Origin of the sequence: Xanthomonas sp. 3058 (assembly GCF_014199765.1) — a bacterium.
In the GTDB taxonomy this organism is placed as follows: Bacteria; Pseudomonadota; Gammaproteobacteria; order Xanthomonadales; family Xanthomonadaceae; genus Xanthomonas; species Xanthomonas campestris_B.
Map to the genome: position 1 here is coordinate 854,656 of NZ_JACHOF010000001.1, position 94,615 is coordinate 949,270.

The window sequence follows — 94,615 nt, forward strand, 5'->3', positions numbered from 1 at the left end:
GCCGGCGACAAGAACGCCGATGCAAGCGGCAAACCGGCGACTGCGGCAAGCGACAGCGAGACGCCGGAACAGCGCGAGCAACGCCAGGCGGTGGATGCCTGGTTGCGGCGGGTACCGGACGATCCGGGCAGCTTGCTGCGCACCAAATTCAGGCTGGAACACGAACGCAGGCAACGGGACGGACGATGATCGGCACACTCCATTTGCGCCGCGCGGCAATCGGCATGTTGACCAGCGTGGTGCTGCTCGCCAGCGCTCCGGTTGGTGCGGTGACGCGCGCCTGGCTGGATCGGGACAGCGCCAACGCCGGCGACGTGGTGATGTTGAATATCGAAACCGATCAACGCGGCGTCGATCCGGATTACACGCCGTTGCGCAGCGACTTCGCGCTGGGCGCCAAGAGCGCCAACCAGCAGATGCAGGTGACCAATGGCGCGGTGACGGTGCGTGCGTTGTTCGGTGTGGTGTTGACCCCGCGCAAGAGCGGCGAGCTGATCGTGCCGGCGATCCGCGTCGGTAACGAGCGCACCGAGCCGTTGCGGTTGCAGGTGGTTGGTGCGGCAAACGATGCCGGCAGCAGCGCACCGGGCGAAGCGAGTGCGGCGCAGGGCAACGAGGAGGTCTTCGTCCAGACGCAGGTGGACGATCCGCAGCCCTATGTGCAGCAAAGCGTCGGGGTGGTGTTGCGGTTATACTTCGCCAACCAGCTGGCGTCGGGCGAACTGGATCTGGATGCGCCCGCTGGCGCATCGCTGCAACGCGTTGGCGATGACGTCAATTCGGTCAAGATGGTCAACGGGCGCCGCTACAACGTCGTGGAGCGCCGTTACCTGCTGGTGCCCGAGCGCAGCGGACGCGTGGTGCTGCCCTCGGCGCGGTTCAATGGGCGCTCGGTGGGCGGGTTCTTCGACGACTACTTCGGTCGCGGCAACGGCGAACTGAGCGCGCGCAGCGCCAGCATTGCGCTGCAGGTGCGCGCGCAGCCTGCCAATGCGCCGCAGCCGTGGTTGCCGCTGCGCAGCCTGCAGTTGCGCTATACGACCACGCCGCAGCGCGCGAGGGCCGGTGAAGCGGCGCAGATCGTGGTCGAAGCCAGCGCACGCGGTGCCACCCAGGCGCAGTTCCCGGAATTGCCGACTCCGAGCGTGCCCGACGCGCAAGTGTTCGCCGAGCCAGCGCAGTACGAGGAACGCTTCGTGGATGGATCGCCGCAACTGCGGCTGACCCGGCGCTATTCGATCGTGCCCAATCGCGCCGGCCCGCTGGTGGTGCCGGGTTTGCAGGTGGCTTGGTGGGACGTGGGGGCGGCGGCCAAGACCGCAGCGCTGCCGGACCTCACGCTGGACGTGGCCGCCGGGAGTGGGGCCTTTGCGACGCCTGCGCCTGCACCCGCAGCAAGTCCGTCGCCGGATAACGCAGCAGCACTTGCTCCAGCGGCCAGCACACTGGGTGCGCAGCCATCGGCAGCTGCACCACGGCCATGGGGCTGGATCGGCGCGGCGATCGGGTTTGCGTTGTTGTGGATCGCCACCCTGGTGTGGGCCTTGCTGCAGCGTCGCGGGGGAGTGCACCGTGCCCCGGCGAGCACTGGCAGCGACGCGCCTGCGCCCGGCCGGCGTGCGACCCATGGCGTGGCCGAGTTGCGCCGCGCGCTCGATAGCGGTGGCATGGACGATGTGGCTGCGGTGTTGTGCGGTATGGCTGGCCTGACCGAGATCGACAGCGTGCTCGCAGCGTTGGCGGATCCGGCCCAGCGTGCGGCGGTGGCGCAGATGCAGCGCGCCCGCTGGGGCGGCGATGGCGATGTGGCTGCGGCGCGGGCGGCACTGCGGCAAGCCTTCGCCAAGGGGCCGCGCTGGCGCAATGCCACCGCAGCAGAGCCGGAGGTGCTGGCGCCGTTGTATCCGCCTGCGCCGTGATCGGCTGTGCTGCCGCTTCATCGGTTGACAGACCGTGGATGGTCGCCATGCCGTGTATCGCTGTGACCCATTGAATCTGATTGCGCAACTGGGTGACTAGCGGTGTTGCCGAGCGTTGGGCTGCGGCTTGGCTGCAGGGCGCTTGCCCGCCTAACATCGCGGGACACGCCGCAAGTACGTCCTTGTGTGCTCTCTTCTGCAGCATCCATGCAGCATCCATGCCGCATAAGAGCCCGCGACGGTAGGCGGGTAAGGGCCAGTCGAGACGATCGGTACGCAAGGTTTTCAGCAAAGCAATCAGCACATGTCCTGGCGCGGTGTCCTTGCCCTCGACCACCGATCTTGGCGATCCGCATTCCCCGAAACCAAACCTTTCGTTTAGTGCAATCTGCTGTTTGCTACGAATAATTCGGTTTTCAAGCTGGCGACAAAATAGGAAAAGTCCTCTGCAACTGCTTCAACCTGATCCCAGCCGTAGCCGTTGTCGCCGAAGCGTTTTGCCGTAAGGAGATGTAGGTTTTCGCCCTTGGCGCGACGCTCCAAAAAATAACGTGGATTCACTCATCGCAGCACCCCGGCACGTGCCGCCACCCTCCACGGGGTGGTGAATGCAGCTACCGTCGAGGTGCACCTACCCTTGGACAGAAGCATGGCGTCGTGCCGGGTAGGTGGCCGCGGGGATGGCGTTTGTTAAGCTCCGGGGATTGTGTCCAGATCAAGGCCGACCAGATGACTGCATCCCCAGCCGCACGCCGCCCGGGCCTGCCCCTGCATTGGAAGATGGGCATTGGCTTCGCCGTGGGCCTGTTGTTGGGTCTGGCCGTGTACTACCTGGCCGGCAGCGATGCCGAGTGGGTGCGGCTGGCGACCAAGTACGTGACGACGCCGTTCTCGCAGATTTTCCTCAATCTGATCTTCATGCTGATCGTGCCGCTGCTGTTTTCGGCGCTGGTGATGGGCATCTCCGAAATGGGTGACATCCGCGCGCTGGGGCGGGTGGGGTGGCGCACGTTGGGCTACACCGTGGTGCTGTCCGGCATTGCGGTGCTGCTCGGTCTGGTGCTGGTCAACGTGCTCAAGCCCGGTGCGGGCGTGGACCCGCAGCTGGCCAATCAGCTGATCCAGGAAAACGCCGACCGCACCCGCGAGATCATTTCCAGCTCCGGCACCCAGCCGCAGGGCATGGATATGTTGCTGTCGATCGTGCCCAACAACGTGATCGCCGCCGCGTCCAGCAATGGCGCGATCCTGTCGCTGATGTTCTTCGCAGTGATGTTTGGCGTCGGCATGGTGCTCACCGCCGACGAAAAGGTCGCCACGCTCAAGCGCGGCATCGAGGGCATCTTCGAAATCTCGATGACCTTGATCGGGCTGGTGATTCGCCTGGCTCCGTATGCGGTGGCCTGCTTCATGTTCAACCTGGCCGCGCTGTTCGGGTTCGATCTGTTGATCCGCCTGGGCGCCTACGTGGGCGTGGTGGTGTTGGCGCTGGGCCTGCACATGGTGGTCAGCTACGGGCTGGCGGTGAAGTTTGCCGGGCGCTCGCCGCTGGGCTTCTTCAAGCAGACCCAGGAGGCCACGATGATGGCGTTTTCCACTGCCTCCAGTAACGCGACCTTGCCCACCGCCTTGCGCGTGGCCGACGAAATGGGCCTGCCGCCGCGCGTGTCGCGCTTTGTGCTGACCGTCGGCGCCACCGCAAACCAGAACGGCACCGCGCTGTTCGAGGGCGTGACGGTGATCTTCCTGGCGCAGTTCTTCAATGTGGACTTGAGCATCGGCCAGCAATTCATGGTGATGCTGGTCTGCATCCTGGGCGGCATCGGCACCGCTGGCGTACCGTCTGGCTCGCTGCCGGTGGTGGCGCTGATCTGCGCGATGGTCGGGGTCAACCCGGTCGGCATCGGCATGATCCTGGGCGTGAACCACTTCCTGGATATGTGTCGCACTGCGCTCAATGTCACGGGCGACCTGGCGCTGACGACCTTGGTGGCCAAGGGCGAAGAGTAGGGATTCGGGAGGCGGGATTGGGGGATTCGGAGGAGCCGGCTGCCGCGGCCGTCGGGCGCCCCATGTCAGCTTTTAAGGTGTGACGACAGGGCTTGCGTCTTCATCAGTGGCATCGTTGTCCAGCGGACGAGCTTGCAGAGGCTCTTGCTCTTGCTCCGGCTTCACCAATCCCGACTCCCCACTCTCCAATCCCGGCCCCACTAACACGCTCTGTGGGAGAATAGCGGTCTCCGCTTCCAGCGGTTTCCCTCCGCTTCCATAGACGCCCATGACCCAGCCCACCCGCCGCCAGCTGGCCAACGCCATCCGTTTTCTCGCCGCCGATGCGGTCGAAGCCGCCAAATCCGGCCATCCCGGCATGCCCATGGGCATGGCCGATATCGCCGAAGTGCTGTGGAACGATTTCTTCCGGCACAACCCGAACAACCCGCAGTGGTTCAACCGCGACCGTTTCGTGCTGTCCAACGGCCACGGCTCGATGCTGCAATACGCGCTGCTGCACCTGTCCGGCTACGACCTGCCGATCGAACAGCTCAAGCAGTTCCGTCAGCTGCACAGCAAGACCGCGGGCCACCCCGAGCGCAGCGAAACCCCCGGGGTGGAAACCACCACCGGTCCGCTGGGGCAGGGCTTTGCCAATGCCGTGGGCTTTGCGCTGGCCGAGAAGTTGCTGGCGCAGCGCTATAACCGCCCGGAGCTGGAAATCGTCGACCACCGCACCTGGGTGTTCATGGGCGATGGCTGCATGATGGAAGGCATTTCCCATGAAGCCGCCTCGCTGGCCGGCACCTGGGGCCTGGGCAAGCTGGTCGCGTTCTGGGACAACAACCATATCTCCATCGACGGCAACACCGCCGGCTGGTTCAGCGACGACACCCCGGCGCGTTTCGAAGCCTACGGCTGGCATGTGATCCGCGATGTGGACGGGCATGACGCCGACAAGATCAAGGCGGCGATTGAAGCAGCGCTAGAAAACAGCGACAAGCCGACCCTGATCTGCTGCCGCACCAAGATCGGCTTCGGTGCGCCGACCAAGGCCGGCAAGGAATCCTCGCACGGCGCGCCGCTGGGCAAGGAAGAACTGGAAGGTGCGCGCAAGGCGCTGGATTGGCCGTACGGCCCGTTCGAAATTCCCGAAGAGATCTACGCCGGCTGGCGCGCAGGTGGCACCGGTACGCTGCGTCAGGCCGAGTGGGAGCAGCTGTTCGACAAGTACGGCAAGCAGTACGCGGCCGAAGCTGCCGAACTGACCCGTCGCTCGCACGCCGAACTGCCGGCCGACTTCATCGCCCAGGCCGATGCCTACATCGCCAAGGCGCAGCAGGACGGCCAGACCATCGCCTCGCGCAAGGCCTCGCAGCTGGCGATCGAAGCGTTCGCGCCGCTGTTGCCGGAACTGATCGGCGGCTCGGCCGATCTGGCGCATTCCAACCTGACCTTGTGGAAGGCCAGCAAGTCGGTGGCCACCGACGACCCGGATGCCAACTACGTGTATTACGGCGTGCGCGAATTCGGCATGACCGCCATCGCCAATGGTCTGGCGCTGCATGGTGGCTTCATTCCTTTCGATGCCACCTTCCTGGTGTTCAGCGACTACGCGCGCAATGGCGTACGCATGAGCGCGTTGAATCCGGCGCATGCCATCCACGTGTACACGCACGACTCGATCGGCCTGGGTGAAGACGGCCCGACCCATCAGCCGGTGGAACACCTTGCCTCGCTGCGCTACATCCCCAACAACGATGTGTGGCGCCCGGGCGACGCGGTGGAATCGGCGGTGAGCTGGAAGGCCGCCATCACCCGCAAGGACGGCCCGAGCTGCCTGGTGTTCAGCCGCCAGAACCTGCAGCACCAGCCGCGTAGCGCCGAGCAGCTCAAGCTGATCGAGCGCGGTGGTTACGTGCTGGCCGATGCCGAAGGCGGCACGCCCGACGTGATCCTGATCGGTACCGGTTCGGAAGTCGGCCTGGCGATGGAAGCCAAGAAGACCCTGGACGCTGCCGGTTTGAAGACGCGCGTGGTGTCGATGCCGTCCACCGACGTGTTCGATCGCCAGGATGCGTCCTACCGCGAGTCGGTGCTTCCGAATGCAGTGCGCAAGCGCGTGGCGGTGGAAGCGGGCGTGACCGGCTTCTGGCGCAAATACGTGGGCCTGGATGGCGATGTGGTCGGTATCGACACCTTCGGCGCCTCGGCGCCGGCGGATCAGCTGTATGCGTACTTCAAGATCACCGCCGAGCATGTGGTTGCGGCTGCCAAGGCGCTGTAAGGCCTGAGGTGTTGCCTGAAAGAAGAGCCGGCGAAAGCCGGCTTTTTTTTACCTTGTGTGCGATGCGCCACCGTGCAACGGAGACATTGCGCGTGTCAGTGCGCGTCGTTGGCCAGCGCCGATGCGCGGATCCTGGTCAGCACGTGCAACTGTGCGTCCAGCATCGGCGGATTGGGATCGTGCCCGGTGCGCGGCAGCAACAGGAAGTGCTTGGACGGGGCAGAAAGCCCATCGAAATAAGCCTTGCTGATCTCCTTCGGGGTGACCAGATCCTGCTCGCCCTGGATCAGGTAGACCGGCATGGCGAACTGCGGCCCGAGTTTGTGCAGGTCGATCCGCGGCCCCATGCCGTCGCCTGCCAGCCCGACGAACTGCAGGAAGGAATAGTCTTCGCCGGCTTCATAAGCTGCGCGGTAGTCGGGCGTGTCGTACTCGGCTGCGAAGGTGAACCAGCCGTCCGGTGCCGGATCGGTGCTCAAGGCTTCGTACTTGCGCGTCAGGCGCCGAAGCACCCCGAAGTTGCGCGGGTTGCTCCAGGGCGGCGGCCCGATCGTTTCCAGCTTGCCGATGGCGTCTGCATCGCTGGCCGCCTGGGCCAGGCGCAGCGTCTTGGCGTAGCTCGACGCCATGTCGTTCTGGTAATTGACCAGTTGCGCCGTGCCGACATAGGCATGAAACAGCTCGGGACTGGCCTTGGCGATGTTGACGGCCAGCGCCGAGCCCCACGATCCGCCCATCAGGATGAGTTTGTGCTTGCCCAGCCGTTGCGTGGCATAGCGCGCGACCTCGCGACCGTCCTGGGTCAGCCGCTGCATCGTCAGCGTCTCGCCGTCGGCGGGTTTGCTTGCCGCGTAGGTCTTGCCGGAGCCGCGTTGGTCCCACTGCACGATGGTGAAATCGCGCGTCCAGCTGCCGAACAGATGTTGCGCGAACGGCGTGTTGGGATTGCCCGGCCCGCCATGGACGATCAGCACCACGGGGTTGCGGCAGTCCTGGCCTTCGATCGTGACCCATTGCAGGATACCGCCAATCGGGACAAGGCCGGCTTCGTGCACGCTGCTGCCCGGCGCACGGCACGCATCGTTCGGCGGTATTTCCTTTGAAGGTGCAGCGCTCAGTCCCGGCGCGCATGCAGCAGGAGTGCGGCTGCCATCCAGCATTTCTTCATCTGATCTCCATTGCGTTGCACTCCGTTGTCGATGAGTGGCCTGTCTGCCTGGCACTCGCGCCGAGTGTTGCGTGCAGGCGGCTTCGACCACAATGCCTGTCGTCCAGCAGACGTGCGGAGGCGGATGTTGATGTCTTGCGGGCAATCACGGCGGATCCGTGGTGTCGGCGGAGCGGGCGATGGGAGCGCCCGGCATTGCAGGGGCGCGGTTAAACCGGGCTGATCCTTTGGGTGGCGCGTGCCTCCGACCCGGTGCATCTGCTGGCAGCACGCATCGGCATGTCTGTAGCGTTCGCTTGGGTTGAACGGGCGCTAAAAATTTGTAAATCCTCCTATTTAAAATGTGAATCATTCCCATTAAGATGGTGCGTTGCCGGTGGTACGGCACACGTTCCCCCTTGTTGCCGGCGCCGCCTCTTCGCAGCGCGTGGTCTGATCCGTTTGCGTTGGAGTCCCCGATGACCCGTAGTATCGAATTGCGTCTTGCTTCTATGGGCGCGCGTCGCCATGTCCTGCCGCGCGCGCTGTTGGCCGCGCTGTGCACGATGGCCGCCGGCCAGGTGCTGGCCGAGGCGCCTGTTGCCGCCGCCGATGCCGAGGTCACCACGCTGGACCGGCTCAACGTGCAGGCTGAACAGGCCAACGGCTATACGGTGGAAAAGACCACCGCCGGCACGCGCATGGACCTGTCTCTGCGGGAGATTCCGCAGTCGGTCAGCGTCATCACACGTGATCGTTTGGACGACCAGAATCTCCAGACGATTACCGACGTGCTTGCCAATGTGACCGGTATCTCCGGCACCTTTGCTGACAGCGAGCGGCCCTCATTCTTTGCGCGCGGCTTCCGCATCGACAATTATCAATTTGATGGGATTCCAACCACCTTGGTACCGGCCTGGACATACGGCGACGGCGGGCTCGACTTGGCCATCTATGATCGGATCGAAGTAGTCCGTGGCGCTACCGGTCTGCTGACCGGTGCCGGTAATCCATCGGCCTCGATCAACCTGGTGCGTAAGCACGCTGACAGCCATAAACTGACTGGAAGTGTCTCGACAATGGCGGGCAGCTGGGGCAATACGCGCAGCGTGGTCGACGTTACTGTGCCACTTAACGCTAGCGGCAGCGTACGTGTGCGAGCGGTCGGCTCTTATCAAGACAAAGAGTCCTTCATGGATCGCTATGGTTTCACCAACAAGGTCGGATATGCCGTGTTGGATGCTGATGTTGGCGAGAACACTCTTCTAAGTATTGGTTACGACTATCAGGATAAGCGAGTCAGCGATCCCACCTGGGGCGGATTCCCGATGTTGTGGAGCGACGGCACGCGCACACGCTGGGATCGATCGCTTAACTTTGCACCGGAGTACACACGCTGGAACACTGCCTCTAAGCGTGCATTCGCAAGTCTCAACCATCGGTTTGACAATGATTGGAAGCTGACAGCGGTGCTTAATCAAGGTAAGGCTGATTCGGATTCCAAATTGTTTTACCTATATGGCCTACCCTCGCGTGTAGACGGCGTCGGTGTGTTTGGAGGTGCCGGCTGGTACATTTTGCAGCGCGAAACTCGCGCGGCTGACGTCTATGCTGAAGGTCCGTTTCAATTATTCGGCCGTCAACATCAGCTCGTCACAGGACTAAGTGTCAATCGCCAGGAAAACTCTTATACCGGAACTTTTGTTGACGCGATCGCTTTACCTGATTTCTCTACTTGGGACGGCGTGACTCCTGAACCTGCCTGGCCTGGTCTGGCTTCAATGGGTGGTGAGATTGTTCGGCAGAATGCAGGCTATGCGGCGGCCCGTCTTTCGCTGGCCGATCCGCTTACTTTGATACTCGGTGCCCGCCACACTCGCTGGGAAAGCGAGGGGGCGGGCGTCGATCGCGAACACAATGTTACGACTCCATATGCCGGGCTGGTGTACGACATTGATAAAACGTGGTCGACGTACCTCAGCTATAGCGATATCTTTAATCCTCAATCGCTGAAGTCCAGAGACGGTACCTTTCTCGATCCAGTCGAGGGCCGCAACTACGAGGCCGGAGTGAAGGCTGCCTGGTTCGATGGAGGTCTCAACGCATCGTTGGCAATCTTCCGTATCGAGCAGGACAATCTCGCACAAGCAGTTCCCGGTGTGGTCCTGCCGGGAACCGGCGAGCAGGTTTACGTGGGTGCGCGTGGCACAGTAAGCGAAGGCTTTGATTTCGAAGTGTCTGGTGAAATAACAGCCGGTTGGAATGCAACCTTCGGTGGCTCGCACTACACCGCACGTGATGCAGATGATGCTTCCATCAACACTGAATTGCCGCGCAGTACGTTGAAGCTGTTCACCAGCTACACCCCTCAGGGCAGTTGGAATGCGCTGACCGTTGGCGGTGGCGTCAACTGGCAGAACCGAACCTATACAGACGTGCTTGCCCCATTTGGCGCGACACGTGTAGAGCAGGGTGGTTACACGCTTGTGAGCTTGTTTGCACGTTATCGTATTGCCCCGCAGTTTTCGGTACAGGTCAATCTTGAAAACTTGCTTGACGAGCGCTACTACGGGCAGATCAGTGGCGGCGGTGCATGGGGTAATCCTCGGAACGGTGCGCTTACGTTCAATTACACGTTCTGATTGCGGGCAACCTCTGGCGTAGTGTCAGCGCCTGACGTATCGCCGTGAAATGCACGGGTGCCTTGCGAAAGGTGCCCGTGCTTTTTTGTGGCTATGAGAGATAGGTAAATATCGCAATCTCTCGCTGAAAGGGTGCGGTTGCGCCGGGTACCGGCTGGATCAACGCCCAGCGCATCGAAGTGTCGGGCGGAATGTTGATCTGAGAGCGGGCAACAACTCCAGCCTTTAGCCGGCAGGCGCGGTGCCGGTGCCCGGAATCGGCATATACCAAACGAATAAGCCGTTTCCGTCGTGCCGTCGGCCCTTGTGTGCATCAACCCGTCAGTGCATCACTGCAGCGTCTGATCGCCATGCAGGACGGGATAGGGATTCAACGCTTCGCCCTTCCACCATTGCTTCTCCGGGCCGAGACGATGGATCTCGAAATGCAGATGCGGTGCGCCAGGGTCGGCGTTGCCGGTACTGCCCACGTAGCCGATGACCTGGCCGCGCTTGATGGATTGCTTTTCCGTCAGGCCGTCTGCATAGCGCTGCAAGTGGGCGTAGTAGTAGCAATACGTGCCGCTTGGCTCGAACTGATACACGGTCAGGCCGCCGCGCTCGCTGTCGAACAGTTTTTCCACCGTGCCATCTGCAACCGCAAGCACCGGTGTGCCGGTGGGGGCGAGGATGTCGATGGCGTCGTGGACACGGCCTTCGCTGCGTGCGTCGGTAAAGGTGTCCTGCAGCTGGTCGGGACCGATGCCTTGCACCGGAATGAGCAATCCGCTGCCTGTGGGTTGCGGCGCAGTCGCAGTCGCAGTCGCAGTCGAGGTCGTGGGCGCAGGTGCTTGCTCTACCGGCGCTGTTGGCGCAGGCGATGCGGCAAGCGCTGGCGCGGACGTACCCAATGTTGGAGAGGCCGCTGGCAACGCCGCCGCCGCCGCAGCAGCAGCCGCACCGGCTGCTGCGCGTTCGGCTGTCGCCGTTGACGTGGGCGTGGGAGACGGCGATGGCGACACCGCCGCATCCGGCGCGCCACGTTCCAGCCACCAATAGCCAGCGGCACCGATCAATAGCCCCAGCATCAAGGTCAACAGCAGCTTCATGCTTACTCCTGCATCACCACCGGCACCGAGGGACCAACCACACTGGCCAGGTTGACCACATCCCAGTTGGTCAGGCGCACGCACCCATGCGATTCGGTCTTGCCGACATGGCCGGGTTCCGGCGTGCCGTGCAGGCCGTAGTGCGGCTTGGAAAGGTCGATCCACACGCGGCCGACCGGATTGTTCGGGCCGGAGGGCAAGGTGGCTTTCTGATCGCCTTTCTTCGCGTCCCAGAACAGTTTGGGGTTGTACTTGAACACCGGATCGCGCGAGATGCCCTGGATCTTCCAGTGGCCGATCGGCAGCGGATCGTGCTTGCTGCCGGACGATACCGGAAATTGCGCATACACCTTGCCGTCTGCATCGAACAGCCGCAGCGTCGAGTCGGATTTATCGATCACCAGCTTGGCCGGCTTGGCCAGCGCCGGCACGCCATCGATGTTGGGGACCTGGATGACGCTGCCGGCCTTGCTCAAATCCACACCGGGGTTGAGGTGGCGCAATAGTTCGGGGGCGGCATGGAAGCGCTCACCCAGGGCCTCGTCCACCGAGGTGTAGCCGAGCGAGGGTAGCTTGGCCTGTTCGGCCGGGCCCTTGGGAATTGGCAGGAACGGTCCGGCGACATCGGCAGCGGTGAGCGTGTATTGCACCAGCGCGGGCGTGGTATCGGCCTGCAAGGCCTGCCAGGTGGCGTCATCCAGCTCGCCGCTCACCTTGATCGCGTGTGCGGCCTGGAAGCCGGACACGGCGCGCTTCTGGTTGGAGCCACGTTCGCCATCGATCTGCCCCGGCGAAAAATGTGCACGGTCCAGCAGCACCTGTGCGTGCAGGTCCGAACGCGGGCCGGTTGCTACGGCACCCGCAGCGGGCGCAGCGGCAGGCGCAGCAGTGGCGGGCGGCTGTGGCGCCTGTGCCGACGCGCAGAGCGACGTGCCCAGGGCTAGGGCGAGCAGGCAGAGGCGAGCGTAAGGGCGTGGGGGCATGAGCAGATCCGATGGATGCATGGGCGCACCTTGCCCGAGCGGGCTGCGCTTGCTGCGTGAAATGGCTGCACCCTGACTGACTGAGGGTGGGATATCGATGCGGCCACTGGCCGACGAGGAGGGGATGTGGTCTTGCGCCGCTGCGGATGCAACCGTCACGTTGCACGTGGCGGGGCGCGCAGGCTGGCGTGTGCGATCCGGCAGCATCGACCGGAACCGGTCGCCTGCGTGATGCGCAGACGATCGGCCGATGGCATCGGCAGCGACGTGCGTGAGCACCCACGTCGCCGCGTATCGCGCAGGGTTTGTCGTCAGTAGGTGTAGCCCAACGTCAGCATGTACACCCGTCCGGTCTGCACATACGCGCCATCGGCGCCGTTGTCGTAGGCCATGTAGCGTTTGGACCTGCCCTGGGTTTCGTAGAACGTGGCGGCATTGAGCAGGTTCTTTGCCGACACGCCTACATCGATGTGGTGCGGCAGGTGATAGGTGGCGTTGAAATCCAGCGACTTGACCGGCTGCAGGTAGTAATTGAGCCGGTCGGTGGTCAGCCCCAGCAATTGCAGGCCGGTGTAGTTGTAGCTCAGGTCTGCGCGCAGGTGGCTGTCGTCGTAGAACAGGTCCAGGTTGTAGATGCGCTCCGGGGCGCGCGGCAACCAGGTCTTTTCCGGTTGATCGGCACGTTTGCTGTCCGCTTCGCTGTGCTGCAGCGTGAGGTTTGCAGTGACGCCGAAATTGCTCCAGATGCCCGGCAAATCCTGCAGACGTTTGCTCGCTGCCAGTTCCAGCCCGTAAAGCGTGGCGGTGCCGCCGTTCTGCGGCATGGTCACCGGCACGCCGTTTTCGAAGGTAGTGCCGGTCGGCACCAGTCCACCAAGCGTGTTGTCGTTGCTGGTTGCCGATTGCGAGGTGTAGATGAAACCGGTGATGCGCTTGTAGTAGGTCGAGGCGCTGAGCACGCCGCCGTTGTGATCGTAGAACTCGGCCGACAGATCGGCGTTGTCGGCCTTGCTCGGATGCAGGTCGGGGTTGGGTTTGGAAATGCCGACCACGCGTTGGGTGTCGTCGATGGAGTACACCGTCTCGCCGGAAATCAGTCCAAAGGCCGGACGGCTGAAACTGCGGCGCAGCGAGGCGCGGTAGACGGTGAGATCGTCGGGTCGATAGTTGATGCTGATGCCGGGCAGGACCTGCCCGTAGGTGCTGCCGGTGCCGACGAAACTGCCGCTGGCGCCGTCGCCGCTGGATTGCCAGGAATCGGCCGAATAGCGGGTCAATTCGTAACGCACGCCAGGTAGCACGCTCACCTGGCCGAAGTGCAGCGCGGCCATTGCGTAGCCCGAATAGATCGCCTCGGTGCTGGAGGTGGTGTTGGCGTTGTAGTCGTTGGCGGTATAGACGCCCGCGCCCTTGGGGTCGTCGATGTATTTATAGGGCAAGGCTTGCGCAAGCATCCAGTCGCGGTCCAGCAATTTGAACGGACCCGCGTAGTGACCATCGAACGCGTGATAGGTGAGGCGGCCCGGAATGGCGCTCAGCGGCGGTCCGCCAGCAGTGGGGAATGCGTAGTTGGGGCCGCCAAAGTAAGGCCCGTTGGTGACGAAGTTGCCGTCCTTGTGGAAGAACGGGTGATCGTAGGCGCCGCGGTCGGAGTGGTCGGCAGACAGGCCCAGCTTGACGCTGTCCAGTACATCGCCATCGACCTGGTAGGTGATATCGGTGTGCGCGTTGATGCGGTTGTCGTGACTGCCGGCATCATGGCCTTGCACCTTCCACAGCAGCGACGAATCCAGGTTGTAGAAGAAGTCCTTCAACGCCGCCGAGCTGGGGCCGATGCTGGGGTAGGTCGGGTCGCTGAGGTCGAAGGCGAAGCTGCCCGGGGTAAAGCCATACAGGCTCGCCGACACATAATCCGGCCGGCTGCGCGTGCCGCGACCCACCGAGGTGCCGTAGTCGAAGCGCAAGCGATCCAGCGTGGTCTGACCGCCCAGCTGCAAGGTCGCCAGCTTCTCGTCGATATCATGGGTGTTGAAGTAACCGCCACGCACGGCAGTGGGTTGGTTGAGATAGGTTTCCAGGCGCGCGCTGGACTGATCCTGTTGGCCTGTGACCCCGTAGCTGCCGTAGATGGCGCGGGCAAACAGCGCACTGTTGTCGCCTTGCCAGTCGAGCGAGAGATTGGCGCCATAGCGTTCGATCTGGCTGGTGTACAGGCTGTATTTGTAGCGGGTGTTGATCAACGGGCCGACATCACGCAGGTCGGTTGCGCTGGCCAATGCAGGGTCGGCCGGCAGGTACTTGCTGTTGGGTGCCGGCGCCTGTGCCATGTTGTTGTTCTTGCCGTAATAGGCCGATGCATAAAGCCCGAAGGAGTGGTTGTCGCCGAATTTCCAGGCGAGTTCCTGCTGGAAGGTGCCACCGGTGTCCTTGCCGCCCAGGTGCGAGGCCAGTGCATTGAACTGACCTTGCGCGGTGCTCTTGGCGTAGAAATCCTGGCCGAAATCGAACGCGTTGGGTGTGCGCATGTCGATCGCGCCGCCGATCGCGTCGCCGGGCATGTCGGGTGTGGGCGATTTGGACACCTGCACCGACTGGATGCCGAACGGCGCCAGCATGTTCAACGAGATCGCGCGCGTGGATGAATCGGTTTCCGGCATGCCGAAGCCGTTGAGCCTGTACGCGTTGTAGCTGGCGTCCATGCCACGGATGCTGACGTAGGCGTTCTCGCCGGTGGTGGCCTGGCCTAGATGCATGTCGCTGTACGACGACAGGCCTGGCATGTGCGCCACGACATCGGCGATGCCGCCGGAGGGGATGGCGTCGATCTGCTGCTTGCTCATCACGCTGTTGACGCTGCTGGACAGGCGCTGTTCGTTGAGCGAGCCGGGTGCGGCGGCGTGTTTGGCCTGCACGTTGACCGAATCCAACGTGGTGGTGCTCAGTTCCGGCGTCTCGGCGAACACCGGCGCGGACAGCGCCAGTGCGATGGCGCAGCTCAGACGATGGAGGGTGCGTGGAGTGTGCATGCTATGGACTCGCGTGAATGAAAGGGGGCGCCTGCCCCGTGACGCGGGCGCAGGCGTGCAGCGCCGACGCCTTCCATTGCGACAGGTCTGTGTGTGCGGGGATGCGGTATTGCGTCGACGCAAGCGGCGCCGATCAGTGACGCAGATCGATGCCCTTGCAATGCGCAGGCGGTAGCTGCGGAGCGCAGCGCGCCACCGCATCGCCGTCCATGCGCACCACGTAACCGTTGCTGGCCGGCTCATGTGCGGGGAAGTCGGTGCTGAGCAACTGCGCGCCACTGGCCAGCATGCTGTCGCGGCGGGTGGTGTCGTGCTGCAGCGCTTCCTTCAGGTCTGCGTCGGTCCGCGTGCGCACCAGATAGCCGGCTTTCACCAGCTGCGTGATCTTGTCGGCAGGACCATCGTTGAGTTCGGTAAATGCAGCATCGTCTTGCCCAGGCTCGGCATTGGTGAAACAGACACGGCCACGCAGCGATGGATGCCCCGGCAGGTAGCTCGCGCCGGCCGTACGTTGGTCGAGCAGAAACACCACCTTGCCGCGCGTGTCGGCCAACGACGGCCAGCCCTGCGCGCGCACTGCTGCATTGAGCGTGCGCGCGTTGCCACGGACTTGGTCGGGGCTGACGTATTCGCCAGCTTGGAACACCGAGCGGAGTTCGGCATCCAGCGCATCCATGGTCCTTGCGTCGAACGGCTCCGGCTGCACGGTGGGAAAGTCCAGCTGCACCGGCGCCTGCTTGGTTTCCAGCAGGATGAAGATCGGCACATGCCCGGGATGCTGCCTGGACCAGCTGCGCACTTGCTGCAGGCAGGCGATCAGTGGCTGGCAGTTGCTGCGCTGGTCCACGTCCTGCACGTGCATGACCTTGAAGCCAGGCTTGTCCATCACGCCGGCCGGTGCGCTGGGTGGTGCGGGCGGCAGCCCGGCCTTGGCAATCTGCGCAGCAAGCGCCGGGTTTGCGTAGCGGCCACCGTGCGCATCGGCGAATACATCCAGTTCCAGTTGCCTGACGCCATCGTCCAGTTGCTGCGTCAGCGACGGGTGGCGGTAATCCAGCGCCGCGAACAACGCAGGATTCAGCTGTTTCAGCAGCGTGGCTTCACTGGGCGCGAAGCCGGCGTGGTAGCTGTTGTGACTACCGATGTACTGCAGGTCGGTGAGTCGCGGCGCGGCAGACAGCGCGAGCGTGGTCGTGATCGAGACACCGAACAATGCAATTTGCGCCAACTTGCTTCGCTTCGCGCGTGATGGCTTCGCTTTGCGGTGAATGCCTGAATAAGACGTGGGAAAAACCGGGAAAAAACGCATGCGGTGACGCCAGGAAACAAGGTGGTCGTCATCATCCGGGCTCAGCTTGACGCAAATCTTTCCACAATGTTGCCGTCGTGCGTCAATTGCTCCAATGCGTACAACGGACTGTGTTCCATCAATACATGGATAGTTTCATTGCGGCGTTGTTTGGCGCAATGCATAGGCCAGCAAGCGTGCCTGGATGCGCTCGCCAACAGTCTGCGGTGTGTCCAATGCCATGCGTTGCAGACAGGCAGCGTCGTCGACGTGGCCGATGCCGCGCGATCCTATCGCGCGCACCAGCGTCGTCAATTTGGCGCCGTTGGTCGCGGTGGCGGTTTTGAGCCATGTCAGTGCGCGCAGCAGACGTTGCTCGACGTCGGTGAAGTCGCTGCCAAGCGGATAATCGGGCAGGCTGCCATCGCGGCGAAATGGCGCCAGTGCCTGCTCCAGTGCCTGAGGCGTGTTGCGCTGGGCACGCGCTGGCAGTGCCGGTGCCTCACGCAGTTTGCGCGACTGCCTGGCCTGCGTGAGCAGGGCCTGCTGGAAGCGCGCATCGCAGATGCCGGCCATCTCCAGCACGCAGTCCTGATCGGTCTTGTGGCGTAGATCGGCAATGCCGTACTCGGTGATGTACAGATCGCGCAGATGGCGGGGGATGGTGGTGTGCCCATAGTTCCAGCGCACATTGCTGGCTGCATCTGCGCCGGTATCGCGGGTGGCGCGCAGCATCAGCGTGCTACGCGCCTGCGGCAAGGCATGCGCCATCGCCACGAAGTTGTACTGGCCACCGACGCCGGAGACCACGCGGCCATCTTCCAGCCCATCGGACACCGCAGCGCCGAGTGCGGTCGCCATCATGCAGGAGTTGAAGAAGCGTGCGTCGCGGCGCTGCAAACGCTCCAATGCCTCATTGCCGCCATAGAGCTGATTGATCTCGCTGATGCGACGCATGCCGATGGCATCGCGTGTGTCCGCATCCAGGTCGCGGAGCCATTGGTAGAAGTCGGGTGAGCCGAGATAGAACGCGCCATGCAGAAACTCGCCTTCGCGTGCCAGCCGCGCATGATCGTGCGCGTCGGCGCTGCCATCGGCGATGCGTTGCATCAGCGCCGGATCGTCGTGCACCTTGCGGCGGATCACGCCACTGCTGACCAGTTGCTTGAAGCCTTCGTTGAGCATCTCGCTGCAGCCGTACAGGCCGATCGCGAACGGCTCCAGGCCACCGCTGGTACGCACTGCAGGATGTTGTTCCAGCGCCGGGTCCAGTGCGTGCAGCACGCGCCGATAGGTTGCGTTGTCGGTATGCCGCAGCACCAGTGCATGGCTCAACGCATCGGCCAAGGTCCCGATGCCGATCTGCAAGGTGCCGCCGTCGCGCACCAGCGTGCTGGCATACAAGCCGATCGCGTAATCGACGCTGTTCACCGCTTGCCGAGGCAAGCCGAACAGCCGCGGCGACGGGCCGGGCAGGTCGATGACCAGGTCGAAGAACGTGGCATCCACTGCAGCGGTTCCGCCGATCCACGGCAGTTGCGGGTCGACTTCGGCCACCAGCATGGGGCGCGGCAAGCCGAGTGCCTGCACCGCATCCAGGGTGTCCTGGGTGATGTCGTTGTTGCACGATAACGACAGCCGCGTACCACCGGGTTCGCGTGCCACTTTCTGCACGATCAGATTCGGTGCGCGTTGCGCCACGGCCGCAGCGGCATGGGTGTAGTTGAGACTGGTGTAGTCGGCCTGCGCTTGAGTGGAGCGCAGCAGGCCACCGGATTGCATGTAGAACTCTTCCACCTGCACATGTGCCGGCAGTGCGTCGCGCAGCATGGCATCGACATAGGCAAGACGTGGGAAGTCCTCCCCGAAATGGCGTGCGACAAATGGTGCAGCAAAGCGCGCTTCAAGACCGGCGCCCGGCTTGGGCGGATTGAGCGACAGCGCGGTGTAGATCGCCAATGGCCGCGATGGCGTGTCCTTGAGCTGCGCGTAGAGTGCGTTCAACAGCCGGTGCGGTTTGCCGATGCCCAGGGGCGCGCCCACCCGCAAGGGACCGTCGATATGATGCAGGATGTGCGCGAGCGCCGTGCTCAGATCGGTTGCATGTCGATTCATGCGTCAGAGCGTAGCCGAAACGGCTGTGGTGGAGGCGCCGACACCTGTCAGGCGGCGCCCGACAGCTGGCAACGCATTGCTTCGTTAGAAATTACAACTACATAACAGTCGGCTCATGGTGACTTAATCGAGCGCGCTCAGCATGCGCTGCATGATCAGCTCAACCACGCCCTCTCGTTTGTGGTCCCACCATGGATTTGCCAGTGCCAGCGTGGTCGAGGCTGGGCATGCACAACGCCAGGAGGTGGAATCGTTCATCGCTGCGGTCTACCTGCGCCGCTACGGCGCGCAGCTGCGCAGCTTCCTTCCGCAATTGCTTGCCTACCGCGATGCGGACGGTGCGCTGATGGCCGTGGTGGGAATGCGGCTCGGCAGCACTGGCGACCTATTCGTGGAGCAGTATCTGGACGTGCCCGCCGAGTCGGCGCTGGCGACCCGCATGGCGGCACCGGTGGCACGCTCGGGTCTGGCGGAGGTGGGCAATTTCGCCGCGATCAGCTCCGGCAGCGCACGCGCGCTGATTCCGCAGATGACCCATGCGCTGCATCACGCCGGCGTGCGCTGGGTGTTGTTCACCGCCACGCGCGGGTTGCGCAACACCTTCGATCGATTGCAACTGCAGCCGGTGGCGCTGGCGCCGGCACTGCAATCACGCGTGGGCGATGACGGAACCGACTGGGGCAGCTACTACGCGACCCAACCGGAGGTGCTGTGTGGTGACGTTGCCGCCGGCCATGCGTTTCTGCTGGAACGCCAGGCGCTGCATCCGCAGGTGGCACGCTATGGCTTCGAGGCGATGCCCTGCCGGATGGGAGTAGGCGCATGAGCGCCGGCTTTGCACAGCTGATCGGCAACCTGCATGGGCATGCGCCACGGGTGCTGACCTCGACAGGCAGCCTGGATGCGCAGACAGCGGCCGATGCGATCGCGCAATTGGCGATGCACCTGCAGGCGGCAGGGCTGACGCGGGTTGCCAGTCGCCTGGATAACGGTCCGGACTGGTTGATGCTGGATCTGGCGCTACGCCTGATCGATGCGGTGCAGGTGCCCTTGCCGACGTTCTTCTCCGATGCGCAGGTGCTGCACGCAGTGACCTCCAGCGGCGCGCAGTGCGTGGTGACCGAAGCTGCCGCCGCCGCGCCGGCCGGCACCAGCGGCACGCTGTCGACGCTTGGGCGCGAGACCTTACGCGCATGGCGGGTCGAAGCGATCGGTCCGCTGCCTCCATTGCCCGGCGGCACCGCCTGCATCACCTACACCTCCGGCACCACCGGGCGGCCCAAGGGCGTGTGCCTGTCGGCCGACAGCTTGCTCACGGTGGCCGGCTCGCTGGTGGAGGCATCGGCCGCGATCGCGCCGCGCCGGCATCTGTGCCTGATGCCCTTGTCCACCTTGCTGGAAAACGTCGCCGGGCTGTACGCCACCTTGTTGTCCGGTGCGCAGGTGGCGCTGCCGTCGCTGGCGCAGATCGGCTACACCGGCGCCAGTGGGCTGGATGTGCCCTCCCTGCTGCACTGCCTGCAGCGGTATCAACCGGAGAGCGTGATCCTGGTGCCGCAGTTGTTGCTCGCCCTGGTCAGCGCTGCCGAGCAAGGCGTGGCGTTGCCGGCATCGCTGCGCTACATCGCCGTGGGCGGCGGGCATATCGGTCCCAGTCTGCTGGCGCGGGCGGGTGCATTGGGTTTGCCGGTGTTCGAAGGGTACGGCCTGACCGAATGCGGCTCGGTGGTCTGTCTCAACCGGCCGGATGCAGTGCGCGCCGGCAGTGTCGGTCAGGCGCTGGCGCATGCGCGGGTGCAGATCGTCGATGGCGAAATTCAGGTCGATGGCGTGCGCGCACTCGGTTATCTGGGCGAAGAAACGCTGCCGCCGGGGCCGGTACGTACCGGCGATTTGGGGCATGTGGACCGCGACGGTTTCGTGCACATCACCGGGCGCCGCAAGCATGTGTTCATCACCGCCTTCGGCCGCAACGTGTCGCCCGAATGGGTGGAAAGCGAATTGCTGCAACATCCACTGCTTGCGCAGGTGGTGGTGTGGGGCGAGGCGCAGGCCGATGCTGGTGGTGGAAGATTCCGGCCCCGGCATTGCGGACGCGGCGCGCGAACGCGTTTTCCACCGCTTCCATCGAGAGCTGGGCACCGGGGTGGAAGGTAGCGGCCTGGGTCTTTCGATCGTGCACGACATTGCGGTGGCACATGCGGCGCACGTGCAGCTGGATGAAGCACCCACGTTGGGCGGTTTGCGCGTCAGTGTGCGATTCGCGGGGAGTCCGGTCAGCTGACCGAGACCGCGCATGCTGTGGCATTGCTTGGCTCGATGGCTAGGCAATGTGGTCTGCATATGCTGGCTAGGACATCGCCATGGCCCGGCATCTGCAGCTCGATCTCCAGCGATCCGTAACGATGCAGTGGGTGAGGTCGGCCCGCTATCGGTCGCACGATCTGCCGGCGTCTACCACCGCCGTCGGGAACAGCCGCCAGCAAGCCAAGCGGCTACTTGACAAGCAATAAAATTACGCGCGTAATCGATAAAAATTACGGGTGTAATCGTATGCCGATCAGCGATGCCGAAGCAGTGGTGATGCAGGTGCTCTGGGAGGCGGCGCCACGCAGCGCCGACGACGTGGTGGCCGCGTTGGCATCGCGCAGCGACTGGGCCGAGCCCACCGTCAAGACGCTGCTCAACCGCCTGCTGGCCAAGGGCGCCATTTGCGCGGTGAAAGAGGGGCGGCGCTACCTCTACTCGCCGCTGCTGGAGCGCGCGCAATGGGTGCAGCAACAGAGCGAAGGATTGCTGCAGCGCCTGTTCGGTGGGCGGGTGGCGCCGCTGGTGGCGCACTTCAGCGAGCGCGGACAACTCAGCGCGTCGGACATCGCGGAATTGAAGCGGCTTCTCAAGGAGTTGGACGATGAACCTTGATGCATCGGTGCTGTTGCTGCGCGCAACCTTGTACATCACGGCTGCGTTGCTGGCGTGCCTGCTGGTGCGCCGTCCACTGCGTGCCTGGCTGGGTGCCACCGCGGCCTATGCGATCTGGGTCTGCGTGCCGCTCGCGTGGGTGGCTGCCTTGCTGCCAGGTCCGCCCGCCAGCGCAACGGTGCTGACGTTGCCGACACTGGCTGCCATGCCGGCACTTTCCAGCGTGCGTGACGAAGGCGATGCGTGGCGTGTCTGGTTGGCAGCCGCGTGGCTTGTTGGCGCGGTCTTGATGGCCGTGGCGTTGTGGTGGCGGCAACAGCGCTTCCTGCGCAGTCTGGGGCCGCTACAGATGCTGGATGGCAGGTTGTGGGCGGCTGCGCACGATGTCGGTCTGCCTGCATCGCTGGGACTGTGGCGCCCGCGCATCGTGGTGCCGGCCGACTTCGAGGTGCGCTACAGCGCCGATGAGCGTGCCTTGATTCTGGCGCATGAACGGCTGCATCTGCGTCGCGGCGATCTGCATGCCAATCTGCTTTCGGCGGTGATGCTCTGCATCGGATGGTTCAACCCGCTGATGCATCTGGCCTGGCGCGCGTTCCGGCTGGATCAGGAACTGGCCTGCGATGCCGGCGTGCTGGCGCAGCACCCAGGCAAACGACGCAGCTATGCCACCGCAATGCTCAAGACCCAGCTTGGCCCCGGTTGCACGCCGCTGGGCTGTCATTGGGCTGCGTCGCATCCATTGACGCAACGGATCGCGGCATTGCGCGGCCCCGTGGCCGATGCCAGGCGCGCGCGCTGGCGCGTGGCGTCGGTGCTGCTGCTGGCTGCGACACTCAGTACGGCGACCTGGGCCACGCAGCCCGCGCGCGTGGCGACACCCGCGCACGCCGCGCCTGCAGCCGGCAACGCGCTGGATTTCGCCACGCTGCAGCCACCCACGTATCCGGCAACTGCGTTGGCTGCCGGCACCGAGGGCTTTGTCGAACTGCAGATCGATATCGACCCAAGCGGCGTACCGCAGCGCATCGCCGTTGTGCAGAGCACGCCGGCCGGCGTGTTCGATCAAGCGGTGCTGGACGCAGCGCGCCGATGGCGGTTGAAGCCCGCGATTGCACACGGCAAGCCGGTTGCATCCAGCGTTCTCGTGCCGGTCAGGTTTGCGATGGATGCGCCGGAGCCGGAGCGACCGGCTACCGCCGCCACTACCGCCACTGCCGCCACCGCGCGATCGGATGCGGCACAGTCCGGCCGACTCGCCGGTTGCACCGGATCAGGCTGTTTGAAGCAGGAGACGCTGTGATGCGAGTCGGTCGGATCTGCGGTGCACTTCTCGCGCTGTCGCTTGGCGCATGCGCAACACCACCCGTGCAGGAACAGCAGCGCAGCCAGCGCGAAGATTCGGTGGACCAGCGCATGTTGAGCGCGCAGTCGGGAGGTAATGGCGATGCCGCCATCCAGTCCTACACGCTGGCGCCGACCCAGCGCTTCCGGATGCCGCGCGCGCTGCACAGCGAGGCCCCGGAGCTGCCGGCCGACTCGCCACGGCAGACCTTGCCGCCAACCACCGTGTGCACGCATGTGATCCTGAGCGCCGAAGGCGCGGTACAGCGCGTGGATCCCATGTCCGACCGCGACGAATGCGCCGCCGGTCTGTTGCCGGACAATGCCGATCTGGTGCAGGCGGTGCGCACCACGGTGCAGCATTGGGAGTTCGTGCCGGCCGCGATGTGCACGTTCGCGCCCGGTGTGGCGCAACCGGCGGCCTCGGACGACTGCAGCGGCGCCAGCCGCGAAGAGCCGGTGCCGGTGACGCTCTCGTACGCGTTCACCTTCGAGGTGCGGCAAGGCAAGGTCAGCGTGCGCACCGGCAAGGTTGCGCGTTGAGATGCGCGGCCAACAACGCCGCTGCGTGCAGCGTCGGGCGGGCATCGCAAGCGCTCGGAAGTGCCATGCGCCACACGCGAGCGCGCTGTCCGCATCCGGTTGACCGCCACTGGCCAGGTCTTTTCAGCCGCGCCATGTGCCTTGTTTCAAGCAAGGCGCGCGTTGCCGGCTTGGTGCCTGCCGCCAGGCGGGTGCAGCAGCATGCACAGTTTGACGCGGCCGACCACCGGCCGAAGCGAGCGGTTCGTGCACGGATGCGCAGTGCGTGTTGAACGTCGATCCTCGATTATTCCTTCAGCCATCGCAAAACCATTCCGTCGGCCGCGCTCACTCCAGCACATGCACGCTATCGGCGATGCGCTGCACTTCGTCGGGATTGTGGCTGACGTACAACATCGGCAGACGGATCTCGTCGCGCACGCGCTGCAGGTAGGGGATCAATTCCTCACGGCGTGCCTGATCCAGCGCCGACAACGGCTCGTCGAACAGCAGGATTGCCGGCTGCGACAACAGGGCACGGCCGATCGCCACGCGTTGCGCTTCGCCGCCGGAAAGATTGCGCGGCCGGCGCTGCAGCAACGGCGCAATGCCCAGCAGTGCCACCACATCGTCGAAGCCGAAGGGCGAAGCGCCACGGGCATGCCGGCCGTAACGCAGGTTGCGTCGCACATCCAGATGCGGGAACAGCCGCGCATCCTGAAACACATAGCCGATCCTGCGCTTGTGCGTGGGCAGGTTCACGCCGTGCTGGCTGTCGAACAGACATCGCCCATCGATATGGATGTGCCCGGCCTGCGGGCGCACCAGCCCGGCAATCGCGTTGAGCACGGTGCTCTTGCCCGCGCCGGACGGGCCGACCAAGGCCACCACGCGTGCATCGTCCTCGATACGCAGATGCCGTGTGAAGTTGCCGCGTTGCAGCTGCAGGTCGAGATCGAGCATCAGAGCACGCGTTCGTTACGTGAGTGGCGTGCGCCGCGCCGGGATGCGGTAACGATAGGTCGGCGGGAAAAAATCCTCATGCATGACGCCTGGGCGATGGAATGGCAGCGGGCATGCATCCGCATGGCTGTTCGGGCTGGGGCTGCCAGAGCGCCCGCCAACGTTGCGCTGTTTGATGTATCCACGCATCAGGCAGTGCGCAAGGCATCGCGGACGGACTGTCACGTCTCTCCAACCCACGTTGTTCGAAAAGCGAATGCATCGCTATTGCTCCTCGCGTGGAAGTGGCCGGCGCACCAGCCACTCCGATAGCAGCAAGGCCGCCAGCGAGATCGCCAATGCAACCCCGGCCAGCCGCCAGACGCCCGATTCCATGCCCGGCACCTGCATCAGGCCGTAGATGGCCGACGACAAGGTCTGCGTTTCGCCGGGGATGTTGGATACGAAGGTGATGGTTGCGCCGAATTCGCCCAGGGCCTTGGCGAACGCCAGCACCATGCCGGCAACCAGGCCGGGCCAGGCCAGCGGCAAGGTGATGCTGAAAAACACCCGCCACGGGCCAGCGCCCAGCGTGGCGGCGGCCGCTTCCAGGCGGCGATCGGTCGCTTCGATGGACAGGCGGATCGCGCGCACCATCAACGGAAACCCCATCACCGCGCAGGCCAGCGCGGCACCGGTCCAGCGGAACGCGAACTGCACACCGACATGCTCCAGCAGCCAACCGCCGACCGGCCCCTGCGTGCCCAGCACCACCAGCAACGCATAACCGGTGACCACCGGCGGCATCACCAGCGGTAGATGCAGCAGTGCGTCCAGCAGCGCCTTGCCCGGAAAGCGTCGCCGCGCCAGCAGCCAGCCGCAGGCGATGCCCGGCGGCAGGCTGGCGATCGCCGCGACCAGGGCGACCTTGAGACTCAAGCCGATCGCGGTCAGCTCTTGCGGGGTGAACATCGACAAGCGCTGCGCCTCAATCCTTCAACGAAAAACCACGGCGCGCGAAGATCGCCCGCGCCGGCGCGCTGCGCAGCCACTGCACGAACGCGGCGGTGCCCGGGTTGCGGCTGTTCTTCAGCGCGGCCAGCGGGTACACGATTGCCTCGTGACTGTCATCGGGAAACGGGGCGACCACGCGCACCTTGGGCTCGGCGCGTGCGTCCGAGCCGTACACGATGCCCAGCGGCGCCTCGCCGCGCGATACCAGCATCAACGCGGCGCGCACGCTTTCGGACTCGGCGAGACGATCACGTAAGCCCTCCCATTGGCCCAGTGTGCGCAACGATGCAGCGGCATATTTGCCGGCCGGCACGCTGTTGGTCTGCCCAACCGCCAATCGGCCACGGTCGCCGAGCGCCTTGGCAATCGCGCCGGGCTGACGTGGATCCACGCGTGCCTTGCTGCTGGCCGGTGCGATCAAGACCAACGTATTGCCGAGCAGGTTGTAGCGCTGCGCGGGCACGACCAGGCCGCGCTGCTGCAGATAGTCCATCCATTCCAGGTCGGCCGAGAAGAACACGTCAGCCGGAGCGCCTTGCTCGATCTGGCGCGCCAGCGCAGAACTGGCGGCATACGACACGCGCACCGGTGTGCCGGTCGCTTTTTCGTACGCAGATGCCGCCTCGTCCATCGACTCCTTCAAACTTGCTGCTGCGAACACCGTCACCGGCGCGGTCTGCGCGGTGGCCAGAACAGGCAAGGCAAGCATCAGCACGCAGAGCGTGCGCTGCCAGAAGCCGATCGTACGCATGGTGAACTCCAACAGGATCAAAGGCCGATCATAGCGGCTGTGCGATCAGCCCCGCGTGGCGGGCACGGCGGACGCTATGAACTCACCCAGTCGCAGCGCCCCGCCTGAAGATTGGCCTGCAGCGCAGGCCGGATCAGCTTGGGCTCGGCCAACGTGGCATCGCGCGCCTGTCGCTGACTCACGAATGTCTCCACGTCCACGCCATCGTGCACGTGGATATTGCTGCGCCGCTGTTCGCCAATGCTGGTCTGGTGTGCCACCGCGCGCCCGCCCGGACCGTAGTCGTGACAGACGAACACACGCGTATCTTCCGGCAACGCATACAAGCGCTGGATCGATGCGTAGAGCTGCCGCGCATCGCCGCCGGGAAAATCGCAACGCGCCGTACCGGCGTCCGGCATGAACAACGAATCGCCGGGAAACAGCGCATCGCCGATCAGATACGCGATGCTGTCGCTGGTGTGCCCGGGGACGGCGATGACCCGCGCCTGGAGACGGCCGAGCAGGAAGCGCTCGTCATCGGCGAACAGGTGATCGAATTGCGAGCCATCGGCGCGAAAGTCGTCCGGCAACGCATAGCGTGGCGCGAGTGTCTGCTGCACATCCCGAATGCCTTCGCCGATGCCGATACGCGCCTGCGGCCACTGCTGTTTCAACCACTGCGCCGCCGACAGATGATCGGCATGTGCATGGGTTTCCAGCAGCCATTGCACCTGCCATCGGTGTCGGGCAACTGCATCGACGACGGGGTGTGCTGCGTGCGTGCCGGTGATGCCGGTGTCGGCTGCGTAGTCCAGCGCGGGATCGATCACCGCCGCTGCACCGGTCGCTGCATCGGCGACCACATAGGTGAAGGTGTTGCTGTCGGCGTGAAAGAACGCAAGCACCTGGGGCTGCATCGTCGTCCCCACGTCAGGGTGCGGCCAGCGCCGCATTGAGCACGGCAGCCAGACGATCGCCGGCGATGCGCAATTGCGTTTCGGCAATCGGGCGATAGGTGGCGATATAGGTGTCAGGCAACACGTGCGCGCTTGGATAGACGCCCGGCGTGATGGCGATCTTGCAGGACGCCTGCGCCCAGGCTGCAGCGGCCGGCGGCAGCGCTGGCGACACCGCAGTGGCGGCCGGCAAGGCCAGCAGACGCTGCAGGTACGCATCGTCGCTCAGGTGGCGATCGTTGAGCATGCCGCTGTCCCATAGCGCATGCAGGTTGCTGCCCTTGCCGTTGACCTGCAGCTGGAAATCGTTGCCGCCCTTGTCGTGCGCGTAGCCGGCATGCATCGGCTGATGGATGTCGCCGACAAAATGCACCACGAACTTCAAGGCCTGGCGGCGCACGTCCAGCGGCTGGCTACGGTCGGCAAGCAGGGCGGTTTGCTGATCCAGCGCGGCAATCACGCAATTGCCATCCGGGCAGTCGCGCGGCGGCTGGTATGTGCAGTCGTGTTCGCCAAGATTGACGTAATGCCAGGGCCCGGAGCGTTTGCCCAGATCCGGGTCGTGCTCGCGCAACTCATCGGCCCAGGTGGCCACGCCGTGCAAGCTAGGATCGGGCTCGCCGGCCAGCAGCTGCGCCACCTGCGCGCGTGCCTGCGGGCTCAGTTCGGTTTCGGCGATGCGGGCCACCAGGCGGTGTCCCTGGGGCCCCCAGGCGAATGCACTGGCGGGCTGGAGCGCCGCGACAACGGCGGCGGCAATGACGATGAGGCGAGCAGAGAGAGTCTTCATCCGCCGATTGTACGCATCGGTTCGGTACAGTTTGATGGCCGTCCGGTCCGGCGACAGCCACGCCTCAGCATGGCGTCGGCGCTGCGATCAGAAGTAGACCAGGTAGGACACGCCGTAGGTCAACGGATCGATCTGCGCCTTGCCCAGCCGTGTGCCATTGAAGTCGACGTTGCTGCGCGAATCGGTCCAGCGCGCATCCACGCGCAACCCGCTGCGCTCGTTGAAGATGAAGTCCACGCCGACATGCGCGGTGGCGCCCACCGAGTCGTCGAAGCGCAGATTGCCATTGCCGAAGGTGTCTTCGGTGTCCTCGCCGAGGAAGGTGGTGTAGTTGATGCCGACCCCCACGAACGGCGAGACCGTGCCATAGCCGTTGATGTGGTACTGCAGCAGCACGCTTGGCGGCACCGACCAATAACTGCCTACCTTGCCGATGCCTTCCAGTTCGAGGTCGTGCCTGCCCGCGACGGCGGCGTGCACCTCGATGCCGAGGTTGTTGCGCAGGAAGTATTCGTAGGTGAACGAGAGTGCCGGCGCGCCCTTGATCTCGGCACGCGTGCCACCGAAGGTGCCGCTATCGGATTTGGGTGAGACATAGCCGGCACCGTAGCCGGTCGTCCAGTGGCCGGCCGACTGGGCAAGGGCGGGTGCGGCCGAAGCGGTCAATGCGATGGCGAGGGCGGTGCGAATCAGCATGCTCATGGAATCCCCGGTAGGTCGGACAGGCGGTCGACGTGACCAACCTGTCCGCAACTCCGGCGGTGGATTCACGTCCCTGGAGGTCAAGTGTGCCAGAGATGCGCCGCGCCCGCCGCTGTGGGTCAGAATCGATGTACGTACGCCATGCCATAGGCCAACGGGTCGATGTGGACCTTGCCGATACGGGCGCCATCGAGGCGGGCGGTGGAATCGATGTCGATCCAGCGCAGGTCCACACGCAGGGCGCTGCGGTCGCTGAGCGTGAAGTCCAGTCCCGCATGCGCAGCCAAACCCCAGGAATCGCCCAGCTCCAGCCTGCTGCCGGCCAGCGCGCCACGGGTATCGGTGCTGAAGAAACGGGTGTAGTTGATGCCGGCGCCGAGGAACGGCGAGACCTTGCCCTGGCGGTTGAAGTGGTACTGCAGCGAGATCACCGGCGGCAGGTGTTTGGTGCTGCCGACCCGGCCCAGGCCACGGAGTGTGATCGCGTGCTCGAACGGTAGCGCAGCCAGTACTTCGATCCCGAGGGTGTCGGCGATGAAATATTCGGCAGTGAAGGTCGGCTTGATGTCGTTGCCGACGTCCACCTCGAGCGTGCCGCCGACCAGGCGGCCGTTGTCGGATGTGGGGGCGACCTGGTGCGCGCCGACGGCAACGGTCCAGTCGCCCTTGGATTGAGCCAGAGCGGAAGCGCTGACGAAGGCGGCGGCCAGGCCGGCGAACAACAGGGTCGAGCGCATGCGCATGAGACTCTCGTAATGGCAGTGGGGGGATTAAAGTCTTGCGGGTTTGTCCGTCGGCCGCCTTGATCCTGATCAAGGCAGGGGTATGTTGGTGCTGGTGGCCATGCCAGGCGTTCGCGCATCCACTCCGGGGCCGCTGCGCTGTGGTGCTTGAAGCAGCAACCCGGTGCTGGCGTATTTCATCGACGAACGTCTCTCCCGATCGGCGCTTGTCGGGGCGCGTTTTGCCAGATGGTCTGCAAGTGCAGTGTCGGGCATGGCGGGCCCATCGGTCGGCTTGCCGTGCTGGCCAACCTGTCCGGCAGTGCAATCGCCACCGGCTCCTAGCCCGGCTCCCGATGCTCCAATCCCGGCCCCATACGGACGACGCTGCTAGAATGGCGATCCCTTTCCATCCGCCGCGCTGTCGCGGCCGCAGGAGCTAGTGAACATGGCAATCAAGGTCGGCATCAACGGATTCGGTCGCATCGGTCGCAACGTGCTGCGCTCTGCGGTGCAGAACTTCGGCAATGACATCGAGATCGTGGCCATCAATGACCTGCTCGAGCCCGACTACCTGGCCTACATGCTGCAGTACGACTCGGTGCACGGCCGCTTCAAGGCCGAGGTGTCGGTCGACGGCAACACCCTGATCGTCAACGGCAAGAAGATCCGTCTGACCCAGGAGCGCGACCCGGCCAACCTCAAGTGGGATGCGGTCGGCGCCGAGGTGGTGATCGAGTCCACCGGCCTGTTCCTGACCAAGGACACCGCGCAGAAGCACATCGACGCGGGCGCCAAGAAGGTGATCCTGTCGGCGCCGTCCAAGGACGACACGCCGATGTTCGTCTACGGCGTCAACGACAAGACCTACAAGGGCGAGGCGATCGTCTCCAACGCCTCGTGCACCACCAACTGCCTGGCGCCGTTGGCCAAGGTCATCAACGACAAGTGGGGCATCAAGCGCGGCCTGATGACCACCGTGCATGCGGCCACCGCCACGCAGAAGACCGTGGACGGCCCGTCGAACAAGGACTGGCGCGGCGGCCGCGGCATCCTGGAGAACATCATTCCGTCCTCCACCGGCGCGGCCAAGGCCGTGGGCGTGGTGATTCCCGAGCTCAACAAGAAGCTCACCGGCATGAGCTTCCGCGTGCCGACCTCGGACGTGTCGGTGGTCGACCTCACCGTCGAACTGGAAAAGCCGGCCACCTACGCCGAGATCTGCGCCGAAGTGAAGGCGCAGAGCGAAGGTGCCTTGAAGGGCGTGCTGGGCTACACCGAAGACAAGGTCGTGGCCACCGATTTCCGTGGCGAGACCTGCACCTCGGTGTTCGACGCCGACGCCGGCATCGCGCTGGACTCGACCTTCGTCAAGCTGGTGTCCTGGTACGACAACGAGTGGGGCTACTCCAACAAGTGCCTGGAAATGGTGCGGGTTGTGGCGAAGTAAGCATCGTCGTCATTGAATAAAAAAGCGCCCTTGGGCGCTTTTTTATTTGGAGTCGCGTTTTTTCAGCAAGCGCTTATTCTGCAGTGATGCGCATGCTTTCGCCTTTGCCCGTGACGGCGACTCGGCTGCCAACCGCCAAGCCGGAGACTTCGGCACTCGGCTTTGTCACGATCACTTGCGACTTGTTGTCGAAACGGATCTTCAACATGTAATGCGAGGCCACGCCGCTGCTGACAACTTTGTCGCCAACCTGCTTGCCAGCATAAGTGCCTGCCGCTGCTCCGGCTTCTGCACCGAATCGGTTGTTGGACTTCAGGCCGAGAAAGCTGCCGGCTATGCCACCGAGGTCCGAGGCGGCATTTTTAAGGTTTTTATTGCGTTCTGGAACATTATCGCCTTTGTTCTCGATGGGCTCCAGTGCCGCAATGGTCCCGTGCCTTGCCGATTCGGCCATGACCGGCATGGCCAACATGCATTGCGCCAGTGCGAGCATCAACCATGCAGTACGACTCAGTGAATTCCGTGCTTTCATTCGAACGTTCCTTGGTTGATAAATTGATGTCGATCACGTGGCAGGGCTACTTCTTCTTTTTTGGGCGCCCCCAGTTGCGGGCATGCTCATGGCACTTGGTGCCAGCGAAATCGTATCGGGTGATGATGCCTTCCGCGTCGGCGATGAAGGTGATTTCGCAATGATGCTCGGCGGGAACATAGACTTTCTCGCTGTGCTGGTATTCCTCAAAGATCGGGGTGCCGCGGTCCATGCCGATAATGCCTCCCTGCGTGGTCCAGTAATTGGTGCGGTAATGCGCTTCAATGCCAAAGTTATAGGTGTAGGCGGTCTCCTGCGTCTCGGTGTTCTCGGACGTATAGAGGCCTTTTCCTACCGGCCATTGCATCATGAGCTCTGTGGCGTCGTGGCCGACCCAGCTTTGGGCGATAACTTCAGCGGTGCCGAACAGGTCAGCAGATGCCGGCGCTGCGGTCGTTAGCAGCACGATGGCGCAAAGGGCGGGCAGTGAGTAAGAGCGGAAAAGAGCGTGCATTGTGATACGTCCTTGCAGGGCAGCGATGCCGTTGATCCTTGCGAATCGGGTGCTCACCCGGGCGCTGGCGCGTTTTTAGCACTAGCGGCAACGCTCGGCAAGTAGTTGATTGCCGCTGCAGGAGGGTCAAGCGTGGACATCGACCCAAACGCGTGCGCTAATGGCCTCGCCGGCCAGCGGTTGTTCCTGCGCTGGGACGACAGAGGACGTACAGGGGCACCCAATGAATTCAAGGAGAGACAACGTGCAGATCAGTCGTATGTGGATGGGAGCCATGGTGCTGACCATGGTGTTGGGGGGCATTGCACCTGAGGCGATTGCCAAGAAGCAGACCGGTACGCCGGCCTGGATGAATGCCGATGGGGAAGTGATCAAATCCTCCGACGTGGAGGCGGGCTATGGCGAAACGGTCAAGGGCGTCAACGATTACGAAGGCGAGATCACCGGCAAACCGGCGCCGGACAGCAAGTTCACCCAGCTGAAGATCGGTATGCCGATGAAGCAGGTCACCGATCTGATCGGGCAGCCAACCGACCAAGGCTCCTATGTGACCGGCAAGGCGTTCATCCCGTTCTTTTTCGGTGGCGACCGCTACCGTTATGAGATGGCCTATAAGGGCCAGGGGCGTCTGGTGTTCGCAGGCAAGTCGATGGACACCGGCGGCAACCTGATCTGGATCATCCATAACAAGAACGACAGCGGCTACCGCGAATAACACACAAAACGCCCGGTTCTCCGGGCGTTTTTTTGTGTCTGCTACGGCGCCGCGTTGAGACGGCGTTCTGCAGCGTCCAGTCCTGGCGCTGGCATTTGCTGCCCAGGTGCATCCGAGGCTGTATGGTGCGCGCATTCGGCCGGACGCCGAACTCGGGAGTTGGCGTGGAAACAATGTTCGTCGTGGTGGCGCTGGTGCTGCTTGCGGTGCCGGTGGGGTTGGTGATTGCATTGGTGTGGGTCGTCGGGCTGCGGCGGCGCGTGGATGCGCTGGAGCAGCGGCTTGCGCAATGGCAGGCCGCAAGCGATGCCGGAATCGCCGGTACGACAGGCCGCACGTCGGCGCAACGGCAGGGCAGGGAGTGGGAGCCGCCGGTCGACGTGTCTGGCCACGCTTGCGGCTTCGACATGCCTGCCTCCGATCCAGGCGATCTGCCGCGTCAGGTGGGCGGCGACGTGGCACCTTCGCCCGTCGTGCCGTTGCCGCCACCCCTGCCTGCGCAAGCGCCTACGCCTTTCGCGCGCGATGGAGTCGATGTACCGGCGTCCGCATCGCAATCGCACGCACCACAAGCACCACTGCCGCCGCGCGAACCCGACCCGGTATCGCGCGCCGCAAGCGCGCTGAAGCGTTGGTTTACCGAAGGCAATGTGCCGATCAAGGTCGGCATGCTGGTGTTGCTGGCCGGCGTGGCGTCGTTGTTGAAGTACGCCAGCGACCAGGGCTGGATGCGCATGCCGGTCGAGCTGCGCCTGGCCGGTATCAGCGTGCTGGCGCTTGCCGGCCTGGTGTTCGGTTGGAAACAGCGGTTGCAGCGGCCCGGGTTTGCGCTGGCGTTGCAGGGCGGCGCCATCGGCGGTTTGCTGCTGACCGTGTTTGCCGCCTTCAAGTTGTACGGACTGCTCGGCGCCGGCCTGGCGATGGGCATCAGCGTGGTGCTGATTGCCGGCATGTGCGTGCTGGCGGTGGTGCAGGAGTCGCGTACGCTGGCCGTGCTGGGTGTGCTGGCCGGCTTCCTTGCGCCGATCTGGCTGTCCACCGGTAGCGGCAATCATGTCGCGCTGTTTTCGTATTACGCCGTGCTCAATGCCGGCATCGTGGCGATCGCCTGGACGCGCCCGTGGCGGGTGCTGAACCTGCTCGGATTCGTTTTCACCTTCGGCATCGGCACGCTGTGGGGCGCGCTGCAATACAGCCCGGCGAAATTCGCCACGACCGAACCTTTCCTGCTGTTGTTCTTCGCCATGTACGTGGCGATTCCGGTGCTGCATGCGCGTCGCGGCGATGGCAGCGCCGGCAAGGTCATCGATGGCAGCCTGTTGTTCGGCACACCGCTGGTGGCGTTTGCATTGCAGGCGCGCTTGCTGGAGGGCGATCGGCTGCCGCTGGCCTTGTGCGCGTTGGCGGTTGCTGCGTTGTATGCGGGTCTGGCGAGTTGGTTGCTGCGACGCGCCTCCACGCGCTTGCTGGGCGAGGCGCACGCGATGCTGGCGGCTGGCTTTGCCACGTTGGCGGTGCCGCTGGCATTGTCGGCACGCGCCACCGCCAGCGTCTTTGCGCTGGAAGGTGTGGGGTTGTTGTGGTTGGGCTTGCGGCAGCAGCGACGTATCCCGCAGATCAGCGGCGTGGCGTTGCAGGTGCTGGCGGCCGTCGGTGTCGCCTTCGGCGTGGACGCATGGCGCCACGACAGCGTGGCGGTGGCAAATGCCACCTGCATGAGCAGCCTGCTGATCGCCATCGCCGGCTGTGCCAGTGCCTGGTTCCTGCGCGACGCGGGGCAGCCGCGGCGCGCGCTGGTGGCGTATCTGTGGGGGCTGGGCTGGTGGACGTTGTGCGGTGTGCACGAGATCTTCCGTTTTGCCGGCGATCTGCGCAGCGAGCCGGATCTATTGCTGGGCTTTGTCGCACTGACCGTATGGCTGGTGGCCGAAGTGCACCGTCGTCGCCCGGCCACGGTGCTGTTGTGGACGGCGATGTTCGGGCTGGCGCTGGCTGCGCCGCTGGCGGTGTGGCAGAGCCATGCGCATACGCAACCCTTCGCGCATTGGGGCGCCCTGGCCTGGTTGGGGGTTGCCGTGGCGGGCACGCGTGCGCTGTGGTGCCTGCGCATGCAGCACGGCGCAGGCGCCCTAGCCGCGCAGTTCATCTGGTGGCTGCTGTGGCCGTTGGTGGTGGCGTTGGGTGCCGCCTGGTTGGCCGATACGTTCATGCTCGCAAATGGGTGGCGTTGCGCCTTGCTCGCCGCGCCCTGGCTGATCGTGGCGGCAGTGGGGGTGCTGCGGTGGCCGTGGCTGGCGTGGCCGCAGGGAACCAGCTTCGATCGCGCACGCAACGCATTGCTGGGCTGCCTGTTCGCGGTGCTGGGCATCGGTTGGTTGATCGTGCTGCTGGATCCGGTGAGCGCCGCGCCCTTGCCGTGGTTGCCCTTGCTCAACCCGGCCGAGCTGGCGCAACTGGCGGTGCTCGCCTTGCTCGCACGGTGGGCGTGGTCGGCGCAGGCATCGGCGATGCTGCAACGTCGGCGTGTCACCGCGCTGGGCGTGCTGGGGTGGGCGTTGATCACCGGCAGCACCTTGCACAGCGTGCATCACTGGGGCGGCGTGCCGTGGGATGCCAGCTTGATCGGCGCGACCTTGTCGCAGACCAGCCTGACCATCGTGTGGAGCGTGCTGGGCGTGCTGGGCTGGGTGATCGGTTCGCGGCGCGGTCAGCGTGGGCTGTGGCTGGGCGGAGCGTTGTTGATGGGCCTGGTGTTGGCCAAGCTGGTCTTGGTCGACCGCCAGCATCTGGGCAATCTGCTCGGCATCGGTTCGTTCATGGCCTATGGCCTGTTGTGCACCGTGGTGGGCTATCTGGCGCCGGCACCGCCGCGTCGGGCGGCTGCCGAAGCGCATGTTGTCGCAGACGATGGCGTCGAAAAGGATCACACATGAAATCGAAGCACTGGGGTTGGCTGCTGTTGGTGCCGCTAGTGGCGCAGGCAGCCGATGTGCGGCAGGACTATCGCCAACAGTGGCCGTTGCAGGTGACCGGTTCCGATGCCGGCATGTATCAGCTGCGCGTGAACGCGGCGATCTATCGCAGCGCACAGGATGCGGCGCTGCGCGATGTCACGGTGATCGATGCGCGCGGCGAAGAAATGCCGTCCGCGCGATTAGCCGTGGATACCGCGCCGGCCGCTGCACCCCGTCGGCAACGCTTGCCGTTGTTTGCGTTGCCCGCCGGTGCGGCACCTGCCAATGGCGATCTGCAGTTGATCGCAGAACGCGATGCCAGTGGCGCCGTGCGCCGGCTGGAAGGCCGTTTTGCCACCGGCGCACCCACTGCTGCCGGTACCGGTGGCAGTTGGCTGATCGATGCCAGCGCCTTGCACGACCGACCGCGCGCGCTGTGGCTGGACTGGGACGGCAATATGCCGGTGCAGGCCCGGCTGCGTGTGGAAGGCAGCGACGATCTGCGCGACTGGCGCGTGCTTGCCTTGGACGCCACGGTCATGGCGCTGGACAATCAGGCCCAGCGCCTACGGCAACGCCGCATCGCATTGGACGAGGGCGCACGCTACCTGCGCATCGTCCCGGTGGCTGGCGAACTGCCGGCCTTGCGCGCGGTCGATGCGGAACTGGACGGCATCGCCGCACCGACGCAATCGCAGTGGCTGGAACTACCCGGCACCGCACAGGACACGGCGGTGGTGTATGTCTTGCCGGGGCGTTTTCCGATCACGCAGGTCGATGTCAGTGGCGGTCAGGCCGAGGCGGTCGAATGGATCGTGGAAAGCCGCGATGCCGATGACGCGCCGTGGCTGCGTCGCGCCGGGCCGTGGTTGGCGTATCGACTTGGCAAGGGCGCTGCAGCCGCGTCGCCGCCGCAAGAGTTGTCAGCACCGGTACGCGATCGCCAATGGCGACTGATTGCCGCGCAAGGGCGCAGCACTGCGGTGCCGACCCTGCGGGTGGGCTACCAGCCGGAGCGCCTGATGTTCCTCGCGCAGGGGCAGCCGCCGTATGCGGTAGCCGCGGGCAGCGCGCGTGCGCAACGCGGCGACGCGCCACTGGCCTCGATGCTGCAGGCGCTGCGCCGCGAACGTGGCGCGCAATGGCAACCGGCACCGGCCAGCGTGGCTGCGCAGGCACAGCCACTGGCCGGCGATGCCGCGCTGCAGCCGGCCACTCCCCCGCGCGACTGGAAACGGTGGTTGCTGTGGGGGCTGCTGGTGGGCGGCGCGTTGCTGGTCGGTGGTTTCGCAGTGAGTCTGCTGCGCAACTCGGCGGCCAATCGCACGCCCTGACGACCGCACGCAGCGCACCACCGTTTGCCGCTGCGACGGGAAGGTCCGACAATGGGCATCCCCCGTCGCCAAGGCAGCCGCATTGCCCGTCGTCTTTGACCGACCATCCCCCGCATCGCCAGCCGTACGGGCGGCGACATGCGCGACAGGCAAGCTGCAATCTCCGCGATCCGCACGTGCGCATAACGCGATCGTGCGATGGCTGCCCCAGGCCGTCTGCCCGCGCAGCGCCCAGAGCGCGGCAGTCCGCAGCAACTGCTTTTTCGATTCCCCGATCCCCATTCCCCAATCCCCAGACTTAGCGAGCTGACCCCATGTCCATTGTCCGCATGACCGACCTCGATCTCTCCGGCAAGCGCGTGCTGATCCGCCAGGATCTCAACGTGCCGATCGACAACGGCCAGATCACCTCCGAGCAACGCATCACCGCCTCGGTGCCCACCCTCAAACTGGCGCTGGAAAAGGGCGCGGCCGTCATGGTCACCTCGCACCTGGGCCGGCCCAAGGAAGGCAGCTGGAGCGAAGAAGATTCGCTGGCGCCGGTGGCCGCGCGCCTGACCACCTTGCTGGGTGTGGAAGTCACGCTGGTACGCGACTGGGTCGACGGTGTCGAGGTTGCACCGGGCCAGGTGGTGCTGCTGGAAAACTGCCGCATGAATGTCGGCGAGGGCAAGGACGACGAGACCCTGGCGCGCAAGTACGCCGCGCTGTGCGATGTGTTCGTCATGGACGCCTTCGGCACCGCGCATCGCGCGCAGGCGTCCACGCATGGCGTGATCCGCTTTGCGCCGGTGGCTGCGGGCGGCCCGTTGCTGATGGCCGAACTGGATGCGCTGGCCAAGGCGCTGGATAACCCGGCCAAGCCGCTGCTGGCGATCGTGGCCGGCAGCAAGGTGTCCACCAAGCTGGAGCTGCTGTCCAACCTGGTCAACAAGGTCGACCAGCTGATCGTCGGCGGCGGCATCGCCAATACCTTCATCGCAGCGGCCGGGCATGACGTGGGCAAGTCCCTGAGCGAGCCGGATCTGATTCCCACCGCCAACCAGATCGTGGCCGATGCCAAGACGCGCGGCGCCGAGATTCCGCTGCCCACCGATGTGGTCGTCGCCAAGCAGTTCCTGCCCGATGCGCAAGCTACTGTGAAGTCGCTCGATGCCGTCGAGGCCGACGATCTGATTCTGGACATCGGACCGCAGACCGCCGCGCGTTATGCCGAACTGATCGCCAACGCCGGCACCGTCGTGTGGAACGGGCCGGTCGGCGTGTTCGAGTTCGAGCCCTTCAGCCACGGCACCGAAACCCTGGCGCGTGCGATCGCCGCGTCCAAGGCGTTCTCCATTGCCGGTGGCGGCGACACCCTGGCCGCAGTGGACAAGTACGACATCGCCAAGGACGTCACCTACATCTCCACCGGTGGCGGCGCGTTCCTGGAATTCCTGGAAGGCAAGACCTTGCCGGCGGTGGCCGCGCTCGAGGCGCGCGGCAAGTGACTGCAGCCACGCTGTTTTTCGATCTGGACGGCACCTTGGTCGATTCGGAACCGGGCATCGTCGCCAGCATCGTGCATGCCTTCGACGCAGTCGGCCAGCCACGTCCATCGGCGCAGACCCTGCGCGCATGGATCGGCCCGCCGCTGCGCGACAGCTTCAGCGAGTGTTTCCCCGATGATCCGGAGCTGGTGCAGCGCGCGTTGGCGGCGTATCGCGGGCGTTACGACGCGGTGGGCTGGACCGAACTCAGCGTGTTCGACGGCATCGGCAACGTCGTCATCGACCTGCATCGTGCCGGTCATCGCCTGGCGGTAGTGACCTCGAAGAACGAGCGCTATGCACGCCGGATCGTCGAGCATCTGCCGTTCGGTGCGTGCTTCGAGGAGGTGATCGGCGCCAGCGAGGACGGCGAGCGCCGCTTCAAGCCGGACCTGATCGCCGAGGCGCTTCGGCGTCTGGACATCGCCAAGACCGGCTGCGTGATGATCGGCGACCGTCGGATGGACATCGATGGCGCCAACCACCACGGCATCCATAGCATCGGTGTGTTGTGGGGCTTCGGTGACGACGCCGAGCTGCGCGCCGCCGGTGCCGGAGCGATCGCACATGCGCCGGACCAATTGCGCACATTGATCGCTGCATAGGCGTAACTGACACCCCGGCTGCACGCACTGTCAGGCGAGCGCAGCCGCGGCGCCGGATGCCGGCGGATTGATGGCGGTTCTTAAAAAGCACCGTCCGTAGTCACCTCCATCCACGGACGCGCGTTGCCTGATAATCGCTCGCCACGCGTTATTGGCCGTTCCGAAGCGTGTGACCTTCACCGCCGCCGCGTTAGGGTGGCAACCCACAGCAACACCCCGCCGCGCTTGGGCGCCGTGCGGAAAGCGTACGTACTGTCCCGCACTGTCTATAGGACATGCCGGAATACGAGGGTGGCTATGCCGCAATGCCATCCTTGGGACGTGACGCGTGTGTTAAGTTTCGCGGCTTTTACAGGGAGGCCACCATGAAAGAACGTCAACGCCGCACCAAGATTCTCGCCACGCTCGGACCGGCGACGGATCCGCCCGGTGTGCTGGAGGCCTTGTTCAAGGCGGGCGTCAACGTGGTGCGCCTCAATTTCAGCCACGGCGACCCGTCCGGCCAGGCCAAGCGCGCGGCCGAAGTGCGCGCGGCCGCCGTGCGCGTCGGCGCCGAGGTCGGCATCCTGGCCGATCTCCCAGGCCCGAAGATCCGCATCGAGCGCTTCGCCGAAGGCAAGATCAAACTCGCCATGGGCGCGCGTTTCGACCTGGTGGCCGATGCCAACGCGCCGGCCGGCGACCAGCACCAGGTCGGCGTCAGCTACCTGGGCCTGCCGCAGGACGTTGCCGCCGGCGATGTGCTGCTGCTCGACGATGGCCTGGTGCAGTTGCAGGTGACCGAAGTGCAGGGGCAGCGCATCGTCACCACCGTGCTCAACGACGGCGTGTTGTCCGATCGCAAGGGCCTGAACAAGCAGGGCGGCGGACTGTCGCTCGGTGCGCTGACCGAGCGCGACAAGGAACTGATCGGCATTGTCGCCAAGATCGGCGTGGACTTCATCGCCGTATCGTTCTGCCGCAACGCCGAAGACATGAACGATGCGCGCCGCATCGCGCGCCAGCACGGCTGCGATGCCGCACTGGTATCCAAGATCGAGCGCACTGAAGCGATCGAAAACCTGGTCGAGATCGTCGAAGCCTCCGACGTGGTGATGGTGGCGCGCGGTGATCTGGGCGTGGAAATCGGCGATGCCGAATTGCCCGGCCTGCAGAAGAAAATCATTCGCGAGTCGCTGGCGCAGAACAAGGTGGTGATCACCGCCACGCAGATGCTGCAGTCGATGGTGGAAAGCCCGATCCCGACCCGCGCCGAAGTGCTCGACGTGGCCAATGCGGTCATCGACGGCACCGACGCGGTGATGCTCTCGGCCGAAACCGCTGCCGGCGCCTACCCGGTGCGTGCGGTGGAAGCGATGGCGCGCATCTGTCTGGGGGCCGAGCGCCAGTTCGAATTCGATACCGATTTCGAAGCGGCGCAACGCAATCTGCAGCGTGCCGACCAGGCGATTGCAATGGCGACCATGTTCCTGTCCGAGCATATCGGTCTGGCCGGTGTGGTCGCGTTGACGGAGTCCGGCGGCACGCCGCGGTACCTGTCGCGCTTCCGTTCCAACATGCCGATCTACGCCTTCACCCGTCACGATGGCGCACGCCGCCATATGGCGATGATGCGCGGCGTGTTCCCGATCAGCTTCGACAGCCGCGGCCTGACCCCGCGCGAAGCCGCGCGTGCGGCGATCCGTCTGCTGGTGGAGAACGAGCGCATGGGTCCTGGCGACCGCGTGGTGTTCACCAGCGGCGAGCACATGGAAACCCATGGCGCCACCAATACCCTGCGTCTGCTGGAAGTGGGCGAGGACGGCCGCGCCAGCGGTCTGGGCGAGCTGTAACGCCCGACGTGTCGCCTGCATCTGCCACGGGCGATGCGTGAAGTGACAGGCAAGCGTGAGCGAACGACAACGGCGGCCTGCGGGTCGCCGTTGTGCTGTGTGGTGTTCGGTCCCTGCTGATTGCGCGGTATAGGCGTGGCACGCAGGCGGTCATCCCGTGCGACAACGCGTGGCGCTGCCGACCCATAGCGCGCGTGCCACCACACCAACCTGTCGCAATCCCTCTTCGCAGCGGCGTTCCTGCAGCCAGGCAGCGCGGTGAGCGCGACCTCGACATGACGTCGTGCCGCCGCACGCCTGCGGCCGATGCAGATGCCCACATCACGGACTGCGATGCCAGCGAAAACGGCAACGCGGCGCATGCCGACCGGTGCCGGCGAGGCGCCCGGCGGCACGCATGGCGTCACGCGACATACGTGTAATCGGTTGCAGACATTCCGTGAAGGAATGTCTGCAACTTTCGTCGCTATACTTTCGTTCTCCCCCGCTGCTGCCACAGGAACTACATGAGCATCGAACAGCTTGCCGAAACCGCCCAGGCCATGGTCGCCCCGGGCAAGGGCATCATCGCCATCGACGAATCGACCAGCACGATCGCCAAGCGTTTTGCCAGCGTCGGCATCGAGAACATCGAAGAAAACCGTCGTGCCTACCGCGAACTGCTGCTGACCACGCCCAAGCTGAGCGACTACATCTCCGGCGCCATCCTGTTCGACGAGACCATCCGTCAGAAGACCAAGGACGGCGTGCCGTTCGCCGAGTACATGACTTCCCACGGCATCATTCCCGGCATCAAGGTCGACAAGGGCGCGCAGCCGCTGGCCGGCATGCCGGGCGAGCTGGTCACCGAAGGCCTGGACGGCCTGCGTGCACGGCTTGAGGAGTACTACACGCTGGGCGCGCGTTTCGCCAAATGGCGTGCGGTCATCAACATCGGCGAAGACATTCCGTCCGGCACCTGCATCGAGGCCAACTCGCATGCGCTGGCGCGTTACGCTGCGCTGTGCCAGGAACAGGGCCTGGTGCCGATGGTCGAGCCGGAAGTGATCATGGACGGCAACCACGATATCGAAACCTGCTACGAAGTCACCGAAGCCACGCTGCGTTCGCTGTTCGGCGCACTGTATGAGCAGAATGTCGTGCTCGAAGGCACCATCCTGAAGGCCTCGATGGTCATCTCCGGCAAGGGCTGCGAAGAGCAGGCCGGCATCGAAGAAGTGGCCGAATCCACCGTGATGTGCCTGAAGTCGACCGTGCCGGCGATCCTGCCGGGCATCGTGTTCCTGTCCGGCGGCCAGACCGACGAGCAGTCCACCGCACACCTCAACGAGATGCATCAGCTCGGCAATCTGCCGTGGCCGCTGAGTTTCTCGTATGGCCGCGCCATGCAGCAGGCTGCCCTGGCGCTGTGGGCCAAGGACATGACCGGCAATTACGCCAAGGCGCAGCAGGTCATCTATGAGCGCGCCAAGGAGAACGGCCTGGCCGCGCTGGGCAAGTGGAAGGGCTGATCTTCGGCTGATGCCAGATCGACCGTGAGACCAGGACGCCGGCAGCGATGCCGGCGTCTTGCGTTTTGCGCCGACCGATAAGCAGGCGGACCGCATCGGTCGCGCCCCGCCTGCATCCAGGTCAACGTGCGATGTGCGGTGACGTGGCTTTCATCAGGCATCGCACACGGCGTCGTTGCCCGCAGGGACTGGCCTGTGGGCAATGGATATGCGTCGTGGCCGACGCCCGTGGTATTGCGTCGTGCAGCACTTCATTCGCTGCTCGCGGTGGAAGTGAGCGGGTTGCCGATAGACATGGACCGATGGCGCATCGCTCGCTGCCTTCAGCACCGAATGGACAACCGTCTTGCAAGCGCCGCACGACATGCCGTGGCGGTCGCCGAAGATGCGGATGCTTTGAGAGCCGGTACGCGATGCTCGATTGCGGCCAGCCAGAACGCATGTCTGAAACGCAACGAGCGCCTTGCGGCGCTCGTCGTTTCAACTCTGTGTCGATGCCGTCAGGCAGCAGCAGTCTCCTGCATTGCCAAGGCCTGCTGATACGCCTTGAAGGTCGCTTCGTTATAGGCCACCAGCACGATGTGCTTGGGCACCTTGTGCGAGCGTTGCCAATCGCGCGTTTCGGTAACCGCGATACGTGCGGCCTGGTACAGCGGGTAGCCATAAATGCCGCAGCTGATCGCCGGGAATGCGATCGAATGCAGCATCATCTGCTCTGCCAGCTTCAACGATTGCCAGTAGCAGTTGGCGAGTTGTTCCGGCTCATTGTGCTTGCCGTCGCGCCACACCGGGCCAACGGTATGGAACACATGGCGTGCCTTGAGATCGAAGCCGTCGGTGATGCGGATTTCGCCGGTGGGGCAACGTACGCCCGGGCGCACCTGCGGCAATGCTTCGCAGGCTTCCAGCAAGCGCGGGCCGGCCGCACGATGGATGGCACCATCGACGCCGCCACCGCCCAGCAATGATTCATTGGCGGCGTTGACGATGACGTCCACGTCGAGTTCTGTGATGTCGCCTTGCCAGACTTCAATTCTCATGGCGTGATAATTATGGGATTTGCATGATGGGGGCGTGATGGGTAAGCACTGCGGAGCATGCACGCTATTGCCCATTCATCTCATGCGCTGCGACTGCCGGGCGCGCGCTGTTTCTGTGTCGTCGGCCAGCGGCATCAACGCGCTGCGGTGATCGTTCCGCTCAATCGCCAGGCAGGTGTCTTGGCACCCTCCGCGCTCCTACAACCAGCGTCGGACGCGCAGGCAGTAGTCGTTGTAATGGCGGCCGAATTCGGTGCGCAGACGCGCTTCTTCAAATGGGATGACGTACAGCTGCAAGGCCAACCACGGCAGCGGCAAGACCGCGACCGCCCACAGCAACCCTAGCTGCAGGCACAGACCGACGTAGCTCAGCACCAGTGCCAGGTACATCGGGTTACGGGTGAAGCGATACGGGCCATCCAGCACCAGCCGCGATGGGTGTCCGCTGGGCATGATGGTGGTGCGCCGCCGCGCGAACAGGATGAAGCAACTCACTGCCAATGCCAGCCCCAGGCTGGCAATCACGCCACCGGCCAATTCGATCCAGGCCAATGGCGTGGGTGCGGGCAAGGGCAGGTCCAACATGCGTTGCAGCCAGGCGCCCAGACCCAGCGCCAGCGCGAAGTGCACAGGGGAGGTGATCTTGACCAGCCATGGCGCGCGCCAGGCGCGGCTGTTGCTGTGTCCATACGGCCTGTTGCTCACAACGTCTCTCCCTGCATGAGGGTCGCCATCCTAACGTTTCCTTGACATGCACGTCAGTGTGCGCGTGACGTTCTGCGCAGGGTGTGGCAGACAATGGCTTGCGAAATCCTGTAGCGCCCGGCGTGCCTGCCTTTCTACCGGGCGCATGAAAAAGGCCGCGTCCAATGCGCGGCCTTGGCGATGCAGACAGACGCGGCGAGCGATCAGGGCAGGCCGGCCAGCCAGTCGTCGTCGGAGCCTTCGTTGATGTCGGCGAACAACGGGGTGGAGAAATACCGCTCGCCGGTATCGGGCAGCATCGCCAGCACCACCGCGCCGGGCACTGCGCTGTCGGCCACGCGCAGTGCGGTGGCGACGGTGGCGCCGCCGGAAATGCCTGTGAAGATGCCTTCTTCGGCGGCCAGGCGGCGGGCCACGCTGATCGCGTCGGTGTCTTCCACGCTCAGCACTTCATGCGCGACGTCGCGGTTGAGCACTTCCGGCACGAAATCCGGGGTCCAGCCCTGGATCTTGTGCGGCTTCCAGTCCTGGCCCTGCAGCAATGCAGCGCCGGCCGGCTCGGTGGCGGTGATGCGCACCTCGGGGCGGGCCACGCGCAGCACTTCGCCCACGCCGGTGAGCGTGCCGCCGGTGCCCCAGCCGGTAACGAAATGGTCCAGCCGGTGGCCGGCGAAGTCGCGCAGGATTTCAGCGGCGGTGGTGTTGCGGTGATAGGCGGGATTGGCCGGATTGGCGAACTGGCTGGCCAGGAACCACCCGTGTTCCTCGGCCAGTTCCTTGGCCCTGCGCACCATGCCGCTGCCACGCTCGGCGGCCGGGGTCAGGATGACCTTGGCGCCGTAGGCGCGCATCAGCTTGCGGCGCTCGATGGAGAAGGTTTCCACCATGGTGGCGACGAACTTGTAGCCGCGCGCGGCGGCCACCATCGCCAGCGCCACGCCGGTGTTGCCGGAGGTGGCTTCGACAATGGTGTCGCCGGGCTTGAGCAGGCCGCGCTGTTCGGCATCGAGGATGATCGCCAGCGCCAGGCGGTCCTTGACCGAGCCGCCCGGATTGAACGACTCGACCTTGACGTACAGGGTCACGTGCTCGGGCGCGAGGCGATGGAGTTTGACCACCGGGGTGCGGCCGATGGTGTCGAGGATGTTGTCGTACAGGGCCATGGGGTCTCCGTCGGAATCAGGCTGCGTGGGCAAGTGTGGGCGCGTGGGGCGTTGCGATGGGTGAGTGCAGCAGCGGGGGACCGGTCAACGGCGGCGCGCCGTACCAATGCAAGCTGGCGGCCAGCCCGGCGACCTCGCCCAGGATCAGCAAGGCCGGGGCGCGCACGGCGTGCTGCTGCGCGGTGACGGCCAGGCTGGCGAGGGTGCCGGTGACCACGCGTTGCTGCGGGCGCGAGCCGTTTTCCACCAGCGCGAAGGGTGTGGTGGGCGCGCGGCCGGCCTGCAGCAGACGTTGCTGGATGCCCTCCAGGCCGGCCACGCCCATGTAGAACGCCAGCGTCTGGTGCTCCTGGCCGAGCGCCTGCCAGTCCAGCGTGTCCAGCGAATCCTTGCAGTGCGCGGTGATCAGCCGCAGCGATTGCGCGTGGTCGCGATGGGTGAGCGGAATGCCGGCGTAGGCGGCGCAGGCGATGGCGGCGGTGATGCCGGGGACGACCTGGAAGCCGATGCCGTGCGCGCGCAGGAATTCCAGCTCTTCGCCGCCACGGCCGAACACGAACGGGTCGCCGCCCTTGAGCCGGACCACCCGACGCCCGGCGCGCGCATGTTCGAGCATCAGCGCATGGATCTGCTCCTGGCGGGTGCTATGGCCTTGTGCGGCCTTGCCGACTTCCACGCAGAGCGCGCCGCGACGGGCCAGGCGCAGGATCTGCGGGCTGACCAGGCGGTCGTGGAGCACGACGTCGGCCTGGCGGAGCGCGCGCAAGGCGTGGCGCGTGAGCAGGCCAGGGTCGCCAGGGCCGGCGCCGACCAGGGTCACGCTGCCAGGGGACACTGTGCCGACGGCAGTGCGGTATGTGGGGGCGCGCGGTGGCGTGGACGCGGTGACGGCTGGCGTGGCGTCATGGGTGAGCAGGCGGTGCGCGCTTGCCGCAGCGCGTAGCGCGTCATTGAGTTCCCCGGCCTCGCTGGCGGCGATCGCCAGCCACACCGGGTGATCGGGCAGTGCCAGCCATGCCGGGTCGAACCGCCCTGCCAGCCAGCGCAACTGCCCGGCCTGTGCCCAACGGCGCAGTTGCGGGGTGAGTTCCTGTGCACCCACCAGCGGCAGCGCGCCGGCCTGCAACAGGTTGGCGGTGGCGCGCTCGGCCTCGGCGCCGCCGCCGATCACCAGGACGGCACGGCCACGCAAGTCGGCAAGAAGCGGGAACACAGAGGGCACGGCCATAGCATCGAAAGGACAGGGCCAGACCGTAACGCCGGCATATAGCGGTCGGAAATGACTTCATGCGCCCTGAAAATAGCGTTCGGTTATAAGCTGGCCGGTAGAACTCCTCTACAGTCGAGCCCCTGTAGCGCCTCGCGCTTTTTTGGATATAAGCCCATGACGCTGACCCAACTTCGTTACCTGGTGGCCATCGCCGATGCCGAGCTCAACATCACGCTCGCCGCTGCGCGGGTGCATGCCACCCAGCCCGGGCTGTCCAAGCAACTCAAGCAGCTGGAGGACGAACTGGGCTTTCTGCTGTTCGTGCGCAAGGGCCGCAGCCTGGATGCGGTGACGCCGGCCGGCGTGGAGGTGATCGAGCGCGCGCGCGCGGTGCTGTCGGAAGCCAACAACATCCGCACCTATGCGGCCAACCAACGTCGCGAGAGCCAGGGCCAGCTGACCCTGACCACCACCCACACCCAGGCGCGCTTCGTGCTGCCGCCGGCGGTGGCGCAGATCAAGCACGCCTATCCGCAGGTGAGCGTGCATCTGCAACAGGCGGCCGAAAGTGCGGCGCTGGATCTGCTCAGCCAGGGCGATGCCGACATCGCGGTGGTCAGCACCGCCGGTAGCGAACCCGGTGCCGGCATCGCCGTACCGTTGTACCGCTGGCGGCGGTTGGTGATCGTGCCGCGCGGCCATCCGCTGGATCAGGTGCGCACTGCGCCGGACATGCAGGCGCTGTCGCAGCACCCCTTGATCAGCTACGAATCCTCCACCCGGCCGGGTTCGTCGCTGCAGCGCGCGTTCGCGCAGGTCGGGCTGGAGCCGAGCATCGCGTTGACGGCGCTGGATGCCGATTTGATCAAGACTTACGTGCGCGCGGGGCTGGGCGTGGGCCTGGTCGCGGAGATGGCGGTCAGCGCCAGCGACGAGGACCTGCGCGCCTGGCCGGCACCGGCGCCGATCGCCGAGTGCATCGCCTGGGCGGTGCTGCCGCGCGACCGTGTGCTGCGCGACTACGCGCTGGATTTGGTGCATGTGCTGGCGCCGCAGATCGACAAGCGCGACCTGCGCCGCGTGCTGGACGGCAACCAGGCCCCGGCCTGGCCGCTGCCCCCGACCTGGGAATCGCTGACCCAGACGATTACCAGCTGAGTGCGGTTGCGTGTGCGGGCGCGACTGCGCAGCCGCACGGGTTGCGCGGCTCGGGCCCGACGCCCGCAGGCACTGCAGACTCGTACACTGCACTTCCAACGTGCGACGCGCTCCCGTTTCAGCGCTGCCCACGCATACCGCCCTGTCAGCCCCGAGGCACTGCCACCGATGAACGAGACACTGCGCCCGCCGCTGAGCAGGCTATGGTCGCCCGACCAGGACGGCGGCATGTCGTTGCAGCTGTCGGCCACCGTGGATGGGCGCGAGCACGCGGTGCTGACCGTCGTGGCCGATGCGCAGGACGAATCGCTGTGGATCGCGCTGCCTGCCGGCGGCACGCAGGTACAGATTCCACTGGCCGTATTGCGGCAGGTGCTGGAGGTGGCGGCAGAAGAGGTGCACTCGGCGGCATGGTTCGCGCGTCAGGATGCGGACGATTTCGAGGCCTGAGGTGCGGGGATTCGGGAGTGGGGGAGTGGGGGTTACGAGAGCCAGGGCATGCGGCTCCGTCGATCGGCGTGGAGACGGAACCGCTGCTGCGATCCTTGGCCTCCCGCCTCCCGCCTCCCGCCTCCCGCCTCCCGAATCCCGAATCCCGAATCCCGAATCCCGAATCCCGAATCCCGAATCCCGAATCCCGCCTCCCGCCTCCCGCCTCCCGCCTCCCGAATCCCGAATCCCGAATCCCGAATCCCGAATCCCGAATCCCGAATCCCGAATCCCGAATCCCGAAATTGCTGCGCCGCAGCGTGTTCGCTCTGAAGAAAATCCATTGCGATCAAGGGGATGCGTGCGTCGCCTGGCGAGTGAGGAGCCTTGCTGTCGGTGATTTTCCCCTACCCATGTCAGGGCCGCCGGGCCGGCGTCAGCGCCGTCCATCAAGTTGGGCCTGGCGCTGTCGTAAATACTTATAGCAGCCATAACACGACACTTTCAGACGTCTAGGGGTGGACGGCGCAGGACCGGCAATGCAGAGAGCGCAGGGTCGGTCGGTTTGGGTGTCGTCGAGGGTTGCTAGCGCTGTCGCATCATCGTTGCGCGAGGCTGCGCGACGACGCGGCTGGCGCACCCGGGTCCCTGGGGAGAGGCCTGGCGTGCTTGGCGGCGGATCCAGGTCGGGAGCCTGGATCCGCCTTTTTTTTGCGCGACATGACGTCGGCGCCACGATGCCGTCGGTCTGTCGCCAACGTGGCCGACGTGCGAGCGGCATGCCGCGCCGGAATACCACAGTGGCCCTGCGCAACCGCTCACCGTGCCGCCGTGCGCACCGCTGGAAACGCCTGGACTCAGGCCAGCGGGATACGCACCGAGAAACAGGTGCCACCCTGCGCACGCGCGCGGACATCGATCTCGCAGCCGAGCGTTTCGGCGGTGCGGTGCACGATCCACAGCCCGATGCCGAGCCCGTCGCTGCGCGGGTCGGCCTGGCGGAATGCCTGGAACACCTGCTCGGGCTGATCCAGATTCAAACCGATGCCGCTGTCGATGATTTCCACCACCGCATGGCCGGGCCGGCGCCGGGTGCCGACCAGCACGCGTCCGCGCTCGGTGTACTTGATGGCATTGCCGACCAGGTTGCCGATCAAGGTGGTCAGCAAGGTGGGGTGGCTGCGCACACGTAGCGAGGTGGGCACATGGCGCAGCGACAGACCCTTGTCGATCGCCGGTTGCCGCCACACCCCCAGCACCGCATGTACGACATCTTCCAGCGGGATCGACTGCATATCCGGTGTGGCGGTCTTGCTGGCTGCCGCCAGCGTGGCCAGCTCGTCCAGGCTGCGCGCCACCAGGCCGATGGCGTCGCGTGCGGTCACCAGGTTCGGAATGGATTCGACATTGGCATGCCTGCGCATCTTGTCGATGGCGTAGGCGGCAGTGCGCAGCGGGGTCTTCAGGTCATGCCCGGCGATGGCCATCAGGCGGCTGCGGTAGCGGTCGGACTCTTCGGCAAGCAGCAGCGCGCGGCGCAGTTCCAGCTGCGCCATGGTCTGGCGTGCCAGCGCCTTCAGCGCTTCGACCTGTTCGTCGGTGAGTTGGCGCGGTTGCCGGTCCAGCACGCAGACCGTGCCCAACGGCAGGCCGTCGGCGGTTTTGAGCAGTGCGCCGGCATAGAAATACAGCGGCGATTCGCCGGTGACCAGCGGGTTGCGCGCAAAGCGAACGTCGCGGCGCGTGTCGGGCACCACCAGCACGTCGTTGTCCAGCAGCGCATGCGCGCACATCGACTTGAACAGTGGTGTCTCGCGCTCGCCCATGCCGCGCTCGCTCTTGAACCACTGGCGGTCGGCGTCCACCAGACTGATCAGGGCGATCGGGGTCTGGCAGATGATCGACGCCAGCCGGGTGATGTCCTCGAAGGCCGCCTCACGGGGGGTATCGAGAATGCCGTAACTACGTAGCGCCTGCAGACGCATCGCTTCGCTGGGCGGTTTTGGCGCGCAGGGAAGCGGCTCAGCCGCTGGATCGGACAGGACGATGCTCATGCGCGCGCAGGATGCGAAAAAAGAGAGCGATAAGCATAGGGCATGGACAGGCCCGGCATGTGTGCACGGTCACGCCCGCAATGGGAACTGTGACCGCCAGCGCGGGCAACCGGGCGCGAGCGCATATCGGTGATGACGCATGGTGTGTGGCGGTCCGGTGGATAGTGCTGGGCTGAAGGAATGGGTAGGGCACTGCAGCTGGCCACGCAGGCCGTCGGCGGGGTGCGACATCTGGTCGCGTCTCCGGCCGCGCCCATCGCGCCTGCGGTATCGGCGGCTTACACTCGCCCGATGCGTTCGCTGCGTGACCACCGTTGGCTGCACCTGCTTGCCTTTCTGGCGGTGGCGCTGATGCTGGTGGCGCCGCTGATCAGCCGCTGGAGCCAGGCGCGGCCCTCCGAGCCGATGTGCGTAAGCGCGCCGGAACAGGCCGCCGGCGCGCTGCACGCCGGCCATCCGGCCATGACGATGCAGCCTGTGGCGCCCCAGCACGACAGCGCGCCACCGATCCGGCAACACGCCGGTGACCACGACGCGGCCACGCACGGCCAAGCCTGCGATTACTGCGGACTGGCTGCGCGCCTGCTGCCATGGCTGGCGCTGGTGGTGCTGTGCCTGCTGCAACTGCGGCCATCGCCGGTTGCGGTACACGTCAAGACGCGGACGTGGTCGGCCCTGCGCTGGGCTGGCCTTGGGGCACGCGGGCCGCCGCTGCACGCTCGGCACGTGTGATTCCCTTTGAGGTGGGTGCGAAGCGGCCCGTGACGCGTTGAGATGACGCGTACCCCAGTTTCGACGCGCTACAGGGCAATTGCCGGTAGGTGGTCGTTGGCGGCACGCGGCGTGCACTGCGTCTGCGTTGGCGGCCAGCCAACGTCGGCGGCACGCGGCACCGGTCTGGTCCCGTTGCCGGCCGATGCATCGCCTCTCAACCGGCATCACACGCGCCACGTCTTGCCCCAGTGCGAGCGTTTGTTCCATCCATCGTGACCATAAAGGCCCGCAAGCTCGGCCTGCAGGCACGTCAGGGAAGGGCGACGCGTTCCCCGATCGAGTGATGCCCGTGCCCGCCGCAGTCGCTGCGGTGCACGGCGGTGGTGCCGTGCCGGCACGGCAAAGGGTTTGGTCATGCGTTTACGGTTGTTGAAAACGATGTGGTACGCGCCGTCGTTGGCGCTGGTGTGGGGCCCGGCCTGCGGTGTGCAGGCGCAGGATGCGGCGTTGACGCTGGGCAAGGTGCAGGTGAGCGCGCAGGCCCAGCGCAGCCCGAGTACGGCGCGCGTGCTGAGTTCGGTGGATGTGATCGGTGGCGAGCTGCTGCACGATCAACACGTGGACTACAGCTGGGAATTGCTGATGCGTGCGCCGGGTGTGCAGGTGACCCAGTTCCGGATGGGCACCGATGCGGGGCGGTTTTCGTTCCGTGGCTTCAATGGCGAAGGGCGCATCAATGCGGTGAAGCTGCTGATCGACGGTATTCCCAGCAACGACAACGCGGGCGGTATGCCGTATCTGGATGCGGTGTTTGCGCAGGACATCAGCGCGATCGAGATCGTGCGCGGCACCAACGATGCGCGTTATGGCTTGAACGCAATCGCCGGCAGTGTGGATGTGCTGACGCGTACCGGCGGCAACGATGGCCGCTTGAGCGTCACCGGCGGTAGCTTCGGTGCGCGCGAGGTGCAGCTGAGCAAGGGCATCGAACACGGTGCGTGGAGTCAGAACTATGTGTTGGCCTGGCGCGACTCCGATGGTTACCGCGACCATGCCGACGCCCGCAAACGCAGCGTCGCAGGCAAGTGGTTCTACACCGACCCCGATGGCGCGTTTCGTGCCGGGCTGACCACGCGTTACTTCGATAACCACGCGCTGGAAGCCGGCTATCTGGATGCGGCTACCGCACGTGCGGCGCCACGCAGTTCGCCGACCTATGCGCAAGACGATCGCAGCGAGCGCCGAGTGCGGCAGACCGCGTTGCATGCCGATGGCACGCTGGCTGCCGATGCGCAATGGAGCGCGAAGGCCTACCAGAACGACTACCGCAATCAGCGTTGGGTGCGGTTTTCCGAAGCGGGTTTGCAGCAGGAACGCGATACCGATGAAACCCATCGCGGGCTGCTGTTGCGCGGCAACTGGCAACCGGCGTGGGGCGTGCTGGCCGCCAATCTCGAAGCCGGCGTGGATGCGCAGTGGCAGGACAACCAGTCGCAGCGTTACCGCACTGCGGCACGTGTGCGCGGTGCCCAATTGCGCGATTGGGATTACGACCTGCGTACACGCGGCGCCTATGTACAGGCGGTGCTGACACCGCTTGCGCGCCTGCAGTTGGTGCCGGGCTATCGCATCGATCGCGTCGATGGCGAGCTGCACGATATCCTCGCCGGCCTGTACGCACCCACCTACGACTACGGCACGATCAAGCAGCCCAAGTTCAGTGCCAGCTATCAACTGGCCGAGCAGAGCAGCGTGTACGCGAACTGGGGCCGCACGTTTCAGATCGGCAGTGGCGATGGTGCGTATCGGCGCCAGCCAGGCAACCTGGGGCCATCGATCAACGACGGTTGGGAGGCCGGCTTCAAGTTCGCGCCATCGGCGCTGCTGGATGGACGCGTGGCGTATTGGGAGCAACGCGCCTCCGGCGAAGTGGCGACCATTCTGGGCGTGAACGGGGTTGCCGGCGTCGGCGATGTCGCCAACGTCGGACGCACGTTGCGGCGCGGCTGGGATGCGCAAGTGAATCTGCAACCGGCCGAACACTGGCGTGCGTGGATGTCGTATTCGCGGCAGAAGGCCAGCATCGCCACACCCGACCCCAGCGCGCCGGCCACGCGCGGCAAGGAGATCGAAAACGTGCCGCACTGGCTGGCGACCGCCGGGCTTGAGTGGCAGCTCAATCCGGCGGTGCAGCTGAGCGCGTGGGGCAATGCGCAAGGCGACTACTACCTGGAACGCAGCAATACGCTGGGCCGCACCGGTGGCTACGCCTTGCTCAATCTCGGCGCGCGCTGGACGCTGAATGCGCGTCATGCGCTCAGTGCGCAGCTGCGTAACGTCACCGACCGCGCGTATGTGTACGCCTGGTACGACAGCGGCAGTTCCGGCTATTCGCCAGGCGATGGGCGTGCGCTGTCGCTGTCGTGGGACTGGAGCTTCTGATGCGCGTATCGACGGCAGAGGGCGCGCGTGCGCAGACGAGCCAGGACAGCCGCTGGCGCTTCTATCGCGCGGTGTGGCGCTGGCATTTCTACGCCGGTTTGCTGGTGCTGCCCTTCATCATCTGGCTGGCGCTGACCGGCGCGGCGTTTCTGTACCAGGATGCGATCGATCGCAGCGTGCATCATGCGTTGAAAGTCGTGCCGGTGGGCGAGGTGCGCATCTCCGCGCAGCGCTTGGTCGATGCGGCGCAGCGCCACTATGGCGGCACGCTGTTTCGCTACACCACGCCCAGGCAGGCAGACGCCAGCGCCGAAATCGGCTTGGTCGATGCGCATGGTGTGCGCCAGGTGGCCTATGTCGATCCGTATCGTGCACGCGTGCTCGGTACGTTGCCCGAGCATGGCACCCTGGCCTGGACGATCCGTCGGTTGCACAGTCTTGAGTTGATCGGGCCATTTGCGCGCGGGCTGATCGAGATGGCGGCGGGTTGGGCGATCGTGCTGGTGCTGACCGGCGTGTATCTGTGGTGGCCGCGCGGGCGCCGTGGCGGGGTGGTCAGCGTGCGCGGCAAGCCGGCGCAGCGGCTGTTCTGGCGCGACCTGCATGCGGTCACCGGTGCGGGCGTTGGCGCGGTATTGCTGTTCCTGGCGCTGACCGGAATGCCGTGGTCGTGGCTGTGGGGCGCGCAGGTCAATCGCTGGGTCAATGGGCATGATTTCGGGTATCCGGCCGGTCTGCGGGTGCAGCAGCCGATGTCGGAGCAGCGGCTGGCCGATACGACAGATCCGGCGTGGTCGTTGCGGCAGGCGCACGTCCCGGAGTCTGGTGTGCCGGGACGTGGGCCTGGTGCGCCAGAGGAACGCTTGCATGACGGGCAAGCGGGCGGGTCGCAGGCGGATGCGATGCGTGCGGCCGATCTTCATTCCACGCCCCGCTTCGCGCTAGCAGAACACCCGGAACATTCGGAGCACTTGGAACATTCGGAACATTCGCAGCCCACTGAAGGCGCAGAGCACACAGAACATGCAGCTCACGGTGGCGTCGGCAGTGTCGCTGCGCCGGGGATTGGCGCGATTGGGCTGGATGCGGCGATGGCACGCTTCGATGCGCTCGGCATCGTGCCGGGCTATAGCGTGTCGCCGCCGCGTGGCGCGACCGGCGTGTATACCGCCTCGGTATATCCAGCCGACCTGCAACGTCAGCGGGTGATCCATCTGGACCAATACAGCGGGGCGGTGCTGCTCGACATGACTTACGGCGACTACGGTCCGGTGGGGCGCGCGCTGGAATGGGGCATCAATGTGCATCTGGGCCAGCAATACGGCACTGCCAATCAACTGATCCTGCTGTTGGCCTGCGCGGCGATCGTGCTGCTGTGCGTGAGCGCAGCGGTGATGTGGTGGAAACGTCGCCCGGTCGGTGGACTGGGCGTGCCGCCATTGCCGGCCGATCCGCGCACGCTGCGCGGTCTGATGCTGGCATTGGTGATCTGCGGGCTGATCTTCCCGCTGGTCGGTGCGTCGTTGCTGCTGATGTGGCTGCTGGATCGGTACTGGTTCGGCCGGATGCAGCGCGGTTGATCAGATGTCTTCGTGGATGCCGCACTCGCGCTTCAGCCCGAAGAAGCGCGTGTCTTCTTCGCGCATGCCCGGTTCCCAGCGGCGGGTGGTGTGGAAGTCGCCGATCGACACGTAGCCTTGTTCCCACAGCGGGTGATACGGCAGGTCGTGCGCCTGCAGGTATTGCCACACGTCGCGGTCGGTCCAGTCGGCGATCGGGCTGATCTTGTAGCGCTCGCCACGCTTCTGCACGATCGGCGTCTGCGCGCGTCCACCGGACTGGCTGCGGCGCAAGCCGGTGAACCATGTGCCGACGTTGAGCTCGTCCAGGGCGCGCCGCATCGGCTCGACCTTGCGCAGGTTGTTGTACTGATCGATGCCCACCATGCCTTGTTCCCACAAGCGACCATGGCGCGCCTCCATCCAGGCACGGCTGACCAGCGGGCGATACACCTTGAGGTTGAGCTTGAGGCGGTCGGCCAGCGTGTCGGCGAAGCGGTAGGTTTCCGGGAACAGGTAGCCGGTGTCGATCAGGATCACCGGAATGTCGGGGCGTTGCTGGGTGAGCAGGTGCAGCGTGACCGCCGATTGCGCGCCGAAGCTGGACGACAGCGCCGCGTCCTGCGGGCCGTGCTGCAACGCCCAGGCCACGCGTTCGTCGGCACGCAGGCCTTCCAGCTGCGCGTTGAGTGTGTCCAGGTCGTTCAGCGCGGAAAGTGCGATCGATGCAGCGGGCAGCGCGGTCATGCGAGCAATTCCAGGTCTAGGTGACGGTGCGTGGGATAGGGCGGCAGGGCGATCAGGCCACGGCGATGCAGGAAATCGCCGAAGCCTTCGTCGCCGGCCTGGTCGCGTTCGGCCGCATAGCGGGCCAGCAATAGCTCCAGTTCCGCGAGGATCTCCGCTTCGGTGATGTTTTCGCGGTACAGCGTGTTCAAGCGCTGGCCACGGCGATCGCCACCGAGCATCAGGTTGTAGCGCCCCGGGGCTTTGCCGACCAGCGCGATCTCGGCCAGATACGGGCGCGAGCACCCATTCGGGCAACCGGACAGGCGCAACACAATTGGGGTGTCGGCCAAGCCGTGCCGCTCCAGCAGCGGCTGCAAGGCCGCGCTGAAGTCGGGCAGATACCGCTCGGCTTCGGCCATCGCCAGGCCGCAGGTGGGCAGCGCCACGCAGGCCATCGCGCCGCGCGCCAGCGCGGTGGGTGCGCGATTGCCGGCATCCAGGCCGTGTTGCGCAACCAGGGCATCGACGCGCGCGCGTGCGTCGGCCGGTATGCCGGCGATGACCAGGTTCTGGTTGGGCGTCATGCGGAATTGCCCAACGTTCAATTGCGCAATCGCGCGCAGGCCGCTCAGATGCGCAACGGTGTCGGTATCGGCGATGCGCCCGGCCGGCAGCGACAGGGTCAGGTGCCACAGCCCGTGTTCGCCCTCGACCCAGCCATAACGATCGCCGTTGTGCTTGAAGGCGAACGGCCTTGCAGGTTGCAGCGCAAAGCCTGCACGCCGTTCGATCTCGGCCACGATGGTGTCCAGGCCGTGATCGTCGATGGTGTACTTGAAGCGCGCGCGTTTACGTACCGCCCGGTTGCCGAAGTCGCGCTGGGTGGTGACCACGGCGGTGGCGACATCCAGCAGCTGATCGCGGCTGACGAACCCAACGACATTGGCCACGCGCGGCCAGGTTTCCGCATCGCCGTGGCTGGCGCCCATGCCGCCGCCGATGCTGACGTTGTAGCCGAGCAACTCACCCGCGTGCAGGATCGCGATAAAGCCCAGGTCGTTGGCGAACACGTCCACATCGTTGAGCGGCGGTGCGGCGAAACCGATCTTGAATTTACGCGGCAGATAGCGGTCGCCGTAGATCGGTTCCTCTTCACTGCCGGAGCCGGATACACGTTCTTCGTCCAGCCAGATCTCGTAATACGCCCGGGTGTTGGGCAACAGGTGCTCGGACACCCGCGCGGCATCGGCATACAGCGTGGCATGCGCCTGCGACAGCAGCGGGTTGGCGGCCACTTGCACATTGCGATTGACATCGCCGCAGGCGGCCAGTGTATCGATCAAGGTCGCGTTGATCGCCTGCATGGTCGCCTTGAGTTCGCGCTTGATCACGCCATGGAACTGGAACGCCTGGCGGGTGGTGATGCGCAGCGAGTGATTGGCGTACCGCGTAGCGATGCCATCCAGCGCCAGCCACTGCGTGGGCGAGATCACCCCGCCCGGCGTGCGCGTGCGGATCATGAACTGATACGCCGGTTCGAGCTTCTGCCGACGCCGCTCATCGCGGATATCGCGGTCGTCCTGCTGGTAGCTGCCGTGGTACTTGATCAGCGTCTGATCGTCCTCGCGCAACGCGCCGGTCACCGCATCGGCCAGGCTCTGTTCCAGCGACCCGCGCAGACGGCGACTTTCGGATTTGATGTCTTCGACGGAATGGGTCATGGGAATCGGGAGTCGGGAATGGGGAATCGTAAAAAGCGGTGTGGTCTATCGAGATATGTCAGTTGAGGGCTGTACCGATTCCCGATTCCCCACTCCCGATTCCCGGCACTAATAGACATCGCGCGCATACCGCCCCTCCACTTGCAAACGGGTGAGATACGCGGCGGCGGCTTCCGCATCCAGGGCGCCGTGGGTGGCGACGATATCCAGCAGCGCGGCATGCACGTCCTTGCCCATGCCGATGGCCCCGCACACATACAGATGCGCGCCGCCTTGCAGCCAGGCATAGACCTCGGCGCCGCGCGCGCGCAGGCGATGTTGTACGTAGATCTTCTCCGCCTGGTCGCGCGAGAACGCCAGGTCCAGCGCGTGCAGTTCGCCGCGCTGCAAGGCCTGTTGCCACTCGGCCTGATACAGGAAATCGGTATTGAAATGCTGGGCGCCGAAGAACAGCCAGTTACGGCCCTTGGCGCCGGTTTCGGCGCGTTCCTGCACGAAGCCGCGAAACGGTGCCACGCCGGTGCCGGGACCGATCATCACGATGTCGCGATCCGGATCGGGCGGCACCCGGAAGCGTTCGTTCGGTTCGATATAGACCGGTGCGCTGTCGCCTTCGACAAGGGCGGCGAGAAAGCCGCTGGCCGAGCCCAGATGGGCATGGCCATGCGCGTGGTAACGGAGTTCGTCCACGACCAGGTGCACTTCCTCGCCCACGCGCTTGCGGCTGGAGGCGATCGAATACAGGCGTGGAGTGAGCGGACGCAAGGCGGCCAGCAGGCCGTCATGGTCCCAAGCCGCCGGCCAGCGTCGCAGCACGTCGATCACTTGATGATCGGCGAGCAACGACGCCAGGCCGGCAGTCTGGGTCGGGGTGAGTAGCGCCTGCAGGTCGTCGGCGCGCGCACGCTCGGCGTGTGCGGCCAACAGCGGCCGCGACAGCTTGCTCAGTTCGCGCCGGGTGGCCAGCCACTCGTTCAAGGGCAGAGTCTCGTCGCCGATGGTGACGGGGGCATGACCATCCAGGCGCAAAGTCTGCAGCACTGCATCCACCAACGCGGGCGGATTGCGGTGACGGATGCCCAGCGCATCGCCGGGCGCGTAGATCAGCCCACTGCCTTCCAGCGACAGTTCCAGGTGACGCACGCGCTTGCCGGGCGATGCATAGACGCGGAACCTCGGCCCCTTGAAGTCGCGCCCGCTGATGATCTGGTTGGCCAGCAGTTCGGCGGGGAACGGGTGTTGATGCGACCACACCGGCGCGGCCACGCCGCTGCGCAATGGCGTGACGGTGGCCGAGGGCGGGCCGTTCTTGAGGTGCTCGCGCGCATGCTTGAGCGCTTGTGCACGCCAGGGCGCAGCCACGCTGTCGATATCCAGATCGGCTTCGCCACGCGCCAGCACGCGGCTGCCGCCGAGTTCGGCCAAGCGGTCGTCGATGCGCTTTGCGATACCGCAAAAATCCGCGTAACTGGAATCGCCCAGCCCCAGCACGGCGTAGTTGAGCTCGGGTAGCTTGGGCGCGCGCCGGCTGGCCAGAAATTCCACCAGGGCGATCGCATCGTCCGGCGGGTCGCCTTCGCCCTGGGTGCTGATGACCACATAGAGCAGGCGCTCGCCGGCCAGTTCGCGGGTGGGGTACTGGTCCGCACGCTGCAGGCGCACGCTCAGGCCCGCAGCGTCGGCCTCGGCCGCCAGGCGCTCGGCTTCCCGGCGCGCGTTGCCGGTCTGGCTGCCGTACAGCACGGTCAGGCGCTGGCTTTCCTGCGCCACGGCGTGCGGCTGGCCGCCCGGCAGTACCGCCAGCGAGCGCGGCGGCTGGCCTTGCGCCAGTCCGGCAGTGTAGCCGGACAGCCACCACAGCGATGCCGGATCCAGGCCGTCCACCAACCGGTCCAGCAGCGCCTTGCGCTCGTCGGGCAAGGGGCTGGGCGGTAGCGTCGAACTGGCGGCGGTCATTCGGGTCCGTGGGGCATCGATGAGACCAGTGATGGTAGGGAAGCGCCGCCGCCGCCAGAAAGGACCACCGGTTATCGCGTTATGCCGGGCGCTTATTTCAGCCCGATATCGCCTCCGCCACACACTGCGCTGCCTGGCCTACCATAGGCGGGCCCTGCTGCTCACGCCCCCGACGCTCCGATGACCCTGCAGCCCCTGTCCCACCTCGACCGACTCGAGGCCGAAAGCATCCACATCCTGCGCGAGGTCGCCGCCGAATTCCGGGCCCCGGTGATGCTGTATTCGGTGGGCAAGGACAGCTCGGTGCTGCTGCATCTGCTGCTCAAGGCGTTTGCCCCGTCGTCGCCACCGATCCCGTTGTTGCACGTGGACACGCGCTGGAAGTTCGGCGAGATGATCGCCTTCCGCGACCGCCGCGCCGCCGAGACCGGCGTGGACCTGCGCGTGCACATCAACCCGGACGGTATCGAACAGGGGATCGGCCCGATCAGCCATGGCGCGGCGGTGCATACCGATGTGATGAAGACCCAGGGGTTGAAGCAGGCGCTTGAGCAGGGCGGCTTCGATGCGGCGATCGGCGGCGCGCGCCGCGACGAGGAGAAATCACGCGCCAAGGAGCGCGTGTTCTCGTTCCGCAACGCACGCCATCGCTGGGACCCCAAGAATCAGCGCCCCGAGCTATGGAATCTCTATAACGCGCGCACCAAACCCGGCGAGAGCGTGCGCGTGTTTCCGCTGTCCAACTGGACCGAGCTGGATATCTGGCTGTACATTTACCGCGAGAAAATTCCGGTGGTGCCGCTGTATTTCGCCGCGCCGCGTCCGGTGGTGGAACGCGACGGTGCCTGGATCATGGTCGACGACGACCGCCTGCCGTTGCACGACGGCGAGACCCCGCAACTGCGCTCGGTGCGCTTCCGCACGCTGGGCTGCTATCCGCTGACCGGCGCGATCGAATCGACTGCAGACACGCTGGAAGCGGTGATCGCCGAAATGCTGGTCAGCACCAGCTCCGAACGCCAGGGCCGCATGATCGATCATGCGCCGGGTGCGTCGATGGAGCAGAAGAAGCTTGAGGGGTATTTTTGATGGGCCGGGAGTCGGGATTCGGGAATGGGGAATCGGAACAGCAGTTCGCCGCGAACGCGATGAGGGAGGAGACCGCCGTTGCGATTCCCGATTCCCGATTCCCCAATCCCGGCGCCATCGGCGCCTACCTGCATCGACACGAATCCAAGCCGTTGCTGCGCTTCATCACCTGCGGCAGCGTGGATGACGGCAAGAGCACATTGATCGGGCGCTTGTTGTACGACAGCAAGCGGCTGTTCGACGATCAACTGGCGGCGCTGGAAAGCGATAGCCGCCGGCATGGCACGCAAGGCGCGAGTATCGACTATGCGTTGTTGATGGATGGGCTGGCCGCCGAGCGCGAGCAGGGCATCACCATCGATGTGGCGTATCGCTACTTCGATACCGATCAGCGCAAGTTCATCGTCGCCGATTGCCCGGGGCATGAGCAGTACACGCGCAACATGGCCACCGGCGCATCCACCGCCGATGTTGCGGTGGTGCTGGTGGACGCGCGCAAGGGGCTGTTGGCGCAGACGCGCCGACACAGTTACATCGTGTCGTTGCTGGGCATTCGCCACGTGGTGCTGGCGGTCAACAAGATGGATCTGGTGGATTACGATGCGCAGGTGTTCGCCGAGATCGCCGATGGCTATCGTGCATTGGCCGCGCAGCTGGGCATTGCCGATGTGCAGTGCATTCCGCTGTCGGCATTGGCCGGCGAAAATCTGTCCAGCGCCTCGACGCGGATGCCGTGGTATGGCGGGCCGTATCTGCTGCAGCATCTCGAAACAGTGCAACTGGCGCCCGAGGCCGATAGCGGCTTCCGACTGCCGGTGCAGTGGGTCAATCGCCCCAATCCGCAGTTTCGTGGCTATGCCGGCACCATCGCGTCCGGGCAGGTGCGCGTGGGCGATGCGGTGGTGGTGGTGCCATCGGGGCGCCGCGCGCAGGTGGCATCGGTGTTGGATGCCGATGGCGAGGTGGACAGCGCACGTGCCGGCCAGGCCGTGACGCTGACCTTGCGCGAAGACATCGACATCAGTCGCGGCGACATCATCGCCGCCATCGACGACCCACCGGAAGTGGCCGACCAGTTCGCTGCGCATCTGCTGTGGATGGACGATGCCGCGTTGCTGCCGGGCCGCCCGTACTGGCTCAAGATCGGCACCCGCACGGTCACCGTGAGCATCAGCGAGATCAAGCACAAGGTCGATGTGAATACGCAGGATCGCCTGGCCGCCAAGCGGCTGGAGCTCAATGAGGTGGGCTACTGCAATCTGGCGCTGGACGAGCCCATCGCGTTTTCGCCGTATGCGCGCAGCCGCGTGCTCGGCGGGTTCATCCTGATCGACCGGCAGAGCAACGCCACGGTCGCCGCCGGGACGCTGCAATTTGCGCTGCGCCGCGCCGGCAACGTGCACTGGCAGCATCTGGACGTGGACCGCGCCGCGCGTGCGTACATCAAGGGCCAGACTCCGCGCGTGCTGTGGTTCACCGGCTTGTCCGGGGCGGGCAAATCCACCGTCGCCAATCTGGTGGACAAGCGGCTGCACGCACTGGGCCATCACACCTTCATCCTGGACGGCGACAACGTGCGCCACGGGCTCAACCGCGATCTGGGCTTCACCGACGAAGACCGCGTGGAAAATATCCGCCGCGTGGCCGAAGTGGCGCGGCTGATGGCCGACGCGGGCCTGATCGTGCTGGTGAGCTTCATTTCGCCGTTCCGTGCCGAACGGCAACTGGCGCGCGAGCGGTTCGACGACGGGGAATTCGTCGAGGTGTTCGTGGACGTGCCGCTCGCGGTCGCCGAGGCGCGCGACGTGAAGGGTCTGTACCGCAAGGCGCGGGCCGGGCAGATCCCCAACTTCACCGGCATCGATTCGCCATACGAGGCGCCGGACGCGCCGGAGATCCATCTTCACGCCGATGGTGAGAATGTAGAGGCGCTGGCGCACCAGGTGCTTGAGTTTCTCGGGCTGGACCGCTGACCAGCGCATCGCGCTGACGACGGCAAGGGTCTTTGGTCATGGTGCAAGCGCGCCCTTTCTGTCAACTCCATGGCGGCTAGGTCGTTAAACTTTCGACGTACCCCGCCAGGATGTTCCGATGCTTGTTCGACCCAGCGCGCGTTTTTGCGCCGCGCTCCTGTTGGCCGTTGTAGTGGCCGGCTGTAGCCGTCAGGCCGCCACGCCGGCCGCCGCCAAACCCATTCCGGTCTCTGTGCAGGCGGTGACCACCCAACCCTGGAATTCGACCGTGCAATCGATCGCCACCGTGCGTGCGCGCGAGTCGGTGGCGCTGACCGCAGCGGTGAGCGATGTGGTGGAGCAGGTCAATTTCGACAGCGGCGACGAGGTCAAGGCCGGGCAGTTGCTGCTGCGCCTGCGCGGCAATTCGCAGCAGGCGGCGTTGACTGCCGCACAGGCCACCTTCGAAGAAACCGACCAGTTGTATCGTCGGCAGCTGAGCCTGGTCGGCCAGCAGCTGGTGGCCAAATCCACGGTGGATACCCAGCGCGCCCTGCGCGACGCCGCACAGGCGCGGGTACAGCAGATGCGCGCGGAAATCACCGACCGCGAAGTGCGCGCGCCGTTTTCCGGCGTGCTGGGCATCCGCCAGATCAGCCCGGGTTCGTTGATTACATCGAGTACCGTGATCGCCACGCTGGACGATGTGGAACGTATGTACGTGGACTTCCAGGTGCCGGAATCGCAGTTCGGCCTGGTGCAGCTCGGCAATACCGTCAATGGCAGCGCGGCGGCGTACCCGGGCGAACAGTTCGAAGGCGTGGTGGCGGCGATCGATTCGCGTATCGACGAGACCACCCGCTCGGTGACGGTACGCGCGGACTTCCCCAACGGCGATCGCCGGCTGCGCCCGGGCATGTTGCTGGATGTGCGGTTGTTCCAGCCGGCGCGGCAGGCGGTGGTGATCCCGGAGATTGCGGTGGTGCAGGTGGGGCGCGAGTCCTACGTGTTCCGGGTCAAGCCCGACAGCAGCGTGGAGCGTGCCGATGTGCGCCTGGGCGAGCGGCGCGACGGCAAGGTGGAAATCCTGGAAGGCATCAAGCAAGGTGAGCGCATCGTGGTGGACGGCACCGGCAAGCTGCGTCCGGGCCTGAAGGTGGTCGATCAAGCCGCGCCGCCGCCGGCACGCCCGCAGGCAGCGCGATGAAACTTTCCGATCTGTCCATTACCCGCCCGGTGATGGCGGTGGTGATGAGCCTGTTGTTGATCGTGCTGGGGGTGATGTCGTTCACCCGGCTCACGCTGCGCGAGTTGCCGGCGATCGACCCGCCCATCGTGTCGGTGGATGTGGAATACACCGGTGCTTCGGCCGCGGTGGTGGAAAGCCGCATCACCCAGGTGCTGGAAGACGCGCTGGCGGGTATCGAAGGGATCGCCACCATCGAGGCGCGCAGCCGCAATGGGTCCTCGGATATCAGCATCGAATTCGTGCAGACGCGCGATATGGAGGCGGCCGCCAACGATGTGCGCGATGCGGTCAGCCGCGTCTCCGATCGCATGCCCGACCAGGCGCGCCCGCCGGAAATTTCCAAGGTCGAAGCCGACGCCGACCCGATCCTGTGGCTCAACATGAGCTCCAGCACGATGGATACCCTGCAGCTGTCCGACTACGCCGAGCGGTATGTGGTGGACCGCTTCTCCAGCCTGGATGGCGTGGCGCAGGTGCGTATTGGCGGACGTCAGCGCTATGCGATGCGCATCTGGCTGGACCGCGACCAGCTGGCCGCGCGCGCGCTCACCGTGGCCGACGTCGAAACCGCGCTGCAGAACGAAAATGTGGAGCTGCCGGCCGGCAGCATAGAATCGGCGCAGCGCGACTTCACCCTGCGCGTGGAGCGCAGTTATCTCAAGCCCGAAGACTTCGCCAAGCTGCCGCTCAGCAAGGGCGAGGGCGGCTATGTGGTGCGCCTGGGTGATGTGGCCAGGGTCGAGCTGACTTCGGCCGAACGACGCGCCTATTTCCAGAGCAACGGCGTGCCCAATGTGGGCCTGGGCATCGTGCGCAACTCCACCGCCAATGCGCTGGATGTGGCCCGCGAGGCGCGCGCGCAGGCCGAAGAAATACAGAAAACGCTGCCGCAGGGCACCAACATCTTCGTCGCCTTCGACACCACGACCTTCATCGACGCGGCGGTGGAGCGCGTGTACCACACGCTGGTCGAAGCGGTGGTGCTGGTGCTGGTGGTGATCTGGGTGTTCCTGGGCAGCGCACGTGCGGCCTTGATTCCGGCAGTGACGGTGCCGGTGTGCCTGATCGCCGCGTTCATCGCGCTGTACGCCTTCGATTTCTCGATCAACCTGCTGACCCTGCTGGCGCTGGTGCTGTGTATCGGCCTGGTGGTGGACGATGCCATCGTGGTGGTGGAAAACATCCAGCGCCGCATCGACCTGGGCGAGCCGCCATTGGTGGCCGCCAAGCGCGGGACCGGGCAGGTCGCCTTCGCGGTGATCGCCACCACTGCGGTGCTGGTGGCGGTGTTCCTGCCGGTGGGCTTCCTGGAAGGCAATACCGGGCGCCTGTTCCGCGAGCTGGCGGTGGCGTTGGCCGCAGCGGTAGCGATCTCGGCGTTCGTGGCGCTGACGCTGACGCCGATGATGTCGTCCAAGCTGCTGCGGTCGCACGGGCAGGCCAAGCCCAATCGTTTCCATCGCTGGTTCGATGGCCGCATGCAGGCGGTGTCCGGGGCATACGGGCGCTCGCTGGAGCGGCATGTGCACCGCACCTGGATCTTTGCGCTGTTGATGCTGTTGGCGCTGGGTGCCAGCGCCTGGCTGATGGGCCGCATTCCTTCCGAACTGGCGCCGGCCGAAGACCGCGGCAATTTCCAGATCATGATCGATGGCCCGGAAGGTGCCGGCTTCGATTACACCGTGGGGCAGATGCATCAGGTGGAAGACATCCTGCGCCCCTACGTGGGCCCGGACAAACCCATCGTGCGTGCCAACCCGCGCGTGCCCGGTGGCTTTGGCAGCAGCGAGGAAATGCATACCGGTCGCGTCAGCGTGTTCTTGCAGGACTGGCAAAAACGCAGCCGCCCCACCACCGAAGTGGCCGATGAGGTGCAGCAGAAACTCAACGTGCTCAGCGGCGTGCGCGCACGCACGCAGGTGAGCGGCGGGCTGGTGCGTAGCCGTGGGCAACCGTTCCAGCTGGTGCTGGGCGGGCCGGATTATGCGGAAATTGCGCAGTGGCGCGATCGTATCCTGCAGCGCATGGAAGCCAATCCGGGGCTGGTGGGCCCGGACTCGGACTACAAGGAAACCCGCCCGCAGATGCGCGTCAATATCGATCGTCTGCGCGCCGCCGATCTGGGCGTGTCGGTCACCGCGATCGGTGGCGCGCTGGAGGCGATGATGGGGTCGCGTCGCGTCACCACCTTCGTCGACAACGGCGAGGAATACGACGTCATGCTGCAGGCCGGCCGCGAAGGCCGCATGGCGCCGGAAGACCTCACCGCCATCCGCGTGCGTTCGATCCGTGGCGAGCTGATTCCGTTGTCCAACCTGGTCACGCTGAGCGAAGTGGCCGAAGCCGGTACTTTGAATCGCTTCAATCGCCTGCGCGCGATCACCATCAGCGCAGGCCTGGCGCCGGGCTACCCGCTCGGTGAGGCGATCGCCTGGGCGCAACAGGCTGCACGCGAGGAGTTGCCCGAGTACGCGCAGGTGGACTGGAAGGGCGAATCGCGCGAATACCAGCAATCCGGCAGCGCGGTGTTGCTGACCTTCGGCATGGCCTTGCTGGTGGTGTATCTGGTGCTGGCGGCGCAGTTCGAGAGCTTTGCGCATCCGCTGGTGATCATGCTCACCGTGCCGCTGGCGGTGTTGGGGGCGTTGGTCGGCTTGTGGCTCACCGGAGGCACGCTCAATTTGTTCAGTCAGATCGGCATCGTGATGCTGGTGGGCCTGGCGGCCAAGAACGGCATCCTGATCGTGGAGTTCGCCAATCAGTTGCGCGACGAAGGCCGCAGCGTGCATGCGGCGATCGTGGAATCGGCATCGGTGCGCCTGCGTCCGATCCTGATGACCTCGATCGCCACCGTGGTCGGTGCGATTCCGCTGGTGGTGGCCGGCGGGCCCGGCTCGGCCAGCCGTGCCACCATCGGTGTGGTGGTGATCTTCGGCGTGTCGCTGTCCACGCTGCTGTCGCTGTACGTGGTGCCGGCGTTCTACAGTTTGATCGCGCCATTCACCAAATCGCCCGAAGCGGTGGCGCGCGCGCTGGAGACGCTGGAGGCGCAGACGCCGTCGGTGGGTGGGCACGCCTGAGTCATGGCGTCGGGAGACCGGCGCAATGACGAAGGTCACATGACAGTCATGCCCGGCTATGGTGGACTTCGACGGTTACCCTGACCGGAATCGCCGATGCGTCGTCTTGCCTGCCTGCTTGCACCTTCCCTCCTTGCGTTGTGCTGCGGCACCGCCATCGCGCAGTCGTCCGGCGAGCCGGTCCCCAACGGCAGGCTGCCGGCCTGGGCGGTGCCCGAGCGCTACAGCCTGGCGTTCAAGATCGACCCTGACCAGGCCGAGTTCAGCGGCCGCACCACCATCCGCGTGCAGCTCAAGCAGGCCTCCGATCACCTCTGGCTGCACGGCAAGGAATTGAAGGTCAGCAAGGTCACCGTCAAGCCGGGCAAGGGCAAGGCACTCACCGCACGCTACGTCGATGCCGATGCGCAGACCGGTGTGGTTCGCCTGGACTTCGGACGCACGCTCAAACCGCAGACGCTCACCGTGGACATCACCTACAGCGCGCCGCTCAATCGGCAGCTGCAGGGCCTGTACCAGGTGAAGTACCAGGGCCAGTCCTATGCGATGACGCAGATGGAGCCGATCAGCGCGCGCTATGCGTTTCCCGGTTTCGACGAGCCCGCGTTCAAGACCCCGTTCGATCTCAGCCTGACCGTGCCCACCGACGACCAGGCGCTGGCCAATACCATCGCCACCTCCAGCAAGCCGGCCGGCAAGGGCTGGAAGACGGTGACTTTCGCCCCGACCGTGCCGCTGCCGACCTATCTGGTCGCCTATGCTGCCGGCCCGTGGGATGTGGTGGACGTACCGGCCATGCCGGCCACCCCGCAGCGCCCCAATCCAACTCCGTTGCGCGGCATCGCCGCCAAGGGCCAGGGCCCGCGCATCACCCCGGCGCTGGACCAGACCCCGGCGATCATCGCCGCGCTGGAGGACTACTACGCCTTCGGCTATCCGTTCGACAAGCTCGACCTGGTCGCCGCCCCGGACTTCAGCGCCGGTGCGATGGAAAACCCCGGCTTTGTGACCTTCCGCGACTGGCTGCTGTTGCTGGACAAGGATTCACCTGCAGAGAACCTGCAGCGGTCCTTCAATACCAACGCGCATGAACTGGCCCACCAGTGGACCGGCGACACCGTCACCATGGCCTGGTGGGACGACCTGTGGTTGAACGAGGCGTTCGCCACCTGGATGCAGCAGAAGATCACCATGCAGCTGCACCCGGAATACCGCGCCAACCTGGACCGCATCGGCGGCGCGCAGCACGCGATGGACAACGACAGCCTGGTCAGTGCGCGCAAGATCCGCCAGCCGATCACCGGCAACGGCGATATCGAAACCGCCTTCGACGGCATCACCTATCAAAAGGGTGCGGCGGTGCTGGGCATGTTCGAGGCGTTCGTCGGCGAAGACGTGTTCCGCGAAGGCATGCGTGCGTATATCGCCAAGCATCAATTCGGTAGCGCCACCGCCGATGATCTGGTCGATGCGATCGCTGCCGCCGCCGGCAAGGGCGATGATTTCAAGGCCGCATTCCGCAGCTTCCTCGACCAGCCGGGCGTGCCGTATCTGCAGGCCCAGATGGCGCGCGAAGACGGCAAGACCGTGGTCAAGCTGCAGCAGCAGCGGTATTTGCCGCTGGGTTCGACCGGTTCCACCGCGCAACAATGGGGCGTGCCGGTGTGCGTGAAGTACGGCAAGGGCAAGAACCAGGTCGGCACCGCCTGCCAGATGCTGGAAAGCGGCAGCGGCAGCATCGTGCTGGAAGGCGCCGGCAAGAACACCTGGGTGTTCCCGAACGCGCGTGGTGCCGGCTATTACCGCTTCAGCCTGCCGAAAAAGCAGCTGGCCGCTCTGGGCAAGCAGGTCGGCCAGCTCGACGACAGCGAGCAGCTGGCCTACGCCGATGCGATCGATGCGGCCTACCGCCACGGCGACGCGGACAGCGATGCGGTATTGATGGCGATCAAGCAACTGGCCCCGTCTGCATCGTCCGATGTCTCGACCGCGCTGGTGGATCGCTTCCTGTGGATCTGGCGTTACCAGACCACCACCGAGGCGCAGCGCGGCGCGTTGCGCAAGGTCGCCGAACAGGCCTATTTGCCGCGCCTGCGTCAGTTGGGCTATACGCGGCGCAACGGTGAGTCGATCGACGACACCACGTTGCGTTCGTCGCTGGTCGGCCTGTTTGCGCTGCGCCTGCAGAACGCGGAAGTGCGCAAGGCGCTGCTCGCCCAGGGCGATGCGGTGCTGTCCGGCGGCAACGGGGCGCTGGATTTCTCTGCGGCCAACCCGGACCTGCTCGGCACCGCACTGGCGGTCACCGCGCAGGAACGCGGCGCGCCCGCAGTGCAGTCGCTGATCGAGGCATTGCGCACGCACGCCGACCCCGCGCAGCGCAACGCCATGATCGCTGCATTGGGCACCGTGCAGGACCCGGCGCTGCTCAAGCAGGTGCGCGACTTCGCGCTCACCGACGCGATCAAGGTGGGCGAGATGAAGAGCCTGCTGACCCGCGGGCACACTGATGAGGCCTCGCATGATTCGATGTGGCCGTGGTTCACCGCCAACTTCGATCGCATCGTGCAGCGCAGCGGTTCGTTCGACGGCGGTGGTCTGCCGGCGCTCGGCGCATCCGGCGGCTGCAGCGTGGAAGAGGCCGACCGCCTGGATGCCTTCTTCAAGCCGCGCCTGGCAACGCTCAGCGGCGCCGATCGCGGCTTGGCGCAGACCGGCGAAACCATCCGCCTGTGCGCCGCGCTCAAGCAGGCGCAAACCGCCAAGCGCTGAGTTGCGACGTGCGGTCAGTGCGTGCAGCATCGGCAGTGTCGATGCTGCACGCATGAGGCCGAAGCGATGGACGAATCACTGATGCTGCACGGAGAGGGCTTCGTGTTGCGTCGCTGGCGTCAGTGCGACCTGGACGCCTTGTTGCGGCATGCCAACGACCCGCTGGTGCCGCGCGGATTGAGCGAGCGTTTCCCGCATCCGTACACGCGCACCGATGGCCAAGCCTTCCTGGCCGGAGACGTGGTCGATCTGCAGCATCCCGTGCTGGCCATCGAGATTGACGGCCAGGCCTGCGGCACGATCGCGGTGCGTCCAGGACAGGGCGAACGACGCTTTTGCGCCGACTTGGGATATTGGATCGGCAGCGCCTATTGGGGCCGTGGCTGGATGACACGCATCGTGGCGACGTATGTGGCCTGGGCAATGCAGACCTTGCCGCTCTATCGCGTCCAGGCCACCGTGCTCGATACCAACCCGGCATCGGCCAAGGTGCTGCTGCGCAACGGCTTCGTCGAAGAAGGCGTCAGCCGCTGCGCGATCGTGCGACCAGATGGATTGCACGACCTGCGTGTGTTCGCGCGTGTCGCCAAGCCAGTGGATGCATGCGCAATACCGTCAGTCGAACAGGATGACGCCCATGGTTACGCTCGATCGACTGCCTGTGGCCTGGGTGACCGCGCGCTGGATGACTGAGCTTGCAGCGGATTGCCTCGCTCGTACCGCGAGCGCCCGGGGACATCGCAGGGGCCAGGAAAATCGCGGCGTCGTCGACCGCTCCCCACGAGCAGGCGCACAAGTGGCTTACCATCGTCGCCACTGCCTGCAGCGCCGGTCATGCCGACCCTGCGGGACGACACGAACCACCGCAGTGGCGATGGGGCCGAAGCAGGCCTTGCCGGGACTGCACAGCACGCGAACTTCTGGATACAACGATGACACAGCATGATGGACGTGGCGGACGCCCGCCGCGCGATGGCGGCAGCTCTGGCGCCTCGCACAATCCCTGGGGCCGCGCCGTGCCGCGCGCGCCTGCGCAGCGGCCGCCGGCGCAGTCCGCGCCGGTAGCCGCACCGCCTGCATCGCCACCGCCCGGTGGCAACGCGCGCGAAGTGCGGCTTTACGGCATCAATGCGGTGCAGGCCGTGTTCAAGGCGCGTCCGCAGGCGGTGCGCAAGCTGTATCTGAGCGAGGCGCGTATTCCGCAGTTCAAGGCGCTGTTGGCCTGGTGCGTTGCGCAGCGCATCGGCTACCGCGTGGTCGAGGACGCCGACCTCAGCAAGCTCGCCGCCAGTGCGCATCACGAGGGTGTGGTGGCCGAGGTGCTGCGCGTCACCCCGCAGCCGTTGCAGGACTGGCTGGCGGCGTTGCCGCAGGGGCCGGTGCTGGCGCTATGGCTGGATGGTGTGGGCAACCCGCACAACTTCGGCGCGATCCTGCGCTCGTCTGCGCACTTTGGCGTGGCCGGTCTGCTGCTGCCGGCCGGCTCCACCCTGGGGCTGTCCGGCGCGGCGGCGCGTGTGGCCGAGGGCGGCGCCGAAGCAGTGCCGTTGGTGCAGTTGCCCGAAACCGTCGAGGCGATGGCGCAGTTGCGTCAGGCCGGTTTCGCCGTGGCCGCCACGCTGGTGGAGGGCGGCCAGGATGTGTTCGCCGCCGCATTGCCGCAGCGGCTGGTGTACGTGATGGGCGCAGAGAGCGAGGGCATGGACCGCCAGTTCGCGCGCGATTGCGACCTGCAGTTGTCCATCCGTGGCAGCGGCCAGGTCGAAAGTCTCAATGTGGCCTCGGCCACTGCGGTCTTCCAGGCCGCCTGGTGCGCCCGCGCGCTTGCCGGGCAGGCGTGATGCGCCTGTCTGCCTGGTTGCTTGCCGCCAGCTGCGCCGTGAGCGCGACGGTCGATGCGGCCGGGCCGTCCAGGCCTGCCGCGCCGCCGCAGGTACGCACCGACCACGGTGCGGTGCGTGGGCAATGGCAGGACGACGGTAGCGCGGTGTTCCGGGGGATCCCGTTCGCTGCGCCGCCGCTGGGCACGCTGCGCTGGAAGCCGCCGCAACCGCTGGCTGCATGGTCGACGGTGCGCGATGCCACCCATGCGGCCAGACCCTGCGTCCAGCCCGCCTTGGGCTGGAACAACGCGATGGCCAAACGTGGCAGCGAAGATTGCCTGTATGTCGAAGTACAGACGCCGCAGTTGCAGCCCAGCGAACCGTTGCCGGTGCTGGTGTGGATACACGGCGGTGCCAATGTGGCCGGCGGCGCGGACGGGCATCTGCCCACCAACCTGGTTGCGCAGCGGATGCTGGTGGTCACGCTGCAGTATCGGCTCGGTGCGCTGGGGTTCCTGTCGCTGCCCGAATTGCGCGATGGCGACCACGCAGCGGCTGGCAACTATGCCTTGCTCGATCAGATCGCCGCGCTGCAATGGGTGCGCGACAACATCGCCCGGTTCGGTGGTGACCCTGCGCGCGTCACCATCGCCGGGCAGTCGGCCGGCGGGCAGGACGTGGGTTTGCTGATGCTCAGCCCGCTTGCACGCGGCCTGTTTTCTGCGGCGATCGAGCAGAGCGGCACGGCGGGCTTCGGGCTGCCTGCACGCAGCCTGGAGGAAAATCGCAGCCTGGGCGTGCGCATCGCCGAGCGCGCAGGCATCGAGGACGCTGCGACGCGCCTGACGCAATTGCGCGCACTACCGGCCGACCGATTGCTCACGGCTGCGCAGGGCATCGACGTGCCGTCACTGGATGACGATGGCTACATCTGGCTACAGGCCGTTGTCGATGGACGCGTGCTGCCAGATGCGCCGGCCGACATGCTGGCGGCCGGCGCACAGGCCAAGGTGCCGTTATTGATCGGCTATGTGGTGCAGGAGCTGGAATACGGCGGCAAGCAGGGTGCGCAGGCACGTCTGCGCCGCGACTATCCCGCGCAGGCCGACGCCGTGCTGCAGGTGCAACGCAACCATCAGGTGCAGCGCGCTGCACGTCAAGGCGATGCGGCGATGCAGCTGTCCACCGATCTGACGTTCCGTTGTCCGGCCCTCGCTGTCGCGCGCCAGCAGGCCGCGCTCGGCGTGCCGGTCTGGCATTACCTGTTCGACACCGCCGCGCCTGGCGGGCGGGTGACCCACAGCGCCGAGCTGCCGTTCCTGTTCAAGGGGCTGCCGATCGGTCAACCGCCGGTGAACCTGCAGCGCTATTGGGCCGCCTTCGTGCAGTCCGGCAACCCGAACACCAAGGGCTTGCCGGCCTGGCCGACATTCGCTGCGGGGAACGCGGCGTTGCAGTTCGACGCCAGTGGCGTGCAGCCGATCGAGGATGCGCGCTCGCCTGTGTGCGCCGAGGTGTCTCTGCCATAGCCGTCGCGCGTACGGCACAGCAGTGACGCGCAGCCGACGTTCATGCGCGTGGGTCAGCGGGTCCGATACAGATATCGCACCGTTGCCCGCAGTGCACCTGGCAGTCAAGTGGACGGTGCGCAATCGCGCGCCGATCCACGTTCAACCATTCCAGCCTGCATCGAGCGCATGCGCCTGCTCGCGTGCTCGGCGGACATCACGACAGACACCCAGCGCATCGCAGCAGATGCACGCGAACTGACGACGAACATCCATCCCGCAACGCCTCACCCTGTTGCGAACGTCCGTGCAGGTATGTCGATTGGGTATGCGCCTGCCTAGGGCGTGCTTTGGCGGCCAAGACGTCTTCGGCGAGATGCGCCGTTTCCGTCTCGCGACGGCAGCACGACGCGGCCCACCGGACACCGCCGCACTTAGAGCAGCTAACAAAACCTAGCGAGCGAGCGCCTGTCAGTGAGTGCAGTGGTTTTGTCGGTCGTATCTTGGTGGATGCAGTCAAAAGTCCAGATCAAACACTGAGTGGGTCGAATGCGCGGTGCCCTCGCTGCTCGCGGGACACGCCGTGAATCCATCCCTGGAGGCTCGGTGGCGGCATCCATGCCGCCACACGGTCCCGCCAGCGGCGAGGACACCGCAGCAGAGACTCCGCTGGTTGCTGTGTTTAAACCCATGCATGCCGACCATCTCGACTGGTCCTTGCCCGCCCAGCGTCGCGGGACCTTACGCGGCATGGATGCCGCGTAAGAGCTCACAAGGACGTACTTGCAGCGTGTCCCGCGACGCTGGGCGGGCAAGGGCCCAGCAGCCAGGCCGCAGATCAGCCGACCTGCAGTAGGCTGACGCGAAGTCGTTTTGTTAGCCGCTTTTACTCCCTCGGCGGTTGCACATCCTTCGCGCGGCTACCGAAATCGCCATCCGCTTCGGCGGCCAGATACGCGAACACCGTGTAGGCAGCGACGTTCTGCGCGAGCGCCTTCGGGTCGATCTTGTCCAGCGTGTCGTCGGCGGTGTGGTGCAGATCGAAGTAGTCGGTGCCGTCCTGTGCAAGCCACGCCCACGCACCGCCCTTGGCGGAAATCGGGCCGACATCCGGGCCGGGACCACCCTTGTCCGGCGTATACGCGATGCCCAACGGTGCGAGCACGTCGGCGATCTGCCTGGTGGCTGCGCGGGATTCTTCCGGCGCCGCAGAACCGGTGTTGAACGCATAGATGCGCCCGGCACCGAAGTCGCTCTCCGCACCGATCTGATGCAGCGCCATGTCCTTGGCATCCCTGCCGTGGGCCGCCGCATACGCTTTGCCGCCGTACAGGCCTTGCTCCTCGTTGGCAAAGGCCACCACGCGGATGGTGCGCCTGGGTGCCTGCTTGAGCTGGCCGATCAGGTGGCCTGCGGCCATGGTGATCGCCACGCCTGCACCATCGTCGATGGCGCCGGTGCCCAGATCCCACGAATCCAGGTGTCCGCCGATCACCACCACTTCCTTCGGCTTGCTGCGTCCGGTGATTTCGCCGATCACGTTGTACGAGGTCGCAGTGCCGTCCCAGCCGCAATCCAGTGCCAGGCGCACACGCGTGCTGCCCAGTGCGGTCAGGCGCGCGAGCTGGTTGGCATCGGGCACCGACAATGCCGCTGCCGGTACCGGCGTCACGCCGTCATCGAAGCGGGTGATGCCGGTATGCGGCACGCGGTGCGAGTCGGTGCCGGCCGAGCGCATCACAAACCCGATCGCGCCCTTGCGGATCGCTTCCGACGGCCCCTTGCTGCGCACTGCGCCGCCATTGCCGTAATCCTTGCCGTCGCGCGCCTTGATCATCTGGTAATCGACAAACGCGATCTTGCCGGCCAGCGAGCCGGCCGGTGCCGCCTGCAGCGCGGCCAGGTTTTCGAAGCGCACCACCTCGCCTTCGACGGTGCCGCCAGGGCTGCCGCCCAATGCGGTGATGTGCAACGGCTGCGCATGCGCGCCGATCACCGCGGCCTGTTCGCTGCGACGCTGCCACTTGGGAAACGTCACCGGCTCGGTCCACACCTTGTCGAAGCCAAGCGACTGGAACTTGGCCTTGGCCCAGGCCACCGCGCGCGGATCGGCCTCGCCACCGGCAATGCGCGGTCCCACTTCGGTGGTCAACGATTCCACCACCGCAAAGCCGGTGTTATCGGCCAACGCCTGCTCGCGCAGCTGCGCAGCGGTACGCAACGCGCTGTCGGCAATGGTGGTCTGCGCGGCGAGCGCGGGGGAGCAGGCGAGTAGGGCAGAGATGGCAACAGCGAGGCGACGCATGCAGGGCGGCTCCAACGACAAGGGGGACCCCGAGCTTATCAGCGCAAGGTCCCCCTGCTGCGTGCGAAAGGTCATCCTCGTGCGCGATGTCGCGCAGTGGATGCGTCCGCTTGCTTACGGCACGTTCGGCGTTTTGAGGGTGTCGTTTTTCAGCGAGTCACGAATCTCGCGCAGCAGCAGCACTTCTTCGCTCGGACCTTTGGGAGCATCCGGTTTGCGCTGGGTAAAGCGGTTGATCAGCTTCACCACCAGAAAGATGGCGAAGGCAATGATCACGAACTGCACGACGGTATTGATGAAGTCGCCATAGCCGATCGCCACGGCGGGGATGTCCTTGCCGGTGGCATCGACTCCGGCCGGCTTGAGCACCCAGGCCAAGCTCGAGAAATCCACATTGCCGATGGCCCAGCCGATCGGCGGCATGATGATCTTCTCCACCAGCGCAGTGACGATCTTGCCGAACGCCGCGCCGATGACCACGCCCACTGCAAGGTCGATGACATTGCCACGCATCGCGAATTGTTTGAATTCGCTGACCATTCCCATAGCGCACTCCAGATGCGGTCGCGGACCAACTGCCGCACCCGAAGCGTAACCGGCCGCGTGTCAGCCCGCGATGACGCCGTGACGCTCGGCGACGTTTTCCAGGCGTGCACTGAACTGGTCGCCTGGCAGCAACGGGCCGACGCCGGCCGGCGTGCCCATGAAGATCAGATCGCCCGCGCGCAATGCATAGAGCTTGGAGAGCTCATGCAGAACCTCCGGCACGCTCCAGATCATCTGATCCAGCAACGACTGCTGACGCACCTGCCCATTGACCTCCAACGACAGGTTCAACGCCTCCAGCGCGCCGACTTCACCGGCATGCACCAGTTCGCTGACCGGTGCGGAATGATCGAACCCCTTGGCGATATCCCACGGCAAGCCCTTGGATTTGGCCACCGCTTGCAGATCGCGGCGGGTCAGATCCAGGCCCACGCCGTAGCCGTAGATCAAGCCATCGGCCTGCTCCACCGGCAACTCGCCAGCCGGCGCGTCGCTGCCCAGCGCCACTACCAGCTCCACTTCGTGGTGCAGCTCCTTGGTGCCGGGCGGATACGGAATGCGGTCGCCGTGACCGACCACGATGGCATCGGCGGGCTTCATGAAAAACGTCGGCTGGCCGCGCTCGTCTTTGGATGCGGGGGCGGTGGCGCCCATCTCGCGCGCATGGTCGGCGAAGTTACGGCCGACGCAGTAGATGCGGTGCACCGGAAAGCTGCCGCCGCCAACCACCGGAATGCGCGGAACATCGGCGGCGGGAATCACGTCGTGGGTCATGCGCGCATCCTTGAAGAACGGGGTGCATGAGTCTAGCTGTTTGATGATGGATGACGGAACCGTGGAGGCAACCGTACAACACGCTTCAGGCCACTGCCGCAGCGTGCGGACACTCGCCGGATGCATCGGGCAAGCACAAAAAACGGCACGTACGTGAGTGCGTGCCGTTTCCAACTCTCAGCAGTGCAGCGGCGTGGCGCCGTGTGGCGACAGTCAGAGGCTTGTGATGCCTGTGCTCAGTGCGACCAGGGCAGCGCGGGCTTGCGCACCACGTGGTACTCGGCATCGACCACGCGTGCGTGCTGTGGCGTGCGGCGGTTCGACTTGCTCAGCAGCTTCCAGGCGATGCCGCCCAGGATCATCGCCGCGCCGACGAACACGCTGAAGAAGATCAGCACCGCAAGGATGACCAGACCCGCCAGACCGGCGGCAACGCGCACCAATGGGTGACGCGGCTTGCGCGGTGCAAACAGGTGGTGCAGGTTGCCGAATTGGAAGATGCGTGCAGACATGGCGGTGGGCTGCCGGGGCAGGAAACAAGCGCGCAGTATCGTTGCGGTTTCATGTCATTGAGTGAAAAGTTCGTTAAACCGCGGCGCGTTTTGTTAAGTGGATCACAGTGCGCATGCGTCAGTAGGGTTGCAGTGACGACGGATGCAGGCAGATTGCGTCGAGGAAGGGGCGTGGACACGCTGCCGTGGTGCTAGGCAGATGCATGCCACAATCCTCGACCGCTCCAGATCCGCAGCCCGTCATGTCCTCGTCCTTGCCCGCCACGCTTGCCGTACTGACACAGATTCCCGATGCCGGATTTCTGGAAGTCGAAGCTCCCTGGGAGGGCGGCATGGAGTCGCTGGTGCTGTATCGCGACGGTGCGCAGGTGCGGGCGTGGTTGAACGTCTGCCCGCATGCCGGCAGACGCCTGGACTGGGCGCCTGGTCAGTTCCTCAAAACCAAAGAGGGTCACCTGGTCTGCGCAGCGCATGGCGCTGCGTTCGAGCTGCGCGGCGGCGAGTGCATCAGCGGGCCGTGTCGCGGCGAGTCGCTGCTGACGGTGCCGGTGCGCGTCGAGGGCGAACAGGTGGTGTTGGGAGAAGTGTCCGACTGAGCGACGCATGCGCTCCCGCATCGTCATCAGGCGGGGGCGGCTAGCGCACGCAATCGGCATGTGTCACTCGTGGATGCCATTCCTCTGGATCCCTCGCACCTGCACGACGGCGACGCGCTAAGCCACTCTAGCGGCTGGTGAATGTCGCGGGGTGCTGCGTATGCCCTTGGCGGTACGCATGAGAGTGTCGGCGGCACATCGCCGCATCCACCAGCGGGCCTGAAGCAGGCGCAAGCCATCGCCAGGCCGCGCCTTGACGAGAGAGGAGGGTGGGCGTGTGCCACTGCCAATGAAGGTGTCGCAGCCATGCGTATCGGTCCACGCATCTCCGTGCAGCTGACCAAGGCGCCGACTCAGCGCGCCGCCCACCAGAACATCAGATTGATCATCGACACCATCACCACGATGTAGATCAGCGACAGCGGTGCGCCAACGCGCCACAGCTCGCGCGGCTGATAGTTGGCCGGGCCGGCCACCATCGAGATCACCGGGTTGGAGGCGGTCATCAGATTGTTGGATGCCGACAACGCCACGATCAGCGCGAATGCGGTGGGATTGCCGTTGGCCGCCAGCGCCAGATTGACCGCGATCGGCACCATCACGATGGTCGCGCCCACGTGGCTGATCACCAGCGAAAACGCGGTGGTCAGCAAGGCAAGGCTGATTTCCAGCGCCCATACCGGGATGCCATCGGGCAGGCGGTCGATGGTGTGGCCGGCGACCCAGGCGGCGGTGCCGCTGCTGTCCATCGCCCAGCCCAGCGGAATCAGCCCGGCCATCATGAAGATGGTCTTCCAGTTGATCGACGCATAGGCCTCGTCCATGCGCAGCACGCCGCTGACCAGCATGCAGGCCACCCCGGTCATCAGCGTCAGCGCCACCGGCAGCCGCGAGGTCAGTGCGATCAGGATGGTGAAAGCGAAGATCGCCATCGCGATCTTGAACTTGTGCGGGCGCTGCTCGCCCTTGGGGAAGTCGGTGACCGGCACGAAGTCGCGGCTTTCCGCCGCCTGTGCCAGGTCTTGCCAGATACTGTGGAAGACCAGCATGTCGCCAGCCCGCAACGGCACGTTGCGCACGTCCTCGCGGATGACCTGCTTGTCGCGGTTGATCGCCAGCAGGCTGATGCCGCTCTGCTTGCGCAGGCGCAGTTCGCCCGCGCTCTTGCCGATCAGGCGCGAGTTCGGCGGAACCACTGCCTCTGAAATGCCGGCCAGGCTGGGATTGAACAGGTCGCCCAGATTGCGCAGCCGCGAAGACATGCGCAGGAAATGGTTCTGCGCGAAATCGGTCACTTCCTGACGCTTGCCCATCGCACCGAGCACGCTACCGACCCAGATACGCATGTCCGCCGGCGGCGCCAGCCGGGTGTCGTTGCCGGTCTTGAGGGCCAGCAACAGGGGCGCATCGTGAATCGCTTCGGCTTCTCCCAGGGTCATGCCGACCAATGGGCTTTCGGCGCTGACGATGAGTTCGAACACATCGCCATCGATGCCATAGGTCTTGGCGAAATAGCTTTCGGTGCGCGAGGGCGTGACGCCTTCGTTGATCAGGTTTTCCTCTTCGATCAGCTTGCGATCGCCGTAGAAGCGGAAGTACAGCAATGCGGCGATCAGCAACGCCACGCCGATCGGCAGCGGCGCGAACATCGTCAACGGCTCGATGCTGGCCATGCCCGAGGGCAGGTTGTTGTTGGCCGACACCAGCAGATCGTTGAGCAGGATCAACGGCGAATTGCCCACCATGGTGAGCGCGCCGCCCATCACGATGGCCGCCGCGATCGGCAGCAACATGCGCTGCAAGGTCAGGCCGGTGCGCGCTGCAAGGCGCGAGGCGACCGGCAGATACAAGGCCATCACCGACGGGTTCTGCATGAACGAGGAATTCAAACCGGAGATGGCCAGCGTCATCATCATCAAGCGTTGTTCGCTGCCATGCGAACGCCGCAGCAACCAGGTCGCCAAACGGTTCAACGCGCCGGTGCGCTCCAGCCCCGCCCCCAGAATGGTGGTGGCGATGATGCTCATCACCGCATTACCGGAAAAACCACCGAACAGTTCTTCCGGCGCTACCAGGCCGGTCACGCCGAGCACCACCAGCACGATCAACGCCACCACGTCGGCGCGGATGCGCTCGAACAGGAACATCGCCATCGTGAAACCGACCAGCCCGAGGACGAGCTTCATATCGGTGGTCAGTGTCAGCGCGGTGTCCATTGGGGGCCGGGATTCGTGATTCGGGAGTGGGGATTCGTTGAGCTGCTGCGGCGTCGAGTGTGCGGGAAGGCGCTGTTACGAATCCCCAATCCCTACTCCCGAATCCCGGTCATAAACCAGATCCCACACGCCGTGGCCGAGCTTCTGGCCGCGCGTTTCGAAGTGGGTCTGCGGGCGCCAGGCGGGGCGTTCGACGTGGCCGCGCGGGCCGGCGCGATTGACCAGGCCTGCGGTGGTGTCGAGCACATCCCACATCTGTTCGGCGTAATCGGCCCAGTCGGTGGCCGCGTGCAGGCGGCCGCCATCGCGCAGCTTGCGCACCACCAGCTGCGCGAACGCCGGCTGGATCAGGCGGCGCTTGTTGTGGCGCTTCTTGTGCCACGGATCGGGGAAATAGATGCGCACTTCGTCCAGCGCGCCATCGGCGATCTCGTGCTCGAGTACTTCCACCGCATCATGGTGATAGAGGCGCACATGCGTGCTGCCGTCCTCGTCCAAGGCGTTGAGCAGGCGGCCGACGCCGGGCGCATGCACCTCGATGCCGATGTAGTCGCGGCTGGGGTCGTGCTGCGCGGCAAAGCGCAACGCTGCGCCATTGCCGAAGCCAATTTCCAGCACCTTGGGCGCAGTGCGCCCGAACGCCGCATCGAGATCGCGCGGCGCTCCGGTGTAGTCCAGGCCGAAGCGCGGCCACAACTCATCGAATGCACGTTGCTGCGCTGGCGTGAAGCGCCCCTGGCGCAGCACGAAGCTACGCACCTGCCGGCGGCCCTCTTCGATGGTGAAGGGCTTGGGCGGCATCTTGGCGCCGTCGCTGGTGAAGGGGTCAGTCATCAATTAAGTCACGTCAGAAAACAAAGCCACTCTCCCGTCGGGGCGAGGAGGCGCAGCTTGCGCGCCGTGGGCGCGCGTGCCTGGGAGCGCCCGCGACGCCGGCGCGGGCCGGGGCGCGGAGCGGGGGTTGGGGTGAGGCAGTGTCTGCCGCCACACGCAATCGATCGACGGCAGGATCCGGCACGGCATACGGCCCAGCATTGCGCATCGACTGCAATGTCAACGCAGCACGCCCGCTCATCCGATCACACCATCCACCGGGCTGGAGGCGGATGCATAGCGCTTGCGTGGAATCCGCCCGGCCAGGAATGCTTCGCGCCCCGCCTCGATCGCCTTGCGCATCGCGCTCGCCATCAGGATCGGATCGCGTGCGCCGGCAATGGCGGTGTTCATCAATACGCCATCGCAGCCCAGCTCCATTGCGATCGCTGCATCCGAAGCGGTGCCTACGCCGGCATCGACGATGATCGGCACCTTGGCGTTTTCGATGATTTCCAGCAGGTTGTACTTGTTCTGGATGCCCAGCCCCGAGCCGATCGGCGCAGCCAGCGGCATCACCGCCACACAGCCGATCTCTTCCAGGCGCTTGGCCAGTATCGGATCGTCGGAGGTATAGACCATGACGTCGAAGCCGTCGGCCACCAGTTGCTCGGCGGCCTTGAGCGTCTGCACCACGTCCGGGTACAGCGTGCGCGCGTCGCCGAGCACTTCCAGCTTGGTGAGGTTGTGGCCGTCCAGCAGCTCGCGCGCCAGCCGGCAGGTGCGCACCGCATCGTCGGCGGTGTAGCAGCCGGCGGTGTTGGGCAGCAGCGTGTAGCGATCCGGCGGCAGCACGTCGAGCAGGCTGGGTGCGTTTGGGTCCTGGCCGATATTCACCCGGCGGATCGCCACGGTGACGATCTGCGCAGCGGCCGCTTCGGTGGCCAGGCGGGTTTCGTCCAGATCCTTGAACTTGCCGGTACCGGTCAGCAGGCGCGAACGGTAGGACTTGCCGGCGATGACCAGCGCATCAGAGGGGATGGGAGTGTTCATCGGGCAATTATCACCGATCGGGCGCGGATGCGCCGGTCTGCGCCGGCATCAACCGCCACCCAGTGCGTGCACGATCTCCACCACATCGCCGGCACCCAGCCGATGCGTGGCATGCCGTCCGCGCGATACGATTTCGCCATTGACCTCCACCGCCACGCGCCGCTGTGCAAGACCTTCCTGCTCCAGCAGGGTTGCCAGCAGCAAGTCGTCGGGAACATCGCGCGGGCTGCCGTTGAGTTGAATGTTCATGTCATCATTGTGGCATCGCGTGCCTTCAGAGCGCGCGTTTTTGCGTTATGCGGCAATGCAGCGTGAGCGCGGGCGGCGAGGGTGAAACCATAGGCCATTCGCCGGCGTACGTATGCGCGGCCGGTCCAGTTCCACACTACCTTGAGCAGGCACTTCCATGGCTTCAATTCGTCGTCCGATCCGTTCCCTGATGGCCGTTGCCATCGCCATCGCGGCCACCCCGGCCATGGCCGCGTCTGCCTTCGACCAGACCGTGTTCTTCGGTGACAGCCTCACCGACAGCGGCTACTACAACCCGCTGCTGCCGGCCGCCTCGCGCGCAGTCACCGGCAAGTTCACCACCAACCCGGGTTGGGTCTGGGCCGAATATGTGGCCGACCATTACGGCACCAATGCCGCGCCCAACGGCAATGGCCAGACCGGCGACAACTACGCTGCCGGCGGCGCCCGCATCCAGGCAAGCTCGGTCAGCGCGCTGGGCGCAGCGCCTTCGGTGACCAGCCAGATCAATGCCTACCTGAGCGCCAACGGCGGTCGGGCCAATCCGAATGCGCTGTACACCGTGTGGGGCGGTGCCAACGATCTGCTGGCCGCTGCCGCAGTGCCGGCCCAGGCGCAGACCATCATCGGTAATGCCGTGACCGCCCAGGTCGGCGCGGTCGGTGCGCTGCAGGCTGCCGGCGCGCGTTACGTCATGGTGCCGACCATTCCGGACGTGGGCATCACCCCGCGCTTCCGTGCCGGTGGCGCGGCCGCAATGGCCCAGGGCACGGGCGCTGCGACCGCGTACAATACCGCGCTGTTCAACGGCCTGCAGTCGGCCGGCCTGCGTGTGATCCCGGTCGATACCTTCCACATGCTGCAGGAAATCGTCGCCGATCCGGGCACCTACGGCTTCAGCAACGTCACCGGCACCGCCTGCAACCCGGCCGTGCAGCTGCCGGCCTGTAACCCGACCAGCCTGGTTGCGGCCAACGCGCAGAATACCTACGTGTTCGCCGACGGCATCCACCCGACCACCGCGGTCCATCAGATCCTGGGCCAGTACGCGATCTCGCTGCTGGAAGCGCCGCGTCTGCAGCAGGTGCTGACCCACTCGGCGCAGGCCGGTGGCCGCGCGCGCGCCGACCAGGTGGCCTGGCATCTGGACGGCAAGCCGGATGCCGACGGCCTGCGTTGGTGGGGCAGCGTGCGGGGCGACATGCAGCGTTACGACCACGCCGATCTGTACGACGGCATGGCCCCGGCCGGTCTGTTCGGCGTGGATTGGAGCGCCGGTGACCTGGTGTTCGGCGGCTTTGCCGGCTTCGGCCGCATGGACGCCGACTTCGGTAACCGCAACGGCAGCTTCAAGCAGGACGACACCACCCTGGGCGGCTTCTTCGGCTGGTACACCGGCCCGGTGTGGGTCAACGCGCAGGTCAGCTACAGCTGGCTGAGCTACGACGTCGACCGCGAAGTGCAGCTTGGGCCCGCCACCCGCGTGCACAGCGGCTCGCCGGACGGCAGCAACCTCACCGCTGCGCTCAACGCCGGCTACTCGCTGGGCGAAGGCAACGTCAAGTACGGCCCGGTGGTCGGCCTGACCTGGCAGAAGCTCAAGCTCGACGGCTATACCGAAAGCAACGAAAGCTCCACCGCACTGGGCTATGCCGACCAGGACGTGGACTCGCTGGTCGGCCGTATCGGCTTCCAGGTGCGCCTGGATGGCGCGGCGGTCAAGCCGTACCTGCAGGCGACCTACGACCACGAGTTCAAGGATGGCGGCGAAGCCAGCGCCTGGCTGCAGTCGATGCCGGAGGTGGGCATGTACACCGTGCCGGGCCAGAACTTCGATCGCAACTACGCCACCGTCGTGCTGGGTGCTCGTACCGGCCTGTGGGGCTTGCAAAGCAACGTCGGCCTGAGCACCACCACAGCCCAGCGCAGCGCCCGCGACGCCACCTTGTTCGTGAATTTCAGCGGCAACTTCTGATTTACGCACCACGCGTGTTGCAAACGAGGGCCGGGCAACCGGCCCTCGTCACGTCTGCGCATTGCGCCCGGCCCCCGCACCCGCCTAAACTCTCGCAACGCCGCGCGGGCGTAGCTCAATGGTAGAGCTGTAGCTTCCCAAGCTACTGACGTGGGTTCGATTCCCATCGCCCGCTCCAGTCTTGCGAATTTCAGTGCTAAGTTGTTGATTGCGTTGATTATTTTGCCTGACTGAAGACCGCCTCGAACGACCTCCCAAGGTATCGTTTGAGGTATCGTTTTGCCAAAACCCCTCTTGCTGCATCGGCCTTCAGGCCTCTATGTGCGCTTCTTGGTTCCTGTGGATTTGCGGGGGCAAGTCGGCTCGCGTTTTCTTGTTCGTCCTCTCAATCTTCGCCCCGGCGACGCTGCGCGTCTGGTGTCTGCCTACATGGGGATGGCACTATCGAACGCGTTCCAAGCATTGAGGCAGGGGAAGCCGATGGATCTGGACGAAGTGCTGCGCCGCATTCGAGAACAAGGACTGCGCGAACTTACATTGACCGATGTGACGTTGCCTAATGGCACGCGGCTGGGCAAGGCCCAGATTGATACCCCTGAAGGCGTAGCATTGTTCGCGGAGCTGTTGCAGCTCAACGGACCTCACGAAGAGACCGCACATGCCAAGCCAAGCGGCTGGCGCACCGGAAAGACCAGAGCGTCTGGCCCTCTCTTGTCCAAAGTGATTGCTGATCACTTGGGGGACTTGGAGCGTGCCAAGCTCCACAGCAAGATAGTGCTTGAAAGCCGCCACTCGCTGCGTTTGTTCGCGGGCGCCGTGGGGGCAAGACCTGGCGGTGTCAGAGCTGGCGGCAGACCATGTGCGGGCATTCTTCGATGTCGTGAGGTGGTGGCCGTCGAATGCGACCAAGCGCGCGCCCCACAAGGGCCTTGCCGTCATGGATGTAGTGACGCTTGCCCAAGCCAATCAAGTTCCCGAGCCTGCCGCCTGGACGGTTGCCAAGCATCGACAGCGCTTGTCGGTGTTCTTGGTGTCGCTGGTGTCGGCAGGGCTTCTGGTAAGCAATCCGTTGGCCGGTATCCGTGCGATCTCGACGCCTGACGCAGACGACACGGGTGAGCCATTCACCGATGACCAGTTGAAGGCCATCTTCGATCCTGCGGCCTTCCCGACACGGGCCAAAAAGTATCCGCACAGATTGTTTGGTCCGATGCTCGGGCTTTACTCAGGGGCGCGCGTGAATGAGATCGCGCAGCTTCGGGTGGAGTACATCGAAACGATCGATGGAGTGCCACGGTTCTTCGTGCGACATGGCGGGAAGGGGGCAAAGCGTCAAAAATTAAGAACAGCCGTCGCTTTGTGCCGTTGGCGCAACGGGTGATCGATGCCAGTTTTCTGGTCTACATCGATGAATTGCGTCGAGCGGGACATGCGCAGATTTTCCCGCATTTGCCCAATAGCTCCTGACTGGGTGCCGAGGCACTGTAGCAAGATGCCTACTTGTATCTAACAAACGAGCTCTAGCGTTAATCCTTAATTTCTGAAGGGGTGACCCAGCTCGAGCAGCCCAGGGCGACATGCGGCGACGATCCATCCGCTCTAGTGCTGCGCATTGGGCTTCGACCCAAGACGGCCACCGCTTCGGACGGGCAGTCCGTCTTGTCGGAAAAGCACCGGTGACGTTGTCAGAATTTTCTGATTTCCGTGTAGGTTAAGGCCTCTAATCCACTGTTGTGCGAACCCGAACTCGTGCGCCGTCAATATCTTGTCAGTGTTGTAGACGCGCACGCGCCTATGCGGGGCCGTGACAGCGCGTTGACAAGCCACTGGCACTGCGCAATTTTCGTCAACGCGAGAGCATTGGGGAATGACCTGCTGGTCGCGCTTCGCGCGCTCTCGAACTTTTCCACTTAAGACTGGCTACGTGCATTGCATGAGCAAGCGCTATGACTTGCCATGCCGAGCATGCGGCGAGCCAGTGGAACCGATGAGCTTCGTGCTGGCCTAGCCAGTCATCAACTTGGAAGATGCTATGGAATCGGGCACGACCTCGCGCAAGATGCGCGCGATTGGACTGGGGCTGGCTGCGCTGGCAGGGATATTGCCCACAGCAGGATCGGCCGAGAACGTCTACGACGACTACGGCAAGCTGATTCAGTCCGGGGCTGTGGTCGCAAGTCCAGGTGACAAGCTCTTCGGAGACAATATCAACCTCTATACGGGCTCGATGGAAATCACCCAGACCGACGTCGACTTAAAGGGGAACAATGCTCTGCAAGTCCGGGTAGGGCGTCGGTTCGCGGTGGGTAGTCCGAGCAGGGGGCACTTCAACCTCTGGGACTTGGATATTCCCAACATGCACGGAGTCTTCGCCTTTCCAGGCGGCAACACCGCGCCAGACGGCTGGGCAATAAACGGGACCAGAGACACCGCTTACAACCGGTGCAGCAGCTACAGCGTGCCCCCGGCTGCCCAAAACCAAGGTGGGATCTTTGAGTCGTCCGAGTTCTGGCGCGGCAACTTTCTCTATCGCCCGGGAAGCGGCGATCAGGAACTACTGCGAGCTTCTGCTCAAGCGCTTCTTCCAAACGACGGGCGCCGTTACCCCATTGTTTTGAAGGACGGCTCTGCTGTCCGTTGTCTAGCTACATTGGACGGGGCCAGCGAATCGGGCGTTCGTGGTGAAGGATTTGAGTTGGTTGATACACAAGGCAGCGTGTATGCATTCAATCACATGGTCACGCGCTCCTATCCAGCGCTGGCAAAGTCTTCCCCTGGCCCACAGTCCATTTCTGCAGGTGCTGCAATGAGCACTGCCAGCGTTGGCAACATCGTTCCGATGGTTGCCAATGACTACATACTTGTTCGCAGGGAAGTTCTGATCTATCCCACGCGGGTGACAGATCGCTTTGGTAGCACGGTGACTTACAACTGGAATCCAGGGGCACCCTGGCAACTGTTGAGCATTGTCGCTAGCGATGGACGCCGCATAGACCTTTCCTATGCCGGGGGAGATGGCTTCGTTATTACCTCGATAACCACCGGTGGACGCTCGTGGTCATATGGATACGGTGCGACGGTAGATACGGTGACCTTGCCAGACGGAAGCAGTTGGACACTTAATTTGCTCGAATTGTCTCGTGCGCGCGTAACTTACGGCCAGCCGCCGGGTTGCGACAACATACGCCCTTGGTCAGGTGGCACTAGGGTCGGCAGTATTACTGCTCCGACCGGCGCTCGCAGCGACTACACCGTCAACTCCATGCTGATGGGACGGTCGTGGGTGCCCAGAGTTTGCAGAAGGGAAGAAGCCTACTCTGATATCCCCTACCAGTTCTACGTTATGGCTGTCACAAGTCGGCGCATCTCCGGCCCGGGGTTGCCGGCGCAGGGCCTCACCTGGATGTATGACTACGGCACACCAAACAACTGCTGGCAGCCAAGCCCAAACCCAAGCCCCAGCGACCCTGCTAAATACGTTGAGTGCAATGCCGGCTCGCCCATCACTCGGGACATCACCGTCAAGGATCCTGCGGGGCAGAGCACGCGCTATCGATTTGGAAATCGCTATTGGTCCAACGAAGGCTTATTACTCCAGCAGGACTTCGGGTGGAATGGTTCTACAGCCGTGCGCACGCGGATGACCGATTACGCTGCATTTGATGCGGCTCCTTATGCGGCACGGACTATGTATCCGGGCGGAAACTATGGCGATAACACGGTGGCGGCTAGGCAGCGGCCCGTGCGTCAGGTGATCACGATAGATAAAGGTGACCAATTCGTTTGGCGGATTGCGGACTGCAATGGGCAGCCGTGTTTCGATGAGTTCGCCCGTCCGTTGCGGATTGAACGCTTCAGTCCCTGGCACAGCCGCACCGACGAGACCACGTATTACGACGAACGGGGTGCTTGGGTCCTCGGGCAAACCGCCATTGCTCGCAACATCAACACGGGCATCGCCACCTCTCAGGTCGATTACGGCAGCAATGCATTGCCCCGAACGGAGTGGCGCAACGGGAAGCTGGTCGCAGGCTACACCTACAATCCCGATGGGACCCTGGCCCAAGTCAAGGATGGCTTAGGAAACGCAACGACCTTGTCTGGTTGGAAGCGTGGCGTCCCTCAGACCGTTGCAAATCCTGATGGCACGGCCAAGTCCGCCTCGGTGGATGACAACGGGTGGATCCGTCAGACCAACGACGAAAATGGATTCGTGACGACTTATGGCTACGACACGATGGGGCGGCTGAACGCTACGAACTACCCACCCGGCGACAGCACTGCTTGGAACTCAACCGCACAAGCATTCGAGCGAGTAGCTAGCGATGAATACGGCATTGGTGCCGGCCATTGGCGCCAGACTGTAACCACTGGAAACGCACAAAAAATCACCTACTTTGATGCGCTGTGGCAGCCGTTGCTGACGCGGGAATACGATGCGGCAAACCTTGCGGGAACGCTTCGGGTCAAGCGCTTTGTCTACGACCACGAAGGACGGGCTGTCTTTGCTTCCTATCCAAGTAGCAACGAGACCGCGAGCACTGGAGTCTGGACAGAGTTCGACGCAGTGGGTCGGCCCACGGCCGTATCCCAGGACAGTGAGCAGGGACTCCTGACCACGATCACGCAGTATTTGCCTGGCGCTCAAACCCTGGTCACCAACCCGCGTGGTGCTCAGACGCGCACGGGTTACCAGGTGTTCGACCAACCGGTCTATGACGCACCTGTCTGGGTGCTGCTACCGGAGTCCAGCAGGACAAACATTGCTCGCGATGTTTTCGGCAAGGCGATCAAGATTGAACGAGGCGCACAATGAATCAGTGCTTGGACACAATTGGTCAAAGGACGAAGGTTGGCATTCTCGAGCCCACTCGGAAGCTTAGAGCTCTTCGGACCTTTAGAGGTGGGCTCGCTTTCTTTGCACTCCTAGCGTTGTCTAGTCTTGCGCACGCAGCTCGCCAGTGTCCCGATGGGTCTCCTGCAGGTCGAGGTAACCTTTGCCCTGACGTCCCGCTCAATGATGCGAGGTGGGTTGGCTACAGCGTGCCGGGTCAGATGGTGGTTGGCCAAACCTATGCGACCAGTGCAACTTACAAGAATGTGGGCGACCAGCAGTGGGGTTCGGGTATTGGGCACAAACTTGGTTACGGCGGTAGTCCGGCTGCAGTGAGTCCTTGGGGAATTTCAAGGGTTGAACTTCCGGGTGCAGTTTCAATTGATAGTACTGTCACTTTCAACTTTAACGTTACGGCACCTACGACGCCAGGGCAGTATCAGTTTGTCTGGCAGATGGTGCAGGAGGGCAAGGAGTGGTTCGGTGGCTTTGGCTCTCAGATGGTCCAGGTCATCCCATCGCTGATCAAAGGCAACATCGACAGCGCCACCTACGGCTCAATCTCTGGCTGGGCCTGTTCCACGCATTTGAACCGCTCGGTCGATGTGCATATGTATCTGGGTGGCTCCGCTGGGTCCGGAACCTTTGCTGGGGCCACCGCTGCTACGTTGCCAAGTGAGTCTGGTATTGCGAGTGCCTGTAGCGCTTCTGGCAGCAACTATCGGTTTTCGTTCCCCATCGACGAGAACTTCATCGTCCAGAACGGCGGGAAGTCGATCTACATCCACGGCATATCGCCAGTGGGTGCCGCTAACGACACCATTTCTAGATCGGGTGGGGTGGTTGTGCCCGCTTCGGTGGTCAAGGGGCGCATCGATGGCATCCAAAACAATGCCATTGTCGGTTGGGCTTGCTCCACGGCGCTTCGCCGATCGATTGACGTTCACCTGTATGCGGGTGGTCCTGCTGGTAGCGGTGCAGCGGTGGCCAGCGCAGGTGCGAATCTTCCCAGTGAGCCAGGTATCGCAAGCGCGTGCTCTGCGTCAGGCAGCAACTACCGCTTTTCTATTCCGATCACTGAAGACCTAATCCGAAACCACGGTGGCAAGCCGTTCTACATCCACGGCATTTCGCCGATTGGTGGGCCAAGTAATCTCATTGATGGGTCGGGAACGCTCTCGATTCCTGCCATGCAGCGTAATGCTGCCTTCGTGTCTCAGAACATGCCCGCGCAGCTTTCGACCGGACGTTCTGTTAGCGGGTCTGTGCGCTTCACGAACACTGGAAACGTTACTTGGCGTCAGGGCCAAGGCTATCGGGCAGTGTTGGTTGGCGATACGCGCGGGTGGTCTCCAGGCGAAGTGGGCCTGGTTTCAGACGTTCCACCGGGTGGCAGCGTGGACTTCAACTTCAGTCTCCGGGCACCTCTCGGTGCAGGGGGATACAACCTGCGCTGGCGGATGCGGGATTCCGTTGGTGACTTTGGAAACGAGTCCAGCAACCAAGTAGTGCAAGTGGTTGCGCCGCCACCAGTTGAGCATGGCGTGGGCCTTGCTGCTCGTAGTTACGTTTATGACGCGAACCAGCAGCTGTGCAAAGTGATTGAGCCCGAGAGCGGGTCTACGGTCATGGCCTACGATGCCGCCGGCAATTTGAGTTGGTCCGCCAGCGGCCTTGACCTCCCCAGCACGACCAGTTGTGACTTGGATGCCGCTGCTGCCAGTGGCCGCCAGGTTGTGCGCACCTATGACACTCGCAATCGCGTCAAGACGCTTAGGTTTCCCGACAAGAATGGCAGTCAGGACTGGTCCTACACGCCGGATGGGCTTCCTGCCCAGGTGACGACCCTAAACGACTCGGGCGGCTCATCGTTCGTCAACGTCTACAGCTACAACAAGCGCCGGATGATGACGTCCGAATCGTCAGGCCAGACCGGCTGGTATAACTGGTCCATCGGCTACGGCTACGACGCGAACGGAGCGCTGGCGAATCAGACGTATCCGACAGGGCTGGTCATCAGTTATGCACCCAATGCCTTAGGTCAGCCGACTGCAGTCCGTGACCAGGCGGGGAGCAACTACGCCACGGGGATTGGCTACTACCCCAATGGAGCCGCGCGGCAGTTCACCTATGGCAATGGTGTGAGTCACTCGCTCGTGCTCAACGGGCGTCAGATGCCCCAGCAGGTGCGGGACAACAACGTCGCTTCGTTCGAGTATCAATACGACGCCAATGGAAATGTCAGCGCCATTGTCGATCAGCAGCGGGGCACGGGCTACAACCGCTACATGGGGTATGACGGACTGGATCGCCTGATGGAGGCGGGCTCGGAGCGGTTCGGTGGCGACAACTGGAACCGCTACACCTACGACGTGCTGGACAACATCCTCACCGCAAAGCTTCCAGGTATTCGAGAGAACAATTACTGGTATGACACCAAGAACCGTCTGACCAACGTCCAGAACAATGCAGGAGCCACCACCGTTGGCCTGAGCTACGACCCGCAAGGAAACCTGAAGAACAAGAATGGCCAGGTCTACACCTTTGACTACGGAAACCGTCTGCGAGAAGTCACCGGCAAGGAATACTACGCCTACGACGCATACGGCCGCCGCACCTTAGCTGGCCGGTCAACAACCCTCACGACTCAGGTTTACACCCATACAGGGCAGCTGTTCTACACAGACGCCTCGGGGAAGGCCGCTACCGAATACGTCTATCTCAACGGGAGCTTGCTCGCCACGCGCAGTGCAGGTGCCATCAAGTTCCAGCATACCGATGCGCTAGGCAGCCCGATTGCAGTGACTGACACGGCCGGGCAGGTAGTAGAGCGCACCGACTACCAGCCCTACGGCAGCCCTATCGGCAAGACGGTCGATGGCATCGGCTACACCGGTCATGCCATGGACGGCGCGACCGGTCTGACCTACATGCAGCAGCGCTACTACGACCAGGACCTGGGGCGGTTCCTGAGCGTGGATCCGGTGGCCGCGGACTCGGTGTTGGCGGCTAACTTCAACCGCTACTGGTATGCGAACAACAATCCGTATCGGTTCACTGACCCGGATGGACGCCAGTCGAGAGATTTTGAATACATCTCACGGGCAAGTGGCACTTACATGAAGATTCCTCAACGTAGTGATAAGGACTGGTTGGGGCCTGCAATAGGAATATCCCTGGGCGTCGTCGCTGCGCCCGCTCTAGCGTTTGGCGGTTTCGAGCTTGGCATGGTGGCGCTCACAAATCCTGTAACTACCAATGCCATCGCGACCGGAGTCGCTGAAGCTGTAGCCGGAACATCCTTGGGAGTAGCTGCGGGATCTGGTCGTAATGTTGTCGTTACAGCAGAGAAAGTTCAAGAAGCATTAGCCGGATCTAATATGTTGACCACCCAGCGAGCTATATCAATGCCCGTTGTTCAGCGCTACGCCGACTCCCTTGCTAGCGGTAGCGTTGCGCCTGCGATCAAGGTTGCTGATGGTGTTATTGTTGACGGTAACCACCGCTTCGTTGCTGGTCGTGTAATGGGTCAAGAGCCGCCTACGCAGCCTGGCACGATATCTCCCGGCCAACTTGACCAAGTGAGACCGGTGCAGGAGATGAAAGTGGATCCGACTGATTGGGGGAACAGGTGATACGTATTCAATGCCAAGATGGAAATGTTTTAGAGCTTCCAGTGAATGTGCTTGCAAGGGCAGACTTCACAGGTGGGAATTTTCACAGAGCAGTTTTCACTCAAGAAAATCTTGAGGAGTCGGATTTTTCCGGCGCTGATCTGAGAGGGTCATTGTTAGATGGGGCAAATTTGCGATGCGCTGTTCTAAACGGTGCGCGCTTGATGAATGCTTTGCTTGTGAATGCAGTTATGGAAGGGTGTGATCTCAGGAACTCTTCCTTGGTGGGTGCTGTTTTGGATGGTGCTGATTTGCGTAACTCCGATCTAAGTGATGCCGATATAGCCTTTTCAAGTTTTAAAAAGGCAGACGTGAGAGGAGCTAGATTCTTGTGTAAAAGAATAGAAAACGCCGATCTCCAAGGGCTGGTTTTTGATGAGGCCACAATTTTTCCAGATGGTTGGGTGCCAGGTCTCGGTATGCTCGAATAATTAAGGTGTATTTACTAGCCTGCCTCCCCGAGTCGTTAAGTCCAGCGCGATCATGGTCCTGAGTGTTTAGAGGAATGCGGTGATCGAGGGCAAACACCCAGACTTGGCGGCTTGGAAGTCCTGATATTTTTGTCACTGCAAATAGTGGATAGCAGCTACGTAGTCAGCTGCAGCCACAACACCAACAGCACCGTAGGGAGTCCACTGAGCATCGAGCTGACCCAGAAAGCCCCCATCACGGTCAGCGGCGTCATGACCCACCACTGGGCCGCGGTAAACCCTTGGTCGCGCCGCCGAGCCGCGGACGCGGCCTGCGGGTAGAATCGCTCGGCTTTCCGAAGGTCTCGCCGAGCCATCTACTCAGCCGGCTGGGGAGGCAATTAAGAGGCTACTGCTGCCGCGGCATGGCTTCATCCTGGGTTCCAAACGCGATTCGCGGACCGGATTTCATGCTTCCGAATCAGCTCGGCAAGGTATGCTTGAATCCGACTATTCGTGTTCGTGAAAGAGTTACACCGGACGAACTCTATGTCTTCCCAAAAGCCCACTACCGCCGAAATCATTTGGTCTAGAAGGATTCGTGGCAGTGTGATGTTCTCAAAGGGAGGGTGGGGCAAGGCGTCTTTGCGGACGCAAAGTTGACCTCCAGCGACTTTCAAGACAGTTCCTGGAGGCAGCCAGTGAGACCAGAGCGAAGGGCACATCTCGTGAAGTTCCTCGGCCGATGGGCCATCCCCATGTCTCAAGACGTTGCCAAACAGCCGCAGCACACGCAGATCCGTTTGATCGCCAAACGATTGAATTGGGGTGTCAAACAGGCCTTGAAACAACGCGGGCACTCCCCTACTGCCCTTAGACCAGTCGGCTACCTTGATTTTGTTCTGGTCATCAGCAGTCCACTTCTTGCGTCTTGCCATAGCGATCATAAGGCTGCGAAGGCTCCGCTCATGCATGGACTGCGTAGTAAGCAAGAAACCCTCTACTGTGCTGTGATGCAGATCTGCGTAGGCATCGGATCCGAATGTGCTCTCCACGATGTCGTCGCTTTTCTCCATCTCCTCGATCCGTCTCTCCAAGGCATCAAGGGAGCGAATCACCACCTCGTTCTGGAACATGGCGAAGGCGTGAAGATCCAAGCCTGCGTAGACAACGACACTATGGTCAGGCCAATGGATTTGGGCCAACGATGGGGTAGCAGGATTCATCGGTTTGCGTCCGTTCGAAGTGTCCTCATTTTCGCCCTACCGTTGAGGTATTCAAAGGTGCGGCGAGCTCCTTACTTCACCTTACCCAGGCGACCCCGAGGCCACGTGGCTCCTGCTGCTGATGTGTAAGGGCGGCGTCTTCGGTTGCAGCAAAGGTCGTTCAAGTCGAGGGTTGAGCCGCCTGCCTCCTTTCCAACAACTCTGCGATCAGCTGATCTCGAACCTTGGGTTGAAGATTCGTCAGTGTCGCTAGGACCTTCGCCAGTTGGTCCTGCTGTCGATCGCTTTGCTCTCCCAACGCCAAGATCGCGTCGGCCATGCCAGGGGTGCTAGCCAGCAAGAAAGCAGGTGGCACTTCCAGCGCTTCTGCCATCTCGAACAAAGCCTCGAGGCTGATAGACATGGCTCCGGATTCATATCTGGATATCCGCGCTGACGCTGTGTCTTTGTCCAGGCCCATTCGCATCCCTACCTCGCGCTGACTCAGGCCCCGTTGTTCGCGGGCTTGACGCAGGCGCGCAGCCACGACGTCCCGGGGGGCGGGAGTGGCGGGCTTCACAGGCTGAACCGATGCAGTGCAGGCATGGAAAGAGCATGACGGAAGCCTTACGCCACGGGTAGACTCTACGTGACACGTAAGTTCGTCGCAACTTGGCGCAAGGAGCAGGGCATGAAGAAGCAGTGGGCAGCGGCTACAGGCGCGTGCGTCTTGGCAGCAAGCATGGCGGTGCAAGCGCAGGACAGGGGAAATCTTCTTCAGCACATTGGGCGGGCCATCACCGGGGCTCCGCAGGTATCAAGGGACAGGGCCAAGAGCCCGTATCTCGATCCGCAAGGAACCTATTGGGACCTCGACCAGGACGAACTGGCAGGCGCGACGTCCCCCCGATTTTGAGTAGCACGCCAGTTTGGAGTCCAATTCCCTACCCCGAAGGAGATTGGACGTGAAGAAACGTTTTACTGACGAGC

General features: G+C 64.5%; 69 protein-coding genes, 1 tRNA gene and 5 pseudogenes (1 of these 75 cut by a window edge). 40 read left to right on the top strand and 35 right to left on the bottom strand.

The genetic code is table 11. From position 1 onward, the window contains the following. Together GGR61_RS03825 and GGR61_RS03830 are read left to right on the top strand one after the other, a co-directional pair. Nucleotides 1-189, top strand: the 3' end of a protein-coding gene (locus tag GGR61_RS03825) for a VWA domain-containing protein (protein ID WP_184620479.1). The gene continues 1,650 nt to the left of window position 1, outside the view; only the last 189 of its 1,839 coding nucleotides appear in the window; its start codon lies off the left edge, out of view; its stop codon occupies nucleotides 187-189. After that, nucleotides 186-1,919: a BatD family protein gene (locus GGR61_RS03830; RefSeq protein WP_184620480.1), complete on the top strand. Its 1,734-nt coding sequence runs from the start codon at nucleotides 186-188 to the stop codon at nucleotides 1,917-1,919. Before GGR61_RS03825 ends, GGR61_RS03830 begins: the two co-directional genes overlap by 4 nt. A gap of 378 nt (nucleotides 1,920-2,297) precedes the next feature. Here GGR61_RS03830 and GGR61_RS03835 read toward each other — a convergent pair whose 3' ends face one another. Continuing rightward, nucleotides 2,298-2,480: a hypothetical protein gene (locus GGR61_RS03835; protein WP_184620481.1), complete on the bottom strand. Its 183-nt coding sequence runs from the start codon at nucleotides 2,478-2,480 to the stop codon at nucleotides 2,298-2,300. A gap of 168 nt (nucleotides 2,481-2,648) precedes the next feature. On the opposite strand from GGR61_RS03835, the gene GGR61_RS03840 reads away from it, so the two are divergent. Together GGR61_RS03840 and tkt are read left to right on the top strand one after the other, a co-directional pair. Beyond that, entirely contained in the window at nucleotides 2,649-3,929 is a 1,281-nt protein-coding gene (locus GGR61_RS03840) for a dicarboxylate/amino acid:cation symporter (protein WP_184407536.1), read from the top strand. A gap of 268 nt (nucleotides 3,930-4,197) precedes the next feature. Further along, nucleotides 4,198-6,198, top strand: a complete 2,001-nt coding sequence (gene tkt / locus GGR61_RS03845; RefSeq protein WP_184407535.1) for a transketolase — start codon at nucleotides 4,198-4,200, stop codon at nucleotides 6,196-6,198. 95 nt (nucleotides 6,199-6,293) lie between these two features. Here tkt and GGR61_RS03850 read toward each other — a convergent pair whose 3' ends face one another. After that, on the bottom strand, nucleotides 6,294-7,253 hold the full coding sequence (locus GGR61_RS03850) for an alpha/beta hydrolase (protein ID WP_184620482.1): 960 nt from the start codon (nucleotides 7,251-7,253) through the stop codon (nucleotides 6,294-6,296). Nucleotides 7,254-7,857: 604 nt separating this feature from the next. On the opposite strand from GGR61_RS03850, the gene fhuE reads away from it, so the two are divergent. After that, nucleotides 7,858-9,987, top strand: coding sequence for a ferric-rhodotorulic acid/ferric-coprogen receptor FhuE (fhuE, locus tag GGR61_RS03855; protein WP_260286871.1), 2,130 nt, complete (start codon nucleotides 7,858-7,860; stop codon nucleotides 9,985-9,987). 329 nt (nucleotides 9,988-10,316) lie between these two features. Here the strand turns inward: fhuE and GGR61_RS03860 are convergent, their stop codons facing one another. The 5 genes from GGR61_RS03860 to GGR61_RS03880 form a co-directional block, all read right to left on the bottom strand. Continuing rightward, the gene (locus GGR61_RS03860; RefSeq protein WP_184620484.1) at nucleotides 10,317-11,075 is read right to left on the bottom strand and encodes a M23 family metallopeptidase; all 759 of its coding nucleotides are present in this window, start codon (nucleotides 11,073-11,075) and stop codon (nucleotides 10,317-10,319) included. A 2-nt stretch (nucleotides 11,076-11,077) separates the two neighbouring features. Then, on the bottom strand, nucleotides 11,078-12,058 hold the full coding sequence (locus GGR61_RS03865; protein WP_184407532.1) for a L,D-transpeptidase: 981 nt from the start codon (nucleotides 12,056-12,058) through the stop codon (nucleotides 11,078-11,080). A gap of 311 nt (nucleotides 12,059-12,369) precedes the next feature. Beyond that, nucleotides 12,370-15,084, bottom strand: a complete 2,715-nt coding sequence (locus GGR61_RS03870) for a TonB-dependent receptor (protein WP_184620485.1) — start codon at nucleotides 15,082-15,084, stop codon at nucleotides 12,370-12,372. Between the two features lie 133 nt (nucleotides 15,085-15,217). After that, nucleotides 15,218-16,393 (bottom strand): phosphatidylinositol-specific phospholipase C1-like protein, encoded by a 1,176-nt coding sequence (locus GGR61_RS03875; RefSeq protein ID WP_184620486.1) that lies wholly within the window; start codon nucleotides 16,391-16,393, stop codon nucleotides 15,218-15,220. A 135-nt stretch (nucleotides 16,394-16,528) separates the two neighbouring features. Beyond that, nucleotides 16,529-18,487 carry an acetyl-CoA hydrolase/transferase C-terminal domain-containing protein gene (locus GGR61_RS03880; protein WP_184620487.1) on the bottom strand — a complete coding sequence of 653 codons (1,959 nt, stop codon included), beginning with the start codon at nucleotides 18,485-18,487 and terminating at the stop codon, nucleotides 16,529-16,531. Nucleotides 18,488-18,665: 178 nt separating this feature from the next. Between GGR61_RS03880 and GGR61_RS03885 the strand changes: the two genes are divergently transcribed. The 6 genes and pseudogenes from GGR61_RS03885 to GGR61_RS03910 all read left to right on the top strand — a co-directional run bounded on the left by GGR61_RS03885 (nucleotide 18,666) and on the right by GGR61_RS03910 (nucleotide 23,296). Further along, nucleotides 18,666-19,313 (top strand): thermostable hemolysin, encoded by a 648-nt coding sequence (locus GGR61_RS03885; RefSeq protein ID WP_184620555.1) that lies wholly within the window; start codon nucleotides 18,666-18,668, stop codon nucleotides 19,311-19,313. Next, nucleotides 19,310-20,545: pseudogene (locus tag GGR61_RS03890) on the top strand (AMP-binding protein); the annotation flags it as partial. The gene GGR61_RS03885 and the pseudogene GGR61_RS03890, both read left to right, overlap by 4 nt. Nucleotide 20,546: 1 nt before the next feature. Then, nucleotides 20,547-20,771: pseudogene (locus GGR61_RS03895) on the top strand (ATP-binding protein); the annotation flags it as partial. Between the two features lie 269 nt (nucleotides 20,772-21,040). Further along, entirely contained in the window at nucleotides 21,041-21,409 is a 369-nt protein-coding gene (locus GGR61_RS03900; RefSeq protein WP_184407524.1) for a BlaI/MecI/CopY family transcriptional regulator, read from the top strand. Continuing rightward, a complete protein-coding gene (locus tag GGR61_RS03905; protein ID WP_184620489.1) occupies nucleotides 21,399-22,712 on the top strand; it encodes a TonB family protein in 1,314 nt (437 codons plus the stop codon). The genes GGR61_RS03900 and GGR61_RS03905 overlap by 11 nt, the downstream gene beginning before the upstream one ends. Continuing rightward, nucleotides 22,712-23,296, top strand: a complete 585-nt coding sequence (locus GGR61_RS03910) for a hypothetical protein (RefSeq protein ID WP_184620490.1) — start codon at nucleotides 22,712-22,714, stop codon at nucleotides 23,294-23,296. Before GGR61_RS03905 ends, GGR61_RS03910 begins: the two co-directional genes overlap by 1 nt. 327 nt (nucleotides 23,297-23,623) lie before the next feature. Here the strand turns inward: GGR61_RS03910 and modC are convergent, their stop codons facing one another. The 7 genes from modC to GGR61_RS03945 form a co-directional block, all read right to left on the bottom strand. Next, a complete protein-coding gene (gene modC / locus GGR61_RS03915) occupies nucleotides 23,624-24,238 on the bottom strand; it encodes a molybdenum ABC transporter ATP-binding protein (RefSeq protein ID WP_184407521.1) in 615 nt (204 codons plus the stop codon). Nucleotides 24,239-24,502: 264 nt separating this feature from the next. After that, nucleotides 24,503-25,189, bottom strand: coding sequence for a molybdate ABC transporter permease subunit (gene modB / locus GGR61_RS03920; RefSeq protein ID WP_184620491.1), 687 nt, complete (start codon nucleotides 25,187-25,189; stop codon nucleotides 24,503-24,505). Nucleotides 25,190-25,205: 16 nt separating this feature from the next. Further along, the gene (gene modA, locus GGR61_RS03925; protein ID WP_184407519.1) at nucleotides 25,206-25,982 is read right to left on the bottom strand and encodes a molybdate ABC transporter substrate-binding protein; all 777 of its coding nucleotides are present in this window, start codon (nucleotides 25,980-25,982) and stop codon (nucleotides 25,206-25,208) included. Between the two features lie 74 nt (nucleotides 25,983-26,056). Then, nucleotides 26,057-26,881, bottom strand: a complete 825-nt coding sequence (locus tag GGR61_RS03930; RefSeq protein WP_184620492.1) for an MBL fold metallo-hydrolase — start codon at nucleotides 26,879-26,881, stop codon at nucleotides 26,057-26,059. A gap of 13 nt (nucleotides 26,882-26,894) precedes the next feature. Beyond that, nucleotides 26,895-27,710, bottom strand: a complete 816-nt coding sequence (locus tag GGR61_RS03935) for a S1/P1 nuclease (protein WP_184620493.1) — start codon at nucleotides 27,708-27,710, stop codon at nucleotides 26,895-26,897. A gap of 87 nt (nucleotides 27,711-27,797) precedes the next feature. Continuing rightward, complete coding sequence (locus GGR61_RS03940) at nucleotides 27,798-28,412, bottom strand: OmpW family outer membrane protein (RefSeq protein ID WP_184407516.1); 615 nt, start codon at nucleotides 28,410-28,412, stop codon at nucleotides 27,798-27,800. A gap of 119 nt (nucleotides 28,413-28,531) precedes the next feature. Further along, nucleotides 28,532-29,155, bottom strand: coding sequence for an OmpW family outer membrane protein (locus GGR61_RS03945; protein ID WP_184620494.1), 624 nt, complete (start codon nucleotides 29,153-29,155; stop codon nucleotides 28,532-28,534). 427 nt (nucleotides 29,156-29,582) lie between these two features. Between GGR61_RS03945 and gap the strand changes: the two genes are divergently transcribed. After that, nucleotides 29,583-30,584: a type I glyceraldehyde-3-phosphate dehydrogenase gene (gene gap, locus GGR61_RS03950; RefSeq protein WP_184407514.1), complete on the top strand. Its 1,002-nt coding sequence runs from the start codon at nucleotides 29,583-29,585 to the stop codon at nucleotides 30,582-30,584. Nucleotides 30,585-30,657: 73 nt separating this feature from the next. Here the strand turns inward: gap and GGR61_RS03955 are convergent, their stop codons facing one another. Both GGR61_RS03955 and GGR61_RS03960 read right to left on the bottom strand, forming a co-directional pair. Then, nucleotides 30,658-31,056, bottom strand: a complete 399-nt coding sequence (locus GGR61_RS03955; RefSeq protein ID WP_184407611.1) for a hypothetical protein — start codon at nucleotides 31,054-31,056, stop codon at nucleotides 30,658-30,660. Nucleotides 31,057-31,162: 106 nt separating this feature from the next. Next, the gene (locus GGR61_RS03960; RefSeq protein ID WP_184407513.1) at nucleotides 31,163-31,630 is read right to left on the bottom strand and encodes a hypothetical protein; all 468 of its coding nucleotides are present in this window, start codon (nucleotides 31,628-31,630) and stop codon (nucleotides 31,163-31,165) included. A gap of 286 nt (nucleotides 31,631-31,916) precedes the next feature. On the opposite strand from GGR61_RS03960, the gene GGR61_RS03965 reads away from it, so the two are divergent. The 7 genes from GGR61_RS03965 (at nucleotide 31,917) to GGR61_RS03995 (ending at nucleotide 42,110) form a co-directional block, all read left to right on the top strand. After that, complete coding sequence (locus tag GGR61_RS03965; RefSeq protein WP_184407610.1) at nucleotides 31,917-32,345, top strand: hypothetical protein; 429 nt, start codon at nucleotides 31,917-31,919, stop codon at nucleotides 32,343-32,345. 173 nt (nucleotides 32,346-32,518) lie between these two features. Next, entirely contained in the window at nucleotides 32,519-35,278 is a 2,760-nt protein-coding gene (locus GGR61_RS03970) for a DUF2339 domain-containing protein (RefSeq protein ID WP_184620556.1), read from the top strand. Continuing rightward, entirely contained in the window at nucleotides 35,275-36,633 is a 1,359-nt protein-coding gene (locus tag GGR61_RS03975) for a DUF3999 domain-containing protein (protein ID WP_184620495.1), read from the top strand. Before GGR61_RS03970 ends, GGR61_RS03975 begins: the two co-directional genes overlap by 4 nt. A 314-nt stretch (nucleotides 36,634-36,947) precedes the next feature. Beyond that, nucleotides 36,948-38,123: a phosphoglycerate kinase gene (locus GGR61_RS03980; RefSeq protein ID WP_184620496.1), complete on the top strand. Its 1,176-nt coding sequence runs from the start codon at nucleotides 36,948-36,950 to the stop codon at nucleotides 38,121-38,123. Further along, nucleotides 38,120-38,767 (top strand): HAD family hydrolase, encoded by a 648-nt coding sequence (locus GGR61_RS03985; RefSeq protein ID WP_184407510.1) that lies wholly within the window; start codon nucleotides 38,120-38,122, stop codon nucleotides 38,765-38,767. Before GGR61_RS03980 ends, GGR61_RS03985 begins: the two co-directional genes overlap by 4 nt. Nucleotides 38,768-39,132: 365 nt before the next feature. Next, complete coding sequence (gene pyk / locus GGR61_RS03990) at nucleotides 39,133-40,599, top strand: pyruvate kinase (RefSeq protein WP_184407509.1); 1,467 nt, start codon at nucleotides 39,133-39,135, stop codon at nucleotides 40,597-40,599. Between the two features lie 506 nt (nucleotides 40,600-41,105). Beyond that, complete coding sequence (locus GGR61_RS03995; RefSeq protein WP_184620497.1) at nucleotides 41,106-42,110, top strand: class I fructose-bisphosphate aldolase; 1,005 nt, start codon at nucleotides 41,106-41,108, stop codon at nucleotides 42,108-42,110. A 500-nt stretch (nucleotides 42,111-42,610) separates the two neighbouring features. Here the strand turns inward: GGR61_RS03995 and GGR61_RS04000 are convergent, their stop codons facing one another. The 4 genes from GGR61_RS04000 to cobA form a co-directional block, all read right to left on the bottom strand. Beyond that, entirely contained in the window at nucleotides 42,611-43,150 is a 540-nt protein-coding gene (locus tag GGR61_RS04000) for an O-acetyl-ADP-ribose deacetylase (RefSeq protein ID WP_184620498.1), read from the bottom strand. Between the two features lie 198 nt (nucleotides 43,151-43,348). After that, nucleotides 43,349-43,855 (bottom strand): isoprenylcysteine carboxylmethyltransferase family protein, encoded by a 507-nt coding sequence (locus tag GGR61_RS04005; protein WP_184407506.1) that lies wholly within the window; start codon nucleotides 43,853-43,855, stop codon nucleotides 43,349-43,351. Between the two features lie 203 nt (nucleotides 43,856-44,058). Next, a complete protein-coding gene (gene cysK / locus GGR61_RS04010) occupies nucleotides 44,059-45,018 on the bottom strand; it encodes a cysteine synthase A (RefSeq protein ID WP_184407505.1) in 960 nt (319 codons plus the stop codon). A 16-nt stretch (nucleotides 45,019-45,034) separates the two neighbouring features. After that, complete coding sequence (cobA, locus tag GGR61_RS04015) at nucleotides 45,035-46,240, bottom strand: uroporphyrinogen-III C-methyltransferase (protein ID WP_184620499.1); 1,206 nt, start codon at nucleotides 46,238-46,240, stop codon at nucleotides 45,035-45,037. Between the two features lie 162 nt (nucleotides 46,241-46,402). On the opposite strand from cobA, the gene GGR61_RS04020 reads away from it, so the two are divergent. Both GGR61_RS04020 and GGR61_RS04025 read left to right on the top strand, forming a co-directional pair. Then, a complete protein-coding gene (locus GGR61_RS04020) occupies nucleotides 46,403-47,386 on the top strand; it encodes a LysR family transcriptional regulator (RefSeq protein ID WP_184620500.1) in 984 nt (327 codons plus the stop codon). 168 nt (nucleotides 47,387-47,554) lie between these two features. Beyond that, nucleotides 47,555-47,836 (top strand): hypothetical protein, encoded by a 282-nt coding sequence (locus GGR61_RS04025; protein ID WP_184407502.1) that lies wholly within the window; start codon nucleotides 47,555-47,557, stop codon nucleotides 47,834-47,836. An 836-nt stretch (nucleotides 47,837-48,672) separates the two neighbouring features. Here GGR61_RS04025 and GGR61_RS04030 read toward each other — a convergent pair. Beyond that, nucleotides 48,673-49,869 (bottom strand): GAF domain-containing sensor histidine kinase, encoded by a 1,197-nt coding sequence (locus GGR61_RS04030; protein ID WP_184407501.1) that lies wholly within the window; start codon nucleotides 49,867-49,869, stop codon nucleotides 48,673-48,675. Between the two features lie 291 nt (nucleotides 49,870-50,160). Here GGR61_RS04030 and GGR61_RS04035 point away from each other — a divergent pair, with 291 nt between their 5' ends. From GGR61_RS04035 to GGR61_RS04045, 3 genes are all read left to right on the top strand, one after another. Then, entirely contained in the window at nucleotides 50,161-50,601 is a 441-nt protein-coding gene (locus GGR61_RS04035; protein WP_184620501.1) for a DUF2946 family protein, read from the top strand. Between the two features lie 420 nt (nucleotides 50,602-51,021). Continuing rightward, entirely contained in the window at nucleotides 51,022-53,025 is a 2,004-nt protein-coding gene (locus GGR61_RS04040) for a TonB-dependent receptor (RefSeq protein ID WP_184620557.1), read from the top strand. Next, the gene (locus tag GGR61_RS04045; protein ID WP_184620502.1) at nucleotides 53,025-54,605 is read left to right on the top strand and encodes a PepSY domain-containing protein; all 1,581 of its coding nucleotides are present in this window, start codon (nucleotides 53,025-53,027) and stop codon (nucleotides 54,603-54,605) included. The genes GGR61_RS04040 and GGR61_RS04045 overlap by 1 nt, the downstream gene beginning before the upstream one ends. Here the strand turns inward: GGR61_RS04045 and GGR61_RS04050 are convergent, their stop codons facing one another. From GGR61_RS04050 to GGR61_RS04060, 3 genes are all read right to left on the bottom strand, one after another. After that, nucleotides 54,606-55,331, bottom strand: a complete 726-nt coding sequence (locus GGR61_RS04050; RefSeq protein ID WP_184620503.1) for a phosphoadenylyl-sulfate reductase — start codon at nucleotides 55,329-55,331, stop codon at nucleotides 54,606-54,608. After that, nucleotides 55,328-57,034 (bottom strand): assimilatory sulfite reductase (NADPH) hemoprotein subunit, encoded by a 1,707-nt coding sequence (gene cysI / locus GGR61_RS04055; RefSeq protein ID WP_184620504.1) that lies wholly within the window; start codon nucleotides 57,032-57,034, stop codon nucleotides 55,328-55,330. Before cysI ends, GGR61_RS04050 begins: the two co-directional genes overlap by 4 nt. 108 nt (nucleotides 57,035-57,142) lie before the next feature. Continuing rightward, nucleotides 57,143-58,990, bottom strand: a complete 1,848-nt coding sequence (locus tag GGR61_RS04060; RefSeq protein WP_184620505.1) for an assimilatory sulfite reductase (NADPH) flavoprotein subunit — start codon at nucleotides 58,988-58,990, stop codon at nucleotides 57,143-57,145. 180 nt (nucleotides 58,991-59,170) lie between these two features. On the opposite strand from GGR61_RS04060, the gene cysD reads away from it, so the two are divergent. From cysD to GGR61_RS04100, 8 genes and pseudogenes are all read left to right on the top strand, one after another. Further along, nucleotides 59,171-60,079, top strand: coding sequence for a sulfate adenylyltransferase subunit CysD (gene cysD, locus GGR61_RS04065; RefSeq protein ID WP_184407495.1), 909 nt, complete (start codon nucleotides 59,171-59,173; stop codon nucleotides 60,077-60,079). A gap of 59 nt (nucleotides 60,080-60,138) precedes the next feature. Next, nucleotides 60,139-62,052: a sulfate adenylyltransferase subunit CysN gene (gene cysN / locus GGR61_RS04070; protein WP_184620506.1), complete on the top strand. Its 1,914-nt coding sequence runs from the start codon at nucleotides 60,139-60,141 to the stop codon at nucleotides 62,050-62,052. Nucleotides 62,053-62,170: 118 nt separating this feature from the next. Beyond that, nucleotides 62,171-63,238 carry an efflux RND transporter periplasmic adaptor subunit gene (locus GGR61_RS04075; RefSeq protein ID WP_184620507.1) on the top strand — a complete coding sequence of 356 codons (1,068 nt, stop codon included), beginning with the start codon at nucleotides 62,171-62,173 and terminating at the stop codon, nucleotides 63,236-63,238. After that, on the top strand, nucleotides 63,235-66,360 hold the full coding sequence (locus GGR61_RS04080; RefSeq protein ID WP_184620508.1) for an efflux RND transporter permease subunit: 3,126 nt from the start codon (nucleotides 63,235-63,237) through the stop codon (nucleotides 66,358-66,360). Before GGR61_RS04075 ends, GGR61_RS04080 begins: the two co-directional genes overlap by 4 nt. A 96-nt stretch (nucleotides 66,361-66,456) precedes the next feature. Further along, nucleotides 66,457-69,132, top strand: a complete 2,676-nt coding sequence (locus GGR61_RS04085) for a M1 family metallopeptidase (protein WP_184620509.1) — start codon at nucleotides 66,457-66,459, stop codon at nucleotides 69,130-69,132. Nucleotides 69,133-69,198: 66 nt separating this feature from the next. Then, nucleotides 69,199-69,717, top strand: a pseudogene (locus tag GGR61_RS04090) (GNAT family protein); the annotation flags it as partial. Between the two features lie 347 nt (nucleotides 69,718-70,064). Next, nucleotides 70,065-70,973: a TrmH family RNA methyltransferase gene (locus GGR61_RS04095; RefSeq protein ID WP_184407490.1), complete on the top strand. Its 909-nt coding sequence runs from the start codon at nucleotides 70,065-70,067 to the stop codon at nucleotides 70,971-70,973. After that, nucleotides 70,973-72,484 (top strand): carboxylesterase family protein, encoded by a 1,512-nt coding sequence (locus GGR61_RS04100; RefSeq protein WP_184620510.1) that lies wholly within the window; start codon nucleotides 70,973-70,975, stop codon nucleotides 72,482-72,484. The genes GGR61_RS04095 and GGR61_RS04100 overlap by 1 nt, the downstream gene beginning before the upstream one ends. A gap of 865 nt (nucleotides 72,485-73,349) precedes the next feature. On the opposite strand, the gene GGR61_RS04105 is transcribed toward GGR61_RS04100, so the two are convergent. The 4 genes from GGR61_RS04105 to GGR61_RS04120 all read right to left on the bottom strand — a co-directional run bounded on the left by GGR61_RS04105 (nucleotide 73,350) and on the right by GGR61_RS04120 (nucleotide 76,600). Then, a complete protein-coding gene (locus GGR61_RS04105) occupies nucleotides 73,350-74,768 on the bottom strand; it encodes a M28 family peptidase (protein ID WP_184407488.1) in 1,419 nt (472 codons plus the stop codon). A 114-nt stretch (nucleotides 74,769-74,882) separates the two neighbouring features. Then, nucleotides 74,883-75,314: a large-conductance mechanosensitive channel protein MscL gene (gene mscL / locus GGR61_RS04110; protein ID WP_184407487.1), complete on the bottom strand. Its 432-nt coding sequence runs from the start codon at nucleotides 75,312-75,314 to the stop codon at nucleotides 74,883-74,885. Nucleotides 75,315-75,374: 60 nt separating this feature from the next. After that, nucleotides 75,375-76,088, bottom strand: a complete 714-nt coding sequence (locus GGR61_RS04115; protein WP_184407486.1) for a fumarylacetoacetate hydrolase family protein — start codon at nucleotides 76,086-76,088, stop codon at nucleotides 75,375-75,377. 236 nt (nucleotides 76,089-76,324) lie between these two features. After that, on the bottom strand, nucleotides 76,325-76,600 hold the full coding sequence (locus GGR61_RS04120) for a hypothetical protein (RefSeq protein WP_184407485.1): 276 nt from the start codon (nucleotides 76,598-76,600) through the stop codon (nucleotides 76,325-76,327). Between the two features lie 242 nt (nucleotides 76,601-76,842). On the opposite strand from GGR61_RS04120, the gene GGR61_RS04125 reads away from it, so the two are divergent. Next, a complete protein-coding gene (locus GGR61_RS04125; protein WP_184407484.1) occupies nucleotides 76,843-77,196 on the top strand; it encodes a Rieske (2Fe-2S) protein in 354 nt (117 codons plus the stop codon). Between the two features lie 353 nt (nucleotides 77,197-77,549). Here GGR61_RS04125 and GGR61_RS04130 read toward each other — a convergent pair whose 3' ends face one another. From GGR61_RS04130 to thiS, 4 genes are all read right to left on the bottom strand, one after another. After that, a complete protein-coding gene (locus GGR61_RS04130) occupies nucleotides 77,550-79,412 on the bottom strand; it encodes an SLC13 family permease (RefSeq protein ID WP_184407483.1) in 1,863 nt (620 codons plus the stop codon). A gap of 75 nt (nucleotides 79,413-79,487) precedes the next feature. Then, complete coding sequence (trmB, locus tag GGR61_RS04135) at nucleotides 79,488-80,246, bottom strand: tRNA (guanosine(46)-N7)-methyltransferase TrmB (protein WP_184620511.1); 759 nt, start codon at nucleotides 80,244-80,246, stop codon at nucleotides 79,488-79,490. Between the two features lie 237 nt (nucleotides 80,247-80,483). After that, entirely contained in the window at nucleotides 80,484-81,278 is a 795-nt protein-coding gene (locus GGR61_RS04140) for a thiazole synthase (RefSeq protein ID WP_184407481.1), read from the bottom strand. Nucleotides 81,279-81,326: 48 nt separating this feature from the next. Next, on the bottom strand, nucleotides 81,327-81,527 hold the full coding sequence (thiS, locus tag GGR61_RS04145; protein WP_184407480.1) for a sulfur carrier protein ThiS: 201 nt from the start codon (nucleotides 81,525-81,527) through the stop codon (nucleotides 81,327-81,329). A 190-nt stretch (nucleotides 81,528-81,717) separates the two neighbouring features. Here thiS and GGR61_RS04150 point away from each other — a divergent pair, with 190 nt between their 5' ends. From GGR61_RS04150 to GGR61_RS04175, 6 genes and pseudogenes are all read left to right on the top strand, one after another. Then, nucleotides 81,718-83,502 carry an autotransporter domain-containing protein gene (locus GGR61_RS04150; RefSeq protein ID WP_184620558.1) on the top strand — a complete coding sequence of 595 codons (1,785 nt, stop codon included), beginning with the start codon at nucleotides 81,718-81,720 and terminating at the stop codon, nucleotides 83,500-83,502. Between the two features lie 104 nt (nucleotides 83,503-83,606). Then, nucleotides 83,607-83,680 (top strand) — tRNA-Gly (locus GGR61_RS04155). Nucleotides 83,681-83,728: 48 nt separating this feature from the next. Next, a pseudogene (locus tag GGR61_RS04160) lies at nucleotides 83,729-84,966 on the top strand (integrase); the annotation flags it as partial. A gap of 556 nt (nucleotides 84,967-85,522) precedes the next feature. After that, nucleotides 85,523-88,318: an RHS repeat domain-containing protein gene (locus tag GGR61_RS04165; RefSeq protein ID WP_184620512.1), complete on the top strand. Its 2,796-nt coding sequence runs from the start codon at nucleotides 85,523-85,525 to the stop codon at nucleotides 88,316-88,318. Between the two features lie 239 nt (nucleotides 88,319-88,557). Next, a complete protein-coding gene (locus GGR61_RS21030; protein WP_184620513.1) occupies nucleotides 88,558-91,971 on the top strand; it encodes an RHS repeat-associated core domain-containing protein in 3,414 nt (1,137 codons plus the stop codon). Between the two features lie 41 nt (nucleotides 91,972-92,012). Continuing rightward, nucleotides 92,013-92,441 carry a pentapeptide repeat-containing protein gene (locus tag GGR61_RS04175; RefSeq protein WP_326520610.1) on the top strand — a complete coding sequence of 143 codons (429 nt, stop codon included), beginning with the start codon at nucleotides 92,013-92,015 and terminating at the stop codon, nucleotides 92,439-92,441. A 155-nt stretch (nucleotides 92,442-92,596) separates the two neighbouring features. On the opposite strand, the pseudogene GGR61_RS21035 reads toward GGR61_RS04175, so the two are convergent. The 3 genes and pseudogenes from GGR61_RS21035 to GGR61_RS21040 form a co-directional block, all read right to left on the bottom strand. Further along, nucleotides 92,597-92,797: pseudogene (locus tag GGR61_RS21035) on the bottom strand (hypothetical protein); the annotation flags it as partial. A gap of 54 nt (nucleotides 92,798-92,851) precedes the next feature. Then, on the bottom strand, nucleotides 92,852-93,646 hold the full coding sequence (locus tag GGR61_RS04180; protein WP_184620514.1) for a hypothetical protein: 795 nt from the start codon (nucleotides 93,644-93,646) through the stop codon (nucleotides 92,852-92,854). 160 nt (nucleotides 93,647-93,806) lie between these two features. Next, a complete protein-coding gene (locus tag GGR61_RS21040) occupies nucleotides 93,807-94,409 on the bottom strand; it encodes a helix-turn-helix transcriptional regulator (protein WP_326520611.1) in 603 nt (200 codons plus the stop codon). Here GGR61_RS21040 and GGR61_RS04190 point away from each other — a divergent pair. Then, the gene (locus GGR61_RS04190) at nucleotides 94,317-94,541 is read left to right on the top strand and encodes a hypothetical protein (protein WP_260286876.1); all 225 of its coding nucleotides are present in this window, start codon (nucleotides 94,317-94,319) and stop codon (nucleotides 94,539-94,541) included. The two genes, GGR61_RS21040 and GGR61_RS04190, sit on opposite strands and share 93 nt — an antisense overlap. The last annotated feature ends 74 nt before the right edge of the window (nucleotides 94,542-94,615 follow it).

Coding starts and splice junctions, on each gene's coding strand:
- GGR61_RS04115 (WP_184407486.1), bottom strand. CDS start 76,088: ATGACCCACGACGTGATTCCCGCCGCCGATGTTCCGCGCATTCCGGTG.
- GGR61_RS03945 (WP_184620494.1), bottom strand. CDS start 29,155: ATGCGCATGCGCTCGACCCTGTTGTTCGCCGGCCTGGCCGCCGCCTTC.
- GGR61_RS04025 (WP_184407502.1), top strand. CDS start 47,555: ATGAACGAGACACTGCGCCCGCCGCTGAGCAGGCTATGGTCGCCCGAC.
- GGR61_RS04000 (WP_184620498.1), bottom strand. CDS start 43,150: ATGAGAATTGAAGTCTGGCAAGGCGACATCACAGAACTCGACGTGGAC.
- cysK (WP_184407505.1), bottom strand. CDS start 45,018: ATGGCCCTGTACGACAACATCCTCGACACCATCGGCCGCACCCCGGTG.
- GGR61_RS03965 (WP_184407610.1), top strand. CDS start 31,917: ATGGTGTTGGGGGGCATTGCACCTGAGGCGATTGCCAAGAAGCAGACC.
- GGR61_RS03960 (WP_184407513.1), bottom strand. CDS start 31,630: ATGCACGCTCTTTTCCGCTCTTACTCACTGCCCGCCCTTTGCGCCATC.
- GGR61_RS04100 (WP_184620510.1), top strand. CDS start 70,973: ATGCGCCTGTCTGCCTGGTTGCTTGCCGCCAGCTGCGCCGTGAGCGCG.
- GGR61_RS04130 (WP_184407483.1), bottom strand. CDS start 79,412: ATGGACACCGCGCTGACACTGACCACCGATATGAAGCTCGTCCTCGGG.
- GGR61_RS03840 (WP_184407536.1), top strand. CDS start 2,649: ATGACTGCATCCCCAGCCGCACGCCGCCCGGGCCTGCCCCTGCATTGG.
- cysI (WP_184620504.1), bottom strand. CDS start 57,034: ATGACCCATTCCGTCGAAGACATCAAATCCGAAAGTCGCCGTCTGCGC.
- GGR61_RS04180 (WP_184620514.1), bottom strand. CDS start 93,646: ATGAATCCTGCTACCCCATCGTTGGCCCAAATCCATTGGCCTGACCAT.
- cysN (WP_184620506.1), top strand. CDS start 60,139: ATGAGGGAGGAGACCGCCGTTGCGATTCCCGATTCCCGATTCCCCAAT.
- modC (WP_184407521.1), bottom strand. CDS start 24,238: ATGCTCGATCTCGACCTGCAGCTGCAACGCGGCAACTTCACACGGCAT.
- GGR61_RS03970 (WP_184620556.1), top strand. CDS start 32,519: ATGTTCGTCGTGGTGGCGCTGGTGCTGCTTGCGGTGCCGGTGGGGTTG.
- GGR61_RS04020 (WP_184620500.1), top strand. CDS start 46,403: ATGACGCTGACCCAACTTCGTTACCTGGTGGCCATCGCCGATGCCGAG.
- thiS (WP_184407480.1), bottom strand. CDS start 81,527: ATGAACATTCAACTCAACGGCAGCCCGCGCGATGTTCCCGACGACTTG.
- GGR61_RS03930 (WP_184620492.1), bottom strand. CDS start 26,881: ATGCAGCCCCAGGTGCTTGCGTTCTTTCACGCCGACAGCAACACCTTC.
- tkt (WP_184407535.1), top strand. CDS start 4,198: ATGACCCAGCCCACCCGCCGCCAGCTGGCCAACGCCATCCGTTTTCTC.
- GGR61_RS03870 (WP_184620485.1), bottom strand. CDS start 15,084: ATGCACACTCCACGCACCCTCCATCGTCTGAGCTGCGCCATCGCACTG.
- GGR61_RS03995 (WP_184620497.1), top strand. CDS start 41,106: ATGAGCATCGAACAGCTTGCCGAAACCGCCCAGGCCATGGTCGCCCCG.
- GGR61_RS04060 (WP_184620505.1), bottom strand. CDS start 58,990: ATGACCGCCGCCAGTTCGACGCTACCGCCCAGCCCCTTGCCCGACGAG.
- modA (WP_184407519.1), bottom strand. CDS start 25,982: ATGCGTACGATCGGCTTCTGGCAGCGCACGCTCTGCGTGCTGATGCTT.
- GGR61_RS03875 (WP_184620486.1), bottom strand. CDS start 16,393: ATGCGTTTTTTCCCGGTTTTTCCCACGTCTTATTCAGGCATTCACCGC.
- GGR61_RS03940 (WP_184407516.1), bottom strand. CDS start 28,412: ATGAGCATGCTGATTCGCACCGCCCTCGCCATCGCATTGACCGCTTCG.
- GGR61_RS03900 (WP_184407524.1), top strand. CDS start 21,041: ATGCCGATCAGCGATGCCGAAGCAGTGGTGATGCAGGTGCTCTGGGAG.
- GGR61_RS04035 (WP_184620501.1), top strand. CDS start 50,161: ATGCGTTCGCTGCGTGACCACCGTTGGCTGCACCTGCTTGCCTTTCTG.
- GGR61_RS04080 (WP_184620508.1), top strand. CDS start 63,235: ATGAAACTTTCCGATCTGTCCATTACCCGCCCGGTGATGGCGGTGGTG.
- GGR61_RS04105 (WP_184407488.1), bottom strand. CDS start 74,768: ATGCGTCGCCTCGCTGTTGCCATCTCTGCCCTACTCGCCTGCTCCCCC.
- GGR61_RS04140 (WP_184407481.1), bottom strand. CDS start 81,278: ATGAACACTCCCATCCCCTCTGATGCGCTGGTCATCGCCGGCAAGTCC.
- GGR61_RS03935 (WP_184620493.1), bottom strand. CDS start 27,710: ATGAAGACTCTCTCTGCTCGCCTCATCGTCATTGCCGCCGCCGTTGTC.
- GGR61_RS04085 (WP_184620509.1), top strand. CDS start 66,457: ATGCGTCGTCTTGCCTGCCTGCTTGCACCTTCCCTCCTTGCGTTGTGC.
- GGR61_RS03830 (WP_184620480.1), top strand. CDS start 186: ATGATCGGCACACTCCATTTGCGCCGCGCGGCAATCGGCATGTTGACC.
- GGR61_RS04075 (WP_184620507.1), top strand. CDS start 62,171: ATGCTTGTTCGACCCAGCGCGCGTTTTTGCGCCGCGCTCCTGTTGGCC.
- gap (WP_184407514.1), top strand. CDS start 29,583: ATGGCAATCAAGGTCGGCATCAACGGATTCGGTCGCATCGGTCGCAAC.
- GGR61_RS04120 (WP_184407485.1), bottom strand. CDS start 76,600: ATGTCTGCACGCATCTTCCAATTCGGCAACCTGCACCACCTGTTTGCA.
- trmB (WP_184620511.1), bottom strand. CDS start 80,246: ATGACTGACCCCTTCACCAGCGACGGCGCCAAGATGCCGCCCAAGCCC.
- GGR61_RS04125 (WP_184407484.1), top strand. CDS start 76,843: ATGTCCTCGTCCTTGCCCGCCACGCTTGCCGTACTGACACAGATTCCC.
- fhuE (WP_260286871.1), top strand. CDS start 7,858: ATGGGCGCGCGTCGCCATGTCCTGCCGCGCGCGCTGTTGGCCGCGCTG.
- GGR61_RS03910 (WP_184620490.1), top strand. CDS start 22,712: ATGCGAGTCGGTCGGATCTGCGGTGCACTTCTCGCGCTGTCGCTTGGC.
- GGR61_RS03905 (WP_184620489.1), top strand. CDS start 21,399: ATGAACCTTGATGCATCGGTGCTGTTGCTGCGCGCAACCTTGTACATC.
- GGR61_RS04190 (WP_260286876.1), top strand. CDS start 94,317: ATGAAGAAGCAGTGGGCAGCGGCTACAGGCGCGTGCGTCTTGGCAGCA.
- GGR61_RS04095 (WP_184407490.1), top strand. CDS start 70,065: ATGACACAGCATGATGGACGTGGCGGACGCCCGCCGCGCGATGGCGGC.
- GGR61_RS04150 (WP_184620558.1), top strand. CDS start 81,718: ATGGCCGTTGCCATCGCCATCGCGGCCACCCCGGCCATGGCCGCGTCT.
- modB (WP_184620491.1), bottom strand. CDS start 25,189: ATGTTCACCCCGCAAGAGCTGACCGCGATCGGCTTGAGTCTCAAGGTC.
- GGR61_RS04030 (WP_184407501.1), bottom strand. CDS start 49,869: ATGAGCATCGTCCTGTCCGATCCAGCGGCTGAGCCGCTTCCCTGCGCG.
- GGR61_RS03975 (WP_184620495.1), top strand. CDS start 35,275: ATGAAATCGAAGCACTGGGGTTGGCTGCTGTTGGTGCCGCTAGTGGCG.
- GGR61_RS04050 (WP_184620503.1), bottom strand. CDS start 55,331: ATGACCGCGCTGCCCGCTGCATCGATCGCACTTTCCGCGCTGAACGAC.
- GGR61_RS03860 (WP_184620484.1), bottom strand. CDS start 11,075: ATGAAGCTGCTGTTGACCTTGATGCTGGGGCTATTGATCGGTGCCGCT.
- GGR61_RS21030 (WP_184620513.1), top strand. CDS start 88,558: ATGGTGGTTGGCCAAACCTATGCGACCAGTGCAACTTACAAGAATGTG.
- mscL (WP_184407487.1), bottom strand. CDS start 75,314: ATGGGAATGGTCAGCGAATTCAAACAATTCGCGATGCGTGGCAATGTC.
- GGR61_RS03865 (WP_184407532.1), bottom strand. CDS start 12,058: ATGCCCCCACGCCCTTACGCTCGCCTCTGCCTGCTCGCCCTAGCCCTG.
- cysD (WP_184407495.1), top strand. CDS start 59,171: ATGACCCTGCAGCCCCTGTCCCACCTCGACCGACTCGAGGCCGAAAGC.
- pyk (WP_184407509.1), top strand. CDS start 39,133: ATGAAAGAACGTCAACGCCGCACCAAGATTCTCGCCACGCTCGGACCG.
- GGR61_RS03955 (WP_184407611.1), bottom strand. CDS start 31,056: ATGTTGGCCATGCCGGTCATGGCCGAATCGGCAAGGCACGGGACCATT.
- GGR61_RS03980 (WP_184620496.1), top strand. CDS start 36,948: ATGTCCATTGTCCGCATGACCGACCTCGATCTCTCCGGCAAGCGCGTG.
- GGR61_RS03880 (WP_184620487.1), bottom strand. CDS start 18,487: ATGAATCGACATGCAACCGATCTGAGCACGGCGCTCGCGCACATCCTG.
- GGR61_RS04040 (WP_184620557.1), top strand. CDS start 51,022: ATGTGGTACGCGCCGTCGTTGGCGCTGGTGTGGGGCCCGGCCTGCGGT.
- GGR61_RS04045 (WP_184620502.1), top strand. CDS start 53,025: ATGCGCGTATCGACGGCAGAGGGCGCGCGTGCGCAGACGAGCCAGGAC.